This window comes from Micromonospora sp. NBRC 110038, assembly GCF_020884815.1.
GTDB lineage: Bacteria > Actinomycetota > Actinomycetes > Mycobacteriales > Micromonosporaceae > Micromonospora > Micromonospora haikouensis.
In genome coordinates this window covers 851559-965787 of the sequence record NZ_BBOL01000001.1, presented here as the reverse complement: position 1 = coordinate 965787, position 114229 = coordinate 851559, and the positions used below count along the sequence as shown (strand labels likewise).

Annotated in this window: 103 protein-coding genes, 1 pseudogene and 1 riboswitch (2 of these 105 only partly in view); of the genes and pseudogenes, 36 read left to right on the top strand and 68 right to left on the bottom strand. The window is 74.9% G+C overall.

What is annotated here, in order from left to right:
• Positions 1 to 237, bottom strand: partial view of a class III extradiol dioxygenase subunit B-like domain-containing protein gene (locus tag LPU61_RS04105; protein WP_229404173.1) — the beginning only. 543 nt of this gene lie to the left of the window's left edge; 237 of the gene's 780 nt are visible here — the first part of the coding sequence; it begins with the start codon at positions 235 to 237; its stop codon lies off the left edge, out of view.
• A gap of 152 nt (positions 238 to 389) precedes the next feature.
• Here LPU61_RS04105 and LPU61_RS04100 point away from each other — a divergent pair, with 152 nt between their 5' ends.
• The 3 genes from LPU61_RS04100 (at position 390) to LPU61_RS04090 (ending at position 4910) form a co-directional block, all read left to right on the top strand.
• A complete protein-coding gene (locus tag LPU61_RS04100) occupies positions 390 to 1598 on the top strand; it encodes a DUF349 domain-containing protein (RefSeq protein WP_043962482.1) in 1209 nt (402 codons plus the stop codon).
• A 389-nt stretch (positions 1599 to 1987) separates the two neighbouring features.
• Positions 1988 to 3646: a cellulase family glycosylhydrolase gene (locus tag LPU61_RS04095; RefSeq protein WP_229404172.1), complete on the top strand. Its 1659-nt coding sequence runs from the start codon at positions 1988 to 1990 to the stop codon at positions 3644 to 3646.
• A gap of 298 nt (positions 3647 to 3944) precedes the next feature.
• Entirely contained in the window at positions 3945 to 4910 is a 966-nt protein-coding gene (locus LPU61_RS04090) for a polysaccharide lyase family 1 protein (protein ID WP_043962480.1), read from the top strand.
• 49 nt (positions 4911 to 4959) lie between these two features.
• On the opposite strand, the gene miaB is transcribed toward LPU61_RS04090, so the two are convergent.
• Complete coding sequence (gene miaB, locus LPU61_RS04085; RefSeq protein WP_043964202.1) at positions 4960 to 6459, bottom strand: tRNA (N6-isopentenyl adenosine(37)-C2)-methylthiotransferase MiaB; 1500 nt, start codon at positions 6457 to 6459, stop codon at positions 4960 to 4962.
• A 52-nt stretch (positions 6460 to 6511) separates the two neighbouring features.
• On the opposite strand from miaB, the gene LPU61_RS04080 reads away from it, so the two are divergent.
• Positions 6512 to 6748 carry a DUF2277 family protein gene (locus tag LPU61_RS04080; RefSeq protein WP_043962479.1) on the top strand — a complete coding sequence of 79 codons (237 nt, stop codon included), beginning with the start codon at positions 6512 to 6514 and terminating at the stop codon, positions 6746 to 6748.
• A 114-nt stretch (positions 6749 to 6862) separates the two neighbouring features.
• Here the strand turns inward: LPU61_RS04080 and LPU61_RS04075 are convergent, their stop codons facing one another.
• Both LPU61_RS04075 and selD read right to left on the bottom strand, forming a co-directional pair.
• Complete coding sequence (locus LPU61_RS04075; RefSeq protein WP_043962478.1) at positions 6863 to 7342, bottom strand: hypothetical protein; 480 nt, start codon at positions 7340 to 7342, stop codon at positions 6863 to 6865.
• A gap of 190 nt (positions 7343 to 7532) precedes the next feature.
• Positions 7533 to 8522, bottom strand: a complete 990-nt coding sequence (gene selD / locus LPU61_RS04070) for a selenide, water dikinase SelD (protein WP_229404171.1) — start codon at positions 8520 to 8522, stop codon at positions 7533 to 7535.
• 194 nt (positions 8523 to 8716) lie between these two features.
• Here selD and LPU61_RS04065 point away from each other — a divergent pair, with 194 nt between their 5' ends.
• The 4 genes from LPU61_RS04065 to LPU61_RS04050 all read left to right on the top strand — a co-directional run bounded on the left by LPU61_RS04065 (position 8717) and on the right by LPU61_RS04050 (position 12031).
• Positions 8717 to 9472, top strand: coding sequence for an amino acid ABC transporter ATP-binding protein (locus tag LPU61_RS04065; RefSeq protein ID WP_043962476.1), 756 nt, complete (start codon positions 8717 to 8719; stop codon positions 9470 to 9472).
• Between the two features lie 58 nt (positions 9473 to 9530).
• Positions 9531 to 10397, top strand: a complete 867-nt coding sequence (locus tag LPU61_RS04060) for a glutamate ABC transporter substrate-binding protein (protein WP_229404170.1) — start codon at positions 9531 to 9533, stop codon at positions 10395 to 10397.
• Positions 10398 to 10475: 78 nt separating this feature from the next.
• Positions 10476 to 11150 (top strand): amino acid ABC transporter permease, encoded by a 675-nt coding sequence (locus LPU61_RS04055; RefSeq protein WP_229404169.1) that lies wholly within the window; start codon positions 10476 to 10478, stop codon positions 11148 to 11150.
• Positions 11147 to 12031 (top strand): amino acid ABC transporter permease, encoded by an 885-nt coding sequence (locus LPU61_RS04050; protein WP_308102552.1) that lies wholly within the window; start codon positions 11147 to 11149, stop codon positions 12029 to 12031. The genes LPU61_RS04055 and LPU61_RS04050 overlap by 4 nt, the downstream gene beginning before the upstream one ends.
• A 103-nt stretch (positions 12032 to 12134) precedes the next feature.
• Here the strand turns inward: LPU61_RS04050 and rny are convergent, their stop codons facing one another.
• The 7 genes from rny to LPU61_RS04015 form a co-directional block, all read right to left on the bottom strand.
• Positions 12135 to 13901, bottom strand: coding sequence for a ribonuclease Y (gene rny / locus LPU61_RS04045; RefSeq protein WP_229404167.1), 1767 nt, complete (start codon positions 13899 to 13901; stop codon positions 12135 to 12137).
• A 731-nt stretch (positions 13902 to 14632) separates the two neighbouring features.
• A complete protein-coding gene (locus tag LPU61_RS04040; protein ID WP_229404166.1) occupies positions 14633 to 15409 on the bottom strand; it encodes a regulatory protein RecX in 777 nt (258 codons plus the stop codon).
• 14 nt (positions 15410 to 15423) lie between these two features.
• Positions 15424 to 16470, bottom strand: coding sequence for a recombinase RecA (recA, locus tag LPU61_RS04035; RefSeq protein ID WP_043962471.1), 1047 nt, complete (start codon positions 16468 to 16470; stop codon positions 15424 to 15426).
• A gap of 184 nt (positions 16471 to 16654) precedes the next feature.
• On the bottom strand, positions 16655 to 16855 hold the full coding sequence (locus tag LPU61_RS04030) for a DUF3046 domain-containing protein (protein ID WP_091277347.1): 201 nt from the start codon (positions 16853 to 16855) through the stop codon (positions 16655 to 16657).
• Positions 16846 to 18201 carry an MFS transporter gene (locus LPU61_RS04025; protein WP_229404165.1) on the bottom strand — a complete coding sequence of 452 codons (1356 nt, stop codon included), beginning with the start codon at positions 18199 to 18201 and terminating at the stop codon, positions 16846 to 16848. Before LPU61_RS04025 ends, LPU61_RS04030 begins: the two co-directional genes overlap by 10 nt.
• A gap of 133 nt (positions 18202 to 18334) precedes the next feature.
• A complete protein-coding gene (locus LPU61_RS04020) occupies positions 18335 to 19039 on the bottom strand; it encodes a UdgX family uracil-DNA binding protein (RefSeq protein WP_043962468.1) in 705 nt (234 codons plus the stop codon).
• Between the two features lie 74 nt (positions 19040 to 19113).
• The gene (locus tag LPU61_RS04015) at positions 19114 to 20451 is read right to left on the bottom strand and encodes an aminotransferase class I/II-fold pyridoxal phosphate-dependent enzyme (RefSeq protein WP_229404164.1); all 1338 of its coding nucleotides are present in this window, start codon (positions 20449 to 20451) and stop codon (positions 19114 to 19116) included.
• 38 nt (positions 20452 to 20489) lie between these two features.
• On the opposite strand from LPU61_RS04015, the gene LPU61_RS04010 reads away from it, so the two are divergent.
• Both LPU61_RS04010 and leuE read left to right on the top strand, forming a co-directional pair.
• Entirely contained in the window at positions 20490 to 21734 is a 1245-nt protein-coding gene (locus LPU61_RS04010) for a bifunctional pyridoxamine 5'-phosphate oxidase family protein/GNAT family N-acetyltransferase (RefSeq protein ID WP_043962466.1), read from the top strand.
• A complete protein-coding gene (gene leuE / locus LPU61_RS04005; protein WP_043962465.1) occupies positions 21731 to 22399 on the top strand; it encodes a leucine efflux protein LeuE in 669 nt (222 codons plus the stop codon). The genes LPU61_RS04010 and leuE overlap by 4 nt, the downstream gene beginning before the upstream one ends.
• A 10-nt stretch (positions 22400 to 22409) precedes the next feature.
• On the opposite strand, the gene LPU61_RS04000 is transcribed toward leuE, so the two are convergent.
• The 9 genes from LPU61_RS04000 to LPU61_RS03960 form a co-directional block, all read right to left on the bottom strand.
• Positions 22410 to 23339 (bottom strand): sporulation protein, encoded by a 930-nt coding sequence (locus LPU61_RS04000; protein WP_043962464.1) that lies wholly within the window; start codon positions 23337 to 23339, stop codon positions 22410 to 22412.
• Positions 23340 to 23478: 139 nt separating this feature from the next.
• Complete coding sequence (locus LPU61_RS03995; protein ID WP_043962463.1) at positions 23479 to 24546, bottom strand: hemolysin family protein; 1068 nt, start codon at positions 24544 to 24546, stop codon at positions 23479 to 23481.
• A complete protein-coding gene (locus LPU61_RS03990; protein ID WP_043962462.1) occupies positions 24543 to 25931 on the bottom strand; it encodes a hemolysin family protein in 1389 nt (462 codons plus the stop codon). Before LPU61_RS03990 ends, LPU61_RS03995 begins: the two co-directional genes overlap by 4 nt.
• A gap of 155 nt (positions 25932 to 26086) precedes the next feature.
• Positions 26087 to 26425 (bottom strand): monovalent cation/H(+) antiporter subunit G, encoded by a 339-nt coding sequence (mnhG, locus tag LPU61_RS03985; RefSeq protein ID WP_043964198.1) that lies wholly within the window; start codon positions 26423 to 26425, stop codon positions 26087 to 26089.
• A gap of 44 nt (positions 26426 to 26469) precedes the next feature.
• Entirely contained in the window at positions 26470 to 26733 is a 264-nt protein-coding gene (locus tag LPU61_RS03980) for a monovalent cation/H+ antiporter complex subunit F (protein WP_043962461.1), read from the bottom strand.
• A complete protein-coding gene (locus LPU61_RS03975) occupies positions 26730 to 27374 on the bottom strand; it encodes a Na+/H+ antiporter subunit E (protein ID WP_229404162.1) in 645 nt (214 codons plus the stop codon). The genes LPU61_RS03980 and LPU61_RS03975 overlap by 4 nt, the downstream gene beginning before the upstream one ends.
• A gap of 43 nt (positions 27375 to 27417) precedes the next feature.
• Complete coding sequence (locus LPU61_RS03970) at positions 27418 to 28932, bottom strand: Na+/H+ antiporter subunit D (RefSeq protein ID WP_229404160.1); 1515 nt, start codon at positions 28930 to 28932, stop codon at positions 27418 to 27420.
• Positions 28929 to 29402 carry a Na(+)/H(+) antiporter subunit C gene (locus LPU61_RS03965; RefSeq protein WP_043962459.1) on the bottom strand — a complete coding sequence of 158 codons (474 nt, stop codon included), beginning with the start codon at positions 29400 to 29402 and terminating at the stop codon, positions 28929 to 28931. Before LPU61_RS03965 ends, LPU61_RS03970 begins: the two co-directional genes overlap by 4 nt.
• Positions 29399 to 32242 (bottom strand): Na+/H+ antiporter subunit A, encoded by a 2844-nt coding sequence (locus tag LPU61_RS03960; RefSeq protein ID WP_229404158.1) that lies wholly within the window; start codon positions 32240 to 32242, stop codon positions 29399 to 29401. Before LPU61_RS03960 ends, LPU61_RS03965 begins: the two co-directional genes overlap by 4 nt.
• Before the next feature lie 175 nt (positions 32243 to 32417).
• Here LPU61_RS03960 and LPU61_RS03955 point away from each other — a divergent pair, with 175 nt between their 5' ends.
• Positions 32418 to 34013: a DUF4139 domain-containing protein gene (locus tag LPU61_RS03955; protein WP_229404157.1), complete on the top strand. Its 1596-nt coding sequence runs from the start codon at positions 32418 to 32420 to the stop codon at positions 34011 to 34013.
• 5 nt (positions 34014 to 34018) lie between these two features.
• On the opposite strand, the gene LPU61_RS03950 is transcribed toward LPU61_RS03955, so the two are convergent.
• The gene (locus tag LPU61_RS03950) at positions 34019 to 34366 is read right to left on the bottom strand and encodes a hypothetical protein (protein WP_043962456.1); all 348 of its coding nucleotides are present in this window, start codon (positions 34364 to 34366) and stop codon (positions 34019 to 34021) included.
• A 182-nt stretch (positions 34367 to 34548) separates the two neighbouring features.
• On the opposite strand from LPU61_RS03950, the gene LPU61_RS03945 reads away from it, so the two are divergent.
• A complete protein-coding gene (locus LPU61_RS03945) occupies positions 34549 to 39243 on the top strand; it encodes an ATP-dependent helicase (RefSeq protein WP_374199617.1) in 4695 nt (1564 codons plus the stop codon).
• Between the two features lie 146 nt (positions 39244 to 39389).
• Here the strand turns inward: LPU61_RS03945 and LPU61_RS03940 are convergent, their stop codons facing one another.
• Positions 39390 to 40757, bottom strand: coding sequence for an RICIN domain-containing protein (locus LPU61_RS03940; RefSeq protein WP_043962455.1), 1368 nt, complete (start codon positions 40755 to 40757; stop codon positions 39390 to 39392).
• Between the two features lie 500 nt (positions 40758 to 41257).
• On the opposite strand from LPU61_RS03940, the gene rox reads away from it, so the two are divergent.
• Entirely contained in the window at positions 41258 to 42685 is a 1428-nt protein-coding gene (gene rox / locus LPU61_RS03935; protein ID WP_043962454.1) for a rifampin monooxygenase, read from the top strand.
• Positions 42686 to 42816: 131 nt separating this feature from the next.
• Here the strand turns inward: rox and LPU61_RS03930 are convergent, their stop codons facing one another.
• Together LPU61_RS03930 and LPU61_RS03925 are read right to left on the bottom strand one after the other, a co-directional pair.
• Positions 42817 to 43719, bottom strand: a complete 903-nt coding sequence (locus LPU61_RS03930; RefSeq protein WP_229404154.1) for an aminoglycoside phosphotransferase family protein — start codon at positions 43717 to 43719, stop codon at positions 42817 to 42819.
• Positions 43720 to 43803: 84 nt separating this feature from the next.
• A complete protein-coding gene (locus LPU61_RS03925; RefSeq protein ID WP_229404152.1) occupies positions 43804 to 45123 on the bottom strand; it encodes an MFS transporter in 1320 nt (439 codons plus the stop codon).
• A gap of 222 nt (positions 45124 to 45345) precedes the next feature.
• Here LPU61_RS03925 and LPU61_RS03920 point away from each other — a divergent pair, with 222 nt between their 5' ends.
• Positions 45346 to 45696: a hypothetical protein gene (locus LPU61_RS03920; RefSeq protein ID WP_144420201.1), complete on the top strand. Its 351-nt coding sequence runs from the start codon at positions 45346 to 45348 to the stop codon at positions 45694 to 45696.
• On the top strand, positions 45693 to 46049 hold the full coding sequence (locus LPU61_RS03915; protein WP_043962451.1) for a hypothetical protein: 357 nt from the start codon (positions 45693 to 45695) through the stop codon (positions 46047 to 46049). Before LPU61_RS03920 ends, LPU61_RS03915 begins: the two co-directional genes overlap by 4 nt.
• A 29-nt stretch (positions 46050 to 46078) precedes the next feature.
• On the opposite strand, the gene LPU61_RS03910 is transcribed toward LPU61_RS03915, so the two are convergent.
• The gene (locus tag LPU61_RS03910) at positions 46079 to 46507 is read right to left on the bottom strand and encodes a hypothetical protein (RefSeq protein WP_229404583.1); all 429 of its coding nucleotides are present in this window, start codon (positions 46505 to 46507) and stop codon (positions 46079 to 46081) included.
• On the opposite strand from LPU61_RS03910, the gene LPU61_RS03905 reads away from it, so the two are divergent.
• On the top strand, positions 46500 to 46715 hold the full coding sequence (locus LPU61_RS03905; protein ID WP_229404582.1) for a hypothetical protein: 216 nt from the start codon (positions 46500 to 46502) through the stop codon (positions 46713 to 46715). The genes LPU61_RS03910 and LPU61_RS03905 overlap by 8 nt on opposite strands.
• Positions 46716 to 47147: 432 nt before the next feature.
• Here LPU61_RS03905 and LPU61_RS03900 read toward each other — a convergent pair.
• The 4 genes and pseudogenes from LPU61_RS03900 to LPU61_RS03885 form a co-directional block, all read right to left on the bottom strand.
• Positions 47148 to 47207: pseudogene (locus tag LPU61_RS03900) on the bottom strand (hypothetical protein); the annotation flags it as partial.
• Between the two features lie 61 nt (positions 47208 to 47268).
• Positions 47269 to 47439: a hypothetical protein gene (locus LPU61_RS03895; RefSeq protein ID WP_229404150.1), complete on the bottom strand. Its 171-nt coding sequence runs from the start codon at positions 47437 to 47439 to the stop codon at positions 47269 to 47271.
• Between the two features lie 163 nt (positions 47440 to 47602).
• Positions 47603 to 48814 (bottom strand): helix-turn-helix domain-containing protein, encoded by a 1212-nt coding sequence (locus tag LPU61_RS03890; protein ID WP_229404148.1) that lies wholly within the window; start codon positions 48812 to 48814, stop codon positions 47603 to 47605.
• Positions 48815 to 49021: 207 nt separating this feature from the next.
• Entirely contained in the window at positions 49022 to 49552 is a 531-nt protein-coding gene (locus tag LPU61_RS03885) for an alpha/beta hydrolase (protein ID WP_229404147.1), read from the bottom strand.
• A gap of 120 nt (positions 49553 to 49672) precedes the next feature.
• Between LPU61_RS03885 and LPU61_RS03880 the strand changes: the two genes are divergently transcribed.
• The 4 genes from LPU61_RS03880 (at position 49673) to LPU61_RS03865 (ending at position 55622) form a co-directional block, all read left to right on the top strand.
• Positions 49673 to 50455 carry an S-adenosyl-l-methionine hydroxide adenosyltransferase family protein gene (locus LPU61_RS03880; protein ID WP_043962448.1) on the top strand — a complete coding sequence of 261 codons (783 nt, stop codon included), beginning with the start codon at positions 49673 to 49675 and terminating at the stop codon, positions 50453 to 50455.
• 56 nt (positions 50456 to 50511) lie between these two features.
• A complete protein-coding gene (locus LPU61_RS03875; RefSeq protein ID WP_043964189.1) occupies positions 50512 to 50787 on the top strand; it encodes a CPCC family cysteine-rich protein in 276 nt (91 codons plus the stop codon).
• 63 nt (positions 50788 to 50850) lie between these two features.
• Positions 50851 to 51747: a zinc finger domain-containing protein gene (locus tag LPU61_RS03870; RefSeq protein ID WP_229404146.1), complete on the top strand. Its 897-nt coding sequence runs from the start codon at positions 50851 to 50853 to the stop codon at positions 51745 to 51747.
• A 179-nt stretch (positions 51748 to 51926) separates the two neighbouring features.
• The gene (locus LPU61_RS03865) at positions 51927 to 55622 is read left to right on the top strand and encodes a multicopper oxidase domain-containing protein (protein WP_229404559.1); all 3696 of its coding nucleotides are present in this window, start codon (positions 51927 to 51929) and stop codon (positions 55620 to 55622) included.
• Positions 55623 to 55629: 7 nt separating this feature from the next.
• Here LPU61_RS03865 and LPU61_RS03860 read toward each other — a convergent pair whose 3' ends face one another.
• The 7 genes from LPU61_RS03860 to LPU61_RS03830 all read right to left on the bottom strand — a co-directional run bounded on the left by LPU61_RS03860 (position 55630) and on the right by LPU61_RS03830 (position 62032).
• Positions 55630 to 56442 carry a hypothetical protein gene (locus LPU61_RS03860; RefSeq protein ID WP_229404144.1) on the bottom strand — a complete coding sequence of 271 codons (813 nt, stop codon included), beginning with the start codon at positions 56440 to 56442 and terminating at the stop codon, positions 55630 to 55632.
• A 70-nt stretch (positions 56443 to 56512) separates the two neighbouring features.
• A complete protein-coding gene (locus LPU61_RS03855) occupies positions 56513 to 57394 on the bottom strand; it encodes a PspA/IM30 family protein (protein ID WP_043962445.1) in 882 nt (293 codons plus the stop codon).
• Positions 57395 to 57602: 208 nt separating this feature from the next.
• Positions 57603 to 58061: a helix-turn-helix domain-containing protein gene (locus tag LPU61_RS03850; protein ID WP_043962444.1), complete on the bottom strand. Its 459-nt coding sequence runs from the start codon at positions 58059 to 58061 to the stop codon at positions 57603 to 57605.
• 156 nt (positions 58062 to 58217) lie between these two features.
• The gene (locus LPU61_RS03845; protein ID WP_043962443.1) at positions 58218 to 58793 is read right to left on the bottom strand and encodes a CinA family protein; all 576 of its coding nucleotides are present in this window, start codon (positions 58791 to 58793) and stop codon (positions 58218 to 58220) included.
• A 50-nt stretch (positions 58794 to 58843) separates the two neighbouring features.
• Entirely contained in the window at positions 58844 to 59446 is a 603-nt protein-coding gene (gene pgsA, locus LPU61_RS03840) for a CDP-diacylglycerol--glycerol-3-phosphate 3-phosphatidyltransferase (RefSeq protein WP_043962442.1), read from the bottom strand.
• Between the two features lie 77 nt (positions 59447 to 59523).
• A complete protein-coding gene (gene rimO, locus LPU61_RS03835; RefSeq protein ID WP_229404143.1) occupies positions 59524 to 61023 on the bottom strand; it encodes a 30S ribosomal protein S12 methylthiotransferase RimO in 1500 nt (499 codons plus the stop codon).
• A gap of 85 nt (positions 61024 to 61108) precedes the next feature.
• A complete protein-coding gene (locus LPU61_RS03830; RefSeq protein ID WP_229404142.1) occupies positions 61109 to 62032 on the bottom strand; it encodes an ornithine cyclodeaminase family protein in 924 nt (307 codons plus the stop codon).
• A 90-nt stretch (positions 62033 to 62122) separates the two neighbouring features.
• A riboswitch (guanidine-III (ykkC-III) riboswitch) is annotated at positions 62123 to 62187 on the top strand.
• Positions 62188 to 62253: 66 nt separating this feature from the next.
• Here LPU61_RS03830 and LPU61_RS03825 point away from each other — a divergent pair.
• Positions 62254 to 62568 (top strand): multidrug efflux SMR transporter, encoded by a 315-nt coding sequence (locus LPU61_RS03825; RefSeq protein WP_229404140.1) that lies wholly within the window; start codon positions 62254 to 62256, stop codon positions 62566 to 62568.
• Between the two features lie 89 nt (positions 62569 to 62657).
• Positions 62658 to 62903, top strand: coding sequence for a hypothetical protein (locus LPU61_RS03820; protein WP_043962438.1), 246 nt, complete (start codon positions 62658 to 62660; stop codon positions 62901 to 62903).
• A 521-nt stretch (positions 62904 to 63424) separates the two neighbouring features.
• Here the strand turns inward: LPU61_RS03820 and LPU61_RS03815 are convergent.
• A complete protein-coding gene (locus tag LPU61_RS03815) occupies positions 63425 to 65893 on the bottom strand; it encodes a DNA translocase FtsK (RefSeq protein ID WP_043962437.1) in 2469 nt (822 codons plus the stop codon).
• Positions 65894 to 66006: 113 nt separating this feature from the next.
• Between LPU61_RS03815 and LPU61_RS03810 the strand changes: the two genes are divergently transcribed.
• Together LPU61_RS03810 and LPU61_RS03805 are read left to right on the top strand one after the other, a co-directional pair.
• Positions 66007 to 66486 (top strand): YbjN domain-containing protein, encoded by a 480-nt coding sequence (locus tag LPU61_RS03810; protein WP_229404139.1) that lies wholly within the window; start codon positions 66007 to 66009, stop codon positions 66484 to 66486.
• Positions 66483 to 68189 carry a YbjN domain-containing protein gene (locus tag LPU61_RS03805; protein WP_043962435.1) on the top strand — a complete coding sequence of 569 codons (1707 nt, stop codon included), beginning with the start codon at positions 66483 to 66485 and terminating at the stop codon, positions 68187 to 68189. The genes LPU61_RS03810 and LPU61_RS03805 overlap by 4 nt, the downstream gene beginning before the upstream one ends.
• Before the next feature lie 54 nt (positions 68190 to 68243).
• Here LPU61_RS03805 and LPU61_RS03800 read toward each other — a convergent pair whose 3' ends face one another.
• From LPU61_RS03800 to LPU61_RS03775, 6 genes are all read right to left on the bottom strand, one after another.
• On the bottom strand, positions 68244 to 69452 hold the full coding sequence (locus LPU61_RS03800) for a S1 family peptidase (protein ID WP_229404138.1): 1209 nt from the start codon (positions 69450 to 69452) through the stop codon (positions 68244 to 68246).
• Positions 69453 to 69673: 221 nt separating this feature from the next.
• Positions 69674 to 71362 (bottom strand): ribonuclease J, encoded by a 1689-nt coding sequence (locus LPU61_RS03795; RefSeq protein ID WP_043962433.1) that lies wholly within the window; start codon positions 71360 to 71362, stop codon positions 69674 to 69676.
• 57 nt (positions 71363 to 71419) lie between these two features.
• A complete protein-coding gene (dapA, locus tag LPU61_RS03790; RefSeq protein WP_043962432.1) occupies positions 71420 to 72343 on the bottom strand; it encodes a 4-hydroxy-tetrahydrodipicolinate synthase in 924 nt (307 codons plus the stop codon).
• Positions 72344 to 72389: 46 nt separating this feature from the next.
• Positions 72390 to 73133: an FAD-dependent thymidylate synthase gene (thyX, locus tag LPU61_RS03785; RefSeq protein WP_043964186.1), complete on the bottom strand. Its 744-nt coding sequence runs from the start codon at positions 73131 to 73133 to the stop codon at positions 72390 to 72392.
• A gap of 339 nt (positions 73134 to 73472) precedes the next feature.
• The gene (locus LPU61_RS03780) at positions 73473 to 74039 is read right to left on the bottom strand and encodes a DUF2752 domain-containing protein (protein WP_229404136.1); all 567 of its coding nucleotides are present in this window, start codon (positions 74037 to 74039) and stop codon (positions 73473 to 73475) included.
• Positions 74036 to 75265: a winged helix-turn-helix domain-containing protein gene (locus LPU61_RS03775; protein ID WP_229404135.1), complete on the bottom strand. Its 1230-nt coding sequence runs from the start codon at positions 75263 to 75265 to the stop codon at positions 74036 to 74038. Before LPU61_RS03775 ends, LPU61_RS03780 begins: the two co-directional genes overlap by 4 nt.
• A gap of 79 nt (positions 75266 to 75344) precedes the next feature.
• Here LPU61_RS03775 and LPU61_RS03770 point away from each other — a divergent pair, with 79 nt between their 5' ends.
• Positions 75345 to 75896, top strand: a complete 552-nt coding sequence (locus LPU61_RS03770; protein ID WP_229404133.1) for a GNAT family N-acetyltransferase — start codon at positions 75345 to 75347, stop codon at positions 75894 to 75896.
• Here LPU61_RS03770 and LPU61_RS03765 read toward each other — a convergent pair.
• Entirely contained in the window at positions 75818 to 77062 is a 1245-nt protein-coding gene (locus LPU61_RS03765; protein ID WP_308102534.1) for a glycosyltransferase family 87 protein, read from the bottom strand. The two genes, LPU61_RS03770 and LPU61_RS03765, sit on opposite strands and share 79 nt — an antisense overlap.
• Positions 77063 to 77097: 35 nt before the next feature.
• Between LPU61_RS03765 and LPU61_RS03760 the strand changes: the two genes are divergently transcribed.
• On the top strand, positions 77098 to 77694 hold the full coding sequence (locus LPU61_RS03760) for a GNAT family N-acetyltransferase (protein ID WP_043962426.1): 597 nt from the start codon (positions 77098 to 77100) through the stop codon (positions 77692 to 77694).
• Positions 77695 to 77762: 68 nt separating this feature from the next.
• Positions 77763 to 78824 carry a sigma-70 family RNA polymerase sigma factor gene (locus tag LPU61_RS03755; RefSeq protein WP_229404131.1) on the top strand — a complete coding sequence of 354 codons (1062 nt, stop codon included), beginning with the start codon at positions 77763 to 77765 and terminating at the stop codon, positions 78822 to 78824.
• 18 nt (positions 78825 to 78842) lie between these two features.
• On the opposite strand, the gene LPU61_RS03750 is transcribed toward LPU61_RS03755, so the two are convergent.
• From LPU61_RS03750 to LPU61_RS03735, 4 genes are all read right to left on the bottom strand, one after another.
• Entirely contained in the window at positions 78843 to 79745 is a 903-nt protein-coding gene (locus LPU61_RS03750; RefSeq protein WP_229404129.1) for a carbohydrate ABC transporter permease, read from the bottom strand.
• A gap of 1 nt (position 79746) precedes the next feature.
• Positions 79747 to 80826, bottom strand: a complete 1080-nt coding sequence (locus LPU61_RS03745; RefSeq protein ID WP_043962424.1) for a carbohydrate ABC transporter permease — start codon at positions 80824 to 80826, stop codon at positions 79747 to 79749.
• 70 nt (positions 80827 to 80896) lie between these two features.
• Entirely contained in the window at positions 80897 to 82141 is a 1245-nt protein-coding gene (locus tag LPU61_RS03740) for an extracellular solute-binding protein (protein ID WP_229404128.1), read from the bottom strand.
• 24 nt (positions 82142 to 82165) lie between these two features.
• Positions 82166 to 83194 carry a LacI family DNA-binding transcriptional regulator gene (locus tag LPU61_RS03735; protein ID WP_229404127.1) on the bottom strand — a complete coding sequence of 343 codons (1029 nt, stop codon included), beginning with the start codon at positions 83192 to 83194 and terminating at the stop codon, positions 82166 to 82168.
• A gap of 121 nt (positions 83195 to 83315) precedes the next feature.
• On the opposite strand from LPU61_RS03735, the gene LPU61_RS03730 reads away from it, so the two are divergent.
• On the top strand, positions 83316 to 85430 hold the full coding sequence (locus LPU61_RS03730) for a glycogen debranching N-terminal domain-containing protein (RefSeq protein ID WP_144420199.1): 2115 nt from the start codon (positions 83316 to 83318) through the stop codon (positions 85428 to 85430).
• Here the strand turns inward: LPU61_RS03730 and LPU61_RS03725 are convergent.
• From LPU61_RS03725 to rimP, 17 genes are all read right to left on the bottom strand, one after another.
• Positions 85411 to 85893: a GNAT family N-acetyltransferase gene (locus LPU61_RS03725; protein ID WP_229404125.1), complete on the bottom strand. Its 483-nt coding sequence runs from the start codon at positions 85891 to 85893 to the stop codon at positions 85411 to 85413. The genes LPU61_RS03730 and LPU61_RS03725 overlap by 20 nt on opposite strands.
• Before the next feature lie 97 nt (positions 85894 to 85990).
• Positions 85991 to 86758, bottom strand: coding sequence for a 4-hydroxy-tetrahydrodipicolinate reductase (gene dapB / locus LPU61_RS03720; protein WP_043964180.1), 768 nt, complete (start codon positions 86756 to 86758; stop codon positions 85991 to 85993).
• A 97-nt stretch (positions 86759 to 86855) separates the two neighbouring features.
• Positions 86856 to 88226: a pitrilysin family protein gene (locus tag LPU61_RS03715; protein ID WP_229404123.1), complete on the bottom strand. Its 1371-nt coding sequence runs from the start codon at positions 88224 to 88226 to the stop codon at positions 86856 to 86858.
• 129 nt (positions 88227 to 88355) lie between these two features.
• The gene (locus LPU61_RS03710; RefSeq protein ID WP_043962419.1) at positions 88356 to 90737 is read right to left on the bottom strand and encodes a polyribonucleotide nucleotidyltransferase; all 2382 of its coding nucleotides are present in this window, start codon (positions 90735 to 90737) and stop codon (positions 88356 to 88358) included.
• Between the two features lie 411 nt (positions 90738 to 91148).
• Positions 91149 to 91418: a 30S ribosomal protein S15 gene (gene rpsO, locus LPU61_RS03705; RefSeq protein WP_043962418.1), complete on the bottom strand. Its 270-nt coding sequence runs from the start codon at positions 91416 to 91418 to the stop codon at positions 91149 to 91151.
• A gap of 542 nt (positions 91419 to 91960) precedes the next feature.
• A complete protein-coding gene (locus tag LPU61_RS03700; protein ID WP_043962417.1) occupies positions 91961 to 92896 on the bottom strand; it encodes a bifunctional riboflavin kinase/FAD synthetase in 936 nt (311 codons plus the stop codon).
• An 84-nt stretch (positions 92897 to 92980) separates the two neighbouring features.
• Positions 92981 to 93865, bottom strand: coding sequence for a tRNA pseudouridine(55) synthase TruB (gene truB / locus LPU61_RS03695; RefSeq protein WP_043962416.1), 885 nt, complete (start codon positions 93863 to 93865; stop codon positions 92981 to 92983).
• Positions 93866 to 93946: 81 nt separating this feature from the next.
• Positions 93947 to 95275 (bottom strand): MATE family efflux transporter, encoded by a 1329-nt coding sequence (locus LPU61_RS03690; RefSeq protein ID WP_229404122.1) that lies wholly within the window; start codon positions 95273 to 95275, stop codon positions 93947 to 93949.
• An 815-nt stretch (positions 95276 to 96090) separates the two neighbouring features.
• Entirely contained in the window at positions 96091 to 96300 is a 210-nt protein-coding gene (locus tag LPU61_RS03685; RefSeq protein WP_176734147.1) for a DUF6186 family protein, read from the bottom strand.
• Positions 96300 to 96707, bottom strand: a complete 408-nt coding sequence (locus LPU61_RS03680) for a hypothetical protein (RefSeq protein ID WP_043962414.1) — start codon at positions 96705 to 96707, stop codon at positions 96300 to 96302. The genes LPU61_RS03685 and LPU61_RS03680 overlap by 1 nt, the downstream gene beginning before the upstream one ends.
• A 64-nt stretch (positions 96708 to 96771) precedes the next feature.
• Entirely contained in the window at positions 96772 to 97812 is a 1041-nt protein-coding gene (locus tag LPU61_RS03675) for a bifunctional oligoribonuclease/PAP phosphatase NrnA (protein ID WP_229404120.1), read from the bottom strand.
• Positions 97809 to 98312 carry a 30S ribosome-binding factor RbfA gene (gene rbfA / locus LPU61_RS03670; RefSeq protein WP_043964178.1) on the bottom strand — a complete coding sequence of 168 codons (504 nt, stop codon included), beginning with the start codon at positions 98310 to 98312 and terminating at the stop codon, positions 97809 to 97811. Before rbfA ends, LPU61_RS03675 begins: the two co-directional genes overlap by 4 nt.
• A gap of 135 nt (positions 98313 to 98447) precedes the next feature.
• Positions 98448 to 98741, bottom strand: coding sequence for a DUF503 domain-containing protein (locus tag LPU61_RS03665; protein WP_043962412.1), 294 nt, complete (start codon positions 98739 to 98741; stop codon positions 98448 to 98450).
• A 90-nt stretch (positions 98742 to 98831) separates the two neighbouring features.
• Positions 98832 to 101855, bottom strand: coding sequence for a translation initiation factor IF-2 (gene infB / locus LPU61_RS03660; RefSeq protein ID WP_043962411.1), 3024 nt, complete (start codon positions 101853 to 101855; stop codon positions 98832 to 98834).
• 93 nt (positions 101856 to 101948) lie between these two features.
• Entirely contained in the window at positions 101949 to 102281 is a 333-nt protein-coding gene (locus LPU61_RS03655; protein WP_077936697.1) for a YlxR family protein, read from the bottom strand.
• Positions 102282 to 102297: 16 nt separating this feature from the next.
• A complete protein-coding gene (gene nusA, locus LPU61_RS03650) occupies positions 102298 to 103341 on the bottom strand; it encodes a transcription termination factor NusA (protein ID WP_043962410.1) in 1044 nt (347 codons plus the stop codon).
• Positions 103338 to 104054, bottom strand: coding sequence for a ribosome maturation factor RimP (gene rimP, locus LPU61_RS03645; protein WP_043962409.1), 717 nt, complete (start codon positions 104052 to 104054; stop codon positions 103338 to 103340). Before rimP ends, nusA begins: the two co-directional genes overlap by 4 nt.
• A gap of 173 nt (positions 104055 to 104227) precedes the next feature.
• Between rimP and LPU61_RS03640 the strand changes: the two genes are divergently transcribed.
• From LPU61_RS03640 to LPU61_RS03610, 7 genes are all read left to right on the top strand, one after another.
• Entirely contained in the window at positions 104228 to 104734 is a 507-nt protein-coding gene (locus LPU61_RS03640) for a hypothetical protein (RefSeq protein ID WP_229404119.1), read from the top strand.
• Positions 104731 to 105180, top strand: a complete 450-nt coding sequence (locus tag LPU61_RS03635) for a ferritin-like domain-containing protein (protein WP_043962408.1) — start codon at positions 104731 to 104733, stop codon at positions 105178 to 105180. The genes LPU61_RS03640 and LPU61_RS03635 overlap by 4 nt, the downstream gene beginning before the upstream one ends.
• A 91-nt stretch (positions 105181 to 105271) precedes the next feature.
• Positions 105272 to 105865, top strand: coding sequence for a PadR family transcriptional regulator (locus tag LPU61_RS03630; RefSeq protein WP_043962407.1), 594 nt, complete (start codon positions 105272 to 105274; stop codon positions 105863 to 105865).
• Entirely contained in the window at positions 105862 to 106734 is an 873-nt protein-coding gene (locus LPU61_RS03625) for an ABC transporter ATP-binding protein (protein WP_082106234.1), read from the top strand. Before LPU61_RS03630 ends, LPU61_RS03625 begins: the two co-directional genes overlap by 4 nt.
• Entirely contained in the window at positions 106731 to 109463 is a 2733-nt protein-coding gene (locus LPU61_RS03620; RefSeq protein ID WP_229404118.1) for an FtsX-like permease family protein, read from the top strand. Before LPU61_RS03625 ends, LPU61_RS03620 begins: the two co-directional genes overlap by 4 nt.
• Before the next feature lie 27 nt (positions 109464 to 109490).
• Positions 109491 to 109955: a nitroreductase/quinone reductase family protein gene (locus LPU61_RS03615; protein WP_043962405.1), complete on the top strand. Its 465-nt coding sequence runs from the start codon at positions 109491 to 109493 to the stop codon at positions 109953 to 109955.
• A 64-nt stretch (positions 109956 to 110019) separates the two neighbouring features.
• Positions 110020 to 110730: a nucleotidyltransferase domain-containing protein gene (locus tag LPU61_RS03610; RefSeq protein WP_229404117.1), complete on the top strand. Its 711-nt coding sequence runs from the start codon at positions 110020 to 110022 to the stop codon at positions 110728 to 110730.
• 13 nt (positions 110731 to 110743) lie between these two features.
• Here LPU61_RS03610 and LPU61_RS03605 read toward each other — a convergent pair whose 3' ends face one another.
• Positions 110744 to 111457: a VIT1/CCC1 transporter family protein gene (locus LPU61_RS03605; protein ID WP_043962403.1), complete on the bottom strand. Its 714-nt coding sequence runs from the start codon at positions 111455 to 111457 to the stop codon at positions 110744 to 110746.
• A complete protein-coding gene (gene map, locus LPU61_RS03600) occupies positions 111454 to 112311 on the bottom strand; it encodes a type I methionyl aminopeptidase (RefSeq protein WP_043962402.1) in 858 nt (285 codons plus the stop codon). The genes LPU61_RS03605 and map overlap by 4 nt, the downstream gene beginning before the upstream one ends.
• Before the next feature lie 128 nt (positions 112312 to 112439).
• On the opposite strand from map, the gene LPU61_RS03595 reads away from it, so the two are divergent.
• A complete protein-coding gene (locus LPU61_RS03595; protein WP_229404115.1) occupies positions 112440 to 112754 on the top strand; it encodes an STAS domain-containing protein in 315 nt (104 codons plus the stop codon).
• A gap of 75 nt (positions 112755 to 112829) precedes the next feature.
• Here LPU61_RS03595 and LPU61_RS03590 read toward each other — a convergent pair whose 3' ends face one another.
• Positions 112830 to 114229 carry the 3' end of a SpoIIE family protein phosphatase gene (locus LPU61_RS03590; protein ID WP_229404113.1) on the bottom strand. The gene runs 2332 nt beyond the window's last position, so the window shows 1400 of its 3732 coding nt (coding positions 2333–3732); the start codon falls outside the window, past its right edge; its stop codon occupies positions 112830 to 112832.

Below are 114229 nucleotides of genomic sequence, written 5' to 3'. Positions count from 1 at the left end.
GTCCAGGTCGGCGGTGCGGTCGCCGGTGCCGACCACCACGAGCCGGCGGGCGCCGCAGGCGAGCAGCCGGGCCACGGCGGCGTCGGTGGCGCGGCGGAGTTCGTCCAGCTCAGCGGCGGCGGTGCCGGCCAGCTCGGGCACGATCAGGGGCGGGTGGGGGCAGACGGCGGCGGCGACCAGAGGCACCCGTTCACCGTAGCGGGACCCACCGGTGCGTCCCCGCGCCGATCCGGTCATCGGGGGGCTAGGACACCGTATGGTCACGGTCGACGACAGGCGCTCGACGCGGACGGGGGCGGACCTGTGACAATGCCGGGAGTAACTTTGCTGCGCCGTGGCGGCGCTCGCGGGCCCTGGCCCGTCGACGCCGGGAGAACGAGGATGGGCACATGAGCGACTGGACGGCCTTCGGACGGGTGGACGCGGACGGCACCGTGTACGTCAAGACCGCCGAGGGCGAGCGAGTGGTCGGATCCTGGCAGGCGGGCGCTCCGGAGGAGGGACTGGCCCACTTCGCCCGCCGCTTCGCGGACCTGGTCACCGAGGTGGACCTGACCGAGGCACGGCTCAACTCGGGCGCGGCGGACGCCGGACACTCGTTGACCACGATCCGCCGGATCCGCGCCTCCCTGGCCGAGGCGCACGTCGTCGGCGACATCGACGCCCTGGCCGCGCGGCTGGACAAGCTCGCCGCGGTCGCCGAGGAGAAGGCGGGCGAGGCGCGCGCCGCGCGGGAGGCCGCGCGGGGCGAGGCCCTGGCACGCAAGACCGCCCTCGTGGAGGAGGCGGAGAAGCTGGCCGCCGAGTCGACCGGCTGGAAGACCGCCGGGGACCGGCTCAAGGAGATCCTCGACGAGTGGAAGACCATCCGGGGCGTCGACAAGAAGGTCGACGGCGAGCTGTGGAAGCGGTTCGCCGCCGCCCGGGACGGTTTCACCCGCCGCCGGGGCGCGCACTTCGCCTCCCTGGACTCGCAGCGCAAGCAGGCGCAGCAGGTCAAGGAGGACCTGGTCGCCGAGGCGGAGAAGCTGCGGGACTCCACCGACTGGGCGGCCACCGCCAACCAGCTCAAGGAACTGATGAACCAGTGGAAGGCCGCCCCGCGCGCCGCCAAGGAGGCCGAGCAGAAGCTCTGGGAACGGTTCCGGGCGGCCCAGGACGCGTTCTTCACCCGGCGCAGCGAGGTGTTCTCGGCGCGGGACAACGAGCAGCGGGCCAACCTGGAGCGCAAGCAGGCGCTGCTCGCCGAGGCGGAGGCGCTCGACGTCGACGCCGACCCGAAGGGCGCCCAGGCCAAGCTGCGCGAGATCCAGGCGCAGTGGCACGAGGCCGGCCGGGTGCCGCGGGAGGCCGCCGCCGGGCTGGAGCGGCGGCTGCGCGTGGTCGACGACAAGGTCCGCGAGGTGATGGACTCGGCGTGGCGTCGGACCACCAAGGAGGACAACCCGCTGCTGGCCCAGATGCGTTCGCAGGTGGCCGAGGCCGAGGAGCGGCTGGCCCGGGCCCAGGCCGCCGGGGACAACCGGCGGATCAAGGAGGCCGAGCAGGCGCTCGCGTCGAAGCGGCAGTTCCTCCAGCTCGCGGAGCAGGCTGGCTGAGTTGACCGTCCCGGAAGCCCTCGGTCCCCCATGCGGGGCCGGGGGCTTCCGGCTGTCCGGGGCAAGTCCCGTGCTGGTTGACGCATCCAGGTGAGCTGATGACAATGGTCCGCGGAGCTAGGTAGCAGCACCGGCGCGAGGGGCACCGACGGCGGGTTCGCCGTCGCGCGTCGCCGGTTCACCGCGAGCAGTTGCATCCACGTCGCCGTCGTATCCCCGTATCGCGCGTCCCGGGTCGGCACCCCGTGCCTGCCCGTCGACAGGCCGGTCGGCAGCACCCCGTGCCTGCCCGTCGGCACGCCGCCCTGCGGGCACCGGGCGACGGCCCTCCCCCTGGTTCCCCGCCCGCGCCGCCCCGTGCGGCCGCCGGCATCCGAAGTGGAGTCCGCATGCACAGATCCACCGCCCTCGGCGGCGCGCTCACCGCGCTCGCCACCGCCGCGGCCGGCGTCCTCGTCGCCGCCGCCGTCGGCACCGCGCCGGCAGCCGCCGCCACCGGCACCGGCTACCTGCACACCAACGGCAGCAAGATCGTCGACAGCACCGGCGCGACGGTCCGCCTGACCGGCATCAACTGGTTCGGCATGGAGACCGACAACAAGACCTTCCACGGCCTGTGGTCGAACAACCCGTGGCGCGGTCAGCTCGACACGATGGCCCGCCTCGGCTACAACACGCTGCGCATCCCGTACTCGAACGACGCGCTGAAGCCGGGGGCGACGGCCAGCGGCATCAACGACTTCGTGAACCCCGACCTGGTGGGGCTGTCGCCGCTGCAGATCCTCGACAAGGTCATCGCCTACGCGGGCAGCAAGGGGATGCGGGTCATCCTGGACCGGCACCGGCCGACGGCGGCCGGGCAGTCGCCGCTCTGGTACACCTCCACCGTTTCGGAGGCGACCTGGATCAACGACTGGAAGATGCTGGCCCAGCGGTACGCGAACAACCCGACCGTCATCGGGGCTGACCTGCACAACGAGCCGCACGCCGAGGGCACCAACCCGGCGGCCACCGGCGCCTGCTGGGGCTGCGGGGACACCGCCCGGGACTGGCGGCTGGCCGCCGAGCGGGCCGGCAACGCGATCCTCGGGGTGCAGCCGAACTGGCTGATCTTCGTCGAGGGGGTGAGCTGCCCCAGCGGCGGCCTGTCGAACGTCTGGGACAACGACCCCAGCAACGACGAGGACTGCGGCTGGTGGGGCGGTAACCTGTCCAAGGCCGGGCAGTTCCCCGTCCGGCTGAACGTGGCGAACCGGCTGGTCTACTCCCCGCACGAGTACGCCACCAGCGTCTACGAGCAGAACTGGTTCAAGGCCCCCGACTACCCGGCGAACCTGCCGGCGATCTGGGACAAGTACTGGGGATACCTCTACAAGCAGAACATCGCCCCGATCATGATGGGCGAGTTCGGCAGCACCCTGGCCGACCCGCGCGACAAGGTGTGGCTGGAGAACCTGATGGCGTACACGGGCACCGGGGTCAACGGGATGTCGTTCACCTACTGGTCGTGGAACCCGAACTCGGGTGACACCGGCGGCATCGCGCTGGACGACTGGACCAACATCAACACCGCGAAGCAGGCGATCCTCCAGCCGTACCTGATTGCGCCGGTGGGTGGCGGGACCGATCCGACACCGACCGGAAGCCCGACGGGGACGCCGACCGGCACCCCCACGGGTACGCCCACCTCCACCCCGCCGCCCACCTCCACCCCGCCGCCGACCTCCACGCCGCCGCCGGCCGGTGGCTGCACCGCCACCTACAAGCAGGTCAACTCGTGGGCGGGCGGCTTCCAGGGCGAGCTGACCGTGAAGAACGGCGGCTCGTCGGCGGTCAACCCGTGGTCGGTGACCTGGAACTGGCCGGCCGGGGTCACGCTGGTCAGCGGATGGAACGCCACCGTGACGCAGTCCGGCACGGCGGTGACGGCCGCCGCGCCGGCCTGGTCCGCGTCGCTCGCGGCGGGCGCCTCGGTGACGGTCGGCTTCACCGCCAACGGGTCCGCCTCGGTGCCCGGCACGGTCAAGCTGAACGGCGTCGCCTGCTGAGCCCGCGCGTCACCGCATGACGGCGGCCGGCACCCGACACGGGTGCCGGCCGCTGATCTTTGCGCAGGTCGGGATGGTTGGCACAAAGGGTTTACATCGATCTATGTCTGTGTTTACATCGGAAAGCGCTTGCCTGAGTCATTCGGCGGGCCAGCACGGGAGCCGCTTCTCACCCAGGGCAGTCCACACCGGCGGGGACCAGGACCACCGTCTCCGGCCGACCCAGACGCCACACCGGGCACCGGCGTCAGCGGTCGGCCGACCGGTCCGCGCACCCGCGACCACCGAAGGGAAGCACATGCGCATCACGGCACGACGTCGCACCACGCTGCTCGCCGCAGCCGCCACCGCCTCCGCCCTCGTCGCCGGAGCCCTCACCGTCGCCACCGCCCCGGCCTCGGCCGGACCCACCGACCTGGTCGGCTGGGCCACCCAGAACGGGGGCACCACGGGCGGCGGCGGCGCCGCGACCACCACGGTCACCAGCGCCTCCGCGCTGACCACCGCCGTCGGGTCCAGCAGCGCGGCGGTGATCCGGGTCTCCGGCACCATCAGCTGCTCCGGCATGCTGCGGGTCCGGTCGAACAAGACCATCCTCGGCAACCCGGGCGCGACCATCTCCGGCTGCGGCTTCAACATCAGCGGCGACCGCAACGTGATCATCCGCAACCTCACGTTCACCAGCTGGAACGACGACGCGATCAACGTGCAGGAGTCGGCGACCAACGTCTGGGTCGACCACAACACCTTCACCGGCGGCTACGACGGCGCGGTCGACATCAAGCGCGGCTCGGACTTCATCACCGTGTCGTGGAACCGCGTCTACAACCACGACAAGTCGATGCTGCTCGGGCACAGCGACGACAACGCCAGCCAGGACACCGGCCACCTGCGGGTGACCTACCACCACAACTGGTTCGACGCGAGCACCCAGCGCCACCCCCGGGTCCGCTTCGGCAACCCGGTGCACGTCTACAACAACTACTACTACCGCAACAGCGGCTACGGCGTGGCCTCCACCATGAGCGCCGGCGTGCTCGTCGAGGGCAACTACTTCGAGAGCGTCAGCGACCCGTTCCACCTCGGCGAGGGCAGCTCCGGGCCCGGCACCCTGGTCGCCCGGAACAACCACTTCGTCAGCTCCGGCAGCGGCCAGACCGGCGGCAGCGTGAAGAGCATCCCGTACTCGTACACCCTCGACAGCGCGAGCAGCGTCAAGTCGATCGTGACGGGCGGCGCGGGCGCGGGTCGGATCTCGGTCTGACCCTGCGCAGCCTGGTCGGGGCCCGCCGGTGCGGCGGGCCCCGATCGCCTCAGTGCGCCGCGCAGCCGGTCGCCGGCGCGGGCGCGGCGGCCGGCGCGCCGACCGTCGGCAGCCCGAGCAACACTCCGGGGGTACGCGGGGCGCGGCCGGCCTCGGCGGCGTCGCCGGCCCGGGTGCGCCGGTGCGCCAGCGGCTCCCCGTCGGCGTTGAGGTGGTGCGGGGCGGCGTAGGTGACCGTGGTGTGCACGATGTCGCCGGGGCGGACCTGGCCGGCGAGTGAGCCCACGTCGAAGTGCACCAGGCGGCCGTCGCGGGCCCGGCCCGACATCCGGCCGGTGCGCTCGTCCTTGCGGCCCTCGCCGACGGCGACCAGCACCTCGACCTGCTGCCCCACCAGCTTGCGGTTCTCCGCCCAGGTGATCTCCTCCACCGTCGCGATCAGCCGCTCGTAGCGCTCCTGCACCACCTGCTTGGGCAACTGGTCGGGCATGGTGGCGGCCGGCGTGCCGGGGCGCTTCGAGTACTGGAACGTGAACGCCGAGGAGAAGCGGGCCTCGCGGACCACGTCCAGCGTGCGCTGGAAGTCGGCCTCGGTCTCGCCGGGGAAGCCGACGATGATGTCGGTGGTGATCGCCGCGTCGGGCATCGCCGCCCGGACCCGCTCGATGATCCCCAGGTATTTCTCCGACCGGTACGACCGGCGCATCGCCTTCAACACGTCGTCGGAGCCGGACTGCAGCGGCATGTGCAGCGAGTGGCAGACGTTCGGGGTCTCGGCCATCGCGGCGATCACGTCGTCGGTGAAGTCCTTCGGGTGCGGGCTGGTGAACCGGACCCGCTCCAGCCCCTCGATCTCGCCGCACGCGCGCAGCAGCTTGCCGAACGCGTACCGGTCGCCGAACTCGACGCCGTAGGAGTTGACGTTCTGCCCGAGCAGGGTCACCTCCAGCACGCCCGAGTCGACCAGGGCGCGGACCTCGGCGAGGACGTCGCCGGGGCGGCGGTCCTTCTCCTTGCCGCGCAGGGACGGCACGATGCAGAACGTGCAGGTGTTGTTGCAGCCCACCGAGATCGACACCCAGCCCGCGTACGTCGACTCGCGCCGCGTCGGCAGCGTCGAGGGGAAGACGTCGAGCGACTCCAGGATCTCCACCTCGGCGGCGGCGTTGTGCCGGGCCCGCTCCAGCAGCGCCGGCAGCGAGCCGATGTTGTGCGTGCCGAACACCACGTCCACCCAGGGGGCCTTGCGGACGATGTCGCCGCGGTCCTTCTGGGCGAGGCAGCCGCCGACGGCGATCTGCATCCCGGGGTGCTTGTCCTTCACGGGGCGCAGGTGACCCAGGTTGCCGTAGAGCCGGTTGTCGGCGTTCTCCCGGACGGCGCAGGTGTTGAACACCACCACGTCGGGGTTGCCGTCGACCTCGGCGGCGCGCACGTAGCCGGCCTGTTCCAGCAGGCCGGAGATGCGCTCGGAGTCGTGCACGTTCATCTGGCAGCCGTACGTGCGCACCTGGTAGGTGCGCGGGCTGCCCGCGGCTGCGGTAGTCATGACCCGCACAGCGTATCCGCACGAGCCGACAGAACCCGAACGAGGAGGAGCCGTGTGCCGCAGCATCAAGACCCTGCGTGAGCCGTACGTGCCGGAGGTGAGCCGGGCCGACATCGAGGCGGCGGCGTTGCAGTACGTCCGGAAGATCTCCGGGTTCCGCGCGCCGGCCGCGCACAACGCGGCGGCGTTCGACGCGGCGGTGGCCGCCGTCGCCGAGGCCACCGCGACGCTGCTGGACCAGCTCGTGGTGCGCGGCGGCGCCCCGCAGCGCCCGGCCACCGAGGGCTGAGCCGGGGACGCCGCGGCCCCGGGCCAGCGAACGCTGAACCGGGGCCGCCGGGGGCCGGGCTGGACCGGGGCCGCCGGGCGGCGCCCGGGGCTCCGGGTCGGTCGGCCCCGGCGGTCAGGCCGCGGCGAGGGCCGGGAAGACCGAGTCCGGGGCCCACCTCGACCGGTGGCAGCGCGACCAGCCCCGGCAGCCGGGGTGGGCCACGGTGCACAGCCGCTGGTTGCTCAGCACCTCGCCGTCGTCGGTCTCCCGCACGTCGAAGTGCACCGGGCGGATCGTGCCGTCGGGCGCGACCAGCAGGTGCCGGCCGGCGTCGAGGGTGTCGTCGCGCAGCACGCAGTTGCGGCCGAGCAGCCGGGCCAGCGCGGCGACGCAGGGCAGCTCCGTCAGGCTCTCGGGCACCCCGTAGCAGTCCACCATGGTGCCGAAAACCCCCGGCGCCTCCCAGACGTCGCAGATCACCGCGTACGTCGGCAGCCGCGCCGGGTCGGCCACCGCGAGCGGCATCACCACCCGCCCCAGGGCCTCGGCCAGCGCCGGGTACACCTCCACCGGGGGTGCCCCGTCGATTCTCCAGTTCCACAGCTCGGTCACGCCGCCTCCTCGCTGCGTTCGTCCCACCGGCCTCCGGATCGGGCCTTACTGACGATGGTGGGGGGCATTTGACCGCAGCCGGGGGCAAGTTACCGGTCTGTGACCATTCCGGGCAAAATTTCCTGCACCGCCGTCGCGGACAGTGGCGGAAAGATGACACTTTATCGGCTATGGTGCCAGCCCGTCGCCGTCAGCGCACGACCAGCAGGTGCTCGCCGCGCGGCAGCAGCTCACCGATCACCGTGGCCCCCGGCAGCTCCCCGGCGACCAGCAGCCCGCCCGAGGTCTGCGCGTCGGCCAGCAGCAGCCGCTCCCCCTCGTCGGCGGCGCCGAAGTCGGTCCAGGGCGTCACCCAGTCCAGGTTGCGCCGGGTGCCGCCGCTGACGTACCCGTCGCGCAGCGCCTCCCGCGCGCCCGGCAGGTAGGGCACCCGGGCCGCGTCGATCGCCACCGTGAGCCGACTGGCCCGGGCCAGCTTCGAGGCGTGCCCCAGCAGGCCGAACCCGGTCACGTCCGTGCCGCACCGGATGCCGGCGGCGACCGCCGCCCGGGCGGCGTCCCGGTTCAGCGCCGCCATCGAGGCGACCGCCTCGGCGAACCGCTCGCCGGTGGCCTTGTGCCGGGTGTTGAGCACCCCGACGCCGAGCGGCTTGGTCAGCGACAGCGGCAGCCCGGCCCGCCCGGCGTCGAGGGTGATCAGCTCCTCGGGCCGGACCACGCCGGTGACCGCCAGCCCGTACTTCGGGCCGTCGTCGTCGACGCTGTGGCCGCCGGCCAGGTGACAGCCGGCCTCCCGCGCCACGTCCTGGCCGCCGCGCAGCACCTCCCGGGCCAGCTCCAGCGGCAGCCGCTCGCGCGGCCAGCAGAGCAGGTTGAGCGCGACGAGCGGGGTGCCGCCCATGGCGTACACGTCGGAAAGCGCGTTGGCGGCGGCGATGCGCCCCCAGTCGTAGGCGTCGTCGACGACCGGGGTGAAGAAGTCGGCGGTGGTCACCAGGCCGGTACGCTCGTCGAGGCGGACCACCGCGGCGTCGTCGCCGTTCTCCAGCCCGACCAGCAGGTCGGCCGTGCCGCTGGCCGGGCCGAGGCCGGCGACCATCGCCTCCAGCTCGCCGGGCGGGATCTTGCACGCGCAGCCGCCGCCACGGGCGTAGTCGGTCAGTCGCACCGGCTCGGTCATCCCCCCATGATCGCCTCGATCCGGCCCCGCCGCCAGCCGAACGGACCGGTCCGAGACGGATACCGGACTCACGGCGCGGATCGTTACCGGTGTTACCGCACCGTGACCAGATGAGTGGCGATCCGCCATGTCGGCCCGCCTACAGTGGCCGGACCGGGGGTCATCCGACCCAGACGTACGTGACGACAGGGACGGTGGACGACGTGACGACGGCCGAACCGCTCATCGTGCTGGACGGGGTCAACAAGCACTTCGGGCCGCTGCACGTGCTGCAGGACGTCTCGCTCTCGGTCGGCCGGGGCGAGGTCGTCGTCGTGATCGGACCGTCGGGCTCGGGCAAGTCGACGCTGTGCCGGGCGATCAACCGGTTGGAGCCGATCAGCTCCGGCACCATCACCTTCGACGGCACCCCGCTGCCCGCCGAGGGCAAGGCGCTGGCCCGGCTGCGCAGCGAGGTCGGCATGGTGTTCCAGTCGTTCAACCTCTTCGCGCACAAGACGATCCTGGAGAACGTCACGCTCGGCCCCGTCAAGGTCCGCAAGGAGAAGCCGGCCGCCGCACGCGAGCGCGGGCTGGCCCTGCTGGACCGGGTCGGCATCGCCAACCAGGCCGACAAGTATCCTGCCCAGCTCTCCGGCGGCCAGCAGCAGCGGGCGGCGATCGCCCGCGCGCTGGCCATGCAGCCCAAGGCGATGCTGTTCGACGAGCCCACCAGCGCGCTCGACCCGGAGATGGTCGGCGAGGTGCTGGAGGTGATGACCTCCCTGGCCCGCGACGGTATGACCATGGTGGTGGTCACCCACGAGATGGGCTTCGCCCGGCACGCGGCCAACCGGGTCATCTTCATGGCCGACGGCCAGCTCGTCGAGGACGCTCCCCCGGCCGAGTTCTTCGCCAACCCGCGCAGCGAGCGCGCCAAGGACTTCCTGTCGAAGATCCTGACGCACTAGGCGTCCGTCCGTGGAGCGCGTCGTCCCCCGGCGGGCTCCGTCGAAGAAGGAGAGAAGTATGCGTATGAAGCGCGTGGCGGCCGTCGCCATGGCCGCTGCCCTGTCGGTCGGCATGGCCGCCTGCGGCGGCGACAGCGACGGCGAGTCCGGTGGTTCGGGCGCCAAGGGAATCATCGGCAAGGCAGAGAGCCAGAAGAAGCTGGTGATCGGCGTCAAGGCGGACCAGCCCGGTCTCGGCCTCCAGACCGGCAGCACGTACGAGGGCTTCGACGTCGAGATCGCCAAGATCATCGCCAAGGGCCTCGGCGTCGAGGCCGGCAGCATCGAGTGGAAGACCACCGTCTCCGCCAACCGGGAGCCCTTCATCCAGCAGGGCACCGTCGACCTGGTCGTGGCGACGTACACGATCAACGACGAGCGCAAGCAGAAGATCAGCTTCGCCGGGCCGTACTTCATCGCCGGGCAGGACCTGCTGGTCAAGGCGGACTCCACGCTCGCCGGGCCGGAGGGGCTGGACGGCAAGACCGTCTGCTCGGTGACCGGCTCGACCCCGGCCAAGCGGATCCAGACCGAGCACCCGAAGGCCAAGCTCCAGCAGTTCGACTCGTACTCGAAGTGCCTGCCGCTGCTGGAGAACGGCCAGGTGGACGCGGTGACCACCGACGACATCATCCTGGCCGGCTACGCCGCGCAGGAGCAGTACGCCGGCAAGTTCAAGGTGGTCGGCAAGCCCTTCTCCAGCGAGCCCTACGGGATCGGCCTGAAGAAGGACGACAAGGACGGCTGCGAGAAGGTCAACGAGATCCTCAAGGCCGCCGCCTCGGACGGCTCCTACAAGGCCGCCTGGGACTCGACGCTGGGCAAGAGCGGCAAGGCCGCGCCCGAGCTGGACACCACCAAGCTGACCAACTGCGGCAGCGTCTGACGGAGGTCGGGGCCGGCGCCCTCGTGGTGCCGGCCCCGGACCGTCACGACGCGGACGACCTGCCCCGGGAGTCGACGGATGCACGTATTCGCTGATCAGACCAACCTCGACGCGTACGTGTCGGGCTTCCTGTGGATCCTCAAGCTGACCGGCGCGTCGGCGTTCTTCGCGCTGGTGCTGGGCGTGCTGCTCGCCGCGTTCCGGGTCTCCCCCGTGCCGGTGCTGCGCGGAGTCGGCGCCGCCTGGGTCAACATCTTCCGCAACACACCGCTGACGCTGATCGTCTTCTTCTGCTACTTCGGCCTCTTCTCCACGCTGGGGCTGAGCCTCTCCGACGAACTGGACCTGAACAACTACTGGCTGGGCGTCGTCGGCCTGTCGGTCTACACGGCCGCGTTCGTCTGCGAGTCGGTCCGCTCGGGCATCAACACCGTCCCCGCCGGCCAGGCCGAGGCGGCCCGAGCGATCGGGCTGACCTTCTTCCAGACGCTGCGGATCGTGATCCTGCCCCAGGCCGGGCGGGCGGTGGTGGCGCCGCTGGGCAGCGTGCTCATCGCGCTGTGCAAGAACGCGACGATCGTCGGCACCATCGGCCTCATCGAGGCGTCGAGCGTGATGAAGGACCTGATCAACAGCAACGGGGACGCGGTCATCCCGATCTTCCTGGTGTTCGCCGGCACCTTCGCCGCGCTCCTGATCCCCACCGGCTACTTCTTCGGCTGGCTGGCCAACCGAATGGCGGTGAAGCGCTGATGAGCAGCACGGTCCTGTACGACCACCCGGGGCCCCGCGCCCGCGTCCGCAACGCGGTGCTCAGCGTCGTCTTCGGCGTCGGCCTCGTCGCCCTGCTCTGGTGGGTCTACCGCAGGTTCGACGAGGCCGGCCAGTGGGAGGGTCGGCTCTGGCGGCCCTTCACCGAGCCGGACACCTGGACCCAGTTCGTCATCCCCGGCCTGCGGCAGACCCTGCTCGCCGCGGCCACCGGGATGGTCCTGTCGCTCGCCTTCGGCATCGTCTTCGCCGTCGGGCGGCTCTCCGACCGCTGGTGGATCAGGGTGCCGTCCGGCGTCGTGGTGGAGTTCTTCCGGGCCGTGCCGCTGCTGCTGATGATCTTCTTCATCTTCTACGGCGTGCCGTTCCTCATCCAGGGTCCCGTCTCGGCGTTCTGGGCCGTGGTCGTGGGCCTCACCCTGTACAACGGGTCGGTGCTCGCCGAGGCGTTCCGCGCCGGCATCCGCTCGATTCCGAGGGGCCAGTCCGAGGCCGCCTACGCGGTGGGCATGCGCAAGAGCCAGGTCATGCAGCTCATCCTGGTGCCGCAGGCCGCCCGGGCGATGCTGCCGGTGATCGTCAGCCAGCTGGTGGTGCTGCTCAAGGACACCGCACTCGGCTACATCGTGGCCTTCCCCGAACTGCTCCAGCGCGGCGTCAACGACCTCTCGGCCAACTACGGCAACGTGGTGGCGGCGGCGATCGTGGTGGCCGCAATCTACATCGTGATCAACTCGCTGATCACCATGCTGGCGGGCTGGCTCGACCGGCGCACCCAGCGACGCGGCTTCCGCGCCACGAAGAAGACCACCACCGGCCCGGCCCCGGTCCTTGAGCAGGCGGTCACCGAGCCACAGGGCTGAGCCCGGCAACGCGACGCCGCCCGACCCACCCCTGCAATCCCGCACGGTCACGGCCCCGTCCCGCAGCCCCGGCAACCCGGGCCCGGGATGGGGCCCCGCCGGCTCAGCGGGCGATCTCGGTGACCCGGGACTCGCGGACCACGGTCACCCGGATCTGCCCCGGGTAGGTCAGCTCCTCCTCGATCTGCTTGGCCACGTCCCGGGCCAGCACCGCCGCGCCGATGTCGTCGACGTCGTCGGGCTTGACCATCACCCGGATCTCCCGGCCCGCCTGCATGGCGAAGACCTTCTCCACGCCGAGCTTCCCGGCCGCGATCTCCTCGATCCGCTCCAGCCGCTTGACGTACGCCTCAAGGCTCTCCCGCCGCGCCCCCGGCCGCCCGCCGGAGCAGGCGTCGGACGCCTGGGTGAGCACGGCCTCGATGGTCTGCGGCGGCACCTCGTTGTGGTGCGCCTCGATCGCGTGGACGACGTCCTCGCTCTCGCCGTACTTGCGGGCCAGGTCGGCGCCGATGATGGCGTGGCTGCCCTCCACCTCGTGGGTGAGCGCCTTGCCGATGTCGTGCAGGAACGCCGACCGCTTGATGGTCGGCACGTCCAGCCGCAGCTCGGCGGCCATGATCCCGGCGATGTGCGCGGTCTCCACGAGGTGCTTGAGCACGTTCTGCCCGTACGAGGTGCGGTAGCGCAGCCGCCCGAGCAGGCTCACCAGCTCGGGGTGGATCTCGGTGATGCCGACCTCGACGAGGGCGTCCTCGGCGGCCCGGTGGCAGAGCTGCTCCACCTCCTGCCGGGCCAGGTCGTAGACCTCCTCGATCCGGTGCGGGTGGATCCGGCCGTCGAGCACCAGCTTCTCCAGCGTCAACCGGCCGACCTCGCGGCGCACCGGGTCGAAGCAGGACAGCAGCACGGCCTCCGGGGTGTCGTCGATGATCAGGTTGACCCCGGTGACCGACTCGAAGGCGCGGATGTTGCGCCCCTCCCGGCCGATGATCCGCCCCTTCATCTCGTCCCCGGGTAGGTGCAGGACGCTGACCACGCTCTCCGCGGTCTGCTCGCTGGCCACCCGCTGGATGGCGTCCACCACGATGTGCCGGGCGCGCTGTTCGGCGGTGTTGCGGGCGTCGGACTCGATGTCCCGCACCAGCAGGGCGGCCTCCCGCTTCGCCTGGGTCTCGATCACCTCGATCAGCTCGGTGCGGGCCGCGTCGGCGGTGAGCCCGGCGACGCGCTCCAGCTCGCGGCGGCGCTGCTCCTCCGCCTCGGCGACGGCCTGCTCGCGCTCGGCCAGCGCGGACTCGCGGGCGGCGAGGGCGGCGCTGGCGGCGGTGAGCTGCCGCTCCCGGTCGGCCAGCCGCTCCACCTCCTCGGTGTGCAGGCGCTCCCGCTCGTCCATCCGGGCGGCCCGCCGTTCCACCTCGGCGGCCTGCTCCCGGGTGGTCGCGGCGAGCACCGCGACCTCGCGTTCCCCGCTGCGGCGGGCCGCCGTGCGCAGCTGCTCGGCGTCGGCCTCGGCCTGCTTGTGGGCCCGCTCCAGGACGGTGTCGGCCTCCGCGCGGGCGTCGTCGAGCACCCGGCGGGCCTCGGCCCGGGCCGCCTTCGCCTCGGCCTTCGCGGCGGCGGCCTCGGCGCGCGCCGCCGACGCGGCGGACTTGGCCACGTCGATGGTGCTGTTCACCTCGTCGGCGGCGGTGCGCAGGGCGGCCAGCGACTGCTCCTGGCGGTCCTTCTCGGCGATGTAGGCCGGGTCCTCCGGGCGGGGTGCCGCGCTGAGCCGGCGCATCGTCCGCACGCCCACCAGCACCGCGCCGACCACGACCAGGACGAGGATCAGCACCACCCCGAGGAGGACGGCGTCGAAGGCGTTCACGGCCGCATCCCCGCGCCGGACCGGGACTGCGCCGCCCGTACGCCGTTGCCGGCCACCGGTCGGGTAACGCTGCCGGCCACCGGTCGCGCAACGCTGCCGGCGGCCGCCCGTGCACCGTTGTTGGCCATCGCCCGTGCGCCACGGCGTGCGCCGTCGCCGACCGCCGTCCCGCCGGGACCACCCGTGGACCTCTGCCGCCCCGCCATGGCCGCCTCCCCTGAACGTCGGCGCCGCAGTGAGCGTGCCGGGTGGGCACGTGCGCTGCGGCTCTGAGACGCCCGACCTGAGCGACTGGCCGTGGGTAGCTTTCCGCCGACGGTGCCCACGGGGCATCGCCGACGGCCGGGTGCAGTTGTCGTGCCGGCCCCGGACCGGCCTGTCCGGAGCTGACACCGCAGGCCGGCGAGCCGGCCAAAGTGATGCTGTTCTGTTACGCGATCTATGTTGTGCGCTTTGCTTGCGCTTGGTCGGGCAATGTGAGCCTGTATGGCGAGGCTAGGTCTCCGGGTGCCGTCTGGTCAAGGACTCATGATCAAACCCCCCGAACGGAGAGAAGTTGACGAGTCACCCAACGCTGATGGCACGCCGGACACGACCGGACAAAGAAGACCGGATCCGGCGGGCGCCGCCGTAATCGTCGGCACCCCTCGGCCGGGTCGCACCGGCGTGCTCACCCGGCCGGGCCGGGCTGCGGCGGCTCGCCCACCGACCGGGCGTCTCGGCCCGGCCGTTCAGTCGAGCGGGCGCGTGTCCGGGGTGAGGTCGCCCTCCGCGTCGGCGAGCGCGTCGGCGTCGATGCCGTCGGCGAACTCGGCCGCCTCGGCGCTCTGCGCGGCGAGCGCGTCCTTCACCGCCCGGATCGCCACCCCCGGCGGGTAGCCCTTGCGGGCGAGCATGCCGACGAGGCGACGGAAGACGGCGTCCGGCTCCCCCCGGGCCGTACGCAGCTTCCGGTCGACCAGCGCCCGGGCCGTCTCGGCCTCGGTCTCCTCGTCCAGCTCGTCGAGGGCCTCGCTCGCCACCTCACCGTCCACGCCCCGCCGCCGCAGCTCGTTGGCAAGGGCCCGGCGGGCCAGCCCCCGGCCGGCGTGCCGGCTGGACACCCAGGCGCGGGCGAACGCGGCGTCGTCGATGATGCCGACCTCGTCGTACCGGTCGAGCACCCCGGCGGACACCTCCTCGGAGATCCCCCGCTTGGCCAGCGCCGCAGCCAGCTCGGCCCGGGTGCGCGGGCGCACGGCGAGCTGGCGCAGGCAGATCTCCCGGGCCAGCTCCGCCTCGTCACGAGGCGGAGCCCCCGTGCCGCACGGGGCATCGGCGTCCTGCGGCACCCCGGCGGCACCCCGGTCGTCGGCGTCGCCCGGGGCATCGGCGTCGACCTGCGGGGAGAACGCCCCGCCGGAGGAACCGCGCCGGCCGCGCCGGGGACGGGGCGGGCCATCGGCGTCACCCGCGCGGGGCGGACTGGCATCCCAGCCCCGCCCCGTGCGGGCGCGTCGTCCTGTCACTGGTCAGCGGCCGGTCAGAAGTCGACCGGCGGCAGCTCCGGGCCACCGGCGGCGTCGCCCGCGCCGACCCCGACGCCGAGCTTCTCCAGGATCTTCTTCTCGATCTCGGCCGCCACGTCCGGGTTCTCGCGGAGGAACTCGCGGGCCTTCTCCTTGCCCTGGCCCAACTGGTCGCCGTCGTACGTGTACCAGGCGCCGGACTTGCGGATGATCGCCTGCTCCACGCCCACGTCGATGAGCGAGCCCTCGCGGGAGATGCCCTTGCCGTACATGATGTCGAACTCGGCCTGCTTGAACGGCGCGGCGACCTTGTTCTTCACCACCTTGACCCGGGTGCGGTTGCCGACCACGTCGGTGCCGTCCTTCAGGCTCTCGATGCGGCGCACGTCGAGCCGGACCGAGGCGTAGAACTTCAGCGCCCGGCCACCGGTGGTGGTCTCGGGCGAGCCGAACATGACACCGATCTTCTCGCGGAGCTGGTTGATGAAGATCGCCGTGGTGCCGGTGTTGTTGAGCACACCGGTGATCTTCCGCAGCGCCTGGCTCATCAGCCGGGCCTGGAGGCCCACGTGGCTGTCGCCCATCTCACCCTCGATCTCGGCGCGCGGCACCAGGGCCGCCACCGAGTCGATCACGATGATGTCGATCGCGCCGGAGCGGACCAGCATGTCCGCGATCTCCAGCGCCTGCTCGCCCGTGTCGGGCTGCGAGACCAGCAGGGCGTCGGTGTCGACGCCGAGGGCCTTCGCGTATTCCGGGTCGAGCGCGTGCTCGGCGTCGACGAACGCGGCGATGCCGCCGGCCCGCTGGGCGTTGGCCACCGCGTGCAGGGCCACCGTCGTCTTACCGCTGGATTCCGGGCCGTAGATCTCGACCACCCGGCCCCGGGGCAGGCCCCCCACGCCGAGGGCCACGTCGAGGGCGATGGACCCGGTCGGGATGACCGAGGTCTGCACGACAGGGCGCTCCCCCAGGCGCATCACCGAACCCTTGCCGAACTGCTTGTCGATCTGAGCGAGAGCAAGGTCGAGCGCCTTCTCCCGGTCAGGACCTGCCGCCATCGTTGCCACCCCTGCCTTCGCCGGCGTCTTTCCTGAGCTTCGCGTCACGCGGACACGCTAGGCGCTGGGTCCGACAGAAAACCAGCCGACGGGCCGCGAGCTGTGGACGAGCACCCCGCTGTGGACAATAGCCGAACAGGTGTACGACTCGGCAAGCGACACGCGGGAGGAAAGAAAAGGCTGCTCAGCGTAGTCGCGCGGGCACCCGGTCGGGGTACGCGGCGACCACCGCCCGCCACACGACGTGGGTCTGCTCACCCGACCGGAGGGCCTGCTCGATGGTCCGCCCGCCGAGCTGGGACAGCACCTGGTCCGAGGCGATGCTGGCCGCGTACCCCGGGCCGAACGCCTCCTCCAGCCGGGCCCAGAAGTCGGTCAGCCGCACGGTCGGTCCTCCTCGTCCGGCGCCCGCCCGGGCACCGCACGCAACGCTAGCGCCAGCAGCGGCACCGTCGCGATCGCGGCCAGCAGGGTCAGCGTCGGATACCCGGCGACCTGCATGACGAACCCGCTCAGCGCCCCGGCGGCGGCCCCCGCCAGGCCCATCGTCAGGTCGGAGAGCCCCTGCACGCTGGGCCGCACGTCGGCCGGCACCGACTCCGACAGCAGGGTGGAGCCGGCCACCATGGTCCCGGACCAGCCGAGCCCGAGCAGGACCAGGCCGACCGAGAGGCCGGGCGTGTGGTGCCCGGAGGCGCCCGCCACCGCGCAGGCGACCAGCAGCACGGCCAGGCCGCCGAGGATCACCGGCCGCCGGCCGAGCCGGTCGGTGAGCCAGCCGACCACCGGGGAGAACGCGTACATGCCGGCGATGTGCAGGCTGAGCACCACCCCGACCACCCCGAGCACGGCGGAGTCGTCGTGGTACTCGCCGAGGCGTACCGGGGTCATCGACATCACCGCGACCATCACGAGGTGGCCGACCGCGACGGCGGCGATGCCGAGCCGGGCCGCCGGCCGCTCGCGGACCACCCGCCAGGCGGTCCGCATCCCCGCGCCGCGCCGCCGGTCCGCCGCCGGCCCGGCGGCTCTGCCGGCGTCGGCAGCAGCGGGAGCGGCGTCGGCGTCGGCAGCGGCCTCGGCGTCCGCCAGCCGGCGCGCGGTCAGCAGCGGGTCGGGCCGCAACAGCACCAGCAGTACGCCGGCCGTGAGGGCGAACGCCACCGCGCTGAACGCGAACGGGCCGGCCAGCGACGGCAGCCCCCACCCCCGGGTGGTGCGGTCGGCCAGCGCGGCGAAGTTCGGCGCGGCCACCGCCCCGATCGTGGTGGCCCAGACGACCAGGGAGAGCTGGCGGCCCCGGCGGGCCGGCTCGGCGAGGTCCACGGCCGTGTAGCGGGCCTGGAGGTTGGCCGCCGAGCCCCCGCCGAACAGCAGCATGCCGAGGAAGAGCAGCGGCACCTGGCGGGTCGCCGCGGCGAGCACCACCAGCACGCCCCCGGCCGCCCCGACCAGGTACGCGGTGACCAGCCCCGGCCGGCGACCGTGCCCCGTCATGATCCGGGTGACCGGGACGGCGAGCAACGCGCCGCCGACCACGGCGGCGCTCTGCGCCAGGCCGGCGACCGCCGTGCCGGCGACCCGGGCGGCGAGCAGCGCGCCGACCGAGATGCCGATGGTGACCCCGATGCCGCCGATGATCTGGGTCACGACGAGCAGCCGCAGCGTGCGGCGCTGGATCGGGGCGACGTCGACGCGGCTGGGGGCCGGCGCGGTGAGGTCGGTGGCCATCGGTGGCTCCTCGGTGACGGCCGGGGCTCCGGCGGGGGTGCGGCTCGCCCCATCCTCACGCAACCCCCCGGACCTTGGACAGTTGACTCCGAGGGGCGCAACGACAACTGTCCAAGATCGGAACCCTGGTGGGTCAGGCTGCCAGGGCGGCGGCGGCGACCTTCAGGTCGGCGACCAGTCCGGCGTACGCGGTGTCCTGGTCGTCGGCGCGCAGCACCGCCGACGGGTGGATGGTGGCCAGGAGCCGGGCCGCCGGTGCGTCGGCGACCCCGCCGGCCGAGTCGACCGGCACCCGGGCGAAGTCCTCCGGCCGCTCGGCCGACGCCGGCCAGGGCATCAGGGTGCCGCGCTGCCGGGTGACCCGGAACGACGGGCCGAGCAGCGCCTTGGCGGCGGTCGCGCCGAGCACCACGACGACCTCCGGGCGCAGCCGGGCGAACTCGGCCACCAGCCAGGGGCGGCACGCGGTGACGTGCACCCGGTCCGGGGTCTGGTGGATGCGCCGCTTGCCGCGCAGCTCGAAGCGGAAGTGCTTCACGGCGTTGGTGAGGTAGAGCCCCGTCGGGTCGAGCCCGGCGTCGTCGACCGCCCGGCGCAGCAGCCGACCGGCCGGGCCGACGAACGGCAGCCCCTTCTGGTCCTCCATGTCGCCCGGCTGCTCGCCGACCAGCACCACCCGGGCGTCGGCACCGCCCCGGCCGAAGACCGTCTGGGTGGCGTCCCGGTGCAGCTCGCAGCCCTGACAGCCGCCCGCGGCGGCGCGCAGCGCGTCGAGGGTGTCGGCCTGCGGCGGGATGAACTGCTGCGCACCGGGGGCGGTGTCGGTCTTGTCGGTCATGGCGACCTTTCTACCCGCCGTGGCCGCGCCCACGCGGGCACCCCCACCCGGCGCGCCCCGCCCGGGGTGGCCCGTCAGGCGGTGAAGGCCGACGGGGGGCGGGGGTGGACGGCCCTGGCTATCGCGTCGGCCAGGGCCGGGAGGTCGGCGGGGTCCAGCTGGCCAACCGTGACGCGCACGCCGGGGGTGGCGGCGATGCGGAACAGCGCGCCCGGGGCCACCGCCCAGCCGGCGTCGCGCAGGGCGGTGACGGCGCTGGTCTCGTCGGGCACCGGGAGCCAGACGTTGATGCCGGTGCGGCCGTGCCCGGCCAGCCCCCGCGCGGCCAGCGCGGCGAGCAGGTCGCCCCGGCGGCGCTCGTAGTCGGCGCCGGCCCGGTCGACCAGGGCGGCCGTGGCCGGGTCACGCCAGAGGGCGAGCACGAGGCGTTGCAGCACGGTGGAGACCCAACCGGCGCCGACGCGGGCCCGGCCGGCGACCCGGGCGACGGTGGCCTCGTCGCCGGCCAGCACGGCCAGCCGCAGGTCGGGCCCGTAGGGCTTGCTCACCGACCGGACGAAGGCCCACGCCCCGGTCACCCCGGCGAGCGGGTGCAGCGGTACGCGGGCCAGCTCGGCGGCGTGGTCGTCCTCGATCAGCAGCAGGTCCTCGCGGCCGGCGAGGAGGGCGCGCAGCGCGGCGGCCCGGTCGGCGGAGACGGCCGCCCCGGTCGGGTTCTGCGCCCGGCTGGTCACGACCAGGGCGCGGGCCCCGGCGGCCAGCGCGGCGCGTACGCCGGCCTCGATCGGGCCCTCGTCGTCCACCGGCACCCCGATCGGGCGCAGCCCCAGGGCGGCGACGAGGTCGAGGAGGTTGGCCCAGCCCGGGTCCTCGACGGCGACCGCGTCGCCGGGGCGCAGGTGGGCGGCGAGCAGCCGTTCGATGCCGTCGAGCGCCCCGCCGGTGACCGTGACGTCGGCGGCGGGCACCCCGTCGGCGGCGAGCCGCTCCCGGGCCGCGTCGGCCAGCTCGGGCAGGACGCCGGCCGACGCGTACCCGATGGGGGTGTCGAAGTCGGCGGCGAGCGCGGCCAGGTGCGGGCCGAGCGGCGGGAGCAGCCGGGTGTCGGGCTCGCCGAGGGACAGGTCGCGGACGCCGGGCGCGGCGCTCGGGCGCAGCGCGCGGCGGGTGGCGACCGGCGGGCGGGGGCGGACCCGGGTGCCATGCCGGCCGGCGGTGGCGAGCAGGCCGCGCTGGCGCAGGTCCTGGTAGGCGCGGGCCACCGTGGCCGGGCTGACGCCCAGCTCGGCGGCGAGGGCCCGCACCGGGGGCAGGGCGGCCCCGGCGGGCAGGTCGCCGACGCGGACGCCCGACTCGATGCTGGCGGAGATCTCGGCGGCCGTCCGGCCGGTGACCTGATAGCGTGCTGACACAATTCGAGGATTGTACTAGTACGAAAGCGGGTCCTCGCATGTACCCACCCACCCCCCGGACCACCGCCACCCGCAGCCGCGACCGGATGAGCTACGACCGGGCCGCCGCGCACGCCGTGCTCGACGAGGCGTACCACTGCGCGCTCGCGTTCACGGTCGACGGCGAGCCCCGGGTGCTGCCCACCCTGCACGTCCGCGTCGGCGACACGCTCTACCTGCACGGCTCCACCGGCAGCCGGCCGCTGCTCGCCGCCCGGGGCGACGGCCTGCCCGTCTGCGTGGCGGTCACCCTGCTCGACGGGCTGATCTACGGCCGCTCCCAGTTCCACCACAGCGCCAACTACCGGTCGGTGGTCGCGCACGGCACCGCGCACCTGGTCACCGACGCCGGGGAGAAGTCGGCCGTGCTGACCGCCCTGGTGGAGAAGGCCGCCGCCGGGCGCAGCGCCGACAGCCGCCCGCCCAGCCGCCGCGAACTCGCCGAGACCGCCGTGCTGGCGCTGCCGCTGCGCGAGGTGTCCGTCCGCGCCCGCACCGGCGGCGTACGCGACGAACCCGGCGACCACGACCTGCCGCACTGGGCCGGGGTGCTGCCGCTGCGGCTGACCGCCGGGCGGCCCGAGCCCGACACGGGGGTGACCGCGCCGCTGCCGGCGTACCTGCGGCCGGACCGCTCGCCCTGGCTGGAGCCGGCCACGCTGCGGGGCGCGCACGTCGTCCTCGAACCGCTGGACCTCGCGCACGCCGACGACCTGCATGCCGCCACCGCCGACCCGCAGGTGTGGCAGCACCTGGGCAGCCACCGCCCCGCCGACCCGGCCGGCACGGCCGAGACGATCCGGGCCGCCCTCGACGCCCACCACCGCGGGGAGCGGGTGCCGTGGGTGCAGCGCTGCGCCGTCACCGGGGCGGTCGTCGGCAGCACGTCGTACTACGAGGTCGACCCCGACCGCCGGGCGGTCGCCATCGGCTACACCTACCTGGGCCGGCCCTGGTGGCGCACCGGCGTCAACACCGAGGCGAAGCTGCTGCTGCTCACCCGCGCCTTCGAGGAGCTGGGCGCGGTACGGGTGGTCTGGCACACCGACATCCGCAACGAACGCTCCCAGCGGGCCATCGAGCGGCTCGGCGCCACCCGGGAGGGGGTGCTGCGCCGGCACCGGCTGCGCCCCGACGGCACCTGGCGGGACACCGTGCAGTACTCGCTGACCGACGAGGAGTGGCCGAACGCACAGGCCAGGCTGCGGGAACGGCTTCGCCCCGGCCCGGTGCCGGCGCGATGATGTCGGGCGTGCTGGGCATCACCGACATCTGGACGTACGTGCTGGGGACCGTGGCGATCGTGCTGCTCCCCGGCCCCAACTCGCTCTTCGTGCTCTCCACCGCCGCCAAGCGCGGGGTACGCGCCGGCTACCGGGCCGCCGGTGGGGTCTTCCTCGGCGACGCCGCGCTGATGACGCTCTCCGCCGCCGGGGTGGCGTCGCTGCTCAAGGCGTACCCGCCGCTGTTCCTGGTGGTGAAGTACGCGGGCGCGGCGTACCTCGGGTGGGTCGGGCTGACCATGCTGCGCGGCGCGTGGCGGCGCTGGCGGGACCGCAACGACCCCGCCACGCCGCGCCTGATCGACGCCGCCGAGCCGGCGGAGCTGCGCAGCCCGTTCCGGCGGGCACTGGTGATCAGCCTGCTCAACCCGAAGGCGATCCTGTTCTTCGTGTCGTTCTTCATCCAGTTCGTCGACCCCGGGTACGCCTGGCCGGCGCTGTCGTTCCTGCTGCTCGGGCTGATCGCCCAGGTCACCAGCGCGCTCTACCTGACCGCGCTGATCTTCGCGGGCACATTCCTGGCGGCGCAGTTCCGGCAGCGGCGGCGGCTGGCCGCCGGGGCGACCACCGGCGTGGCGGCGGTCTTCCTGGGCTTCAGCGTCAAGCTCGCCACCGCCTCGGTGTAGGGGGCGGGCGTCAGGTGCCGTCGCCGCCTCCGCCGCCCCCGCCGATGCCCGCCCCACCGGCGGTGCCGCCGAGGCCGTAGCCGGGGCGGACCGGCTGGTCCGGGCGGCGGCTGACGTGCGCCGACTCGGTGATCCGGGCCGACCAGTGGGCGTGCGACGCCGCGGCGGCGTGCCGGTTGATCGCGTGGCGCAGCCAGCCGTCGACCACCGCGACCCAGTCGAGCCGGTCCGCGCCCGCGTGCCAGACCCGGAACCGGCTGATGCTCTGGTGGGTGACGCCGGCGAGGGAGAGCCGGCGGTCGGCCCACAGGAGCACCTCCAGGCCCGCCGAGTTCGCCACGAAGATCACCTCCAGCTCGGTGATCGGGCCGGCGTACAGCGGGGCCACCCACCAGCCGAGCCGCTGGTGCAGCGGGAGCGCCTGCTCCACCCCGGGCAGCCGGCCGTCGACCAGGCCGGCCTGGCGCATGCTGAAGCCGAGCGTGTCCAGCGCGGCGAGGACGTGCTGCTGGGTCGGCAGGGGATGCACGAAGATCGGCACCAGCGCGCCCTGCTCCAGGTCCACGTCGAGGGACGCCTCCGTGCGCAGCCCCATCCGCAGGCTCATCAGCGGCACCCCGCCGAAGATCGTCACCGGGGTCTCCCAGGGCAGCGGCACGGCGAAGTCGACCGCCCGCCGCCGCCCGGCCGGCACCACGAACGCGCCCGCGATCGTCACCTGGTGGAACTGGACGAGCCGCCGCGGCGCGCCCGGGTCGTCCGGCTCGACCTGGCTGACCAGGCCGAGCCGCAGCCGCCGCACCGGCACGTCGTCCGGCCCGGCGCGCAGGGTGACCCGGCCGGGCAGCCGCAGCCCGGGACGGGTGCTCGGGTTGGGCAGCGTGGTCCGCACCGACAGCCCGGTCCAGCCGGACTCCGGCGACACCCCGGTCAGCCGCACGGCGCTTCCTCCGTACCCCCTCAGTGGTGGCACGGCTTTCCCCGCCGGCGGCCGGACAGTCCTGCCCGCCCGGCGCGGACGCCGGGGCCGGCCCGGTGGTGCCGGGCCGGCCGCAGGCGTCAACGGGCGGCAGAGAGCGTCAGCGCATCCGGCGGCCCCGGGGCACCGGGTCGGTCTCGTCGTCGAACTCGCCGATGACCTCCTCCAGCAGGTCCTCCAGCGCCACGAACCCGATCGGGCGGGTCGGGCCGCCGCCGTTGCGGACCAGGGCGAGCTGGGCCCGCCGGCCCTTCATCGCGGTCACGGCCTCCGTCACCGACGCGGACGCCGGCAGCGTGAACGCGTCGGTCATCAGCTCCCCGGCGGTCGCCGCCCGGCCCGTCGTGGTGGCCCGCACGGCCTCCCGCACGTGCACCAGGCCGCACACCTCGCCGCCGGCGTCCAGCACGGCCAGCCGGGACCGGCCGCTGTCGCGGGAGACCTGCTCGACCCGCTCGGCCGGGTCCTCCCGGCCGACCGTGACGATCCGGTCGAAGGGCTCCATCACCTGGGCGACCGTGGTGCCCTGCAGCTCCAGCATGCTGGTGAGCATCCGGTGCTGCTCCGCGCCGAGCAGCCCGTGCTCGCGGGACTGCTCCAGCAGGATCCGCAGCTCGTCGGGACCGTGCACCTGGGCGAGCTGGTCCTGCGGGTGCACCCGCACCAGCCGCAGCATCGCGTTGGCCAACGCGTTCAGCGCCGACAGCACCGGCCGCGCCACCCGGGCGAAGGCCCGGAACGGCAGCGCCAGCAGGGTAGCCGACCGCTCCGCGTCGGTGATCGCCCACGACTTCGGGGCCATCTCGCCGACCACCAGGTGCAGGAAGGTGACCAGGCCCAGGGCGAAGACCAGCGCCACGACGTGGCTCGCCGCGGCCGGCAGCCCCACGGCGTGCAGCAGCGGGCTGAGCAGGTGCTCGATCGCCGGCTCGGCCAGCGCGCCGAGGCCCAGGGTGCACAGCGTGATGCCGAGCTGCGCGCCGGCCAGCATCAGGGACAGCTCGCGTACGCCGTCCAGCGCCGCGCGGGCCCCCCGGCCGCCGCCGGTGGCGACGGCCTGCTCCAGCCGGTACCGCTTGCTGGCCACCAGCGCGAACTCGGCGGCCACGAAGAACCCGTTCAGCGCCAGCAGCACGACGGAGACGACGAGGGCGATGCCGGGGCTCATGCCGCCGCCTCCCCGTCCCGACGGCTGCCCGCCGCCCGGCCCGTGGCGGCGGCGGTGCCGCCCGCGAGCCGGAGCCGGACCGAGTCGGCGACGTGCCGGTCCACGGCCAGCACCTCGACCAGGGCGCGCGCCTCGGTCTCGGCGTCGCCGTCGACGGGGAGCACGATCTCCAGCCGGTCGCCCACCTCGGGCACCCGGCCCAGCTCCCGCATGACCAGCCCGGACACGGTGTCGTACTCCGGTGCCTCGGGCAGCTCGATGCCGGTGCTGTCGGCGACCTCGTCGATCCGCCAGCGCGCCGGCACCACCCACGACCCGTCGTCCTGCCGGGCCGGCGCCCGCTCCGGCGGGTCGTCCTCGTCGCGGATCGGGCCCACCAGCTCCTCGGCCAGGTCCTCCAGCGTGATCACGCCGGCGAAGCCGCCATACTCGTCGACCACGCAGGCGAGCTGCCGGTGCCCGGACCGCAGCCGGTCCAGCACCGTCGGCAGCGGCAACGTCTCGGGCACCAGCAACGGGGGTACGGCCACCGCGCTGACCGGGGTCGTCGCGCGCTCGGCCGGGGGCACCGCCAGCACGTCGGCGATGCCGACGACGCCGGCCAGGTCGTCGACGCCCTCGGCGCCGCGTACGGGGAACCGGGAGTGCCCGGTGTCGAGCAGCTCCACCACCCGGCTCAGCGGCTCGTGCGCCCGGACGGTGTGCACGTCGACCCGGGGCACCATGGCCTCCCCGGCGGTCAGCTCCCGGAAGTCGAGCCCCCGGTCGAGCAGGTCGGACATCTCCGCGTCGAGGTGCCCCTCCTCGCGGGACTCGGCGATGATCTGCTCCAGGTCCTCCGGGGTGGCCCCGCTGGGCAGCTCCTCGATCGGCTCGATGCCGAGCCGGCGCAGCAGCCGCACGGCGGCCTTGTCGAACAGGGTGATCACCGGCCCGGCGATCTTCAGGTAGATCAGGGTGGACCGGCTCAGCGCCCGGGCCAGCGACTCGGCGCGGGCGATGGCCAGGTTCTTCGGGGCCAGCTCCCCGAGGACCATCTGCACCACGGTCGCGATGACCAGCGCCAGCGCGACCGACAGCGGCAGGGCGACGGCCGTGGAGACCCCGGCCACGCCGAGCAGCTCGGCCAGCCCCGCGCCCAGGTACGGCTCGGCGACGTAGCCGACCAGCAGCGCGGTCACGGTGATGCCGAGCTGTGCTCCGGAGAGCATGAACGACAGCCGACCGGTGACCTCCAGGGCCCGGGCGGCGGCCTGGTCGCCGTCGTCGGCGAGCTGCCGGAGGCGGCCCCGGTCGACGGCGACGTAGCCGAACTCCTGGGCCACGAAGTAGCCGGTGGCGGCGGTGAGAACGGTGATGAGGGCAAGCCCGACGACGATCAACACGGGTCGCTCAGGGCTCCCGGGGTCGTCGGGACGGGAAGATGCCGGGCACGACCCGGCTGGCTACTGCTGCCCTCCTGGGCAGAAGAGTCGATCATGCCGCCCATTTTATCGGCGTCGGCTGAGCGCCCGCTGAAGGTGCGGGGGAAGGGCCCCGGTCAAGGTGCCCTTCCCCGCCCCTCGTCGGCGAGTTCGTCGGCGTCGAGGAGGGAGCGGTCGACCCGGCCCGAGCGGTACGCCGCGCGGCCGACCATCTGGGCCGCCACCGGAGCGGTGGCCAGCTGGAAGACCGCCACCAGCACGATCATGCCGACGTCGTCGGGGGTACGCAGCCGCAGCGCCACCCCGGCGAGCAGCAGCAGCACGCCGAGCACCTGAGGCTTGGTGGCCGCGTGCATCCGGTCGAGCACGTCCGGGAAGCGCAGCACGCCGATCCCGGCGGCGAGGCTGAGCAGCCCTCCGGCGACCAGGCAGCCGGCGCCCAGCCAGTCGGCCACGACACCCCCGCTCGGCCAGCCGGGGGCGGCGACGACACCCACGTTCACGACTCCTCCCGGACGGCGAAGCGGACCAGGGCCACCGCGCCGACGAAGCCGAGCAGGGAGAGCACCACGAGCACGGGCAGGGTGGTGGCGTGCCGGTTGACCGCCGCCTCCGCCCCGACCGCACCGGCCATCGTGTTGAGCAGGACGTCGGCGGCGATCACGCGGTCCAGCAGGGACGGGCCGCGGTACATCCGGGCCAGCGCCAGCAGCGCGGTGACCGACAGGAGCACGGTGAGCACGGTGGCGAGGACGACCTTCACCGGTCGGCCCCCCTCTCGGTGGGAGGAACGGGAGCGACGGGGGCGGCGAGGAGGCGGAGTTCGGCGGCCGAGCCGATCGCGCGGACGATCCGGGCCTCGGTGGCGAGGATCCGGTCGCGGCTGCCGGTCAGGTCCTCCGGTCCGCGTACGTCGAGCACGTGCACGTAGAGCACGCCCCGTTCCCGGTCCACCTCGACGATCAGGGTGCCGGGGACCAGCGAGATCGCCTCCGCCGTGAGCGCCAGGTTCAGGTCGGTGCGCACGCGCAGCCGTACCCCGATGATCGCGCCGCGGGGCCGGTAGCCCGGCTGCACCGCGATCCGCGCCACGTGGATGCTCGCGCTGACCAGCTCGGTGACGAACCGGCCGGCCAGTTCCAGCAGCGCCCGCAGGCGCAGCCGGCCGCCGAAGGTGACCGGCGGCAAGGGGAAGAAGGACAGCACCGCCCCGCCGACGAGCAGCCCGCCGAGCAGGTTGCCCCAGGAGAACCGCCCCCAGAGCAGGCACCAGATCAGCACCATCCACGCCAGTGTCAGCAGCCGGTCCCGCCAGCGGCCGAGCCGGGCGCGCACCCGGGTCACCGGGGCGTCGGGGTCGACGACCGGCCCCCGACGCCGGTCCCCGGCGGCCCGCCCGGTCACCACGCACCCCGACCGGGACCGCCGGGACGGCCGGCCCGCCCGGTCACGGCGCGCCGCCGGGGAGGACTGCGCGCACGTACGGGGTGCGGGCGCGCAGGTCGGTCGCCGCGTCGGTGGTCACCCCGAACAGCGGGCCGGCGGCCACGGTGAGCACTAGGCCCAGCGCGACCAGCGCCGTGGTGGCACCGACCATCAGGGTGGGCAGTCGGGTCGGCGGGTCGGTGGCGACCAGCTGGGGTGCCCGCCAGAACGCGATGTTCCACACCCGGGACGCGACGTAGAGGGTGAGCAGGCTGGTGGCGGTGCCGGCGGCCACCAGCACCCAGGGCAGCACGCCGCCGGCGCCGACCCCCGCCTGGAGCAGGCCCAGCTTGCCGAGGAACCCGGACAGCGGCGGGATCCCGGCGAGGTTCATCGCCGGCACGAAGAACAGGACCCCGAGCAGCGGGGCCACCCGGGCCAGGCCGCCGAGCCGGCGCAGGTCGGTGCTGCCGGCGCGCGCCTCGACCAGCCCGGCGACCAGGAACAGGGTGGTCTGGATGGTGATGTGGTGGACCACGTAGAAGATCGCCCCGGACAGGCCGGCGACGCTGCTCAGCGCCACCCCGAAGATCATGTAACCGATGTGGCTGACCAGGGTGAACGAGAAGAGCCGCTTCATGTCCGACTGGGCGACCGCGCCGAGGATGCCGACCACCATGGTCAGCGCGGCCACCACCATCAGCAGCCCGGCGACGTCGCCGCCGGGGAACAGGAGGGTCTCGGTGCGGATGACCGCGTACACGCCGACCTTGGTGAGCAGGCCCGCGAAGACCGCGGTGACGGGGGCGGGCGCGGTCGGATAGCTGTCCGGCAGCCAGGCCGACAGCGGGAACACGGCCGCCTTGATCCCGAACGCGAGCAGCAGGGTGAGCTGCAGGGCGAGCCGTACGTCGTCGGGCAGCGCGTCGAGCCGCCCGGCGAGCTGGGCCATGTTGAGGGTGCCGGTGGCGGCGTAGACGAGGCCCACCCCGGCCAGGAAGATCATCGAGGACAGGATGCTGACCACCACGTACGTCGACCCGGTCCGGATCCGGCCCTCGGTGCCGCCGAGCGTGATCAGCACGAAGCTCGCCGCCAGCAGGATCTCGAAGCCGACGAAGAGGTTGAACAGGTCACCGGCGAGGAAGGCGTTGGTGACGCCGGCGGTGAGCACCAGGTAGGTGGGGTGGTAGATGGTGACGGGGGCGGACTCGCCGATGTCCCCCCGGCCCTGCCCGATCGAGTAGAGCAGCACGCACAGCGTCACGGCGGAGGAGACCACCAGCATCAGCGCGGCGAGCTGGTCGGCGACCAGCACGATCCCCACCGGCGGGGGCCAGCCGCCGATGCTCACCACGACCGGCCCGTGCCGGTACGCCTCGACGAGCAGCACCACCGCGACCACCAGGGTGGCGGCCAGCACCGCCACGCTGACGGCGCGCTGGAGCCGGGGCCGGTTGGCCAGCAGCAGGGTGAGGGCGGCGCCCAGCAGCGGCACCACCACCGGCAGCGGCACGAGCGGCCCGTACCCCGTCACGGCGTCTCCCCCCGGTGCTGCCGGCGCAGGTGCGGCTCCGGGTCGACCTGTTCCGGGTCGCCGTCGGGGCCCTCGCCGCCGAGGTCGCGCGCGGGCAGCTCGTTGCGGGCGGCCATCTCGGCGACCTGGCGGTCCTCCAGGTCGTCCTGCACCTCGTCGTTGCCGGTGAGATACCAGCTGCGGTACGCGACGGCCAGCAGGAACGCGGTGAGCCCGAAGGTGATCACGATGGCGGTGAGGACCATCGCCTGCGGCAGCGCGTCGCTCATCCGGTCGACCGGTGCGGTGCCGACGACGGGCGCGTCCCCGGACCGGCCGCCGAGCAGGATCAGCAGGTTGACCCCGTTGCCGAGCAGGACGACGCCGAGCAGGATCCTCGTCAGGCTGCGCTCCAGCAGCAGCGTGACGCCGGTGCCGGCGAGCACCCCGACGACGACGACCAGCACCAGCGTCGCTCCGCTGCCGTTCACGGTCGCCGCCCCTGCGGGTCGACGATCAGCCCGCGTTCGGTCTTGCCGGCCGCCTCGATGTGCCGGTCGACCTCGGCGCCGAGGCTGCGCAGGATGTCCAGCACCAGGCCGACCACGATCAGGTACACCCCGATGTCGAAGAAGAGCGACGTGACGACGTAGAAGTCGCCGACGCCGGGCAGCCACAGGTCGAGCTTCGCGCTCTGGAGCACGGATCCGCCGGCGAGGAGGGCGAACGCGCCGGTGCCGACGGACACCGCCAGGCCGGCCCCGAGGACCGTGCCGGCGCCGACGGGGGCCGCCTCGGCCAGCTCGTACCGGCCGCCGGCGAGGTAGCGCACGGCCAGGGCGAGGCCGGCGACCAGGCCGCCGGAGAAGCCGCCGCCGGGGGCGTTGTGGCCGGAGAAGAGCAGGAACAGGGAGAACAGCACGATGGTGTGGAAGAGCAGCCGGGTGACCACCTCGAAGACGATGGACCGGCGGCGCTCGGCGAGGGTGGGGCCGCCGCGCAGCCACACCGGCCGCTGCGGTCCCCGCTGGGCGGATCGCTCGGGGCGGCGGGGGCGGCGCGGGCGGGGGCCGGTGCGGGAGCGCTGGAAGATGAGGCTGGCCACCCCGGTCGCGGTCACCACGAGCACCGAGATCTCGCCCATGGTGTCCCAGGCCCGGATGTCGACCAGGGTCACGTTGACCACGTTGCGGCCGTGCCCCTCGCTGACGGCGAGGCCGGGGAACGCCAGCGAGACCGGCGGCGCGGTGCGGGCGCCGACCGCGACCAGGCAGAGCCCGGCGAGGACGACCCCGACGGCGGCCCCGACGGCGCGCCGCGCCCACCGGCTGCGGCGCAGCGGGCGGGCGGAGAACCGTTCGGGCAGCCGGCGCAGCACCAGCACGAAGACCGCGATGGTCGCCGTCTCCACCAGGAACTGGGTGAGCGCCAGGTCGGGCGCGCCGTGCAGGACGAACATCATCGCGGTGCCGTAGCCGGTGACCCCGACCAGCAGCATGGCGGTGAGCCGGCGACGGGCGCCGACGGCGAGCAGCGCGGCCACCGCCGAAACCACGCCGACGACCGGTTGCAGCGGGGTGTCCCACAGCGGGACCCCCTGCCGCCACGGGCCGGCGGCGAGCATCGCCCCGCCGGGCACGACGACGAGGACCAGCAGGATCGTGCCGAGGTACAGCGGCAGGGAGCCGCGCTGGGTGGCGCTGGTGACCTCGATGGCGAGGCGGTCGAAGCGGTGGGTCAGCCACTCGTACCCCTGGGCGCCGCCCACCGGCGCGCGCACCCGGGCCAGCACGGGGGCGAGCGGGCCGCGCAGCGCGAACAGGGCCGCGCCGCCGGCGAGGGCCAGGGCGGACAGGCCGAGCGCCAGGGTCGGCCCGTGCCAGAGCGCGAGGTGCTCGGGCACCGGGCCGAAGAGTTCGGCGTACGGGCGCAGCAGCGCGCCCGCCGGGCCGGCGAGCACCCCGGCGGCCAGCCCGGCGACGGCCAGCAGGGCGGGCGGCCCGAGCATGGCGGCGGGTACGGGTTGCGGCTCGGTCCGGTCGGCGTGCGGGCGCGTGCCGAACGCCCCCCAGACGAAGCGGGCCGTGTAGGCGACGGTGAGCACCGTGCCGGCGACGAGCCCGGCGAGGACCACCGGCTGGTCGGTGAACGCGGCGAGGACGGCCTCCTTGGCGACGAAGCCGACCAGCGGGGGCAGCCCGGCCATCGAGGCGGCGGCCAGCGTCCCGACGGCGGCCAGCAGCGGGGCCCGCCGCCCGAGCCCCGACAGTTCCCGCAGGTCGCGGGTGCCGGCGCTGTGGTCGATCGCGCCGACGACGAGGAACAGGGCCGCCTTGAACAGGGCGTGTGCGAACAGCATCGCCGTGCCCGCGAGGGCGGCGGACGGGGTGCCCGCGCCGAGCGCCACGGTGAGCAGGCCGAGCTGGCTGACGGTGCCGTACGCCAGCAGCAGCTTCAGGTCGCACTGGCGCAGCGCGGCCCACCCGCCGACCAGCATGGTGAGCAGGCCGGCGGTGACCGTCACGGGCCGCCACGGGCCGGCGGTGGCCAGCACGGGGGCGAGCAGGCCGAGCAGGTAGACGCCGGCCTTCACCATCGCCGCCGCGTGCAGGTACGCGCTGACCGGCGTCGGCGCGGCCATCGCCTGCGGCAGCCAGCCGCTGAACGGCAGGACCGCCGACTTGGCCAGCGCCCCGGTCAGCACCAGCAGCACGGCGGTGACCAGGTAGCCGCCGGCCGGCAGCCCGGCCCCGGCGAGTTCCGACCAGCGGTACCCGCCGGTGTGCCGGCCGAGCATCAGGAACCCGACGAGCATCGCCAGCCCGCCGAACGTGGTCACGGTGAGCGCCTGCGCCGCCGCCCACCGGCTGGCCCGCCGCGTGGTGCTGTGCCCGATCAGCAGGTAGGAGAAGATCGTGGTCAGCTCCCAGAAGACGTAGAGCAGCAGCAGGTCGTCGGCGAGGACCAGGCCGAGCATCGCGCCGGCGAAGGCGACCAGCACGGCCGCGAACCGGGCCAGCCCGGCCGACCCGGCGGCGAAGTAGCGCGCGCAGTAGACCAGCACGAGCGCGCCGACGCCGCCGACGAGCAGGGTCATCAGCCAGGACAGGGTGGTCAGCCGCAGCGCCAGGTCCAGCCGCAGTTGCGGCACCCAGGGGTACGCCTCGACGACCGCCCCGCCGTCGCGCACGGCCGGCGCGCGGGCCACGGCCCAGCCGAACGCGGCGGCCGGCGCGAGCGCGAGGGGGTAGCAGGCGCGCGGGCCCCACCACCGGACCAGCAGCGGCGCGACGAGCGCCGCCACCAGGTGGAGGATCAGCAGTACGAGCACCCGCGCTCCCGGTCGAGGTGGCAGCAGCGCGCCCGAGGGAGACGCCTATCAGCGATCAGACGCCAGTTTCCGGCCCGATGGGCGGTTTTGCCGGAATTTTCTCGGGGCGGGTGTGGGCGGAGACCCCGTGCCGGCCCACCGGGGCCACGAGCATCGCCCGGCTATCCTCGCCGCCGTGAACGCAGTGGAGATCGAAGCACCCGTCGTCGGCGTCACCGTCTATCCGGACCGGGCCCGGGTCACCCGCCGGGGCAGCGCCCGGTTGACCGCCGGCGAGCACCGGGTACGGATCGCCCCGTTGCCGCTGGGACTGCACCGGGACTCGCTGCGGGTCGGCGGCCGGGGCGCGGCGACCGTGCTCGGCGTGGACGTGACCACGTGGCGGCAGGCGCGCAGCGCCGACGGGCAGGTCCGCGAGCTGGAGGAGCGCAGCCGGGAGCTGACCGACGAGCTGGCCGGGGTCGACGACGCGTACGCGGTCGAGGAGCAGCGGGGGCAGTTCCTCTCCGGGCTGGCCGAGCGGGCCGGCGGCACGTACGCCCGCGCGCTCGCCGCCGGCGACGCCGAGCCGGCCGACGTGGCGGCCTTCGCCGACTCGGTGGCCGGGCAGCTCGCCGACTCCCACGGGCGGCGGCGGGAGCTGGCCCGGCGGCGGACGGAGCTGACCGAGGACCTGGCGGCGGTGCGGCGGCAACTGGAGGCGGCGCACGGCAAGCGGGAGCCGGACCGGCTGGCCGCCGAGGTGACCGTGGCGGTGGACGTCGACGACGCCGAGCTGGACCTGGAGCTGACCTACCTGGTCGACGGGGCCCGCTGGCAGCCCTCCTACGACCTGCGGCTGGTCGACGACACGGTGACCGTCACCTGGTTCGGCCTGGTCAGTCAGGACACCGGCGAGGACTGGCCGGAGTGCGTACTCCAGCTCTCGACGGCCCGGCCGGCGGCGGCCGGCGTACCCGAGCTGTCGCCGTGGTATCTCGACCGGGTCCGGCCGCTGCCGCGGCCGGCCATGCCGGCGGCGAGCTTCGGTGCGGTGCCGGCGCCCGCCCCGCCCGGCGGGCCCGCGTTCGAGGTCGCCGCGGCGGGCGGGGCGGCCCGCGCGGGCGCGCCGCGCCCCAAGGTGCACGAGAGCGTGGCAACGGTCGAGCAGGGGGTCAGCGCGGCCACCTACCGGCCGTCGCGGCCGGTGGCGGTGCCGGCGGACGGCAGCGCGTACCGGGCGACGATCGCCGTGCTGGAGCTGCCGGCGCGGCTGGACCACGTGACCGTGCCGGTGCGCGCGGCCGAGGCGCACCTGCGGGCGACGGTGCGCAACACCTCGGCGCACACGCTGCTGCCCGGCCCGGCGGCGGTCTTCCACGGCGCGGACTTCGTCGCGGCCACCCGGCTGCCGACGTGGGCGCCCGGCGAGGAGACGGAGCTGGCGCTTGGCGTGGACGACCGGGTGCGGGTGGAGCGGAAGCTGGGCCGGCGCGCCGACACCCGGGCCACGCTCGGCTCGACCCGACGCCGGGACGTGGAGTATCGGATCACCGTTGCCAACCACACGCCCCGGCCGGCGACCGTGGAGGTGCGCGACCAGTTGCCGGTGTCCCGCGACGAGGCGGTGGTCGTGCGGGAGGCCACGATCGCACCGGCGCCGGCCGAGCGCACCGAGCTGGGCGAGCTGACCTGGCGGCTGCGGCTCGAACCGGGCGACAGCGGCGAGATCACCATGGGCTTCCGGGTCGAGCTGGCCAAGGGGGTGGAGCTGGCCGGCTGGCGGGAGTGACGGCGTCAGACCAGCAGGTCGCGGCGGGTCTCGACGAGCAGGTCGGGGCGGTCGAGCTGGACGACGACCTTGTTGACCACGCGCTGGGCGGCGGCGAGCGAACGCACGGAGAGCAGCCGCCCCCGGCTCTCCCGGCGCAGGACGAAGAAGTGGACGGCGGCGCGGACCTGCCCCCGGTCGGCCGCGCTGGACTGGGCGGTCTGCCGGACCAGCTCGCGCAGGCAGGCCGCGAGCCGCTCGGCGAGCTCCAACTCGGGGCCGTGCAGGCCGGCGCGGAGTGCGGCAAGATGGCTGTCGACCTTCCGGATGAGCACGTCGGTGCCCGCACCGGCAACCCGCTCCTCGACGACCATGCGCACTCCTCCACGTCTCACTTCCGCGAAGTTACTTTAGGTGTCGACGCAGAAGCAAGCAGTTAAGTAAGACTTAACGGAATAATGCCCCATTCCATCCACAAACCGGCCTTGCGGCACTTCGCGCGCGTCGACCGCCGGCACCGGTCCGGCCCAGGCGGATGTCCCACCCCCGGGGCAGGATGGAGGGCGTGGCGGAGGTGACGGCCGGTTTCGGCGCGGCGGAGGCGGCCCGGGTGCTGGCGGGATTCGGCCCGGCGACCCGGGAGTGGTTCTCGGCGGCCTTCGCCACGCCCACCCCCGCCCAGATCGGGGCCTGGCGGTCGGTGGCGGCCCGCCGCAACGCCCTGGTGGTCGCGCCCACCGGCTCCGGCAAGACCCTCGCGGCGTTCCTCTGGTCACTGGACCGGCTGGCCGCCTCGCCGCCGCCGGCCGAGCCCCGCCAGCGCTGCCGGGTGCTCTACGTCAGCCCGCTCAAGGCACTCGCCGTCGACGTGGAGCGCAACCTGCGGGCGCCCCTGGCCGGCATCCGGCAGGCCGCCACCCGGCTCGGCGTCGCCCCGCCGGAGATCACCGTCGGGATGCGCACCGGCGACACCCCCGCCGACGAGCGGCGGGCCTTCGCCCGCACCCCGCCGGACGTCCTCATCACCACCCCCGAGTCGCTGTTCCTGCTGCTCACCTCCGCGGCGCGGGATTCGCTTCGCGGGGTCGAGACGGTCATCGTCGACGAGGTGCACGCGGTCGCCGGGACGAAGCGCGGCGCGCACCTGGCGCTCTCCCTGGAACGCCTCGACGAGTTGCTGCCCGCCCCCGCCCAGCGCATCGGCCTGTCCGCCACGGTCCGGCCGATCGACGCGTGCGCCCGGTTCCTCGGCGGGGCCCGCCCGGTCGACGTGGTGCAGCCGCCCAGCGCCAAGACCATCGAGGTCAGCGTCGAGGTGCCGGTGGAGGACATGACCCGCCTCGACGAGCAGGAGCCGCCGCCCGACGACCTGGGCGGCCCCGGCCCGCGCCGGGCGTCCATCTGGCCCGCCGTCGAGGAACGGGTCTACGCGCTGGTCCGGGCGCACCGGTCGACCATCGTCTTCACCAACTCGCGGCGCAGCGCCGAGCGGCTCTGCGCCCGGCTCAACGAGCTGGCCGCCGAGGAGCTGGCCGGCACGGTGCAGGCCGACGCCGGGTCGGCCGGCCCGGGGCAGGCCGGCCCGTGGCCGACCGCCGCAGGGCCGGGCCCCGGGTCCCCGGGCGGCCCGCCCGCCCGGCCGCCGGCCGAGGTGATGGCCCAGGCGGGCGCGGCGGCCGGGGCCACCCCGGTGGTCGCCCGCGCCCACCACGGCAGCGTCTCGCGGGAGGAGCGCAAGCACATCGAGGAGGCCCTCAAGTCCGGCCAGCTCCCCGCCGTGGTGGCCACGTCCAGCCTGGAGCTGGGCATCGACATGGGCACCGTCGACCTGGTGGTGCAGATCGCCGCCCCGCCCAGCGTCGCCGCCGGCCTGCAACGCGTCGGCCGGGCCGGGCACCAGGTCGGCGCGGTCTCCCGGGGCGTGGTCTTCCCCAAGCACCGGGGCGACCTGCTCTCCTGCACCGTCGTCGCCGAGCGGATGGCCGCCGGAGCGATCGAGGAGCTGCACCACCCGCGCAACCCTCTTGACGTGCTGGCCCAGCAGATCGTCGCGATGGTGGCCCTCGAACCGTGGCGGGTCGGCGACCTGGCCGTCGTCGTCCGCCGGGCCGCGCCGTTCGCCGAGCTGCCCGACTCCGCGCTGCACGCCGTGCTGGACATGCTCTCCGGGCGTTACCCGTCGACCGCGTTCGCGGAGCTGCGGCCCCGGCTGGTCTGGGACCGCGCCGCCGACGTGCTCACCGGCCGGCCCGGCGCGCAGCGGCTCGCCGTCACCAGCGGCGGCACCATCCCCGACCGGGGCCTGTTCGGCGTCTTCCTCGCCGGGGCGGAGCGGGCCGCCCGGGTCGGCGAGCTGGACGAGGAGATGGTCTACGAGTCGCGGGTCGGCGACGTGTTCCTGCTCGGCTCGTCGTCCTGGCGGATCGAGGACATCACCCCCGACCGGGTGCTGGTCTCCCCCGCCCCGGGCCAGGCCGCCCGGATGCCGTTCTGGAAGGGCGACCAGCTCGGCCGCCCGGTGGAGCTGGGCCGGGCCATCGGCGCCCGGGTGCGGACCCTGCTGCGCCAGGGCGACGAGGCGGCGGTGGCCGCGCTGCGCGCCGGCGGGCTCGACGACTGGGCCGCCGGCAACCTGCTGGCCTACCTGCGGGAGCAGCAGGCCGCGACGCGGTCCCTGCCCGACGACCGCACGGTGCTGGTCGAGCGGTTCCGCGACGAGCTGGGCGACTGGCGGCTCGCCGTGCACAGCGTGCTCGGCGCCCGCGTCAACGGCCCGTGGGCGCTGGCCATCGGCCGCCGGCTCGCCGAGCGGTACGGCGTGGACGCCCAGGTCATGCCGTCCGACGACGGGATCGTGGTGCGGCTGCCCGACACCGCCGACTCCCCGCCCGGCGCCGACGTGGTGCTCTTCGAGCCCGACGAGATCGCCCAGCTCGTCGAGGAGTCGGTGGGCACGTCGGCGCTGTTCGCGTCCCGGTTCCGGGAGTGCGCGGCCCGGTCGCTGCTGCTGCCCCGCCGCGACCCGCGCCGCCGTCAGCCGCTGTGGCAGCAGCGCCAGCGGGCCGCCCAGCTGCTCGACGTCGCCCGCGAGTACGCCGACTTCCCGGTCACCCTGGAGGCTGCCCGGGAGTGCCTCCAGGACGTCTTCGACCAGCCGGCCCTCGCCGGGCTGATGCGCGACCTGGCCACCCGCAAGGTGCGCCTGGTCGAGGTCGAGACCGAGCGGCCGTCGCCGTTCGCCCGCTCGCTGCTGTTCGGCTACGTCGGGGCGTTCCTCTACGAGGGCGACGCGCCCCTCGCCGAGCGGCGGGCCGCCGCCCTGGCGCTGGACTCGGCGCTGCTCGGCGAGCTGCTCGGCCGGGTCGACCTGCGGGAGCTGCTCGACCCGGCGGTGCTCGCCGAGACCGACCGGCAGCTGCGCTGGCTGACCGAACAGCGCCGGCCCCGCGACGCGGAGGACGCCGTCGAGCTGCTGCGCACCGTCGGCGACCTGTCGGAGGCGGAGCTGGCCGAGCGGGGCGTGCCCGTCGACTGGCTCACCGCCCTGGCCGCGGCCCGCCGGGTGCTGCGCGTGCGCGTCGCCGGCGAGGAGCGCTGGGTCGTCGTCGAGGACGCCGCCCGGCTGCGCGACGCCCTCGGCGTGGCCCTGCCGGTCGGGGTGGCCGAGGCACACCTCGCCCCGGCGGCCGACCCGCTCGGCGACCTGGTCGCCCGGTACGCCCGCACCCACGGCCCGTTCGCCGCCGCCACCTGCGCCGCCCGGTTCGGGCTCGGCGTGGCCGTCGTCGAGCAGGAGCTGCGCCGCCTCGCCGCCGCCGGGCGGGTCGTCTCCGGCGAGTTCGCTCCCGACACCGTGGGCACCCAGTGGTGCGACGCCGAGGTGCTGCGGCTGCTGCGCCGCCGCTCCCTCGCGGCGCTGCGCCGGGAGATCGAGCCGGTGCCGCCGAGGGCACTGGCCGCGTTCCTGCCCCACTGGCAGCAGGTCGGCTCGTCGGCACGGGGGGTGGACGCCGTCGCCGCCGCCGTCGAGCAGTTGCAGGGCGCGGCCGTGCCGGCGTCCGCCCTGGAACGCCTCGTGCTGCCCGGCCGGGTCGCCGACTACTCCCCCGCCCAGCTCGACGAGCTGTGCGCCGGTGGCGAGGTGCTGTGGGCCGGGTCCGGGGCGATCTCCGGCGGCGACGGCTGGGTCACCCTCGCGTACGCCGACGCCGCGCCGCTGCTGCTCCCGCCGCCGGACGACGCGCTGGCGCGTACCCCGCTGCACGACGCCGTGCTCGACGCGCTCGGCGACGGGCAGGCGCTGTTCTTCCGGTCGCTGTCCGACCGGGTGGGCTGCACCGACGACGCGGCGCTGACCGCCGCGATCTGGGACCTGGTGTGGGCGGGGCACCTCACCAACGACACCCTCGCCCCGCTGCGGGCGGCGCTCGGCGGCGGCGGGGCGCACCGGTCCCGGCCGGCCGCGCCGCGCACCCGGTTGCGCCGGCCCGGCCGGGTGGCGCTGCCCAGCCGCAGCGGCCCGCCCACCGTGGCGGGCCGCTGGTCCCGGCTGCCGGAGCGCGACCTCGACCCGACCCGGCGGGCCGCCGCGCTCGCCGACGTGCTGCTGGAGCGGCACGGCGTCGTCACCCGGGGGGCGGTCGTCGCCGAGCAGGTGACGGGTGGCTTCGCGGCCGTCTACCCGGTGCTGTCGGCGCTGGAGGAGCGCGGGGCGGCCCGGCGGGGCTACTTCGTGGAGGGGCTGGGCGCGGCCCAGTTCGCGGTGCCCGGGGCGGTCGACCGGATCCGCGCCCTCGCCGACCCGACCGCGAGCCGCGGCGGCGGGGGTCAGGAGGCCGGGGGGCGTGGCGGGGGCCGGGGCGGGGCGCTCGTCCTCGCCGCCACCGACCCGGCCAACCCGTACGGTGCGGCGCTGCCCTGGCCCGAGCGGGCGATCGACTCCGGCGACGGGGCCGCCCCGGCGAGCGGGCATCGGGCGGGCCGCAAGGCGGGCGCGCTGGTCGTGCTGGTCGGCGGCGACCTGGTGCTCTACGTCGAGCGGGGCGGCCGGACGATCCTCTCCTTCGCCGACGCCCCCGACGCCCTCGCGGCGGCCGGCAGGGCGCTCGCCGACGCGGTGCGTACGGGCGCGCTCGGCGCGATCTCGGTGGAGCGGGCCGACGGGGAGGCCGTGTCGGCGTCCCCGCTGCGCGACGCGCTGACCGCCGCCGGTTTCCGGGCCACCCCGCGCGGCCTGCGCCTGCGCGGCTGAGACCGCTGACCGACCACCCGATCAACCGGCCGATCGGCTGGCTGAGTGGCTGAGCGGCCACAACGGACGATGCCGGCCCGGCGGATCGAGACGCCGGGCCGGCATCGCTGGTCGCCCGAGGGCCACCGGTCAGGATCGGTCGCGGGTCAGCGCAGGCTCCACTGCTGGTTCTGCTGCCCGTTGCACGACCAGAGGATGAGCCTGGTGCCGTTGGCGGTGCCCGCGGCGTTGGCGTCCAGGCAGAGCCCGGACTGGGCGTTGGTGAGGGTGCCGTTGGCGTTGACGTTCCACTGCTGGTTGGTGCCGCCGTGGCAGTCCCAGATGATCACCTGGGTGCCGTTGCTGGTGCCGGCGCCGCTGGCGTCGAGGCACTTGGTGCCGTACACCTGGAGTTGCCTGCCCGCGGTGTAGGTCCAGCTCTGGGCGGCGGCGCCGGTGCAGTCCCACAGCTGGGTCTGGGTGCCGTTGGTGGTGCTGCCGTTCGGCACGTCGACGCAGCGCCCGGACTGGCCGCCGACGACCTGCTTGCCCTGCGCGGGGCTGCTGGTCGGGGTCGGGGTCGGCGAGGACGTCGGCGGGGTGGTGCCGTCGAACTGGGTGAAGAAGCTCCACACCACCGGCCGGGTCCAGGACTTCTCGCCCGGCGCGTACGGGTCGGCGGAGCCGTCGACGGCGTTGGGGGCGTGCGGGCCGTCGAACGGGGCCCACGCCACCGGGTAGCCGGCGCGGCATCCCGAGTAGTAGGTGAGGGTGTGCGTGAGGCTGCCCTGCGCCGGCTCGGGCGGGTTCTGCGCCGTGCAGCCGTTGTTCCTGACGAACCTGTCGCGCAGCGACCGGCCGGTGGAGATGGGGATGGTGCCGTCCCGGAGCCCGTGGATGCCGATGTACGCGATGGGCTGGGTGCCGCCGCTGCATCCGCTGAGCTCCGCGCCGGCGTAGACGGCGACCGCGCGGAAGAGCGTCGCCCGCGCGCAGGCGATGGCATAGGTCATGCCGCCGCCGTAGCTGAAGCCCATGGCGAAGCGCTGCGTGGTGTCGACGCAGAGACCCGCCTCGATCTGCCGCATCATGTCGTCGACGAACGTCAGGTCCCGGCCGCCGCTGTTGGCCCAGCCGTTACCGATGCCCTGGGGCGCGACGAAGATCGCCGAGTTGTTCGACAGCGCCCGGATCCCGTAGTAGGACCACGGGTATCCGCTGGTGCCGCCCGAGTCGACGTCGTTGGCGGTGCCGCCGTTCCAGTGGAACGCGAAGATCAGCCGGTAGGGGTGGTTGCGGTCGTAGTTGTCAGGGATCCGCAGGATGAACGAGCGGTTCTGGCCGCCGCTGGAGATCGTGCGGGTACCGCTGGTCAGCGTGGGCGCCTGGCCACATCCGGCGGTTGTCGCGAGGGTGCCGACGTCATTGGCGTACGCGACCGGGCCGACTCCGGCGGCGATCGCCGCGCCGCCCGCCGCGAGGACGAGCGCCGCCGCGCCCGCGACGGCACCGACGACGAGTCGATGTCTCCACATGGGCGACTCCTTCTGGGATCGGGTGCGTGGTGGATCGGCCCTCCGGCGGGCAGGCGTCGGGTACGCGGCCGGAGACGCCGCCCATCCATCGATTAACGTTAAAGTAATACGTATGACGTCTGCGGTCAACACGGGCCGGCTACGCGGGCCGCACCGCAGGTCCGGTGGTCACCACGCCCACAGGCCCGGCGAACGTCGCCGCCGCAGGTCCGGCGACGTCGCGCCGCAGCCCGGCGAAGGTCGCCGTCGGAGCACGGGGACGTCGCGCCGCAGCCCGGCGATCGCCGCTGCCGCAGCACCTGGGACAGAAGCCGGCAACAGGGCCGGAAAAGACGAAAGGCAAGGAGTCGACGACTCCCTGCCACTCTCAACATATACCGCACCCCGGGCCTTGCGGCAAGACCCGGGCGATGCCGCAGAATCGTCCGCCGGGCCCCGTAGCGGCGCATATCGGTGATCAGCGCAGCTTGGACGGGCTCGTCTAGGTATGGGGGACATTCATGTTCGACGTGATCGTGGTCGGGGGCGGACCGACCGGCCTGATGCTGGCCGGCGAGCTGCGGCTGCACGGCGTACACACGCTGCTGCTGGAGAAGGAGGCGGAGCCGACCCCGGTCGTGCGCGCGCTCGGGCTGCACGCGCGCAGCATCGAGATCATGGACCAGCGCGGCCTGCTGGAGCGCTTCCTCGCGCTCGGCCAGCAGTACCCGCTCGGCGGCTTCTTCGCCGCCATCCCCAAGCCGCCGCCGACCGGGCTGGACAGCGCGCACGCGTACGTGCTCGGCATCCCGCAGACCACCACCGACCGGCTGCTGGCCGAGCACGCCGTCGAACTCGGCGTCGAGATCCGACGCGGCGGCGAACTGGTCGGGCTCAGCCAGGACGACCACGGCGTCACCGCCGAACTGACCGACGGCACCCGGCTGCGCTCCCGCTACCTCGTCGGCTGCGACGGCGGCCGCAGCACCGTGCGCAAGCTGCTCGGCATCGGCTTCCCCGGCGAGTCCAGCAGGGTCGACACGCTGCTGGGCGAGATGCGGTTGACCGCGTCACCCGAGACCCTCGCCGCCGTGAGCGCCGAGGTCCGTAAGACCCAGTTGCGCTTCGGCGCGATGCCCCTGGGCGACGGCGTGTACCGCGTCGTCGTGCCCGCCGAGGGGGTGGCCGAGGACCGCCGGATCCCGCCGACCCTCGACGAGGTCAAGCGACAACTGCGGGCGTACGGCGGCACCGACTTCGGCGCGCACTCGCCGCGCTGGCTGTCCCGCTTCGGCGACTCCACGCGGCTGGCCGAGCGCTACCGGGTCGGCCGGGTGCTGCTGGCCGGCGACGCGGCGCACGTCCACCCGCCGACCGGCGGGCAGGGGCTCAACCTCGGCATCCAGGACGCGTTCAACCTCGGCTGGAAGCTCGCCGCCCAGGTCGACGGCTGGGCGCCGCCTGGGCTGCTGGACAGTTACGAGACCGAACGGCGTCCCGTCGCCGCCGACGTGCTGGACAACACCCGCGCGCAGATGGAGCTGATGTCCACCGAGCCGGGGGCCCAGGCCGTGCGCCGGCTGCTTTCGGAGCTGATGGACTTCGAGGACGTGAGCCGGCACCTGACCGAGAAGATCATCGCCATCAGCATCCGGTACGACTTCGGCCCGGGCCACGAACTGCTCGGCCGGCGGCTGCGCGACGTCCGGCTGGGGCGCGGACGCCTCTACGAGCTGACGCGCGGCGGCCGGGGGCTGCTGCTCGACCGGACCGGCGAGCTCTCGGTGGCGGGCTGGGCCGACCGGGTCGACCACGTCGCCGACGGCAGCGAGGAACTGGACGTGCCCGCCGTGCTGCTGCGGCCCGACGGCCACGTGGCGTGGGTCGGCGACGACCAGCAGGACCTGCACGACCACCTACCCACCTGGTTCGGCCCCGCCACCGCCTGACCCCCACCCCACCCGCCCCCACCCCGGTTCGGGTCGGTGATCAAGAGAAAAGCGTCAGAGTTGATCTCACCGATGACGCAAACCTCTTGATCACCGAGCCGGGGCGGGGGTGGGGTGGGGGCGGGGTGGGGTCAGGTCAGGGTGGTGATGACCGCGCGGGCCATGTGGCGGCCGTGTTCGGCCATGCGGGGGAAGGTGTGCCGGTAGTAGTCGATGCCGGTCAGCGAGGGCGCGAGCGCCCAGCCGCAGGCACGCCGCCAGGTGGCGTCGTCGTACCCGATCGCCTCCCGGTAGGTTTCCCGGGCCGCGCCGGTGAACGTCCACAGCGCCGGGGCCACGTCCGGGGCCGGATCGCCGACGCCGAGCGCGCCGAAGTCGATGGCCGCGACCAGCCGTCCGCCGTCGGTGACCAGGTTGCCCGGTTGCAGGTCACCGTGGATCCACACCGGCTCGCGGTCCCACTCGGGAGCGGCCAGGCAGATCTCCCACGCCGCCTCGGCCGCGCGCACGTCGAAGCCGTCGTCGTGCGCGGCGAGCCGGGGCAGCACCCGCCGCACGGCGTCGTCGACGTGGCGCAGGGCGGCCCCCCGGGCACCGGGCGCCTTGGCCGGGCCCCCGGCCGGGTCCACCCGGTGCAGGGCGCGCACGAAGTCCGCCAGGTCGCGGGCCAGGCGCACGTCGTCGCAGCCGAGCCGGGGCGGCGTGCGTCCCGCGAACCACGGCACCACGGTCCACGGCCACGGGAACCCGGCGCCCGGCTCGCCGACGTGCACCGGGACGGGTACCCGCGCGGGCAGGTGGGGGGCGAGCGCGGGCAGCCACCGCGCGTCGGACTCGGCCTGGCCGACCGCCCAGGCGATCTTGGGCATCCGGGCGACGAGTTCGTCGCCGATCCGGAAGAGGACGTGGTCGGTGCCCTCCACTTCGTCGGGCAGGGGCGTCACGGGAAGGTCGGCCCAGCGGGGACACTGGTCCGCCACCAGACGGCGCACCTGCTCGGCGGTGGCGCGGATCTCATCGGCGTGGATGGGCACGACCGGCACGGTAGAAGACACCGCCGCCGGCATCCACCGGTTATCCGCGCCGGCCGGGGCGGGGATGCGCCGTGAGCTGCCGCGTCAGCCGACCGGGGTCCCGTCGGCGGCGGCGCCGCCCGCCCCGGCCGGCACCGGGTCGGCCGGCCGGCCGTCGGCGGCGGGTGGCTCCCCGGTGGCCCGCGCCTCCTCGGCGGCCCGGCCGGGTGGCACCGCCCGCAGCCGGCGCACGTCCCGACTGGCCAGCATGCCCCCGACGGCGAGCACCACCAGCCCGGCGAGGGCCAGCAGCGTGTCGCGGGCCCCGATCGTCGCGGCGAGCGGCCCGACCGCCACCTGGCCGAGCGGCATGGCGATCCAGGACCCCAACATGTCGTACGAGTAGACGCGCGCCAGCCGGTCGGCCGGGATGTGCTGGGCGATCGACGTGTCCCAGGCCACCGTGAACTGTTCGACGGCGATGCCGACGGCCAACGCGGCGGCCACCAGCACGAGGATCGTGGGTGCCAGGGCCAGGCCGAACAGCAGGAGCGACTCGGCGAACATGCAGGCTACGCCGAGCAGCAGCAGCCGGCGCACCCGGATCCGCAGGGCGATCAGCCCGCCCAGCACCATCCCCACGGTCTGCGCGGCCAGCACCACGCCCCAGCCGCTGCGGCCGACCGTCGAGTCGGCGACGGCCGGGCCGAGCACGTGCACGCCGCCGGCCAGGCACGCGTTGAGGACCATGAAGCCGAGCACCACCGCCCACACCCACGTGCGCGCGGTGAACTCCGTCCAGCCCACCCGCAGGTCGGCGACGACACCCGTACGGCTGCTCCTGGCCTTCGGGGCGGCGACCCGGACCCCGGCGAAGGCCACGGCCGCGACGGCGAAGGTGGCCGCGTCGACGGCGAGCCCCCAGCCGGGCCCGACGGCGGCCACGAGGAGGCCGCCCGCCGCCGCGCCGCCGATCGAGCCCGCGTTGATGCCGAGCCGGATGAGCGCGTTGGCCTGCTGGAGCAGGTCGGGCGGCACGGTCTGCGGCGTCGCGGCGGCCGACGCCGGCTGGGCCAGGGCGCTCACCACGCCGTTGGCCGCGCCGAGCGCCAGCAGCAGCGGGATCGTCGCCGTGCCGGTGAGCACGACGGCGGCCACCGCCGCCTGCGTCGCCGCGCCCAGCGCGTTGGAGCCGATCAGCACCAGCCGGCGCGGAATCCGGTCGGCCACCACGCCGCCGAAGAGCACGAACAGCACGGTCATCAGGGATCTGACGCCGACCACCAGGCCCAGGTCACGCACCGAGCCGGTCAGGTCGAGCACGGCGAAGGCCAGGGCGATGGGCGCGACGCCGTTGCCCAGCATGTTGACCGTGCGGCCGGCGGCCAGCCAGCGGAACGCGCGATGGCGCAGCGGAGCGAGCACCGGTCCCCCACCTGAAGTCGGTTGCGGCCCGCCGGCCGCGAGATGCCCGCAATGGTCGCCGATCCGCGCGGCCCGATCGACCCATTTTGGACCGGTGTCGACCGGTGGGAGATGCACGGGCGGGTGCCCCGGCGACCGCGGACGCCCCGCCGACGGGAAGCCGCCGGGAATGAGTACGCGAGCGGATGGGCCAGACCCCGGGGGCGTGGCAGGTTCATGGGCATGGATGATGTGGACCCACCGCGCCGGGGCTCGTTCGGGTCGAGCCTCCTCGTCGCGCTCGGCTGGTACGTCACCGTGTTCGCCGCGGTCTTCGTCGGAAGCGCAGGCGTGCCGACGAACCCGAACCAGGACTGCTCGGTCATCTTCGCCTGCCTGACGCCGCAGGAGGGGTTCGTTCTGGCGGCGATCGTCGGCGCGCCGGTTCTCGCGGCCATGCTGCTCACCACGCTGGCGATCACCGCGCTGCTCGCGCGCCGGGTCCCCTCCCCCGCCCTCGCCGGCACCCTGTCGGTGTCGATCACCGTCGGGCTCGCCGTGGTGGCCGGCGGATTCTGGCAGGCCGCCCGATGAGGCGCGTCGGGCTCGGCGTGCTCTTCTTCGCCTGGCTCTACGGCGTGCCGTTCCTGTTCGTCGTCGGGTTGGTGCGACGGGTGTCCTCGCCCTATGTGCCGACCCATGCGGCGGCGCGGGCGTTCGGCGCGACCACGGAGACCCTCCTGACCACGGCGCTGGTGCTCAACCTGGCGCTTCCGCTGGTCGGGGCGCTGCTCGCTCGGCTCGCCCGCGACGCGTACTGGACGCGCCACTTCGCCTGGTCACCTGCGGGCGTGGTGCTGATCTACCTGGTGGTGGCGATGGCGGGGAGCCTCGCCACGGGGCCGTTGTTCAGCTGGACGCCGCCCGTCGGGCTCGGCGCGGGCTAGGTCGAATCCGCGCACGAGGAAACTCCCGGTCAGGTGACACCGAGGCTGAGCGCTAGCTGGACGAGGGTGGCCGGGGCGTGCGGAGCACGGGTCACCTGGGCGATCACCTGCCGGGCGGCAGGGCGGTGGCGCAGCTCGGCCGGGGCGGTGCGTTCGGCGTCGAGCAGCACCCGGCCGGCTCCGCGCGGGTCGCCGGTGCGCAGGTACGCCCGCGCGGCATCGAGCAGGTGCGCGGCGCGGTGCTCGGGCGGCAGCCACCGCCAGGCGTTCCACCTGACCGCCTTCTCGTGCCAGGCGACCGCGTCGCGGGCCGCGCCCAACTCGACGGCTGCGGCGGCGCGGGCCACGTCGACCGCCGTGGGGCCGAACGCCGTCGCATGACGGTCGTGGCCGTCGCCCACCCGCGCCGCCAGGTCGCCCGGCCTCGTCGAGCAGGTCGGCCGTCGCCCGGTGGTCACCGTCGCGGGCCGCCGCGAGGGCGGCCTGCACGAGCAGCGCCCCGCACAACGACAGCTCCGCCGGGACGCCGTCGTCGGGGTCGGGCGGGGCGATCCGGTACGCGGCGGCCAGGCTCACCGACCTCGCCGCCCGCGCCCGCCCCGACGCCCGCAGCGCCTGGCCGAGCTGCACGCAGGCGGCGGCCACCAGCACCGGATCGCCGGCTGAGGCGGCCACCGCCCGGTCGGCGGCCAGCCAGCCCAACTCGCCCTCGCCGAGCTTCACCAGCAGCGACGCGGTCACCCGGTACGCCTCCACCAGCGCCGCCCGCCCCGAGTCCGGGGCGTCGGCGTGCGCACGCTGCGCCGTTGCCAGCAGACCCGGCACCACCGCGACCACCTGCGGATACCGGGCATGCTGGAACGTGACCCACGCGTGCGCGACGTCCCGGGCCAACCGGTCCGCCGGCAACACGACGCTGCGGGCCGCCGGCGTGCCAAGAGCGATGTCGTACGTCGACAGGGCCGCCCGGATCCGCTCGACGCCCTCGACGCGTTCGGTCACCTCGGCCGGCTGCACGTCACGGCCCAGCAGCACCGAAGCGTCGATGCGCAGGACGACGGCGATGTCCCGGAAGGTGGACATTTTGTCCAGGGCGCGGACGCCCCGTTCGACCTTGTCCACCCAGCTCTTCGACCTGCCCAACCGGTCGGCCAGCATCTGCTGCGTCATCCCGCGCCGGACCCGCCACTGCGCCACCCGGCGACCCGCCGGCAGCTCGTCACCGGCCACGACGCCACCGCCGATCCGGCACCGCCCGGGTCGTCTCCTCCACCGGTATCCGCTCCGCCTCGGCCTGCGCGAGGATGCGCTGCCGGGCCGCCTCCCGCTCCGTCTCCTCCATCCGCTCGCCGCTGCTGGACGTCGACTCATCGCCGCGATCAGATGCCATTGCGCTCACTCCGCCTTGGTCACAGGGGCGCGGCAGCGTGCTCGTGGGAAGCACCGACGCCGCCGCTGTTGATCAGACTGCGGAAACGCACACCGTCGACCGCGCTCCGCAAGGAGAAACCTACGGAGCGCTACGAGGTGGAACGGGTAAGGTTCCTACCCGCTTAGGAGGCTAGCCCGACTTTCAGCGCGAGATCGCGTGCCCCGTTTCGTGCGGACCTGGGGCCGTCGAGCAGGTCGAGGGTGATCTGGCGGGCGTAGCCGTTGAAGCGGATCGTCTCCGGTGCCGCGTCGTACGCCTGGCGGAGAGCCTCCACGGCGGACCCGGTGTCGCTCCTGGCGAGATGTGCGCGAGCCACCTCGATCAGGTGCCGGGCACGGCGTGGCCGCGACGGGACGGCAGCCGAATCGAGGCGGTTGGCCTGCCGTAACGCCTCACCGGGCTTCTGCAACTCGACGGCGAGAGTCACCGCGTGCGCGGCCATGATGATCCGGGAGAACGACGTTTGCTGCTGGTAGAAGCCCTGCGGCAGCCGCCGGGACACGTCGTCGGCGAGATCCCAGTACCGCCAGGCACGGCCCTCCTCCCCCGCCCGCGCGGCGATATAGGCGGCCTCGAAGTGCAGGGCACCCCACAGGGCGAGCAGGTTCGGGTTCGCGTCTGCCGTTCGCGCTTCCAGCGCCGAGATCAGGTCCAGCGCCACCGTCGTGGCGGTGTCCCAGTCGCCCGAGTCCCGGTGGAGTTGGCACAGGAACCAGCCCGCGCGGGCCACCGCCTCCGGATCGCCGGACTCCTGCGCCGCCATCATCGACCGGTCGGCGACGCGCCAGATCAGCTCGGCGGCAGGTTGGTAGGCAAGGTACATCTGGGCCAGCCCGAGGGTTTCAGCCAGCAGCGCGTGCGCCCGACGGCGATCGTCTCCCTCGTACGTCAGCGCGGCGAGCTGCGCGTCCCGGACCAGGTTCGGCAGCACGGTCGCCAACACCGTCCGGTGGTCCGAGGACTCGTGGCGTGCCCGCCAGTTTGCGGCAAGGCGCTCGCTGAGCTGCGCCAGCGGTGGCGCGGTCGCGGCGCCGGGCAGCGCGAGGCGGTTGACGGCGTCGCGCACCGAGGCGAGCGCGGAATGCTCCGGCCCGTTGACGACGGCGGACCGGTCGCTCAGCTCCCCGACCAGGGCGGAAACGTCGACCTTGAGTGCGCGGGCGATCCGATCCAGCATGTGCACGCGCGGCGGCAGGATGCGATCGCTCTCCACGGCCTTCACCCACTCGGCGCTGCGGCCCACCAGACCGCCGAGCACCGCGCGGGTCTTGCCCGCCCGTTCACGGTAGAGCTTCAACCGCTGCCCGAAGGTCAGCTCCGGCATGGCGTCCATCCCGACCTCCCAGCGTGACGCGCCACCCACCCAGGGTCGCCTTCCCACGGTACTCATGCACGCGGCGGCCCGTAACCCTTGCATCGGTCTGCTGGGGGCGACGGCGGGCGGCGCGCGCCATGATCGGCTGCTGTTATGGGAGAAAGCAGACGGCGTGTCGTCTCGCTGAACGACAGACGATCATCAGAGCCCTCCCCGCGCTCCCGGTCAGTCGGTGGTCAGGCGGGCGATCAGGGTCTCCGCCAAGGGCCACGGGCCGTAGCCGTCGGCGGTCGTCAGGTGCCCGGCGTCGCCGAGGTCGACCAGCTCGGCTCCCCACCGCCGGGCCCAGTGCGCCGCCCGGTCGTACGTCATCACGGGGTCGGTGCGGCTGGCGGCCAGGATCGACGGGAACGGCAGCGGGACGTCGGGCAGGGCCGGCAGCACCGACGTCCCGTCCGTCCACGGCTCGTCGACGTCGGGTGGGGTGACCAGCAGCGCGCCCCGCACCGGGCCCGGCCCGCAGGACGCCGCCCAGAGCGCCACGGTGAGGCAGCCGGCGCTGTGCGCCACCAGCACCGCCGGCTCGGTGACCCCGTCGAGGGCGGCGGCGAGGGCGGCGACCCGCTCGTCGGCCACGTATCGCCCGGGCGTGGCGTGCCGGACCATCCGGCGCGCGGGATCGCGGCGGGCCAGCCACTCCTGCCAGTGCTCGGGCAGGGGGTCGTTGCGGCCGGGCACCAGCAGCACGCGCGTCATGCCTCGGGAGGCTAGCGTCGAGCCGGCAGCCGCGCCGCCCCGCGCCGGTCCGGCAGGCGAAGCGACCGGCCGGCAAGCAACCGGGCAGGCGAGCACGAGCGAGCACGAAGGAGGACGCCGATGGCGTGGATCTCGTTGACCACCGACTACGGCCTGGCCGACGGGTTCGTGGCCGCCTGCCACGGGGTGATCGCCCGGCTCGCCCCGGCCGTCCGGGTGATCGACGTGACCCACCTCGTCCCGCCGGCCGACGTGCGGCGGGGCGCGGCCGTGCTCGCCCAGACGGTGCCGTACCTGCCGGAGGGGGTGCACGTCGCGGTGGTGGACCCGGGGGTGGGCACGGCCCGGCGCGGGGTGGCCCTGGCCACGCCGGGCGGGACGCTGGTCGGGCCGGACAACGGGCTGCTGCCCGACGCGGCCGAGGCGCTGGGCGGGGTGACGGCCGCCGTGGAGCTGACCAATCCCGCGTGGCTGGCACCCGAGGTGTCGCGCACCTTCCACGGCCGGGACGTCTTCGCCCCGGTGGCCGCCCGGCTGGCGTCGGGCGCGCCGCTGGCCGACGCCGGGCCGGCGGTCGACCCGGCGGGCCTGGTCCGGCTGCCCGAGCCGGTGGTGCGGGACGAGCCGGGCGGGTTCGCCGCCGAGGTGCTGACCGTGGACCACTTCGGCAACGTGCAGCTCGCCGCGCCGGGCAGGCGGCTCGCCCCGCTGCCGGCCCGGCTGCGGGTGGCCGGTCGGGCGGCGGCGCACGGGCGTACGTTCGGCGACGCCCCGTCCGGCGCGCTGGTCGCGTACGTCGACTCGGCTGGCCTGGTCGCCGCCGCCGTCAACGGCGGCCGGGCCGCCGACGTGCTGGGCGTCGCACCGGGTGACCTGGTGACCATCACCGCCGAAGAGGGCTGACCGTCACCGCCGAAGAGGATGTGGCCGGAACGTGAAATCGGCCCACCGTCGGAGTGATGCCGGATCGTCGGTTGTGGAATGCTCTCCCGGTGGGTGTTCAGTGGGTTCCTTCGGCATGTCCCTGTTGCGCCTCGCTGACCGGGGGCGGCACGTGCCCGGTCTGCTTCTGGACCGACGACGGTCAGAGCGACGCCGACGCGGACGTGGTCCGGGGCGGCCCCAACGGCGACCTGAGCCTGACCCTCGCCCGGCTCAACTTCGCCGTCTACGGCGCCAGCCACCCCCGCTACCAGGACATGGTGCGCCCGGCCCGCCCGGAGGAGCGCCCCTGACCCTCGGGGTGCCCACACCGCCCCGGCCAGGGTGAACGCCGCCCTGGCGGGGACAATGGCGGCATGCCCGAAGGCGACACCGTCTGGAACACCGCCCGCGTGCTGGGGCGGGCGCTCGGCGGTGCCCGGCTGACGGCCTCCGACTTCCGGGTGCCCCGGCTGGCCGGCACCGACCTGGCCGGCTGGACGGTGCGCGAGTCGGCGAGCCGGGGCAAGCACCTGCTGCTGCGGCTCGCCGCGCCCGCGCCGGCCGGCCCGGGTGCCGGCCCCACCGGGCGGTCGGCGACGCACGGGCCGGGCGGGGTCGCCGGCTGGACGCTGCACTCGCACCTGCGGATGGACGGGGCGTGGCGGGCGTACGCGCCGGGGGAACGCTGGACGGGCCGGCCCGCGCACCTGATCCGGGCGGTGTTGCGCGCCCCCGACGCGGTCGCCGTGGGCTACCACCTGCACGAGCTGGCGCTGGTGCCGACCGCCGAGGAGGACGCCCTCGTCGGTCACCTCGGGCCGGACCTGCTCGGCGCGGACTGGGACCCGGCCGAGGCGGTCCGCCGGCTCGCCGCCGCACCCGAGGCGACGATCGGCGAGGCGCTGCTCGACCAGCGCAACCTGGCCGGGGTGGGCAACCTCTACAAGTGCGAGGTGCTGTTCCTGCGCGGGCTGTCGCCGTGGACGCCGGTCGGCGCGGTGCCCGACCTGGCCGGCACGGTGGCGCTCGCCCAGCGGCTGCTGGCGGCCAACCGGGGACGGTGGACGCAGAGCACCACCGGGTCGCTGCGCCGGGGCGAGACGAGCTACGTGTACGGCCGGCGCGCCCAGCCGTGCCGCCGCTGCGGCACCGCGATCCGCAAGGAGGAGCTGGGCGAGCGGGTCACCTACTGGTGCCCGGCCTGCCAGCCGGAGCCGAGGCTCGGGACAGGGCCCGGGGCGGGACCCGAGCCGCCCGCGTCCGCACCCTGACCTGCGGCGACACGCCGTCCCAGCGTCCGGGACGTCCGCAGATAGGGACGATTGGGTAGTTCCGCACCGGCCCTCCGACGTCGCATGCTGCGGTTGAGTGCTCACCGACCGTCAACGGGCGGGTGCGGCCGCCCCGAGGGGGTGGCGGTCGCCACGCCACGATCGATCCGGGGAGAGCCATCGTGCTGTTCCGCAGACTGCGCTCCAACTTCGTCGACCGGCCCGCGCGTACCGGCGCGGAGCCGGGGCCGACCGTGCCGGCGGCCCGGACCGCCGAGGCGACCGAGCCCGACGTGGCCAAAGCCGAGGAGGTAGCCCCGGCCAGCCTCGACCCGGCGGCCGTCCCGCGCTGCTTCGGCCCGGTGCCCAACTTCGCCGCCAGCCCGCTGCCGGTGCCGGTCCCCGCGCCCGACGAACGCGGCGGGGTCGCCCCCGGCACGGGCCTGCGCAAGTTCGTCGACGCGCTGCCCCGGCCCGGCGAGGGGGGCCGCACCGAGCTGGGCGGGTGGCTGCCGGTCGCCGTGCCGGACACCATCACCTGGCCGGGCTGCGACTACTACGAGATCGGCCTCCAGGAGTACGCGCAGCGCCTGCACCGCGACCTGCCCGCCACCCGGCTGCGCGGCTACCGGCAGCTCAATCTCGGCACCGACGGCACCGGGCACAACACGGTGGCCCCGCCCGACCGGCCGTACCTGTGCGGGCCGGTGATCGTGGCCCGGCGCGGCCGGCCGGTGCGGATCAAGTTCATCAACCAGCTGCCCACCGGCCGGGCCGGGGAGCTGTTCCTGCCCGTCGACGCGACGCTGGACGGGGCCGGGCCGGGCCCGCTGGACGGTCCGGCGCCCTACCCGCAGAACCGGGCGGTGCCGCACCTGTACGGCGGGCAGACCGGCTGGATCAGCGCCGGCAACCCGTGGCAGTGGGTGACGCCAGCCGGGGAGATCACCCCGTACCCGACGGGGGTGGGGTTGACCCACGTGCCGGACATGCCGCCGCCCGGCCCGGGGGCGACCACGCTCTACTACCCCAACGAGCAGAGCGGCCGGCTCATGTGGCTGCACGACAACACCCTCGGCCTGTCCCGGCTCACCGTCTGCTCCGGGCAGCTCGCCGTCTACCTGCTCACCGACGAGGCCGAGGAGGGCCTCGTCGCCGACGGGGTGCTGCCCGCCGAGCAGCTTCCGCTGGTGGTCACCGACCGCACGTTCGTGCCCGACGACACGCAGCTCGCCGGCCAGGACCCGACGTGGGACCGGGACCGCTGGGGGGCCCGGGGCAGCCTCTGGCACCCGCACGTCTACCAGCCCCGGCAGCACCCGTCCCGCCCGTCGGGGACGAACCCGACCGGCCGCTGGGACTACGGCCCGTGGACCCGCCCCGCGCCCCCGGCCGACGCGCCGCCGGGCCGGCCGGGGTCCGACGACGCGCAGCCGGCGACCGCGCCGGGGACCACGGGCGGGCCCGTGCCGAACCCGCACCACGATCCCGTCGCCGACCCCGACGAGCCGCCGCTGGCCCCGGGCGTGCCGCACCCGTCGGCGGTGCCCGAGGCGTACGGGGACACCCCGCTGGTCAACGGCGTCGCGTACCCGTACCTGACGGTCGCGCCGAAGGCGTACCGGTTGCGGATCCTCAACGCCTGCGCGGACCGCTCCCTCAACCTCCAGCTCTACCGGGCCCGCTCCGACGGGCCGATGTGGGACGCGGACGGCGGGCTGCTCGACGCCGACGCGGGCGAGGTGCCGATGGTGGAGGCCACCCGCGCGCCCGGCCGCCCGCCGCACTGGCCCGTGGACGGGCGCGACGGCGGGGTGCCCGACCCGGCCGCCGCCGGGCCGGCGATGATCCAGGTCGGCAACGAGTGCGGCCTGCTGCCGGCCCCGGCGGTGCTGCCGAACCGGCCGGTCGGCTACCGGTACGACCGGCAGGACCCGACGGTGCTCAACGTCGACGGGCACACCCTGCTGCTTGCCCCCGGGGAGCGGGCCGACGTCGTCGTCGACTTCTCGGCCGTCCCGCCCGGGTCCACCCTGATCCTCTACAACGACTGCCCGGCCCCGCTGCCCCGCTTCGACCCCCGCAACGACCACCACACGGGCGCCCCGGACCGCACCGCCGTGGGCGGCGTCCCCGGCACCCTGCCCGGGTACGGGCCGAACACCCGCACCCTGCTCCAGTTCCGGGTGGCCGGCGAGCCGGCCGAGCCGTACGACCTCGACCGGCTGGCCGAGCGGCTGCCCGGCGCGTACGCGGCCAGCCAGCGCCCGCCGATCGTGCCGCAACCGGCGTACGACCGCGCGTTCGGCACCCGCACGGCCCGGGAGACGGTCGGCACGGCGCACGCCATCGCGGTCAGCTTCACCCCGGTCGGCGCCGCCGCGCCGGTGACGCTGCCGCTGACGGTGAAGGCGGTGCAGCACGTCTTCGACCCGGCGTACGGGCGGGTCGCCGGCCGGCTCGGGGTGGCCCACCCGCACGCCGGGCCGCTGGGCCCGGCCACCCTGCCGCTCGGGCCGGTCGACCCGGCCACCGAGACGCTGGTGATCGCCGACCCGACGGTGCAGGTCGGCGCGCCCGCCGACGGCACCCAGCTCTGGCGGATCGTCGGCAACACCCCGCAGACCCACCCCGTGCACGTCGGCGGCTGCGACGTGCAGGTGGTCAACCGGGTCGGCTGGAACGGGGCGATCCGCCCGCCCGAGCCCAACGAGCTGGGCTGGAAGGAGACGGTGCGGGTCAACCCCCGCGAGGACGTGATCGTGGCGCTGCGGCCGGTCGCCCCCGCCCTGCCGTTCAAGATCGGCGACAGCGTACGGCTGCTCGACCCGACCCGCCCGGCCGGCGCCCGGATCGGCTCCACGGCCGTCAGCCCCGTCGACGGGCGGCCGGCGGCGGTGGTCAACCAGTTGGTCAACATGGGGTGGGAGTACCGCTGGCACAGCCAGCTCGCCGGCCACCGCGACCAGGGCATGAGCCGCCCGCTGGTGCTGCGGGTCGCCCCGCTCGCCCCGACCGGGCTGACCGCCACGCCGGTGCCCGGATCGGCGACCGTGCTGCCGGCGATCGCGCTGACCTGGACCGGCAACGGCGGCCGGCCGCCGGCCAGCAGCCACCTGCTCCAGCGGGCCACCGACGTCGCGTTCACCGAGGGGGTCACCGCGATCACCGTGGCCGCCGCCGCGACCCGGTACACCGACTCCACGGTCACCCCCGGCGTCACCTACCACTACCGGATCCGGGCGGAGAACGAGGTGAGCTGCTCGGCCTGGTCCAACGGCGTGCCGGCGTCGGTACGCCTCGCCGCCCCCACCGGGCTGGCCGCGGTGATCCCGCCGGCCGCCCCGCTGCGGGTGGCGCTGCGCTGGGCGAACCGCTCCTTCGCCACCGGCGTCGACGTGCAGCGGGCCACCAACCCGACGTTCACCAGCGGCCCCGCCACCACGGCCATCGGGGTGCAGGAGCAGCACGTGGACGCCGTCGTGGCCCCGGAGACCACCTACTACTACCGGGTGCGCACCACGTACCTGGGGGTCGCGTCGCCGTGGTCGACGGTCGCCGCCGTCACCAGCCCGCCCCGGCCGGCCCCGCCGACCGGGCTGACCGCCGTCGCGAGCGCCCCCGCGCCGGACACCGCGACGGTGACGCTGACCTGGACGGCGGACCCGCCGGGCGGCCCGGGGGCCGGGTTCCTGGTGCAGCGGGCGGTCGACCCGGCGTTCGAGCGGGAGGTCGCCGCGTTCACGGTGCACGGACGGGCGTTCGTCAACACCGGCCTGGCCCGGGGCGTGACCTACCACTACCGGGTGCGGGCCGGCAACGTCGTCGGCAGCTCCCCGTTCACCCCGGCGGTCGCCGTGACCACGCCCGGGTGAGGCCGGGTCAGTGGGTGGGGGTGCGCAGGGGCTCGCCGACGGTGCGCAGCTCGGCCAGCGCCGACGCCACCCCGTGCAGCAGGTCCGTCGCCTCGGCGAGCCGGGACGCGGCGGCCTGCTCGCTGGCGGCCCGGCCGCCGAGGTGACCGGCGTCGGAGCGGGCGTCCTCGGCGAGGTAGCTGGCGGCGGCCACCACCAGCCGCTCGTACGCCGCCACCCCGCTCTCCAGCTGCGCGGACAGCTCGCGGTGGGCCTCGGCGAGGGGGGCGCGGGCGTCGGCGGGGGCGAGCCGCAGGGCCCGCTCGACGCTGGCCACCCGCCCCGCCAGCTCACGCAGCGACCGGTCGGCGGCGGCGGCCTCGGACACCGCCGGCTCGGCCAGGCCGGTCAGCCGGCCGGTCATCCCGCCGAGGGTGAGCGCGGCCCGGTCCAGCCGGGCCCACGGCTCGGCCACGCTGGTGCCGCGCAGGGCCAGCCGGGACCGGGCGCGGCGCACCTCCGCCACCACCCCCTGCCCGGCGGGAAGCCGCTCCACGGCGGCGACGAGCCGGGCCCGGGACCGGGCCGCGGCCTCGGCCGGGTCGAGGGCCGGGGGCGCGGGGCGCGCCGCGAGGGCCCGCAGGTCGATCCACCGCCAGGCGGCCAGGGCCACCGCGCTGCCGGCCGCGCCGGCCCACGCCGCGTCGGGCAGACCCAGCCCGGCGTACGGGGTGAGCACCGCCGCCGCCCCGGTCAGCCCGCCGCCCAGCACGCTCCACCGGCGGGCGGACCGCCGCAGCCTGCGCAGCTGGCGGAAGTATCGTGCTCGCTCGTCTGCCACCCGTGCCTCCTCGTTCCGGCCGCCGGGTCGGCGGTGCCGGGGCCGCCCGGCCGGCGGCCGTCGATGCCGCTCAGCCGGCGGTGCTGGTGTCCCCGGTGCCGCGTTCCTGGCCCATGCTGGCCCGGAGCTGGTCGAGCCGGGCCGCGGCGGCCGGGTCGACGGCCGGGGCGGCGGGCGCGGCCTGCCCCTGCTGCCCCACGGCCGGGCGGTCCTGCCGGCCGGCGAGCTGCTCGCCGGCCATGCTGGCGCGGATCTGCTCCAGCCGGGACGAGCCGGCCGAGTCCAGGGACGCCTTCTGGATCTCCAGCATCCGGCCCTCGACGGAGTTGCCGGCCAGCTCGGCGCGGCCCATCGCGGTGGCGTAGCGCTGCTCGATGCGGTCCCGCACCGCGTCCAGGGACGGGGTGCTGCCGGACGCGGTGAGCGACGACATCGACTCCAGCGACTGGGCCACGCTCTCCTGCATCTTGGCCTGTTCGAGCTGGCTGAGCAGCTTGGTGCGCTCGGCCAGCTTCTGCTGGAGGATCATCGAGTTGTTCTCCACCGCCCGGCGGGCCTGCGCGGCGGCGCCGAGCGCCTGGTCGTGCAGGGTCTTCAGGTCCTCGGTGGCCTGCTCGGCGGAGACGAGCTGGGTGGCGAGGACCTGGGCGGTCTGCTCGTATTTCCCGGCCTCCGCCTCGTCGCCCCGGGCGCGGGCCTGGTCGGCGAGGACCAGGGCCTGCCGGGCGTTGCCCTGGAGCCGCTCGACCTCGGTCATCTGGCGGGACAGCTTCATCTCCAGCTGCCGCTGGTTGCCGATCACCGCCGCCGCCTGCTGCACCAGCGCCTGGTGCTGGCGCTGCGCCTCCTCGATCGCCTGCTGGATCTGCACCTTGGGGTCGGCGTGTTCGTCGATCCGGGCACCGAAGAGCGCCATCAGGTATTTCCAGCCCTTGACGAACGGGTTCGCCATCTCCGCGGTATCCCCTCAGTAGAGTCGCGCCGCCCGGCCGGGCCGGGCGGTCCGGCCGGTGGTCGTGCGGCGGTGACCCCCATCGTCCCAGCCGGGCGCCAGCCCGGCATCCGTACGTCACCGGCGGCACGCCACCGTCTGATCAACAGTACGCGGCGCGGGAAAGCCCGACCACGTCCTCGGGCGACCTGCGGGGAGGCGGGTGGGATCAGGCGGCGCAGACGACGTCGCGGTCGCGTTCGGCGGGGCGCACGCGGGTGCGCAGGGTCGCCTTCAGCGGCGAGTCCTGGTGCACCGCCACGGCCACCGGGCCGCCGGAGGTGACCTGCCGGACGCCCCGGCCGGTCGACTTGCGCACCGAGGCGCGGGCCACGGGGGACTCGACCGGCTCGGCCGGCTCGTCCTGCACCGGCACCAGCACGCCGGGAAGCTGCTCGGCGAGCGCCACCGTGTCGCTGACCTCGCGCAGCAGCTCGGAGAGGCGGGCGCCGAGGGCGTCGCAGATGGCGGCCAGCAGCTCGCTGGAGGGCTCCTTCTGGCCGCGCTCGATCTCGGACAGGTAGCCCAGGCTGACGTTCGCCGCGGAGGAGACCTCGCGCAGGGTGCGGTGCTGCCCCTGCCGGCGCGCCCGCAGTGCGTCACCGATCACCCGGCGTAGCAGGACCATCGCACCTCCCCTGACGGGTCTCACCCTCTTCACCGACGCCGTGCCGGCGCGGCGTGCCGCCCCGGCGTCGACGCCACGCGTCGGAGCCTTCCCGCAACCGTACCCGCTGCGGGCCCCGGTGACATCCCACCCCGCCCGTCCTTCTGGCCGAGGGGCTCAGCGGCGGGCCGCCCCGGCGGGCGCGGCGTCGCCGTCACCGGCCTCCGGCGCGCCCGCCCCGGGGACCGGCCCCGCCGCGTCGATCCGCTCGGCGAGCAGCCGCAACGCCTCGATCACCGCGGCGGTCCGGATGTGGTCCCGGCCCCCGTCGAGGTCGAGCCGGCGGACCTCGGCGCCGGCCGGCCCGGCCACCGCGACGTAGACCAGCCCGACGGGCTTGCCGTCCTGCGGCTGCGGCCCGGCCACGCCGGTGGTGGCGAGCCCCCAGTCCGCGCCGCAGCGCCGCCGGCCGCCCTCGGCCAGGGCGCGGGCCACGTCCGGGTCGACCGGGCCGCGCTCGGCCAGCAGGTCCTCCGGTACGCCCGCCAGCACAGACTTCAGCTCGGTGGCGTAGACGACCAGGCCGCCTCGGTAGACGCCGCTGACCCCGGCGATCTCCACCACCGAGGCGGAGAGCAGGCCGCCGGTGAGCGACTCGACGGTGGCCAGCGTCTCGTGCCGCTCGGCGAGGCGGTGCACCACGCCGGCCGCCGGGCTGCCCACCGGCCGGTGCCCGTTCGCGTCAGTTCCCATGGAAACGTCCCTTTCCCCGCGCCGGCCGGTCTACGCGTCCCCGCGCCGGTCTACGCATCCTCGCGGGCGGGCCGGCGCAGGCGCAGCGCCTGGGCCACGTAGTCGAAGCCGGTGACCACCGTGACGCCGACGGCGGCTGCCATCAGCCAGGGGCCGACGGCGGCGAGCCCGGCCGGCATCGGCCACAGGTACCAGGTGATGGCCAGGATCTGCAGCGCTGTCTTGATCTTGCCACCCCGGCTGGCCGCGATGACGCCGTGCCGGATCACCCAGAACCGCAGCGCCGTGATGCCCAGCTCCCGCACCAGGATGACGCCGGTCACCCACCAGGGCAGCAGGTCGTACCAGGACAGCAGCAGCAGGGCCGCGCCGGTGAGCGCCTTGTCGGCGATCGGGTCGGCCACCTTGCCGACCGAGGTGACCAGGCCGAACCGGCGGGCGATCCAGCCGTCCACCAGGTCGGTGACCGAGGCGACGGCGAAGATCAGGCAGGCCGCGATCCGCCACCCGGCGTGGGTCGCGCCGGAGGCGACCACCGAGGCCGCGAAGACCGGCACCAGCACCAGCCGCAGCAGGGTCAGCCCGTTGGCCGCGTTGAGCACCGGGACCCGGGCGACCACCGGCGGCTGCGCCGGCTCCGCCGCCGGCGTCACCGACGCACCCCGCTCGGGCTGCCGCGGCGAACCTGACACCGCACCACGTGGCTCCCCCGCCTTCTCAGGGCCCGCCGTCACCGTGCCGCGCCGGGCGCAGCCGAGATCATCTCATCCGGGACGGCGACGAGGTCCACCCCTTCGGTGGCGGTCACCGTGGCGCGCACGAGGTCGCCGGGGCGCAGCGCCGCCAGGTCCACCCCGCCGTCGGCCGGGGCGACCAGGGTGGTGGAGCCGTCCACCTCGGGGGCCTGGTGCGCCGCCCGGCCCTCGACCACACCGTCGTCGACCGAGTCGACCAGCACCTCGACCGTGGAGCCGAGCCGCTCCTCGGCCCGCTGCGAGCACAGCTCGTCGGCGAGGGCGCTGAGCCGGTCGTACCGGCGCTTGATCGTCGCGGCGGAGACCTTGCCGGGCAGGCCGGCGGCCTCCGTGCCGTCCTCGTCGCTGTAGTCGAACATGCCGATCGCGTCGAGCCGGGCCGCGCTGAGGAACCGGACCAGCTCGTCGACGTCGCCCCGGGTCTCGCCGGGGAAGCCGACGATGAAGTTGCTCCGCGCGCCGGCCTCCGGGGCCAGGGCACGGGCGGCGGCCAGCAGCTCCAGGAACCGGTCGGTGGAGCCGAAGCGGCGCATCCGGCGCAGCACCGGCTCGCTGGAGTGCTGGAACGACAGGTCGAAGTACGGTGCGACGCCGGGTGTCGTGGCGATCGCCTCGACCAGGCCGGGGCGGGTCTCGGCGGGCTGGAGGTAGCTCGCCCGGACCCGGACGATCCCGTCGACCGCGGCCAACTGCGGCAGCAGCTTCTCCAGCGCCCGGGGGTCGCCGAGGTCCTTGCCGTACGACGTCGAGTTCTCGCTGACCAGCACCAGCTCCCGCACGCCCGTCTTGGCCAGCCACTCCGCCTCGGCGAGCAGCTCGTCGGGCGTACGCGAGACGAACGCGCCGCGGAAGGCGGGGATGGCGCAGAACGCGCAGCGGCGGTCGCAACCACTGGCCAGCTTGAGCGACGCGACCGGGCCGGTGTCGAGCCGACGCCGCAGCACCTGCCGCAGGTGGGCCGGGGTGTGCTCGTCGGTGGTCACGGCGGCCCGCGGCGTGCCGTGACCGGGCAGCGAGACGGCGTTGTCGCGCCGGGCGACCGGGGTCAGCGGCAGCAGCTCCCGCCGGTCGCGCGGGGTGTGCGCGTCGAGCGCCTCGCCGGCGACGACCGCGTCGAGCCGGGCGGCGATGTCGGGGTAGTCGTCGAAGCTCAGCACCGCCTGCGCCTCGGGCAGGCTGTCGGCCAGCTCCCGGCCGTACCGCTCGGCCATGCAGCCGGCCGCGACCACCTTCGCGCCGGTGTCGGCGGCGGCGAGCAGCGTCTGGATCGAGTCCTGCTTGGCCTTCTCGACGAAGCCGCAGGTGTTGACGACCACCACGTCGGCCCCCTCGCCGTCGGTGGTGACCTGCCAACCGTCGGCGTGCAGCCGGGCGGCCAACTCCTCCGAGTCGACCTCGTTGCGGGCGCAGCCCAGGGTCAGCAGGGCGACGCGGCGGCCGGCGGATTGCGGGGAGGGGGCGGTGGCAGACACCATCCGAGGGTACCGGGCGGGCGGACAGCGGCCCGCAACGGCGGCCACCCGGATCGCCCCCGCACGTCGCCCGCCGTCCGGGGCCGGCTCAGGCCATCGCCGCGCCGACCCGGACCAGCCGGTCGAGCAGGAAGACCTCCGTGCCGGCGAGGCCGGTCGAGCAGAAGACCGACACCTGGTCCGCGCCGGTCCGGCCTTCGGCGGCACCGGCCAGCACCGCGCCCAGGTCACCCAACCGCCCGGCGTACGCGGGCAGCGTCGCCAGCATCGACGGGTCGTACGCCGCCGCCTGCGCCGGCGAGTCGGTGACCAGCACATCGGCGGCGTCCAGCAGGTCGGTGCCGAACTCGTGCCGGTCGACCTGCTTGAAGCCGACCGTGTTGACGTGGGTGCCGGGGGCCAGGTCGGCGGCGTCGAGCACGGGGGTGACGGCGGTGGTGGCGAGCACCACGACGTCGCGCTCCCGCACGGCGGCCCGCGCCGAGTCGACCGCCCGCGCCGGCACGTCCAGCTCGGCGCGGATGCGGGCGGCGAACGCCTCCCGCCGGGCGGCCGACCGGCTGTGCACGGTGACTTCGCGCAGCGGGCGCACCGCGGCGGCGGCCCAGACCTGGGTCCACGCCTGCGCGCCCGAGCCGACCACGCCCAGCGTGACGGCGTCCGGCCGGGCCAGGGCGTCCACGGCGACCCCGCCGAGCCCCCCGGTACGCCGGGAGCCCAGCTCGTCCCCGACCGCGACCGCCCGCACCGCCCCGGTGCGCCCGTCGTGCAGCACGACCACCTGCTCACCCTCCGGGTGCCCGAACGTGTCGTACGAGCGGAAGCCGTACCACTCGCCGGTCAGGTGCCCGGCGGTGAGCACCATCCGTCCCCCGCCCAGCGCCGCGGCGGCCCGGGGCGGGGCCACCAGGCGGCCGGCGTGCGCGGCGAGCAGGGCGTCACGCATCGCGGCCACCGTGGTGGGAGCGTCCAGCGCGGCGGCGACGTCGGGGTCGGCGAAGAGCAGCGGCATGACCGAATACTGCAACTTGAAGTCAGATTGAAGTCAATCCGTGGTGGCCGGGCTCACCCCCGGCACCGCCCGGCCGGTGCTAACGTCGTCGCGGCGGCCCCGGGGTCGCCCCGGACGAGTGGTGGGCGTACCCGGTCAGGCCAAGACGCCTCACGTGTCAGTACCCAGCCCCACTCGCCCCGACACCGCAGGTCCGGGCGTCGAAGCAGAGGTGTCGCGCCATGGCCTGGATCGTGCTGGTGATCTCCGGACTTCTCGAGACCGCGTGGGCGGTCGCCCTCGACCGCAGCGCCGGCTTCACCCGGCTCGTGCCGTCGGTCGTGTTCGCGGTCGCGCTGGTGCTCAGCATGGCCGGCCTGGCGTACGCGCTGCGCGAGATCCCCGTCGGCACCGGCTACGCGGTCTGGGTGGGCATCGGCGCGGTCGGCACCGCGCTGGTCGGCATGCTGGCGCTGCACGAGTCGGCGAGCCTGCCCCGCATCATCTGCCTGCTGCTGGTCGTCGCCGGGGTGGTCGGCCTCAAGGTCTTCCACTGAAGGTCTTCCGCTGACCGGGATGCGTAGTTTCCGGCGCCGGTGGGTAGTGATCGATCGACGGTAGAACGAGGCTCACCACGGAGGACGTCATGGCCGACACCCACGCCACCACCCGCCCGCGCACCAACGCCGCCCGGATCTGCACCATCGTCGCGTTCGTCTTCGCCGCCCTCGCGGTCTTCGTGTCGCCGGTGATCTTCGGCCTGCTCGGCGTGATCCTCGGCGTGGTCGGCGCGGTCCTCGGCGACAAGCCGCTCGGCTGGTACGCCGCCGCCGCCAGCGTGGCCGGCGCCGTGCTCGGCATGATCCTCAGCGCGGTGATCCTGAACGCCTGAGCACCCAGCCCACGCCACAGCGCCACAGCGCACCCGCCCGCGACCGAAGGGGCCCGCCGGATTCCCGGCGGGCCCCTCGTCGGCGCGGGCGGCCGGCGGCAGCGGGTGGCCGTGCTCCACCCGCCCCGGATCGTGACACGCAGCAACCGCCCCGCTCGACGCCACCACCTCCTTCGCTCCCTTTGCTCTGCACCCGGATACGCAACAGTTCACGCAGCGCGATCGTCCACTCCTTCCCGCCGCCCGCCGATTTCACAGATCTGCTGGTCAAGGGGGTGATGCGTCCCTGGGTGCAGAGCAAAGGGCGCGCGGCGAGTCCGGCGCGCCGAACTGAACATGACCCTGAGTCAGATCGACAGATCCGTCACCCACAGTGAGCGATCTCGGTCGGCCCGCGTCGGGGCCGGCAACCGGAGAAGCGGGGCTCAGGGCGGTGCCCGGCCACGCCGGTGGAGGACGAGAGCAGGGCAGCGCCGAAGTGCCGGGCCGGGGAGGGCTCGGGAAGGGGTCCGGCGGGCGGGTCAGTCGTCCGCGCCGCCGAGGCCGGCGAGGACCTCCTCCAGCTCGTCCGGCTTGACCAGCACGTCGCGGGCCTTGGAGCCCTCCGACGGGCCGACCACGCCCCGGGTCTCCATGAGGTCCATCAACCGGCCGGCCTTGGCGAAGCCGACCCGCAGCTTGCGCTGGAGCATCGACGTCGAGCCGAACTGCGAGGTGACCACCAGCTCGACCGCCTGCACCAGCAGGTCCAGGTCGTCGCCGATCTCCTCGTCGATCTTCTTCTTGTTGTCCTGCGCCGGGGCCAGCACGTCCGGGCGGAACTCCGGCTCCCGCTGGTCCTTGCAGAACTTCACCACGTCGGCGATCTCGCGCTCGGTGACCCAGGCGCCCTGGATGCGGATCGGCTTCGACGCGCCCATCGGCAGGAAGAGCCCGTCGCCGCGCCCCAGCAGCTTCTCCGCGCCCGGCTGGTCGAGGATGACCCGCGAGTCGGCCAGCGACGAGGTGGCGAACGCCAGCCGGGACGGCACGTTGGCCTTGATCAGGCCGGTGACCACGTCCACGCTCGGCCGCTGGGTGGCCAGCACCAGGTGGATGCCGGCCGCCCGGGCGAGCTGCGTGATCCGCACGACCGAGTCCTCCACGTCGCGCGGCGCGACCATCATCAGGTCCGCCAGCTCATCCACGATCACCAGCAGGTACGGGTACGGCCGCATCTCCCGCTCGCTGCCCGGCGGGGCCTTGATCTCCCCCGTGCGCACCTTGCGGTTGAAGTCGTCGATGTGCCGGACCCCGTTCGCGGCGAGGTCGTCGTAGCGCATGTCCATCTCGCGGACGACCCACTCCAGCGAGTCGGCCGCCTTCTTCGCGTTGGTCACGATCGGGGTGACCAGGTGCGGGATGCCCTCGTAGCCGGTCATCTCGACGCGCTTCGGGTCGATCAGCAGCAGCCGCACCTCGTCCGGGGTGGCCCGGGTGAGAATGGACACCAGCAGTGAGTTGAGGCAGCTCGACTTGCCGGCGCCGGTGGCCCCGGCGATCAGGATGTGCGGCATCTTCGCGAGGTTGGCCACCACGAAGCCGCCCTCGATGTCCTTGCCGAGCGCCACCACCATCGGGTGGTGGTCGCTGGTGGCGGCGCGGGAGCGCAGCACGTCGCCGAGCGCCACGTTCTCCGGGTCGGTGTTCGGGATCTCCACGCCGACCGCGCTCTTGCCCGGGATCGGGCTGAGGATGCGTACGTCCGGAGACTTCACCGCGTACGCGATGTTGCGGGAGAGCTGGGTGATCCGCTCGACCTTCACGCCCGGGCCCAGCTCCACCTCGTACCGGGTGACCGTCGGCCCCCGGGTGAAGCCGGTGACCTCGGCGTCGACGCCGAACTGGTCGAACACGCCGGTGAGGGCGGCGATGACCTCGTCGTTGGCCTTGCTGCGGGTCTTCGGGGCGGCCCCGCCGCTGAGCAGGTTGGCCGGGGGCAGCGTGTAGTCGCCGGCCAGGCCGGTGAGCGCGAGCTGCTCCGCCCGGGTGGGCGGCGGCGAGTGCTCCGGCGGCTCGACCGGCTTGCGGGTGGCGGGCACCTTCGCCGGGGGCTTGCGGGGCAGCACCACGGTCTCCTGGAGGTCGGCGCCCTCGTACGCCTCCTCGTCGAAGTCGTCCGGGTCCGGCAGCGGCGGCGCGGCGCGCTTGGCCGGGCGGCGGCGGGCCGGCTTCTTCTCGACGGGCTCCGCCTCGGCCTCCTCGGCGGCCGGCGGCGGGCCGACCACCGCGCCGGCGAGCAGCCCGAGCCGCTCCGGAATCTTGTTGATCGGCGTCGCGGTGACCACCAGCAGGCCGAAGACCAGCAGCAGGAGCAGCAGCGGCACGGCCACCCAGGCGGTCACCGCGGTCTCCAGCACGTTGCCGACGCCCGCGCCGATCAGGCCGCCCGCGTAGTCACGCTGGACCGGGTCCACCGGGTTCTGTCCGATGTGCAGCATCGCGGCGGTGGCGACCAGCATGGACCCCCAGCCGACCAGGCCCCGCCCCCGGTGCTCCGGGTCGGACGGCGTGCGCATCAGCCGCCACGCCCCGATCGACAGCAGCACCGGGACGACGATCGAGATCGCGCCGAGGAAGAGCCGCACGGTGTCGGCGAGCCGGGCACCCACCGGGCCGGCACCGGAGAACCAGAGGGCCACCGCGCTGAGCAGGGAGAGCCCGAGCAGCAGCAGGCCCGCGCCGTCGCGGCGGTGCTCCGGGTCGAGGTCGCGGGCCGAGGCGGCCTGCCGGCCGGCGGCCCGCACCGCCCAGCCGACGCCGTGCGCGAGCCCCATCCACACCGCACCGATCGCCCGGCCTACGTGGACGGCCGGCCCCGGCCGGGGGGCGGTGCGCCGCCGGGGCGCCGCCTTGGTGGTCTTCTTCGCCGGCTGACGGGCACGACTGTTCGTGGTGCCGCGCGGCGACGCGCCGCGTCGCCGGCTCGCCTGAGAGGTACGGCCCGCCATAGAGTCACCGTAACGGCGGGACCCGGCGGATCGCCGCTTTTCCGGGTCGTGTCCGCGCGTCGCAGCACGGGCGACGCCGCCTGTTGTGTTATTCGCCTCAGAAGGGATGCCCGATGGCGTCGCCCGAGATCGAGGACGGCCCGGACGGCCCCCTGGCCGGGCACCCCGGGGCGTTGCGGCCGCTGACCGACGAGCTGATCGCGGCCGTGCTGCGCCGTCGGGGGTACGCGGTGGCGGCGGATCCGGCGGGCCGGCTGCTGGGCCGCTGGGACGACGCGCTCGTCTGGTTCCTGCGGATGGGGGCGGGCGGCGAGATCCTCCAGGTGCGCACGATAACCGCGCCGACCTTCCCGATCGAGTACGTGCCGACCCTGCACGCCTTCTGCAACTCGTGGAACCACGACCGGTACTGGCCCAAGGCTTTCGTGCACGTCGACGACGACGGGCGGGCCCTGGTCTGCGGCGAGGTGATCGCCGACCTGGAGCGCGGGGTGACCCCGCACCAGCTCGACCAGTTGCTCGACTGTGGCATCTCGACCGGCTGCCAGCTCGCCGCCGCAGTCGGGCAGCTCGCGGGCGGGGCGCGGCCATGACCGGGCAGCCGAGCCCGTGGGCCGACCGGCTGGCCGCCGCCGGGGACCTGCCCGACGGGGAGGAACGCGCCGTCGAGCTGGACCGGATCGCGTCGGCCGCCGACGCGGCCGGCGACCTGGCCACCGGGCTGGACGCCCGGTTCGCGCTGATGGACCTGTATCTGCGGCGGGGCGAGCGGTGGCGGCTGTTCGAGCCGGTCCGCCGCTGTCGGGAGCTGCTCGACGCCGCCTCCGCGGACGCCACCGCCGAGCGGGCCGCCGAGCTGCGCCGCTACCAGCGCTTCGCGGTCGAGGCCGCGTTCGGCACGCCCCGGGTCGGCCTGGGCCAGACCCGCGCGGCGCTGGACGACCTGGCCCAGCCTGCGGCGGTGACCGATGTGGTGGCCGAGCTGCGCTGCCGCCTCGCCGACCACCTCGGCGACGAGCCGGAGGCCCGCCGCTGGTACGACCGCTGGCGCACCGCCCCCGCCGACCCGGCCGCCGGCTGTCCGGCCTGCGCTCCGTCGCGCCGCGCCGACCTGCTGGCCGGCTGGGGTGACTGGGCGGCGGCGCTGGCCGAGCTGCGCCCGATCGTCGATGGCCCGACGGCGGCGGCCCCGGCCGAGATTGGCGGGGCCGGGACAGCCGGAGCTGGCGGGGCCGGGACAGCCGGGGGCGGCGGGGCGTACTGCACCGACCAGCCGGAGCGGGCGCTGGCCGGGGCGCTACTGCCGCTGCTGCGCGCCGGCGAGCCGGAACGGGCGGGCCGGGCGCACGTCACGGCGTACCGGCGGCACCGGCGGGAACGGACGGCGTTCGGGCAGCTCGCCGCGCACCTGCGGTTCTGCGCGCTGGGCGGGCACCTGGACCGAGGGCTGGACATCCTCGCCGAGCAGCTGCCCCGGCTGGACCGCCCGTCCGACGACCTGGCCGCGATGGAGTTCGCCGCCGCCGGGGCGCTGCTGTGCGCCCTCGCCGCCGAGTCGGGGCGGGGCGACCGACGGATGCCCGGACCCGCCGCCCCCGCCGGGCGGGGGGCCGGTCGGGCCGGCGACGACATCGACGTGGCCCGGCTCGGCGGGCTGCTCGCCGAACTGGCGACGGGGCTCGCCGGCAGCTTCGACGCCCGCAACGGCACCGGGCACCAGTCCGGCCGGATCGCGGCCCTGCTGGCCGAGCGGCCGGTCGCCGGTCCGGTGGTGCCGCTGCCCGCCGACGAGGCGGCCGACGACGGCGGCCCCGACGGTGGCGGCAGCGAGGGCACGGGCGGCGGCAGCGGGCCGGCGGGGCGGGAGGCCGGACGGGAGCTGGCCGGGGACGAGGTGGGGGCGCTGACCGTCGCCCTGGTCACCGAGGCCCTGGACCGGCGCGGCGACGCCTGGACGATGCGCGGCCCGGCGGTGGTCGGGCGGTGGGGTCCGGCGGTGATCGAGTTCCGGCAGGCCGGCGAGCGGGGCGAGATCCTGCACGCCCGGGTGCTGGCCGTCCGACGGCTGGCGGCGGGGCGGCGCGCGGAGGCGTACGCCTTCTGCAACGCCTGGAACCACGACCGGCTGCTGCCGAAGGCGTACGCGCACGACGACGGCAGCGGGGAGCTGGTGCTGGCCGGCGACGTGACCACGGACCTGGCCCACGGGGTGGCCCCCACCCAGCTCGACGTGCTGGTCACCGCGGCCGTGGCCACCGGCGTCGCGTACGCGGAGGCGGTCGCGGCGCTGCCCTGACCGGCCCGCGTGGTGGTGCCGGGCCGGTCAGGGCAAGGGCCCAGGGGCGGGTCCTCAGCGCCGCGCCCGGCGACCGCCCAGGGTGTTGCCACCGTCGGCGGTGACCAGGGTCAGCCCGTTGACCTGGAGGATCTCGTTGACGGGCTGGAAGAAGGTGACCCCGCCGACGGTGCAGTCGCCCGCCCCGCCCGAGGTGACCCCCTGCGCCTGGTCACCGGAGATCCACGACCCGCCGGAGTCGCCCGGCTCGGCGCAGACGTTGGTCTGGGTCAGCCCGGTGACCGTGCCCTCCGGGTAGTTGACCGTCGCGTTCTTCGCCTGGATCACCCCGCAGAACGCCCCGGTGGTGGAGCCGGAGCGGCAGATCGAGGCACCGACGGGGGCCTCCTGCGAGCCGTTGACGGGCACCGCGCCCCCGTTGAAGTCGTTCACCACGGGCTGCGGCTGGAAGTCGCCGGTGACCCGCACGACGCCCCAGTCGTCGCGGGGGAAGGACGACGCGGCGAAGACGCCCTGCGGCGAGCCGTCGACCCCGGTGGTGCGGTCGCCGGCCTGGCCGCAGTGCCCGGCGGTGACGAAGCCGCCGACCACGGCGAAGCCGACCGAGCAGCGGGAGTTGCCGTTGATGAGGTAGGCGTCGCCGCCCTGGAGGTCCGCGAGCAGCCGGGGGGCCCGCGTCGAGCCGACCACCCGCACCGCCGACGCCGGCAGCCCGCTGGCCGCCGCGAACCGGCGACCGGCCGCCTCCTGGCCCGCCCGGGCCACCACCACGACGGAGTTGGTGGGCGCGTCGACGTACCAGCCGGTGACGGCCCGGCCGACCGCGCCGCCGGACCGGTCGAGCCGGGTCTTCATGGTGTCCAGCTCCCCCACGCCCCGGGCGACCTGCTTGGGCACCGCGCCGGCCGCGCGCACGGCGTCGGCCCGTCCGGGGTCGGCGACCGCGACGGTCAGGGTACGGCCGTCGGCGCTGAGCCAGGCGCCGCCGTAGTCCTCGCCCAGCTCGGTCCGGAGCTTCTCGACGGTGCCGGCGGCCCAGCGCTCGGTCTTCAGCCGCTGCGTCGCCTGCTCGCGGGTGAGCCGCAGGTCGCGGCTCATCGCGTCCACGACCTTCTGGTCCACCCCGGCCGGGGCGGTGGCCCGCCCGGAGTCCCCGGCCGGCGGCGCGGCACCTTCCCCGGCGAACGACGGCAGGGCCACGACCGCCGCCGCTCCCGCCGCCACCACCAGTACGCCGATGGCTGTCATCCGTCTGCGGTCCATCCGCCACGCTCCTCCCGGCCGGCGCGGGTACGCCTGCCGCGACGGAGTACGGGACAAACCGCCGGATGGTTGAACGATCGACCCGGAACAATTTTCCCCGTCGGCGTTGAACCCTGCGGCGTCGGTGTCCGTACCCCAGGCCGGCGGGAGAAGCGCCGACGCCGGCCCACCGCTCGGGGGTGGGCCGGCGTCGGTACGCGCGGAACGCGGCGGTGCGGGCGTCAGACCTCGACGACCGTCGGCACGATCATGGGCCGGCGGCGGTACTTGTCGTTGACCCACCGGCCGACGGTGCGCCGGACGATCTGCTGGAGCTGGTGCGGGTCGGTGATGCCGTCGGCGGCGGCCCGGTTCAGCGCCTCGGTCACCAGCGGCACGACCGGGTTGAACGCCTCCGGGTCCTCCGAGAAGCCCTTCGCCGAGACGGTGGGGCCGCCCACGACCTTGCCGGTGACCGAGTCGACCACGACGGTGGTGGCGATGAACCCGCCGTCGCCGAGGATCCGCCGCTCCGTGAGCAGGGACTCGCTGACGTCGCCCACGGCGAGGCCGTCGACGTAGACGTACCGGCTCTTGACGTGGCCGACGAGGCTGGCGCGGCCCTCGACCAGGTCGACCACGTCGCCGTCCTCGCAGAGCACCACCCGGTCCGGGGCGACCCCGGACTCGATGCCGAGGCGGGCGTGGGCCCGCAGGTGCCGCCACTCGCCGTGCACCGGCATCAGGTTGCTCGGGCGGGTCACGTTGAGCAGGTAGAGCAGCTCACCGGCGGGGGCGTGGCCGGAGACGTGGACCTTCGCCACGTCCTTGTGCACGACCACCGCGCCGGCCCGGGCCAGCCGGTTGATCACCCGGTAGACCGAGGTCTCGTTGCCGGGCACCAGCGAGGACGCCAGCACCACCGTGTCGCCGGGGGCGATGGTGATGTGCCGGTGGTCGCCGCTGGCCATCCGGCCGAGCGCGCTCATCGGCTCGCCCTGCGAGCCGGTGGACATCAGCACGATCTGCTCCGGCGGCAGCGCCGTGGCCTCCTCGATGCTGATCACCAGGCCGGCGGGGATGTTGAGCAGGCCGAGGTCCCGGGCGATGCCCATGTTGCGGACCATCGAGCGGCCGATCAGCGCCACCTTGCGGCCGTGCTCGACGGCCGAGTCGAAGACCTGCTGCACCCGGTGCACGTGCGAGGCGAACGACGCGACGATGATCCGGCCGCGCGCCTTCGCGAAGATCGAGTCGAGGACCGGCCCGATCTCCCGTTCCGGGGTGACGAAGCCGGGGATCTCCGCGTTCGTGGAGTCCGACAGCAGCAGGTCGACGCCCTCCGCGCCCAGCCGGGCGAAGCCGGCCAGGTCGGTGATCCGGCCGTCCAGGGGGAGCTGGTCCATCTTGAAGTCGCCGGTGTGCAGCACCAGGCCGGCGGGGGTGCGGATGGCCACCGCGAGGGCGTCGGGGATCGAGTGGTTGACGGCGAAGAACTCGCACTCGAACGGGCCGAGCCGCTCCCGGCCGCCCTCCCGCACGGTCAGCGTGTACGGCTGGATGCGCCGCTCGGCCAGCTTCGCCTCGACCAGGGCGAGGGTGAACTGCGAGCCGACCAGCGGGATGTCCGGCTTGTGGGCGAGCAGGTACGGCACCGCGCCGATGTGGTCCTCGTGGCCGTGGGTGAGCACGATCGCCTGCACGTCGGCGAGCCGGTCCAGGATCGGCCCGAAGTCGGGCAGGATCAGGTCCACGCCCGGTTGCTCGACGTCGGGGAAGAGCACCCCGCAGTCGACGATGAGCAGCTTGCCGTCGTACTCGAAGACGGTCATGTTCCGACCGATGGCGCCGAGCCCGCCGAGCGGGATGATCCGCAGGCCGCCCTCCGGCAGCGGCGGGGGCAGTTCGCCCTCGTTGTGCGCCTCGGTCACGCGTCCACCTCATTCTGCGACGCCGTGGCCCGGCGTCCGTCGTGTCGTTCGGTCATGTCAGGGGAGCTCCAGACCCGCCGCCGCGCAGTCCGCGCGCAGCTGGGCGATCTCGTCGGGGGTGGCGTCCACCAGCGGGGGCCGCACCGGGCCGGCCGGCAGGCCCAGGGCCGCCAGGCCCGCCTTGACCAGGATGGTGCCCTGGGTGCGGAAGACGCCGGTGAACAGGGGCAGCAGCCGCCGGTGCAGGGCGAGCGCGGTGCCGGGGTCGCCCGCGTCGTACGCCTCGATCATCCGCTGGGTGAGCGCACCGGTGAAGTGGGTCGAGGTGCCGACGACCCCGACGCAGCCGACCGCCAGCGCGGGCAGGACGAGGGAGTCCTCCCCGCTGTAGAAGGCCAGGTCGGTGCGGCTGGTCACCCACGAGGTCGCGGTGAGGTCACCCTTGGCGTCCTTGACCGCGACGATGCGGTCGTGCTCGGCGAGCCGGACCAGGGTCTCGGTCTCGATCGGCACCCCGGAGCGGTGCGGGATGTCGTAGAGCATGATCGGCAGCCCGGTGGCGTCCGCGACGGCGGTGAAGTGCCGGACCAGCCCGCTCTGCGGCGGCTTGTTGTAGTACGGGGTCACCACCAGCAGGCCGTGCGCGCCGGCCTTCTCGGCCGACGCGGCCAGCTCGATGGTGTGCCGGGTGTCGTTGGTGCCGACCCCGGCGACCACCCTCGCCCGGTCGCCGATCGCCTCCACCACGGCCCGGATCAGGCGTTCCTTCTCCGCGTCGGTGGTGGTGGGCGACTCGCCGGTGGTGCCGTTGAGCACGAGCGCGTCGTTGCCCTGCTCGTCGACGAGGTGGTTCGCGAGGCGTACGGCGCCGTCGAGGTCCAGGGAACCGTCGGAGGTGAACGGGGTCACCATGGCCGTGAGCACTCGGCCGAACGGGCGGGACACCGCCCGGTCGGCGGCAACAGGGTGGTCGTGCGTCATGCTCACAACCTAGCGGACGACCACCGGCGGGCCGGTGGGGAAGGGTTCAGGACAGCTCGGCGAGCGGGCTGGCCGCCACCTCCGTGCCGTCGGGCAGCGTGGAGATGACGAAGTCGGCGAACACGTTCGGGGCGACCCGCTGGAGCTGACGCAGGCACTCCACGGCCAGCTCGCGGATCTCCACGTCGGCGTGCTCGGTGGCCCGCATCGCGACGAAGTGCCGCCAGGCCCGGTAGTTGCCGGTGACCACGATCCGCGTCTCGGTCGCGTTGGGCAGCACCGCGCGGGCCGCCTGCCGGGCCTGCTTGCGGCGCAGCGTCGGGTTGGGCTCGTCGGAGAAGCGCTGCTCCAGGCCCTCCAGCAGCTCGGTGTACGCCCGCACGCTCGCCTCGGCGGCCTCGACGAACCGCTTGTGCAGCTCCGGGTCGTCGGCGATCACCGCCGGCTCGACCATCGCGGCGTCGCGCTCGGGGACGTACCGCTGGGAGAGCTGGGAGTAGGAGAAGTGCCGGTGCCGGATCAGCTCGTGGGTGAACGAGCGGGACACCCCGGTGAAGTAGAAGCTCACCGAGCCGTGCTCCAGCACCGACAGGTGCCCCACCTCCAGGATGTGCGCCAGGTAGCCGGCGTTGGTGGCGGTGGCCGGGTTCGGCTTGGACCAGCTCTGGTAGCAGGCCCGGCCGGCGAACTCGGCGAGCGCCTGGCCGCCCTCGGCGTCGGTCGACCACGGCACGTCGTCCGGGGCCTGGAACTGGGTCCACGCGACGAGCTTGACCTGGGGCTGCACCATCTCCGGCATGCCAGGGACTGTAGTGGTCCGGCGGTCGCCCGCCCAAGCCGGGCGCGCCCGGTGCAACGGCGGTCACCCCCGGCCCGGCGCGTCGCCCGCCCGGCGGGACCGTTCCGGTTTTCCGCCTAGGGAGCTGAGTCATTTACGACATCAGGGTCAGGGTCGGGTCCGTGGCCGAGGTCCGAGATCCGAGGTCCGGATCGGGGCGGGGCCGGAGTCGGGGGCGGCCCGTGGGCGGCGGTGATGTCGTAAACGACTCAGCTCGCTATGGCCCGCAGGCTCCGCACCCGATCGCGCAGGCGCGCGGCAGGCTGCCCGCCGGGCCGGACACAGGACCGGTCAGACGTAGAGGGAGGTGAAGGGGGCCCAGGGCAGGTTGCGGGCCACCGAGAAGGCCAGCCACAGGGCCAGGAAGCCGCCGATCACCTTCGAGCTGACCTGGGGCTGCGGCAGCCGCCAGCCGAACGCCTGCCGGCCCGCCCAGGCGACGAACAGGTAGGTCAGGAAGGGCAGCGCGAAGACGAAGACGAAGTGGTGCCGGGCGGCGGCCGGCAGGTCGCCGTGCAGCACGTACCACAGCGCGCGGGTGCCGCCGCAGCCCGGACAGTCCAGCCCGGTGGTGAGCTTCAGCAGGCAGGTGGGCGCGGCGTCGGGCGCGGCCCGGGTCGGGTCGCTGAGCAGCGCGTACGCCATGCCGAGGCCGACGCAGCCGAGCGCGGCCAGGGGGGCCGCCCAGCGCGGCGACCGGGCGTGCACCCGCATCACGAGGCGGGTCAGCCGGTCGGGCTCCGCCACCGGGTACGCCCCCGGCGGCCACTCCCCCGGCGCGGGCGCGGGCGCCTGCGCGTCAGGGTGCGGGTGCGGGTGCGGGGCCGCCGGGCCGTCGACGCTCGTCACGCCGCTCACGGTACACCGGCCACGCTCCTCAGCGCGGCGGCCAGCGGAACGGCCAGGTCACCGGCGGCGGGCGGGGCGACCGCGCTCAGCCCCAGCCAGCCGGCCAGGCGGTGCAGCTCGGCGGCCAGGGCCACCGCCGTCTCCCCCGCGTCGACGCCCGGCTCGGCCCAGGCGGCCGGCACCAGCAGCACGCCGGCCTTGCGGTCGGCCTTGAGGTCGACCCGGGCGGTGAACCGCTCCCCCTGCAGGAACGGCAGCACGTAGTAGCCGTGGACCCGCTGCGGGGCCGGGACGTAGATCTCGATGCGGTAGGCGAAGCCGAACAGCCGCTCGGTGCGGCCCCGCTCCCACACCAGCGGGTCGAACGGGCTGACCAGGGTGTTGCCCCGCACCCAGCGGGGCAGCCGGGCGGCGGCGTGCAGGTAGGCCGGGTGCCGCCAGCCCTCGACCGTGACCGGGGTCAGCTCACCCGCCTCGACCAGCTCGGCGACCGCCCGGCGGGCCCCGGCGACGGGCAGCCGGAAGTAGTCGCGCAGCTCCGGCTCGGCGGCGACGCCGAGCGAGCGGGCGGCGATCGCGACCAGGGCGCGGTGCGCCTCGGCGTCGGTCGGGGTGGGCGCGTCCAGCGCGGCGGCCGGCAGCACCCGCTCGGGCAGGTCGTAGCGGCGGGCGAACGAGGGGGTGCGGTCGGCGGCGGTGACCTCGCCGGCCCAGAAGAGGAACTCCAGCGCCCGCTTCACGGTCGACCAGTTCCAGCCCCAGTTGCCGGTCTCCCGGGGCGCGTCGTGCTCGATCTCGGCGGCGGTGAGCGGGCCCCGGGCGGCGACCTCGTCGCGCACCCACGCCACCAGCTCGGGCTGCTCCTGCGCGATGCGGCGCATCCCGCCCCACGCCTCGTCGCGGGCCTTGGCCATCCGCCAGCGCAGCGCCGCGTGCAGCCCGACGGGCACCAGCGACGCCTCGTGCCCCCAGTATTCGAACAGCTCGCGGGGGCGGCGGTAGGCGGCGGCGTCGAGCAGGGTCGTCGGGTAGGGCCCGAGCCGACTGTAGAGGGGCAGGTAGTGCGCCCGCTGCAGCACGTTGACCGAGTCCATCTGGATCAGCCCGACCCGGTCGAGCACCCGGCGCAGGTGCCGGCGGGTGGGCAGGCCGACCGGCGGCGGGTCGGCGAAGCCCTGGGCGGCCAGGGCCACCCGGCGGGCCTGGGCGAGCGAGAGCGATTCCGGCGCGGTCATCGTCGGGCACCCTAATCCAGGGGTACGACACCGGTGCGGCTGGCTGGACGTCACGGCCACCGGGGCATACAACGGACGCATGCTGATCATCCGCCCCGAGGAGCCGGACGACGCCGAGGCGGTGGCCCGGGTGCACGTGCACGGCTGGCAGGACGGCTACGCCGGGTTCATGCCGGCGGAGGTGCTGGCCCGGCTCAACGTGGCGGCCTGGGCGCAGCGCCGCCGGGACGTGGGCACGGCCGACCCGGAGCACCCGTTCACCACGCTGCTCGCCGAGCGCGACGGCGCGGTGATCGGGTTCACCACGTTCGGCCCGTACCGCAACAACCAGGACCGGGCCGACCTCGACCACACGCTCGGCGAGGTGCTCACCATGTACGTCGAGCGGGCGCACTGGGGCGACGGGACGGCCGGGCGGCTGCTGGCGGCGGCGAAGCAGCGGCTGGCCGGGCGGGGCTGGACGGCGTACCGGCTGTGGGTGTTGCGGGACAACCGGCGGGCCCGGCGCTTCTACGAGCGGGCCGGGCTGTCGCCGGACGGCGAGCGGACCACCTACCCGGTGCCGCTGGCCGGCGGGGCACCCCCGCTGGGGCTGGTCGAGCTGAGGTACGCGGGGCTGCTCGACGGCTGACCCGCCGGGCGGCGCACGGGCAGGAACAGCAGCAGGGCGAGGCTGATCCAGACGTAGGTGTTGCTGCCGAGGAAGCCGTCGATGCCGGTGAAGTCCTTCTCCCAGGCCCAGACGATGCGGCTGCACAGCAGGGCGTACCCGATGATCGCGGCGGCCAGCAGGACGCGGCGCCGGCGACTGCGCGCGGGGGCCGCGGTGCCGTTGTCGACCAGCAGGATCAGCCCCGGCAGCAGCCAGACCAGGTGGTGCACCCAGGTCACGGGGCTGACCAGGCACATCAGCGCGCCGGTCAGGGCCAGGCCGGTGGCCTCGTCGCCGGCCTTCGCGGCGGCCCGCGAGCGCCACGCCCAGACGGCGAGGGTGGCGAACACCAGCGCCAGCCAGGCCACGGTGCTGGGGTGCTCGGGGCTGAGCCGGGCGACCACGCCCTGCAGCGACTGGTTCGACACGAACGCCAGCTCGCCGACGCGGCCGGTGTTCCACAGCGCGGAGGTCCAGAACTCGCGGGACGCGTCGGGGAAGAGCGCGGCGGCGACGAGGGTCGCCCCGGCGGCCGTGCCGGCGGCGGTCAGGGCGGCCCGCCAGCGGCCGGTGACCAGCAGGTAGACGAGGAAGATCCCCGGGGTCAGCTTGATCGCGGTGGCCAGCCCGATGCCCACTCCCGCCCAGCGGTTGCCCGCCGGCAGCAGCCGCAGCAGGTCCACCGCGACGAGGAACAGCAGCAGCATGTTGACCTGGCCGAAGTTGACCGTCTCGCGCATCGGCTCGAACGCGGCGGCCAGGCAGAGCGCCACGGCGAGGGCGAACCAGCCGGTCCAGCCGCAGCGGTGGGCGACCGGGGCGATCAGCCACCAGATCAGCACGGCGCTGGTCACCACGGACGCGGTCACGCTCACCACGATCGCGGCCGGCCACGGCAGGAGGGCCATCGGCAGCATGACCAGGGCGGCGAACGGCGGGTAGGTGAAGCCGTACTGGGTGCCGGGCTTGAGGAAGTCGTAGATCTCCCCGCCGTCGTGCACCCAGAAGTGGAGCGCGCCGTAGTAGACCTTCAGGTCGAAGAAGCCGTGCCGCACGGCCGCCACGGACAGGAACGCGGTCACCGCGACGGCGAGCCCGACCACCGCGGCGACCTGCCCGATCGTCCGTTTGGCACCCTGCGCCACCGTGGCCTCCCTCGCCCTGCGTAGGCTTCCGTCCCATGGCTCTCGGGTACGTCCGCCCGGCGCGTCCGGAAGACGCCGGCGAGATCGCACGCATCCAGCTCGCGACCTGGCGGGTCGCGTATCGCCGGATCCTGCCCCGGCACGTGCTCGACAACCTGGACGAGGAGTATCTCGCCAGGCGGTGGAGCGCGGCGGTGCAGGAGCCGCCCTCGGGCGCGCACCGGGTGCTCGTCGCCGTCGAACAGGCCGAACAATCGTATCTGGTGGGATTTGCCGCGTCCGGGCCGGCCGACGCCGAGTCCCTCGCCCCGAACGAGCCGGCCGAGGCGCTCGGGTCCGGCGTGGTGGCGGTGACGGACCTGCTGGTCGAGCCGCGCTGGGGGCGGCGCGGGCACGGCAGCCGGCTGCTGGCCGCGAGCGTGGACCTGTGGCGCTCCGACGGCTTCGACCGGGCGGTGGCGTGGGCGTTCGACGCCGACGCGGCGACCCGGAAGTTCCTCACCGGCGCGGGCTGGGAGCCCGACGGCGCGGCCCGGGCCCTCGACGTGGACGACATGCTGGTCAACCAGCTCCGGCTGCACGTGGCGGTGCCCGCCGAGGGCGCGGCGGAGGGCGACACCGCCGCCGGCTGACCACGCGGTCTGCCTCCCGGCGCGTCGGGGTTGCCGGGAATGTCGGTGGTGCCGCCTACGGTGGCGGGATGAGCGTGTCGACGAGTCGTGCCCACGCGACGCCGGCCCCGGCCGGGCCGCAGGAGCACGGGCCGCAGGAGCACGGCCGGCCGGAGCACGGGCCGTCGGAGCGGCACCCGCCGTCGGAGCAGCACCTGGAGGGGCACCGGGTGGAGCTCACCGGCTACTGCTACCGGATGCTCGGCTCGGCCTTCGACGCGGAGGACGCCGTCCAGGAGACGCTGCTGCGCGCCTGGCGGGGGTTGGCCGCCTTCGACGGCCGGTCCAGCGTCCGCACCTGGGTCTACCGGATCGCCACCAACGTGTGCCTCGACCTGCTGCGCGGCCGGTCCCGCCGGGCGGTCCCGACCGACCTCGCCGGGCCGTCGGCGCCGGTGCTGTCGGCGCTGGGCGAGCCCCGGCCCGCCGGGGAGTGGGTCGGGCCGGCCCCCGACGCCCGGGTGCTGCCTGCCGGCGAGGATCCGGCGGAGGTGGCGGTGACCCGGGAGTCGGTGCGGCTGGCCTTCGTCGCCACGTTGCAGCACCTGCCGCCCCGGCAGCGGGCGGTGCTGATCCTGCGCGACGTGCTGCGCTGGCGGGCCGACGAGGTCGCCGGCCTGCTCGACACCAGCGTGGCGGCGGTCAACAGCGCGTTGCAGCGGGCCCGCGCGACGCTGGCCGCCCGGGGCGTCGACGCCGACCCGCCGGCCGCCGCCCTCGACGCCGCGCACCGCGAGCTGCTCGACCGCTACGTGCGGGCCTTCGAGCGGTACGACATCGACGCGCTGGTCGCGCTGCTGCGGGCCGACGCCGTGCAGACCATGCCGCCCTACCGGCTCTGGCTGCGCGGCGCGGGTGACATCGGGCGCTGGATGACCGGCCCGGGGGCCGGCTGCGCGGGCTCCCGGCTGGTCCCGGTGGCGGTCAACGGTGGCCCGGGGTTCGCGCAGTACCGGCGGGACCCGGCGGGCGGGCACCGGCCGTTCTCGATCCAGCTGGTCGGCTGCTCCGGCGACCGGGTCGCCCGGCTCAACTACTTCCTCGACCCGGCCCTGTTCCCGCTGTTCGGGCTGCCGGACCGGCTGCCCTGAGCCGGCCCGGCGGCCCGGTCAGCCCTTGTCCGCGCCGTCGTTGGCGTCCCGCACGAAATACCGCTGGAAGATCACGAACAGCACCGCGACCGGGATGGTGGCCAGCAGCGCCGCGCCGAGCTTGAGCGGATACTGGGTGCCCTTGCCCAGCGAGCCGCTGACCAGGTCGGCCAGGCCGCGCGGCAGGGTGAACAGGTCCGGGTCCTGCACCGCGACCAGGCTGTGCGGGAACTCGTTCCAGGAGCCCTGGAACGACAGGATGGTCAGGGTGATCAGCGCCGGCTTCGCCATCGGCAGCACCACCGACCAGAACGTGCGGAAGACGCCCGCCCCGTCGATGCGGGCGGCCTCCTCCACGCTGACCGGGATCGACTCGAAGAACTGCTTCATGATGAACACGCCGGCCGCGTCGGCGAGCAGCGGCACCACCAGGCCGGCGTAGCTGTCGTACATGCCGAGCTGGTTGAGCACGAGGAACTTCGGGATCAGCAGCACCACGCCGGGCACCGCCAGCACCGCGACGACCGCGGCGAAGAGCCCGGCTCGGCCCCGGAAGCGAAGCCGGGCCAGGGCGTACCCGGCGAGCGAGTCGAAGAACACCCGGCCGAGGGTGACCAGCACGGTGACCAGCAGCGAGTTGCCGAGCCAGAGCGGGAAGGCGGTGCCAGCGAAGATCCGTTCGAAGCCGGCCAGCGACAGCGGGTCCGGGATGGGCGAGAGCGGGTTGGCCGCCGCGTCCGGCTCGGTCTTGAGCGAGTTGCCGATCTGGATGACGAACGGGTAGAGGAACACCAGCGCGAAGAAGACCAGGATCGCATACCCGACGAGGCGGCTCGCCAGCGTGCGGGCCGTGCGGTCGCGGGCGCGGCGCGGCCGGGCGGGCGGCGCGGGTGCCGCCGGCCGGTCGGTGAACACGGCCATCTCAACCCCCTTCCGGTACGCGTCGACGCCACCACCGGCCGCGGCGGGGCGCGGCGGGCTCCCGGTCGGCCATCAGCCGGCGCTGGAGCAGGGTGAGCGCGATGATGATCAGGAACAGCACGAAGGAGATGGCCGCGCCGGAGCCGTAGTCGAAGTCCCGGAACGCGGTGCGGTACGACAGGTACGCGGGGGTGAGCGTGGTCTTGGCCGGCTCGCCCTGGCTCATCACGTACACCTGGTCGAAGACCTGCCAGGAGCCGATCAGGCCGAGGGTGAGCACGAGGAACGTGGTCGGCTTGATCATCGGCAGGGTGACGTGCCGGAAGCGCTGCCAGCGGCCGGCCCCGTCGAGGGTGCTGGCCTCGTCGAGGGCCACCGGGACGTTCTGGAGCGCGGCGAGGAACATCAGCATGAACGTGCCGGAGGTGGTCCAGACGACCAGCGTGATGATCGAGACCATGGCGACGCTCGGCCCGGACAGCCAGTCCCACCAGCTCAGCCCGAACGGCCCGCCGGCGGCGAGCGCGGCCGGCGGCGCGTCCACGCCGACCGCGCCGAGCAGCAGGTGCAGCACGCCCCGGGAGTCGGCGAACCACTGCGGCCCCCGGATGCCGAGCATGCCGAGCAGGGCGTTGACCGCGCCGGAGTTGGCGAACAGGAACAGGAAGACCACGCTGATCGCCACCGAGCTGGTCACCGAGGGGAAGTAGAACGCGGTGCGGAAGAATCCCCGGCCCCGCAGCATCCGGTTGTTGACGACGAGGGCGAGCCCGAGGGCCAGCGCCGTCTGGGTCGGCACCACGATCGCCACGTAGTAGGCATTGTTGCGCAGGCTGGTCATGAAGTCGCGGCGGGCCAGCCCCTCCTCGGCGAACAGCCGGGTGTAGTTGTCGGCCCCGACGAACGGGACCCGACCGGTGAACGGGCTGCCCTGGCCGTTCCAGTCGGTGAGGCTCACCCAGAGCGCCATCAGGATCGGCAGCAGCAGGAACAGGCCGAGGATGACGACCACCGGGGCGACGAAGAGCCACCCGGCGAGGTTCTCGTTGCTCCGGACGCCGCGCGCGACGCGGTTGCCCATCTTCCCTCCTCCCTGGAAGGAAGGGCCCCTTGTTAACGCATACGGTTAATAGGGGGCCCTTCCTTGCACCTCAGCCGGCGAGCGCCGCCTTGGCGTTGGCGTCGAAGCGGGCGAGGACGGCCTTCGGGTCGCCGTTGGCCAGCCCCTGCAGGCCGGTGTCGAGGTCGCCGAGGACGCTGTCCATCTTCGGCGCGTTCACCGGGCCCTGGGCGTACTCCGCGCCGTCGACGAACGGCTTGTCGGCCGGGAAGGCGGCGGTGTACTGGTCGCGCACGGACTGCCGGGACGGCATCACGCCGAACGCCTTGGCGAACGTCATCTGCTGGTCGCCGGCGGTCATCGCCTCGACGAACCTGATCGCCTGCTCCTTGTACCGGCTCTTGGCGGCGACGCCCCAGCACTGGGTGAAGGAGAGCGTCCCCTTGCCCTTGGGGCCGGCGGGCAGCTCGACGACGCGGTACTTCACGTCGGGGAAGTCGTTCTGCAGGGCACCCTTGATCCAGTTGCCCTCGATGGTCATGACGGCCTTGCCCTTGCCGAACGCCTCGCCGGACCAGCCGGCGTCGAGCTGCTTCGGGTACCGGGCCAGGCCCTCGTCCAGCATCGTCCGCACGTACTGGAGGGCGGCCAGGTTCTCCGGGGTGTCGGCGGTGGCCTGCTTGCCGTCGGGGCTGACCAGCCAGCCGCCGTTCTGCACGAGGAACGCGCCGATCCGGTCCCGGGTGTCGCCGAGGGCCAGCGGCACCAGGCCCTTGGCCTTGATCTTGCGGGCGGCGGCGGTGAGCTGGTCCCAGGTGGTCGGCACGTCGGCGTCGGTCAGCCCGGCCTTCGCCCACAGGTCCGTGTTGATCTGGAGCGCGAGGGTGGAGAAGTCCTTGGGCGCGCAGTAGAGCTTGCCGTCGTACGTGAACGTGGTGCGCAGGCTGGGGTAGAAGTCGTCCGGGCTGCTGATCCGGTCGCCGTAGGGCTCCAGCGCGCCGACGCTGGCGTAGTCGGCGAACCGGCTGGCGTCGACGTAGAAGACGTCGGGCGGGCTGCCGCCGGCGAGGGCCTGGCCGAGCTGCTGGGTGAGGTCCTGCGCCGGGGTGACGGTGGCGCTGTTGCCGGAGCCGGCGGCCCACGTCGCGGCGGCGGCCTGGACCGCCTTCGTCTCGGCGTCGCCGGAGGACCCGATCAGGATCTGGAGGCTGGCCGGGCCGGTGGACTGGGCGGCGTCGGTGGAGTCGTCGAAGCCGCTGCCGCAGGCGGCGGAGCCGAGCAGCGCCACGGCGGCGACGCCGGCGACTGTCGCGCGGCGCAGGGATCGGGTTGTCATCTCACTCTCCTGGGGGTGGTGGGGTCACGCGGTCTGGCGTCGCACCAGCGAGGGCTGGAGCAGCACCGGGGAGTCGACGGGCTGCCCGTCGAGCACGCCGGTGAGCAGGTCGACGCAGCGGGCGGCGGCCACGCCGAGGGGCTGGCTGACGCTGGTGAGGCCGACGGCGGCGGCGACGGGGGTGTCGTCGAAGCCGACGACGGCGACGGGACCGCCGGGCGTCGGGGGGCCGGCGGGCGGGGCGTACGCGGCGCTGCCGCGCACCGCCTGGAGGGCGCCGAGGGCGAGGGAGTCGCTGGCGCAGACGACGGCGGTCGGCGGCTCGGCTGCGGCGAGCAGCTCGCGCATCGTCCGTTCGCCCTCGGCGATGCCGTCGACGGTCTCGCGGTCCAGCCCGCCGGGGTCGACGCCGGCCTCGCGCAGCGTCTCGTGCCAGCCGGAGCGGCGCTCGCCGCCGACCGCCGAGGTGGGCAGCGGCCAGCCGATGTAGCCGATCCGCCGGTGGCCGGTGGCCAGCAGGTGGCGGGTGGCCTGGGCCGTCCCGGCGGCGTTGTCGACGTCGACCCAGGGGTGCGGGTCGGGCGCGTCCCACGGTCGGCCGAACGTCACGAACGGCACGTCCCGCCCGGCCAGCCAGGCGGTACGGGGGTCGCCGCGCTCGGTGCCGGTGAGCACGAACGCGTCCAGGTCGTACGCGCCGAGCAGGTCGTCGAACGCGTCGATCTCCTGGTGGGCGTCGGTAGCGGTGTAGAGCATGACCCGGTAGCCGGCGCTCTCGGCGGTCTCGGTGAGCCCGTGCAGGAACCGGTCGAGCACGGAGCCGTTGATCCCGTCCCGGGTCGGCTCGATGCGGACGGCGATGAGCCGGGACCGGCCGGTGCGCATCTGCCGGGCGGCCTGGTTGGCGCGGTAGCCGAGCTCGGTGATCGCCTCCTGCACCCGGCGGCGGGTCTCCTCGCGGACGATGTGCGGCGCGTTGAGCACGTTGGACACCGTCTGTCGGCTCACCCGGGCATGCTCGGCCACAGTGGAGATGGTCACCTTCTGCGACATGAATCCCCCTTGCGGTCTTGAACGATCAAATGTTGATCCGGCAGGATTAGATCGTTCAAGTTGCCGGAATGTTTCGAACCTTGCACCGCCCCGGACGATCTGTCAAGACTGGAGCCCCGCCGTGACCCCACCCCGCCTGCAACCCCTGCTGCACGACCTCGTCGGGCTGGTCCACGCCCCGACCAGCGCGCTGGGCGACGCGGCCGGACAGGTCCGCCCGTCCGGCGTGCAGGGCGTCTTCCACGCCGACGCCCGCGTGCTGTCCCGGGCCGAGCTGCGCGTCGACGACCGCGAGCCCGAGGCGCTGGCCCGGGGGCCCGTCGGCCCGCACGCCGCCCGCTTCGCCGGCCTCGCCCGGTGGCTCGGCGACCCCGGGCCCGACCCGACCGTCCGGGTCGACCGGGTCCGCCGCCTCGCGCCCGCCGGCCTCGCCGAGGAGATCCACGTCGTCTCCACCGCCACCACCGGGGTACGGGCCACCGTCAGCGTCGACCTCGGCTGCGACCTCGCCCCGATCGAGCTGGTCAAGTCCGGCGACGCCGCCGACCCGCTGGCGGCACGGGCCGACGGCCCCGGCCGCCTCGCCTGGTCCGGCGGCGGCACCACCGTCACCGTCACCGGCGAGGGCGCGACCGTCGACGCCACCGGCGACCGGGCCACCACGCCCCGGCTGAGCTGGCCGGTCGAGCTGCCCCCGCGCGGCGCGGTCACGCTGCGCTGGCGGCTCGCCGTCGACGACCCCCGCGCCGTGGTGACCGCCCCGCCCGCCGCACCCACCTGGGCCCGCCCCGAGGTCACCGCCGACGACCGGCGGCTGGTGCGCCTGCTCGACCGCTCCCTGGACGACCTGCACGCCCTGCGCCTGGCCGAGCCCGCCCACCCCGGCGACGTCTTCCTCGCCGCCGGGGTGCCCTGGTTCCTCACCCTCTTCGGGCGCGACAGCCTGTGGGCGGCCCGGATGCTGCTGCCGCTGGGCACCGAGCTGGCCGCCGGCACGCTGCGGGTGCTGGCCCGGCGGCAGGGCACGCGGGTCGACCCGGCCACCGGCGAGGCCCCCGGCAAGATCCTGCACGAGCTGCGCCGGCACGAGTTCGCCGCCGGTGCGGGGCTGCGGCTGCCCCCGGCGTACTACGGCACCGTCGACGCCACCATGCTCTGGGTCGCGCTGCTGCACGACGCCTGGCGCTGGGGGCTGCCGGCCGAGCAGGTGCAGCCGCTCCTGCCGCACCTGGAGGCCGCGCTGGCCTGGCTCGGCGAGCACGCCGACGCCGACGGCGACGGCCTCGTCGAGTACGTCGACACCACCGGCCACGGCCTGGCCAACCAGGGCTGGAAGGACTCCGGCGACGCCGTCCGGTTCCGCGACGGCCGGCAGGCGCAGGCGCCGATCGTCCTGGCCGAGGTGCAGGGCTACGCGTACGAGGCGGCGGTCGCCGGTGCGGCGCTGCTGGACGCGTTCGACCGCCCCGGCGGGGACCGGTGGCGCGCACACGCGGCCCGGCTGGCCGACCGGTTCCGGGCCACCTTCTGGGTCGACGGGCCGCACGGCCCCCAGCCGGCGCTGGCGCTGGACCGGGACAAGCGCCCGGTCGACTCGCTGACCAGCAACATCGGCCACCTGCTCGGCACCGGGCTGCTCACCGCCGACGAGTCGGCGCAGGTGGCCCGGCTGCTCACCACCGAGGCCCTGGCCGGCGGCTTCGGGCTGCGCACCATGTCCACCGGCGACGCCGGGTTCAGCCCGCTGTCGTACCACTGCGGGTCGATCTGGACCCACGACACGGCGATCGTGCTCGCCGGGCTGGCCCGGGCCGGCTACCGCACGGCGGCGCTCGGCCTGGCCGACGGGCTACTCGCCGCCGCCGAGGCGTTCGACCACCGGCTGCCCGAGCTGTACGGCGGCGACGACCGGGAGCTGCTCGGGCGGCCCGTGCCGTATCCGGCGGCGTGCCGGCCGCAGGCGTGGTCCGCCGCGTCGGCGGTGCTGCTGCTCCAGGCCGGCGTCGGGCTCTACCCCGACGTGCCGGCCGGCCGGGTGCGCCTGGCCCCGCTCGCCGGCCCGGGGCTCGGCGCCCTCGCCGCGCGCAACCTGCGCGTCGCGGGCGACCGGGTCGACGTCACGGTCACCGCCGCCGGCGAGGCCACCGTCGACCGCCTCCCGTCGGCCCTGACCGCCACCCCGGTCCCCGCCCCCCGCGCCGCCGCCGAGGCGGGCGTCAGGGGGTCGGCGCGGTGACCAGCTCGGCGACCACCTCGTCGTCCTCCAGCTCGCCGGTCGGGGCGAAGCCCAGGCGGGGATAGAGGATGGCCGCGGCCGGGTTGTCGGGGTGGTACGACAGGCGCACGGCGGCGCAGCCGGGCTGGGCGCGCAGCCACGTCGCCAGGGTCGCCACCGTGGCCGCCCCGACCCCCCGGCCCTGCTCGGCGGCGTCGACGACCATCCCGCCGATCCAGCGGGCGCCGTCGTCGTCGGCGCCCCACATGACGTGCCCGACGACCGTGTCGTCGGCGTAGACGGCCAGGGAGGTCCACACGTCGCCGCGCAGGCTGGTCAGCAGGTAACGGGCCGCCATCGGGTAGACCCAGGCGCGCTGGTCGTCGCGGGGCGCCACGTCGGCGACGGCCCGCCAGTTGTCGTCGTCGACCGGGCGCAGGGTGACGTGCCGGCCGGCGCGGTCGCGGAGCTTCGAGTCGATCACCCGGGGCAGCCTAGGTGCGGCGCGGCCGGCCGGCGACTGCTTTCCCCGCCGGGGCCGGCCCGCCCGCGCGGTGCCGGCCCGGCGGGCGCGCCGCCCGTCAGTCGAGCAGCGGGTCCAGGCCGATGGTCAGGCCCGGGCGGGTACGCACCGCGCGCACCGCCAGCAGCACGCCCGGCATGAACGACACCCGGTCGTACGAGTCGTGCCGGATGGTCAGCGTCTCGCCGGCCGTGCCGAACAGCACCTCCTGGTGGGCGACCAGGCCGGTGGCGCGGACGGCGTGCACGCGTACCCCGTCGATGTCGGCCCCCCGCGCGCCCGGCACCTCGTCCTTCGTGGCGTCCGGGGCGGGGCCCAGACCGGCCTCGGCGCGGGCCTGCGCGATCCGGCGGGCGGTGTGGGTGGCGGTGCCGCTGGGGGCGTCCAGCTTGCGCGGGTGGTGCTGCTCGATGATCTCGACGGACTCGAAGTGGCGGGCCGCCCGCTCCGCGAACTGCATCATCAGCACCGCGCCGATGCCGAAGTTGGGGGCGATCACCGCGCCCACCTCCGGCCGGGCGGCCAGCCAGTCGCGCACCTGGTCGAGCCGCCGCCCGGTGAAACCGGTGGTGCCGACCACGGCGTGCACGCCCGCCTCGACGCACCAGCGCAGGTTGTCCATCACGACGTCGGGGGTGGTGAAGTCGACTGCCACCTCGGCCCCGGCGGCGGCGGACAGGTCGTCGCCCTGGTCGAGCGCCGCCACCAGCTCCATGTCGGCGGCCGCCTCGACGGCCCGGCACACCTCGACGCCCATCCGGCCCCGGGCACCCAGCACGGCGACCCGGATCGGCCCCTGCGGGCCCTTCCCCTGCTCGTCAGTCACGGCCACAACCTATCCCAGCCGCACCGGCCGCACCGGGCCGGTCGCCGGCCGTCCCACGGCCGGACGCCGACGCCGCCGCGACGGGCCGGGCTGCCGGTCAGGCGGAGAAGTCGCGCTCGCCGAACGGGCCGACGACGGCCAGGGACATCGGCTGGGCCAGCAGCTCGGCGGCGAGGGTGTTCACGTCGGCCACGGTCACCGCGTCGACGCGGGCCAGCAGCTCGTCCACCGGCATCAGGTCGCCGTAGAGCAGCTCGCCCTTGGCCAGCCGGCTCATCCGGGAGCCGGTGTCCTCCAGGCCCAGCACGAACGAGCCCTTGCTCATCCCCTTGCCCCGGGCCACCTCGGCCTCCGTCAGCCCGTCGGCGGCCACCCGGCGCAGCTGGGCGCGGGTCAGCTCCAGCACCTCGTCGACCTTGCCGGGGGCGCAGCCGGCGTACACGGCGAACACGCCGCTGTCGGCGTACTGGCTGGCGTAGGAGTAGACCGAGTACGCCAGGCCGCGCCGCTCCCGGATCTCCTGGAACAGGCGGCTGGACATGCCACCGCCGAGGACGTTGTTGAGCACCCCGAGGGCGAAGCGCCGCCCGTCGACGCGGTCGATGCCGGGGCAGCCGAGGATGACGTGCGCCTGCTCGGTCTCCTTCGGCTCGACCAGGGTGGCCGCGGGCTGCACGCGTACCGCCGGGGTGGCCGACCGGTGCGGGGCCGGCGCCGCCGGGCCGGTGTCCAGCGGGGTGCCGGCGAGCGCCTCGCGGACCAGCCGGACCACGACCGCGTGGTCGAGGTTGCCGGCGGCGGCGACCACGATCTGCGGCGCGGTGTAGTGGCGGCGGTAGAAGTCCTGGATCTGCCGGCGGGTCATCGGGGTGACCGTCTCCTCCGTGCCGGAGATCAGCCGGCCGAGGGGGTGGTCGCCGTAGACGGCGCGGGTGAACAGGTCGTGCACCTCGTCGCCGGGCTCGTCGTCGTGCATGGCGATCTCTTCGAGGATGACGCCGCGCTCGGTCTCCACGTCGGTCGGCTCCAGGAGCGAGTCGGCGACCGCGTCGCACATGACGTCGATGGCCAGCGGCAGGTCCTCGTCCAGCACGCGGGCGTAGTAGCAGGTGTATTCCTTCGTGGTGAAGGCGTTCGTCTCGCCGCCCACCGCCTCGATCTCGGCGGAGATCTCCAGGGCGGTGCGCTTGTGGGTGCCCTTGAAGAGCAGGTGCTCCAGGAAGTGCGCGGCACCCGCCTGGGGGCCGGTCTCGTCACGGGAGCCGACGGACACCCAGATGCCGAACGACACGCTGCGCATCGCGGGGATCGCCTCGGTGAGCACGCGCAACCCGCTGGGCAGCACGGTACGACGTACCGTCCCGCCCAGCGGGTCGTCACTCAGCGTGCGGGTGACCGCGCGGGCCGACCCGCCGGCCCGCCCGGGCTGCCCCCCGGCGGCGTGCCGGACGGCCCCGGACGGGGCCACCCCCCGTCGACCCGCAGGGAAAGACGCGCGCTGGGCCCGGCTCACGGAAACCTGCTCTCAGTTCGACGAGGGGTGGGTGGTGCGGTGCCGCCGGCCGCCCGGGACGGGCGGCCGGCGGTGGTGGGAACGTCAGCTGTGCCGGGTCCGGCGGCGCGGACGCTCGCCGCCCTCGCCACCCTCGCCGCCGCCCTGGCCGCGCTCGCCGCCGCCCGGACCACGACCGCCCCGGTCGCCGCGCTCGCGGTCCCCGCGGTCACGCGGGCCCCGGTCGCCGCCCCGGCCGGCCGGACGCTCGTCGCCGGCGACCTCGCCGGTGGCGGCCGGCGCCTCGGCGCCCTCCGGGCGGACCTTGTCCAGGTAGATCTTGCCGCGGGCGTCGATGTCCGCGATCTCCACCTCGACCTTGTCGCCGACGTTGAGGAAGTCCTCGACCTTGTCGACCCGCTTGCCGTCGCCCACCTTGGAGATGTGCAGCAGGCCGTCGCGGCCCGGCAGCAGCGAGATGAACGCGCCGAACGCGGCGGTCTTGACCACCGTGCCCAGGAACCGCTCCCCCGCCTTCGGCAGGGTCGGGTTGGCGATCCCGTTGATCCGGTCGACGGCGGCCTGGGCCGACGGGCCGTTGGTCGCGCCGACGTAGATGGTGCCGTCGTCCTCGATGGAGATCTCGGCGCCGGTCTCGTCCTGGATGGCGTTGATCGTCTGGCCCTTCGGGCCGATCACCATGCCGATCTTGTCGACCGGGATCTTGACGGTGGTGACCCGCGGCGCGTACTCCGACATCTCGGCCGGTGCCTCGATGGCCCGCTGCATCACCTCGAGGATGGTCTGCCGGGCCTCGTACGCCTGCTGCAGCGCGGCGGCCAGCACGTCCGACGGGATGCCGTCGAGCTTGGTGTCGAGCTGGAGGGCGGTGACGAACTCCGGCGTGCCGGCGACCTTGAAGTCCATGTCGCCGAACGCGTCCTCGGCACCGAGGATGTCGGTCAGCGTCACGTACCGCGTCTTGCCCTCGACCTCGTCGGAGATGAGGCCCATGGCGATGCCGGCCACCGGCGCCTTCAGCGGCACACCGGCCGAGAGCAGGCCCAGCGTCGAGGCGCAGACCGAGCCCATCGAGGTAGAGCCGTTGGAGCCGAGCGCCTCCGAGACCTGCCGGATGGCGTACGGGAACTCCTCGCGCGAGGGCAGCACCGGGATCAGCGCCCGCTCGGCGAGCGCGCCGTGGCCGATCTCGCGCCGCTTCGGCGAGCCGACCCGGCCGGTCTCACCGGTCGAGTACGGCGGGAAGTTGTAGTTGTGCATGTAACGCTTGCGGTTCTCCGGCGAGAGGGTGTCCACCATCTGCTCCATGCGCAGCATGTTGAGGGTGGTCACGCCCAGGATCTGGGTCTCGCCGCGCTCGAACAGCGCCGAGCCGTGCACGCGGGGCAGGACGCCGACCTCGGCCGTCAGCGGGCGGATGTCGCGCGGGCCCCGGCCGTCGATCCGGACCTGCTCGCGCAGCACCCGGTTACGGACCTCGGACTTGGTCAGCGACCGGAACGCGGCGGACAGCTCCTTCTCCCGGCCCTCGAAACGGCCGCCCAGCTCCTCGGCGACCTTGGCCTTGATCCGGTCCAGGGCCTCCTCGCGGTCGGCCTTGCCGGCGATCTTGAGGGCCTCGGCGACCTCGGCGCGGGCCACGTCGGCCACCGCGTCGTAGACGTCGGGCTGGTAGTCGAGGAAGACCGGGAACTCGGCGACCGGCTTGGCGGCCACCTCGGCCAGCTCGCTCTGCGCGCGGCACAGCTCGCGGATGGCCGGCTTGGCGGCCTCCAGGCCGCTGGCGACGACCTCCTCGGTAGGCGCGGTGGCGCCGCCCGCGATCAGGGTCACGGCGTGCGGGGTCGCCTCGGCCTCGACCATCATGATCGCGACCTCGCCGTCGGCGAGGGTGCGGCCGGCCACGACCATGTCGAAGGTGGCCCGGGCCAGCTCCTCCAGGGTCGGGAAGGCCACCCACTGGCCGTCGACGTGCGCGACCCGGGTCGCCCCGATCGGGCCGGAGAACGGCAGGCCGGAGAGCTTGGTCGACATCGACGCGGCGTTGATCGCGACCACGTCGTACGGGTGCTGCGGGTCGAGCGCGAGGACGGTCTCGACGACCTGGACCTCGTTGCGCAGGCCCTTGACGAACGACGGGCGCAGCGGCCGGTCGATCAGCCGGCAGGTGAGGATCGCGTCCTCGCTGGGCCGGCCCTCACGGCGGAAGAACGAGCCGGGGATCCGGCCCGCGGCGTACATCCGCTCCTCGACGTCGACGGTCAGCGGGAAGAAGTCGAACTGCTCCTTCGGCTGCTTGCCGGCGGTGGTGGCGGACAGGACGACCGTCTCGCCGAGCTGGGCGACGACGGAGCCGGCGGCCTGGCGGGCCAGCCGGCCGGTGGAGAAGGTGATCTCGCGGGTGCCGAAGGACCCGTTGTCGATCACGGCGGTGCGGGACTCGGTGCCGAGGTTGTGCTCGGTCATAGTGCGGTGGTGCTCCTTCGCATCGGGGGGTCCGCGACGCGGGGAGCTGCTCAGACGGCCGGTCTTCGATCGAAGCGCCCGGGGTGCCGGCAACTGCCGGGGCTCCCGGGGGCCACTACCGGAGACCGGTACGCTGACCGGCTCCCTGTCGGGTGGTCGCGCGGCCCCTGTTGTTCCTTCGTGCCCTCAGACCCTGAGGGCCGTTCTTCGTGCCCGTTGTTCTTCGTGCCCGGTTGTTCTTCAGTGCCCTCACACCGTGAGGGCCGTTCCTTCGGTCACCGGGAGGTGGCCCCTTCCGGACCTTCCCTCCGGCCCGACGGCCTGTTCCGCCCGATCCCGGACGCCGAACGGGCGTTCAGGTGGTGGACGCCGAACGGGGGAGCGACCCGCGCGGGCCGCTCCCCCGTGACGTCATCGGCGCAGGCCGAGCCGCTCGATGAGCGACCGGTAGCGGTTGATGTCCTTCTTCTGGACGTAGTTGAGCAGCCGACGGCGGCGGCCGACCAGCAGCAGCAGCCCACGGCGGCTGTGGTGGTCGTGCTTGTGCACCTTCAGGTGCTCGGTGAGCTCGGCGATCCGCTTGGTGAGGACCGCGACCTGCACCTCCGGCGAGCCGGTGTCGCCCTCGGCGGTCGCGTACTCCGCGCGGATCTTGGCCTTGGCTTCCTGGTCGAGCGCCATGTTCTCCCTGTTTCGTGGGTTGTTCGGTGATGTCCGTCGGATCGGTCAGGGGACCGGAAACGGACCGGCTCCTCGCTCCCGCGGCGTCGTGCAGGCACGCGAGGCCCCACGTCGGTCAGCCGACGTCCCCGCCAGCCTACCAGCCCCGCGCGGAACCGCCCGCCAAGGCCGGCCGGGCGGGCCCGGCGGCCGGCCTTGGCGGGCCTTGGCGGGCCTTGGCGGGCGGGCCTTGGCGGGCCCGGCGGGCGCTTCCGCCGGCCGGCGAGCCGCTCGCGCGCCACGTCGGCGAGTTGCCGGCGCGCCACGCCTGGCTGGCTTGCCCGCGAGCTGCCCGCACGCCATGTCGGCGACATGGGGGTATCCCGGCGGCGGGAAGCCGCCATGTCGCCGACATGGCGGCGGCTGCCCGCGCGCCGTGGCGGCACCCCGCGCGCCGTGGCGGCACCCCGCGCGCCGTGGCGGCACCACACCCGGAGGCATGGCGGCGGCCCGACCGATGGGGCACGCCGCCAACCGGCCGCTGGGCCGACCCGGCCTGGCGGTCAGGCGATGCCCAGCATCCGGCGGATCCGCGCCACGTCCTGGTTCATCTGGGCGATCAGCGGCTCCACCCCGTCGAACCGCACCTGGCCGCGCACGTGCTCGGTGAAGTCCAGGGCCACCCGCTCGCCGTACAGGTCGCCGGAGAAGTCCAGCACGTGCGCCTCGACCCGCCGGTCCCGGCCGGAGAACGTCGGGTTGGTCCCCACCGAGATCGCGGCGGGCATCCGCTCCCGGCCGTCCTTGCGCAGGAACCAGCCGGCGTAGACGCCGTCGGCGGGCACGGCCGCGTGCGGGTGGCAGAGCAGGTTGGCCGTCGGGAAGCCCAGCTCCCGGCCGCGCTGGTCGCCCAGGACCACGACCCCCTCCAGCCGGTGCGGACGGCCGAGCGCGGCCGCCGCCGCGGCGACGTCGCCGGCGTCGATGCGGGCCCGGATGTACGTGGACGAGAAGACGGTGTCGTCCTGGGCGACCAGCGGCGCGTCCTCGACGGCGAAGCCGAACGTCCGGCCGAGCTCCTCCAGCAGCGCCACGTCGCCGGCCGCCCGGTGCCCGAACCGGAAGTTCTGCCCCACCACCACGAGGGTGGCGTGCAGGTGCTCGACCAGGATGTCGTGCACGAACGCGTCGGCGGGCAGCCGGGAGAACTCCGGCGTGAACGGCACCACGCAGAGCACGTCCACGCCCAACGCCTCGATCAGCTCGGCCTTGCGGGTCAGCTCGGTGAGCACCGCCGGGTGCGAGCCGGGGCGGACCACCTCGGCCGGATGGGGGTCGAACGTCACCACCACCGACCGCACCCCCAGCTCACGGGCGCGGGCCACGGTGTGCCCGATCGTCGCCTGGTGGCCCCTGTGCACGCCGTCGAAGACGCCGATGGTGACGACCGAACTGCCCCAGCCGTCGGGCGTGGCGTCGTACCCCCGCCACCGCTGCATGACGCTCCTCCCCTGTCGTTGCCCCTGCCGGCCTCGGCCGGTCGTACCCCGCCGGCCGGGGCCGGCGGTCACCTGTCCCCGCCGTCACGCCGGGGCGAGCACGATCTCCGCGCGCGCCCGACCGTCCCGCTCGCTGACGATAGCGATCAAAGCGCCGTCGGGGCCGAAGACGGCGTACGGCCCGGCGATCCCGACCGGGTCGAGCGGGCCGCCGTGGGAGAGCACCTTCGCCTCGTCGGCGGTGGCCTCCCGGCGCGGAAAGAACCGGTCGGCCGCCGCGTCGAGGGGCAGGTTCACCACCTCGGGGGCGCGCCGCTCCAGCTCGTCGAGGGTCGCGGCCTCGCCGAGGGCGAAACCTCCGACGGCCGTACGGCGCAGCGCGGTGAGGTGGCCGCCGACCCCGAGCGCCAGGCCCGCGTCCCGGGCCAGTGCCCGGATGTACGTGCCGGACGAGCAGGTCACGTCGATGTCCACGTCCACCACGCCGGGCGTGTCCCGGCGGACGGCCAGCACGTCGAGGCGGCTGACGGTGACCCGGCGGGCGGGCAGGTCGACGCTCTCGCCGTCGCGCACCCGCTTGTACGCCCGCTCGCCGTTGATCTTGATGGCGCTCACCGCGCTCGGCACCTGGTCGATGTCGCCGGTGAGCGCGGCGAACGCCGCCCGGACCGCCTCGTCGGCGACGGCGTCGGCCGGCGTGACGGTGATCACGTCCCCCTCGGCGTCGTCGGTCACGGTGGCCTGCCCGAGCCGCACGGTGGCGGCGTAGCTCTTCCCGGCGCCGATCACGTACGTCAGCAGCCGGGTGGCCCGACCGACCCCGATCACCAGCACGCCGGTGGCCATCGGGTCGAGGGTGCCGCCGTGCCCGACCCGCCGGGTCCGCGCCAGGCGACGGATCCGCGCCACCACGTCGTGCGACGTCATGCCGCCGGGCTTGTCGACCACGATCAGACCGTCTGCGCTCACGACCGCCAAGCCTGCCAGACGGGGTCACGCCCTCCGTCACCGCACGGCCCGATACGGCTTTCCCTGTGGTGGGAAGGGTGCCTACCGCACGGCGCCGACGACCGCCCAGCCGCCGGAGCGCAGTCGCAGCAGCAGGGCCGCCAGCCGAAGCAGCACGAACAGCGTCAGCCCGGCCCAGATGCCGCCGAGACCCAGGTCGAACGCGTACGCCAGCCAGATCGCCGGCAGGAACCCGCCGAGCGCGGCGACGATCGTGAGGTTGCGCAGGTAGCGCACGTCACCCGCGCCGATCAGCACCCCGTCGAGGGCGAACACCACGCCGCCGATCGGCTGCAACGCCACCAGCCACGGCCAGGCGACCGCGGCCTGCCCGCGTACCTGGTCGTCGGAGCTGAACAGGCCGGGCACGACGCCGGCCCCGGCGGCGATGAGCACCGCGAACGCCACGCCACAGACCGCGCCGAGCAGCGCCATCCGGCGGGCCAGGGCCCGGGCGACGGCGGCGTCGCCGGCCCCGAGGGCCGCCCCGACCAGCGCCTGCGCGGCGATCGCGAGGGCGTCGAGCACCAGGGCGGTGAAGAACCACAGTTGTACGGCGATCTGGTGCCCGCCGACGGCCGCCGCCCCGAACCGGGCGGCCACGGCGGTGGCGGACAGGAAACTCGCCTGGAAGGCGACGCCCCGCACCAGCAGGTCCCGGCTGAGCAGCAGTTGCTGGCGGATCACCCGCAGGCGGGGCCGCAGGGCCACCCGCTCGCGGGCCAGGGCGGCGGCGAACAGGCCGCCGGAGAGGGTCTGCGCCAGCGCGTTCGCCACCGCCGAGCCGGTCAGCCCCCAGCCGACCGGATAGACCAGCACGACGCAGAGCACCGCGGAGAGCAGGTTGGGGCCGAGCACGAACCACAGTGGCCGGCGGGTGTCCTGCACACCGCGCAGCCAGCCGTTGCCGGCGGCGGCGAGCAGCAGGCCGGGCGCGCCGAGCGCGGCGACCCGCAGCCACCGCGCCGCCGCGTCGGCGACCTCCCCGGGACCGGCCAGCGCCTCGGCCAGCGCACCCGCGCCGAACTGCATGCCGGCGGCGACCAGCACCCCGACCGCGAGCGCGAGCCAGGACGCCTGCACCCCCTCGGCGACGGCGGCGGGGCGGTCACCGGCGCCGAAGCGGCGGGCGGCCCGTCCGGTGATCCCGTACGCCAGGACGGTGCCCAGCCAGGCGATCAGGGTCAGCACGGTGCCGGAGACGGCGAGCGCGGCCAGCGGTACCCGGCCCAGGTGGCCGATGACCGCCGTGTCGACCAGCACGTAGAGCGGCTCGGCGGCGAGCACCACGAGCGCGGGCAGGGCCAGCACGGCGATCCGGCGCGGCGAGGCGACGGCGGGCGGGGCGGAGGCAGGGGCGGGTTGAGTCATCGACGCCGATCCTGGCATGGCCCAGGTAAGGGCTGCAAGAACAACGGTCCCTTACTCGAAGCTCACGGCCGTCTTCGGCGGAGTGGTCACCGAGGCGATCACCCTCGAACAGGGAAAGAGTGTCCTCGACGTCGAGCGGACACCACTCTTTCCGGCATCGAGCGCGATCTTCGAGGTGGCGCGGGCACGGCGCGCACGGCGCGGGCGCGGGCAGCCGGGCGACCGCACGGTCCAGGGGGCTCCTGCCGGCACCGGAGCTGCCGACGACCAGGATCGCCGCATGACCGACGAGGGCAGCCGGGGCGAGGGCTCAGGGGGCGTACCGGTCGGGCGGGACCGGTCGGGCGGTGATGCCGACGGCGCGGGGCGTCGGCGGCATCACCGCCGGTCGACGTGGGTCACTGACGGGTGTCCATCGACGTCTGGAGCGCGCGGCGGGCCTGCTCGCGCGCCTCGTCGGTGTTCTCGGGCTTGGGCTTGCTGGGCATGGTGATTCCCTCCAGGGATGCGGGTCACGGGGACACGGTGGCCCGACGGCCGGTCGTGCTGGACGCCCGTCGGCGGCCCGGGATCACCGGAGCGGCCGGTCTGGACGCGTGCGCCCGGGTCGGTCCGACCCTGGGGGGAGACGGCGTCGGGTGCGACGCCACCGCCTGCGGACCAGCGCCGCAGCCACGGCACCGATCGATTCCCAAGTTATCGTTCAGGTCCACATGCTGCCCACTGTTCCCGCCATCTGGACGCGACGAGGGCTGCCCGCGAGGTGCCGGCCGGGCACCCGCACCGGCCACCGGGGGCCCACGGTCGGCACCCGGTCAGCGGGCGAGGAAGTGCCAGCCGAGCCACCACCAGAAGCCGAACAGGCCGATCCGGCCGACGGGGACGGGGCCCACCTCGTATCGCATGACGTAGGCGCAGACGTCGGCCAGCGACGGGATGCGCGAGCCCGGGCGGCGGGCCGCCCACTCGACGGCGGCGAAGAGCGCCAGGGCGGTGAGGAAGCCGCCGATGGCGAGGGCCCGCATCATCGCCGCACCAGCCCCCAGAACGCGGCCAGCCAGGCGAACCAGGCCGCGGAGCGGACCAGCTCGTCCTCCAGCAGGGGGTCGGCCAGCCGGGAGAAGGTGGGGAACTCGTCGCCGACGGCCAGCACGAAGGTGACCCCCTCGAAGACGCCGAACACAGCCACCGGAAGCACCCACCAGACCGCCCCCGCGCCGAGCCGGCGCGGCGCCGGCCGGCGCGGCACCCGGTTGCCCAGGCCCAGCCAGATCAACGCTCCCCCGGTGCCGAGGGTGTAGAGGTTCGCCGAGGCGGAGAACGAGGGCAGTTGCCCACCGACCAGGGAGAGACAGACCAGCACCGGCACGGTGACCACGGGGCGCTCCCACGCCCGGGTCTCCGCGACGGAGAGCTCGCTCGGGTGCTCCATCCCCCGATTCTCCCCGCCATCACGCAGCGCAGGAAGGCCGACACCCCCCGGAGTCGTCCCTGATCTACGCCTCGATCAGCGCCTTGTCCAGCTCGGCGCGGATGCTGGCCACCACGTCGTCGGCGCTGCCCCGGCCGGTGAAGCCGGCCGCGAACGTGTGACCGCCGCCGCCGAGGGCGACCGCGACCCGGCTGACGTCCACCGCGCCCTTGCTGCGCATCGAGACGGCCCACTCGTCGGGGCGGACCTGCTTGACCACGCAGCTCACGTCCGCCTCGGCGGTGCACCGCACCGAGTCGATCAGGGCCTCCAGCACGTACGGTCGCTGGTCGTGCCGGGCCAGGTCGTCGAGCGTGGCGTACGTCCAGACCAGGCCGTTGCCCCCGGCCGCCGTGGGCTCCAGGCGGGCCCGGCACATCACCTCGCCGAAGAGCCGCACCGCCCCGAAGGGTCGGGTGTCGAAGACCCGGCGGGAGATGTCGCCGGGGCGGATGCCGGTGGCCAGCAGCCGCGCCGCCAGCTCGTGCACCGCCGGGGTGGTCGCCTCGAACCGGAACGACCCGGTGTCGGTGGTCAGGGCGACGTAGAGGCCCTCGGCGATCCCGGCGTCCAACCGCACCCCGAGGCGGGCCAGCAGCTCCTCGGCCACCACGGAGGTGGCCGCGGCCCGGGGGTCGACGAGGTTGATCCCGCCGAACATCGTGTTCGACGCGTGGTGGTCGAGCACCAGCGCCGTGCCGGCCGTGGCGAGCCGGTCGACCAGGCCGCCGAGCCGCGACTCGCTCGCCGCGTCGAAGCAGACGACCAGGTCCGGCGCGGGGTACGCGTCCTCCTCGGGGACCAGCAGGTCGAGGCCCGGCAGCGCGCGGAACGGCTCCGGCACCTCCGGCGGGCCGGGGAAGGTCGCCCGGAGCTGGCGTACGCCGAGCTGGCGCAGCCCCAGCCCGAAGCCGAGCATGCTGCCCAGCGCGTCGCCGTCGGGGTTGACGTGGCAGATCAGCTGGACCTGCGCGTCGGCCGGCAGGTCGCGTACGGCCGCCACGGCCGCCGCCCAGTCGGCCTCCCCGGGCCCGGTGCCGGCCGCGCCGGCCGCCGGGTCGGTCACGGCCGGTCCGCGCCGCGCGGTGCGTCGGAGTCGGCGGCGGAGCCAGCGACCTCGTCGGCCTCGCCGTCGGCCTCGTCGGAGTCCTCGTCGAGCCGGTACGGCTGGGCGTCGCCCGCGTACGTGGCCCGGGCGGCGAGGCGCTGCACCTCGGCGTCGGCGTGGCGGGCCGCCGCGAGCAGGTCGTCGATCTGCTTGACCTGGTCCTGCACGTCGTCGAGGACGAACGTCAGGCTCGGCGAGTGGCGCAGCCCGAGGGCCTTGCCGACCGTGCTGCGCAGCATCCCCTTGGCGCTCTCCAGCGCCGCCGCCGTGCTGGACTGGGCCGCCGCGTCACCGAGGACGGTGTAGAACACCGTGGCGTCGCGCAGATCGGCGGTGATCCGGGCGTCGGTGATGGTGATCATGCCGAGCCGCGGGTCCTTGATCTGACTCCGCACCACCGACGCGACCAGTTCGCGAATGCGCTCCGCGTGCCGGCGTACCTTGGCCGGATCCGTCATCTCGCCCACCTCCACGGCGTCGGACTCCCGGTCGGGCCGGCGGCGCGGGGCACCGCCGGATCCGACCGGCCAACAGTTCGAACATTACCTTCGCGATCGGGCCGACCGCCGGTGCAGGGCGGCACCGCCGCACGGTCAGTCGTCGTCGCCGTACAGGCGTCGGCGGACCGACAGCAGCTCGACCTCCGGGCGGCCCGCCACGAGGCGCTCGCAGGAGTCGAGCACCTCGCGCACGTGCGCGCCCTCCGCGGCCACCACGGCCACGGCTATCTCCGCCCGACCGTGCAGGTCGAGCGCCCCCACCTCGGCGGCCGACACCTCGAAGCGGCGCAGCGCCGCCACGATCGGCCGTACGTAGGATCTCTTGGTTTTGAGCGACCGGGAGTCGCCCGGCAGCAGCAGGTCGAAGACCACGGTTCCGGTGAACATCGCCCCGGACGATACCCGCGGTGACCCCCGCATGATCAAGGGGTTTACGCCGTTGCGGGCGTAAACCCCTCGATCAGTGCGTCGGACGCGTCAGGCGCGCGGCTTCTCCCGCATCTCGAAGGTCTCGATGACGTCGCCGACCTGGACGTTGTTGTAACCGCCCAGCGTCAGACCACACTCGAAGCCCTCGCGGACCTCCGTCGCGTCGTCCTTGAACCGCTTGAGGGAGCTGATCGTGAGGTTGTCCGCCACGACCGACCCGTCCCGCAGCAGCCGCGCCTTGGCGTTGCGGCGGATGATGCCCGACCGGACGATACAGCCGGAGATGTTGCCGACCTTGGACGAGCGGAACACGTCGCGGATCTCCGCGCTGCCCAGCTCGACCTCCTCGTACTCCGGCTTGAGCAGCCCCTTGAGCGCGGCGTCGATCTCCTCGATGGCCTGGTAGATGACGGTGTAGTACCGGATCTCCACGCCCTCGCGGTCGGCCATCTCGCGGACCTTGTTGGCGGCCCGCACGTTGAAGCCGATGATCGTGACCGCCTCGGACGAGGCGCTCGCGAGCATGACGTCGCTCTCGGTGATCGCGCCCACGCCCCGGTGGATGATCCGGAGCTGGACCTCCTCGGGGATGTCGAGGTTGAACAGCGCGTCCTCGAGCGCCTCCACGGAACCGGAGACGTCGCCCTTGAGCACCAGGTTGAGCGAGGTCTTCTCGCCCTCCTTGAGCTGCTCCATGAGCGTCTCGAGCGTGGCCCGGCCGCGGGAGTTGGCGAAGGACGCCGCCCGCCGTCGTGCCTGCCGCTGCTCGGCGATCTGCCGCACCGTGCGGTCGTCGGCCGCCGCGAGGAAGGTGTCGCCCGCCCCGGGGACCGCGGTGAGACCGAGCACCAGCACCGGACGGGCGGGGCCCGCCTCGGCGACCTGGTTGCCGTTCTCGTCGAGCATCGCCCGGACCCGGCCGTGCGCCCCACCGGCGACGATCGAGTCGCCCGCCCGCAGGGTGCCCTTCTGCACCAGCACCGTCGCGACCGCGCCCCGGCCCTTGTCCAGGTGTGCCTCGATGGCCACACCCTGCGCCGGCCCGTCGATCGGAGCGGTCAGCTCCAGCGACGCGTCGGCGGTGAGCAGGACGGCCTCAAGCAGGTCGTCGATGCCGATGCCCGGCTTCGCGGCCACGTTGACGAACATGGTGTCGCCGCCGTACTCCTCGGCGACCAGCCCGTACTCGGTCAGCTGCTGGCGGACCTTGTCGGGGTTGGCCTCCGGCTTGTCGACCTTGTTGACCGCCACCACGATCGGCACGTCCGCCGCCTTGGCGTGGTTGAGCGCCTCGATGGTCTGCGGCATCACGCCGTCGTCGGCCGCCACCACCAGGACCACGATGTCCGTGACCTGGGCACCACGGGCACGCATGGCGGTGAACGCCTCGTGACCCGGGGTGTCGATGAAGGTGACCGCCCGGTCCTCGCCCTCGTGCGGGACGTGGACCTGGTAGGCGCCGATGTGCTGGGTGATGCCACCGGCCTCACCAGCGACCACGTTCGCCTTGCGGATCGCGTCGAGCAGCTTGGTCTTACCGTGGTCGACGTGACCCATGACGGTCACGACCGGCGCACGGCTGACCAGGCGGTCCTCCGCGACCTCGGCGTCGAGGTCGATGTTGAACTGCGCGAGCAGCTCGCGGTCCTCGTCCTCCGGGCTGACGATCTGCACGTCGAAGCCGAGGTGCTCACCCAGCAGCAGCAGGGTCTCGTCGGAGCAGGACTGGGTCGCGGTGACCATCTCGCCCAGGTTGAACATCTCCTGGACCAGCGAACCCGGGTTGGCGTTGATCTTGTCGGCGAAGTCCGACAGCGAGGCGCCACGGGAGAGCCGGACGACCTGACCCTGACCCCGGGGGGCACCCGAGCTCATGGTCGGGGCCGACAGGTTGTCGAACTCCTGTCTGCGCTGCTTCTTGGACTTGCGACCCCGCGTCGGCTTGCCACCCGGACGCCCGAAGGCACCCGCGGCGCCACCGCCACGGCCGCGACCGCCACCACCCGGACGGCCACCGCCGCCGGCCGGGCCACCCGGCCGGAAACCGCCACCGGCGCCGGGGGCACCGCCGCCGCCACCGGGACCGCCACGGTAGCCACCGCCACCGCCGCCGCCACCGGGACCGCCACGGTAGCCACCGCCACCGCCGCCGCCACCGGGACCGCCGCGGAAGCCGCCACCGCCACCGGGACGACCGGCACCGCCGCCACCGCCGGGACGACCCGCGCCGGGGCCACCAGGGCCACCGGGGCGGCCGGGACGCTGGCTCGGCATGGACGCCGGGCTCGGCCGGGGCGGCATGGAGGCCGGGCTGGGCCGCGGCGGCATCCCCGCCGGGCTGGGCCGGGGGCCGCCGGCACCGGCGGCCGGGGGCCGCTGCTGCTGCTGACCGCCCTGGATGCCGAACGGGTTGTTACCGGCGCCGCGCGCCGGCGGACGACCGCCCGGCCGGGCGCCGGGGCCCTGGCCCTGACCCGGGCCACCGGGGCGACCGGCGGCCGGGGAACCCGGGCGGGGCGGCATCGCGCCCGGACCGGGACGCGGGCCGGGACGGGGACCGCCCTCCGCCGGAGGCTCCCGGCGAACGTTCTCACGCTGCTGCTGGCGGGCGGCCTGGGCGGCCTTGACCGCGGCCTCCTGCTCGGCCTTCAGCGCGGCGGCGCGCGCCTCGGCGGCGGCCACCTCGATGTCGTGGGCACTCGCCGGCTTGGCGACCGGGGTCGCCGTCTGCGGCGGGCCGGGGACCGGGCCCTTGGGCTTCGGTCCGGGGGTCGGCGGGCCGGGCCGCCGGGGCGGCATCGGCTTCGCCGTGACCCGGGGGGCACCCGGGGTCGGGGACGGCGTCGGAGTCGGGGTCGACGTCGGGCTCTGGGTGGCCGCCGGAGGGGCGGACGGCGCCGGCGAGCCGGCGGAGGCGACGAAGGCGTTGCGCAGCCGACGGGCGACGGGCGCCTCGACGGTGCTGGACGCGGACTTCACGAACTCGCCCATTTCCTTCAGCTTGGCGAGAACTGTCTTGCTTTCGACCCCGAGCTCCTTGGCAAGCTCGTGTACGCGGGCCTTACCTGCCACTGCACTCCTCACTCCGAGGTCGTGCGGGCAGCACCCGCAGCGACCTCACTCCTGCACTTGAAGCCTGGTCATTTCAGGGACTTCATCGTGTGCTCATGTCGGTCGTCCTACCTTGCTAGCGACCCTCGCCCGGTCGGGATGACCGGACGTAGTGGTTGGCGCATCGACGTGCTCGGCCAGCACACCGTGGTCGACGACCCCGGTGACGCGCAGCGCGCGCCCGAAGGCACGGCGGCGCACTGCCAGCGCGAAGCAGGCCGGATCCGGGTGCATGTTCGCTCCCCGACCCGGCAGCCTGCGAGCCGGATCGGGCCGGAGGCTGTGACCAGCCTCGTCGCCGACCGCGACGATCCGCAGCAATTCGCTGGCCGGCGCACGTCGCCGGCAGCCCACACAGGTGCGCTCCGGCAGCGCGCGTCGTACCACTGGAAGAAGTCTACCCCTAGCTGCCCGAGATCGCGCCGCCCGGCTCCCGGACGTGATCAGCCCCGCCCCGCGCGGCCGTCGTCGCCTGCTCCGCGTCCGAGCGGATGTCGATCCGCCAACCGGTCAATCGGGCGGCAAGCCGGGCATTCTGCCCCTCCCGGCCGATCGCGAGGGAGAGCTGGAAGTCCGGCACGGTCACCCGGGCCGTCCGGGTGGCCAGGTCGACCACCTCGACCCGCAGCGCCTTGGCCGGCGAGAGCGCGTTGCCGACGAAGGTCGCCGGATCGTCCGACCAGTCGATGATGTCGATCTTCTCGCCGTGCAGCTCGCTCATGACGGCGCGGACCCGCTGCCCCATCGGGCCGATGCAGGCGCCCTTGGCGTTGACGCCCGGCGTGGTGGAACGCACCGCGATCTTCGTGCGGTGGCCAGCCTCCCGGGCGATGGCCCCGATCTCCACGGTGCCGTCGGCGATCTCCGGCACCTCCAGGGCGAACAGCTTCTTCACCAGCGCCGGGTGGGACCGGGACAGGGTGATCTGGGGGCCGCGCATGCCCTTGGCGACGTGCACCACGACGCAGCGGATCCGCTCGCCGTGGGCGTACCGCTCGCCGGGGACCTGCTCCGACTGCGGCAGCACGCCCTCCAGCTTGCCCAGGTCGACGCTGACGATGCCCTTCTCGCTGCGCGCCTCGTGCGCCTGCACCACGCCGGTGACCAGGTCGCCGTCGCGGCCGACGTACTCGCCGAAGTGCACCTCGTCGGTGGCCTCCCGCAGCCGCTGGAGGATCACCTGCTTGGCGGTCATGGCCGCGATCCGGCCGAAGTCGTGCGGGGTGTCGTCCCACTCCCGCACCACCGTGCCGTCGTCGTCCAGCTCCTGGGCGTAGACCAGGGCCGCGCCGGTCTTGCGGTCGATCTCGACCCGGGCGTGCGGCTCGGCCCCGTCGGTGTGCCGGTAGGCGGTCAGCAGCGCGGTCTCGATCGCCGCGAGGATCGTGTCGAACGGGATCTCCCGCTCGCGCTCGAGTGCGCGCAGCGCCGCGAGGTCGATGTTCACCTCTCCTCGTCCTCCACATCATCTTCGTCGTCGATGTCGTCAATGTCTGAGCTGTCGCCGGACTCGTCGTCGGCGACCTCGTCGAGCTCGTCGTCGGCCACCTCGTCGAGGCGGTGGAACTCCACCTGCACCCGGCCGGGGCCGAGCTCGGCGTGGGCGAACTCCGCGCGGCCGGAGTCGGTCTCCAGCACCACGCGCTCGTCGTCGGCCTCGACCACCCGGCCGGTGACCTGCCGGTCGCCGGCGGGCTGCTCGGCGCGCTGCCCGGGCAGCGGGGCCCGGACCGTCACCTTCACCAGCCGGCCGACGTTGCGCCGCCAGTGCCGGGGCAGGGTGAGCGGGCGGTCCACCCCGGGGGAGCTGACCTCCAGCTGGTATTCGCCCGCCAGGATGTCGCCGCCGGACTCCTCGGCCGCGTCGAGCGCGGCGGAGACGGCCCGGGAGACGTCGGCGACGGCGTCCAGGCTGATCCCGCCGTCGGCGTCGACGATCACCCGCACCACGTGCCGGCGGCCGGCCCGGGAGACGGAGACGTCCTCCAGGTCGTACCCGGCCCCGTTGACCACCGGCTCGATCACCGCGCGCAACCGCGACCGCCGCGCGGCGAGGTCCACCCGGGGGCCGCCGACGCGGTCACCACCACGAGGGCCGTCGGTGCGCCGGGGTCTCCCCGTCGGCCCCGTCGACCTGGTGGTACGGCCCCGTTGCGTCATCTGGCGCACCCCTTCGTGAACGACGACGCCCGGTCGGGACGCCATGCCGGCACGCCACCGGGGCAGACGCGCCGGTGGCTGCGCAGAGCGTAACGCGCCTGCGGCGCGGCGGGCCGGGCGGCGCACCGACGCCCCTGACCCACGTGTCCGCTCCGATGGTGTTGACTTGTCCGGTGGCAAGGCGCAGAACGACACCGCACGACCGAGCACTCGGGCATTCCCGGCGAAACCTCCTGCGCGCGGGCGCGCTCCTGGCGCTCGGCGGGGCCGTCGCGCCGCTGACCGGCTGTGACCTTCTCGACCGGGGCGACCGGCGGGACCAGGCCCCCGACCCGCTCGAACCCCTCGCCACGCAGGCCCGCGAGCTGGCCACCCGGCACCGCGCCGCCCTGGCCGCCGACCCGGGCCTGGCCCCGCTGCTCACCCCGATCGCCGACGCCCACGAGGCGCACGCCGCCGAACTGGCGAAGCTGACGGGCCGCCCGGCGGCCTCGCCGGGGCCGTCGCCGGAGGCCACCACCGGCGGCGACCGGGCGGCGGTGCTGGCCGCGTTGCGCGAGGCCGAGCAGGGTGGGCGCGAGGCGGCCGCGAAGCTCTGCGCCGAGGCCCCGGCCGACCGGGCCGCCCTGGTGGGCTCGATCGCCGCCGCGCGGGCGACCCACGTGGAGGCGCTGAAGTGAGACACCGCCAGGCACCGTCCGGCCCGGCCGAGGCCCTGGGCGGCGCGCTCACCGCCGAGTACGCCGCGGTCTGGGCGTACGGGGTGATCGGGGTGCGCCTCGCCGACGCCGCCCGAACGGCCGCCCGCCGCGCCGAGGCGGCCCACCGGTCCCGGCGGGACGCGCTGGTGCTCCAGCTCAGCGCGGCCGGCGGCACCGTCCCCGCCGACAAGGCCGGATACACGCTGCCGTTCCCCGTCACCGACACCGCGAGCGCGTTGCGGCTGGCGGTGGAGGTGGAGGAACGCACCGCCGCCTTCTGGCGCGCGGCGCTGCCGCACACCACGGGCGAGGACCGCAACCGGGCCCTCGCGGCGTTGACCGACTGCGCGGTCCGGGCCACCCGGTGGCGGCGCACCGCCGGGGTGACTCCCGTCACCGTGGCCTTCCCCGGCCGCCCCACCTGACCGTGCTGACCGGGACCGCAGCGTTTGCGCTGGTCGCCCCGGTGGGATCCGCGATTGCGGGCGGCATACCAGGTATGCATACTTCGGAGCCATGTCCATCCGTCACGGCCTGCTCGCGCTCCTCGAACGCGGCCAGATGTACGGCTACCAGCTCCGGGCCGCGTTCGAGGAGTCGACGGGCTCGACCTGGCCGCTGAACATCGGGCAGGTCTACACCACCCTCTCCCGGCTGGAGCGGGACGGGCTGGTCCGGCCGCTGCCGGAGAGCGAGGCGGGACAGCGGCCGTACGAGATCACCGACGCCGGGCGGGCGGACCTGGCGCTGTGGTTCGCGACCCCGATCAGCCGCACCGACCGCCCCCGCGACGAGCTGGCGATCAAGCTCGCCCTGGCCCTGACCACCCCGGGGGTCGACGTGCGGGCGGTGGTGCAGACCCAGCGCACCGCGACCATGCGGGCGTTGCAGGAGTTCACCCGGTTGAAGTACGCCAGCGACCGTCCCGAGGACCTGCCCTGGCGGCTGGTGCTGGACGCGATGGTGTTCCAGGCCGAGGCGGAGATCCGCTGGCTGGACCACTGCGAGACGAGCCTGGTCCGGCACCGGCCCGCCCCCGGGCCCGGCGGGCGCGCCGGTCCGGGGCGGCCGGCGGAGGCGGACCGGGACGGCGAGGAGGCGCGGCGATGAGCGGGACGGGCGGCGCGCCGACGACCCGCCCCGACCCGCCCGACCCGCACCACGGCCCCGGCGGCCCGGCGGACCAAGGCAGGCCCGTCGACCGGGCCGGCCCCGGCACGGCCGCCCGCCCCGGCGACGACCCGCACGGGCCGGCGACCACGGCCGTGCTCGACGTCCGCGACGTGCACCGCACCCACGGCAGCGGCGACGCCGCCGTGCACGCCCTGCGCGGGGTGAGCCTCACCGTCGCCCCCGGCGAGCTGGTCGCGGTGATGGGCCCCTCCGGCTCCGGCAAGTCCACCCTGCTCGCCCTCGCCGGCGGCCTGGACGGCCCGACCGCGGGCGAGATCCGCGTCGAGGGGCAGGCGCTCGGCGCGCTGGATCCCCGCGCGCTGGCCCGGCTGCGCCGCCGGCGGATCGGCTACATCTTCCAGAACCTGAACCTGCTGGGCAGCCTCACCGCCGCCGAGAACGTCGCGCTCCCCCTCGAACTCGACGGCGTCGGCGTGCGCCACGGGCGGCGGGCGGCCCGGGCGGCGCTCGCCGAGGTGGGCCTCGCCGAGCTGGGCGACCGCTTCCCCGACCAGCTCTCCGGCGGGCAGCAGCAGCGGGTGGCCATCGCCCGGGCCCTCGTCGGCGAGCGGCGGCTCGTGCTGGCCGACGAGCCGACCGGCGCGCTGGACTCGCAGACCGGCGAGGCGGTGCTGCGCCTGCTGCGCCGCCGGGTCGACGCGGGGGCCGCCGCCGTCCTGGTCACCCACGAGGCCCGGCACGCGGGCTGGGCCGACCGGGTGGTGTTCCTGCGCGACGGGGTGATGGTGGACTCGACGGCCCCGCTGGGCGGCGTCGAGCAGCTGCTGGCCGGCAGCGGTCGGTGAACAGCGAGCGCCACCCCGCCCGCGTACGGCGGTTGCTGGCGGCGCTGCGCTCGTGGCGGGCCGCGCTGCGCATCGCCCGGCGGGAGGCGCGCCGGGCCCGTGGCCGGACCGCGCTGGTGCTCGCGATGATCACCCTGCCGGTGCTGGGGCTGGCCCTCTCCGCCGTCAGCTACGACATGGCCGAACTGAGCCGGGCCGAGCGGATCGACCGGCGGCTCGGGGCCGCCGACGCGGAGCTGCGCTGGGTCGCCGAGGGCCCGGTGGCGCAGGACGCCTGGGGCGACACCACCTACCAGCGCGACGGCGTGCCGGGGCGGACGCGTCCGGTCACCGCCGACGAGCTGACCGCCCTGCTGCCGGCCGGGAGCCGCGTCGCCGAGGTCCGCTGGTGGGTGCCGTTCGAGGCCCGCGCCGGGGGCCGGCGCGAGACGGTCGACGGGCGGCTGCTTAACCTGACCGACCCGGTGCTGCGGGGGCAGGGCCGGGTGCTCGCCGGCCGCGCCCCGACCGGGGCCGACGAGGTCGGGCTCAACCGCGCGGCGCTGCGCCGGCTGGGCGCGGCGCTCGGCGACCGGATCGCCCCGGCCGACGGGTCGGCCGAGCGGACCGTGGTCGGGGTGGTGGAGTTCCCCGACAACCTGCGACCCACGGTTGCGCTGCCCCCCACGGACCGACCGGGCGACCCGCGCGGCGAGTCGAGCTGGCTCGTCGACCTGCCGGCCGACGCCGGTCCCGGGCTGACCGAGCGACTCAACGCGCGCGGGATCGTGGTGGTCGCCCGCACCCCGGCGCCGCACCCCACGGCGGAGCCCGCGACCGCGGGCGTCGCGCTCAGCGCCGAGGACACCGGCACCACGCTGCTGGTGGCCGGCCTCGGCCTGCTCGAGGTGGTGCTGCTCGTGGGGCCGGCGTTCGCCGTCGGCGTGCGGCGTCGCCGCCGCGACCTCGCCCTGGTCGCGGTGGCCGGCGGCGACGCCGCGCACCTGCGCCGCATCGTGCTGGCTGACGGGGTGGTGCTGGGCTGCGCGGGGGCCGCCGCCGGGCTGGCGCTGGGTGTCGCCGGCGCGTTCGCGGCCCGGCCGCTCATCGAGGAGTACGTCTTCGGCGCGCGCTTCGGGGCGTACCGCGTCTTCCCGGCCGCGCTGGCGGCGATCGCCGTCGTCGCGGTGCTGGCCGGGGTGCTCGCGGCCCTGGCGCCGGCCTGGACCGCCGCGCGGCAGGACGTGGTGGCCGGGCTGGCCGGGCGGCGCACCGCGCCGGAGCACCGGCGGCGCTGGCCGCTGATCGGGGCGCTGCTGGCCGTCGTCGGCGTGGCGGTGGCCGCCCTCGGTGCCACCCGGGGTGTCACGGTCGTGCTCTTCGCCGGGGTGGTCCTGGGCGAGCTCGGGCTGGTCTTCGTCACCCCGACGCTGGTCGGGGTGCTCGCCCGGGCCGGCCGGTGGTTGCCGCTCGCGCCCCGGATCGCGCTGCGCGACGCCAGCCGCAACCGTTCCTCGGCCGCGCCGGCGATCTCGGCGGTGATGGCCGCGGTCGCCGGCAGCGTCGCCCTCGGCGTCTACGTGGCCAGCGACAGCGCCCGCACCGACGCCAGCTACCTGCCGGCCATGCCGTACGGGCACGCCATGGTCATCGGCCCCGGCGACGGGACGGCGCTGCCGCCGGTGCCCCGGGTCGCCGAGGTGGTCGCCGCGACGCTGCCGGGCAGCACGGTGGCCCGGGTCGACGCGCCGGCCTGCCCTGCCCCGTTCGGCGACGGCGAGTGGTGCGACGTCCGGGTGGAACTGCCGGCCGGGCGGGCCTGCCCGTACCAGGTGGAGCAGTTGCGCGACGCGGCCGTGCGGGCCCGCGCCCGCAGCGACCCGCGCTGCAGCGGGTGGGTGGAGGGCGGATACCCCTCGGGCTACTCCGTGCCCGTCTCGGTCGACGACGGCGACGCGCTGGCGGCGCTGACCGGGGCCGGCCCCGAGGAGGTGGCCGCCGCGCGGCGGGTGCTGGCGGCCGGCGGCGCGGTCGTCACCGACGAGCGGTACCTGCTCGCCGGCCGGCTCACCCTCACGGCGACCCGGGTGGGGGACGCCCCGGAACCCGCGGTGATCGGGACCGCCACCGTCCCCGGGTACGCGCTGCGCGGCGGCGTCGGGGTGGACCAGCTCACGGTGTCCCGCGCCGCCGCCGCCCGGCTCGGGCTCGACACCCGCCAGATCGGGTACGCGGTGGCCACCGCCGCCGCCCCGACCTCCGCCCAGCAGGACCGCCTCGACGTCGAGCTGCGCCGGCTCGGCCGGCTCGACGTGATCGTCGAGCGGGGGACGTGGGGCAGCGACGAGCGGTCGCTGCTGCTGGTGCTGGCCGTCGGCTCCGGCCTGATCACGGTGGGCGCGGCGGCGGTCGCCACCGGCCTCGCCGCCGCCGAGGGGCGGGCGGACCTGTCCACCCTCGGTGCCGTGGGCGCCAGCCCCCGGATGCGGCGGGTGCTCTCGCTGTGCCAGGCCGGGGTGATCGCCGTGCTCGGCTCGGCGCTGGGCATCGTGGTCGGGCTGGGCACGGCGGTGATCATCCTGGTCGCCCTGAACCGCCGGATCGCCACGGCCTGGCCGGTGCAGGAGCCGTACCCGATCGTGGTCCCGTGGCTCACGCTGGGCGTGCTGGTGGTGGTGCCGCTGGTGGCGATGGCCGGCGCGGCCCTGTTCACCCGCTCCCGGCTGGCCGTCGAGCGCCGCCTCGACTGACTGCCGCCCAGGCGGCACACTGGCCGCGTGTCCGCTATCGGTACCCTGACCCGCCGCCTCGGCCATCACCGCTGGTTCGGCGCCACGATCCGGCTGCTCGTCCCCGTCGACCGGGCGGTCGGCCGGCTCACCCGGGGGCGGGTGGTCGCGCTGGGCCTGGTCCCCTCGCTGGTCATCACCACCACCGGCCGCCGCTCGGGCCTGCCGCGCAGCAACCCCCTGCTGTACGTGCCGGACGGCGACGCCTTCGTGGTGGTCGGCTCCAACTGGGGGCAGCAGCACCAGCCCGCCTGGGCGCTGAACCTGCTCGCCGACCCGACCGCCGAGGTCGACGTGCGGGGGCGACGACTGGCGGTGCGGGCCGAGGTGGCCACCGGCGCGGAACGCGACCGGCTCTGGAGGCTGCTGACCACCGAGTGGCCAGCGTACGAGACGTACGTCGAGCGGGCCGGCGGGCGGGAGATCCGGGTCTTCCGCCTGGTGCCCCGCTGACCGGGCCGGCACCGGGCGCGGCGGACCGGGCGGTCCCGCCGCCGGTTGACTAGGGTGGAGCCGCGTGGAGCCTTACCAGGACGACCCCCGGTGGTCGGTGGCGGAGCGGGTCGCCGCGGCGGCCCGGCGGCGCTTCCCGGCCGACGTCCTGGCCGTGGCGGTGCACGGCCCGCTGGCCCACGGCGACGACGACGGCGGCGGGGACAGCGAGGTCGGGCTGCTGATCGCCACCTACCGGCCCGGCACGGGGCCGCGACCGGCGACCCGTCGGGTGGACGGGGTGCTGGTCGACCTGACCGTCACGGCCGCCGACGACCACCTGGAGCGGGCCCGGTCGATCACGGCGCTGTGGCCGCTGGTCGCCGACCGGTACGTCACCACCCGGGCGCTGCACGACCCGACCGGATGGTTGCCGGCCCTGCGCGACGAGCACCTGGCCACGCTCGCCCGGGCCCGGCCGGCGGAGTTCACCGGCGCCGCCCGGCAGGCGTGGTACAGGGGCTGCGCCGCGCACGCCCGGGCCGCCCGGCTCGCCGGGTGGTACGAGACGGACCAGGCACTGCTGATGCTCGGCGAGGCCCGGCTCGCGGCGGCCACGGTCAACGGGCTGCTCGGCCGCACCTACTTCCGGGACCCGGGCGACGCGGTGCGCCGCACCGGCCTGGCCGGGGCGGACATGACCGAGGTCGGCGCGGTGCTGGCCCGGCAGGCCGAGGAGCTGGCCGCCCGGGGCCGCCCCGTGGACGGCACCGTCGACGACCTCCTCGCCGGCTGACCGGCGCGCCTGCCTACAGGCCGCCCTGGATGCCGATGAGCGTGCCGACCAGGTACGTCGCGGCGGCCGCCGCCGCGCCGAGGAGGAGCTGCCGCAGGCCGCTGCTCCACCAGGCGCGGTTGGTGAACCGGGCCACGATCGCCCCGGCCGCGAAGAGCCCGACCCCGCCGACGGCCAGCGCGAGCCACAGGCTGGTGGCGCCGAGCAGGTAGGTCAGCAGCGGGATCAGCGCGCCGACCGAGAAGAACAGGAACGACGAGATCGCCGCCGCCCACGGGCTGGGCTGGTCGTCCGGGTCGACGCCCAGCTCCTCCCGGACGTGCACCCGCAGCGCCTCCTCCGGGTTGGCCCGCACCGCCTCGGCGACCTGCGTGGCGAGGTCGCGGGACAGCCCCCGGGCCACCCACGCGTCGGCCAGCTCGCGGGCCTCCGCCTCCGGGTGCCGCTCCAGCTCGCGGCGTTCCTTGGCGACCTCGGCGGCGACCTGCTCGTTGGCCGACCGGACGCTCGTGTACTCGCCGAGGCCCATCGAGATCGCGCCGGCGACGAGGCCGGCGACGCCGGTGAGCACGATGCTGTGCGGCGACACCCCGCCGCCGCCGACGCCCGCGATCAGGGCGATGTTGGTGACCAGGCCGTCCATCGCGCCGAACACGGCCGGCCGCAGCCAGCCGCCGGACACGTCCGCGTGGTGCGCCTCGCGCAGCGCCGCCGGGGTGTCGCTCACGGCAGGGTCAGGATCTCGTGGCCGTCCTCGGTGACGAGGATCGTGTGCTCGAACTGGGCGGTCCACTTCCGGTCCTTCGTGACGACCGTCCAGCCGTCGTCCCACATGTCGTACTGGTGGGTGCCGAGGGTGATCATCGGCTCGATGGTGAACGTCATGCCCGGTTCCATCACGTCGGTCGGTCGGGGGCTGTCGTAGTGCGGCACGTAGAGGCCGCTGTGGAAGGCCTCCCCGATGCCGTGGCCGGTGAAGTCGCGGACCACCCCGTAGCCGAACCGCTTGGCGTACGACTCGATGACCCGGCCGATCACGTTGATCTGCCGGCCCGGGGCGACCGCCTTGATCCCCCGCATCATCGCCTCGTGGGTCCGCTCGACCAGCAGCCGGGCCTCCTCGTCGACCTCGCCGACGCAGAAGGTGGCGTCGGTGTCGCCGTGCACCCCGCCGATGTACGCGGTCACGTCGACGTTGACGATGTCGCCGTCGCACAGCACGGTGGAGTCGGGGATGCCGTGGCAGATCACCTCGTTGAGGCTGGTGCAGCAGGACTTCGGGAAGCCCTTGTAGCCCAGCGTCGACGGGTAGGCCCCGTGGTCGCAGAGGAACTCGTGCACCACGCGGTCGATCTCGTCGGTGGTCACCCCCGGCTTGCAGTGCTCGCCGGCGAGCTGCGTGGCCTGGGCGGCGAGCCGGCCGGCGACCCGCATCCGCTCGATGGTCTCCGGGGTCTGCACGTGAGAGCCGGTCCACTGCCGGGGCTGCTTCTTGCCCACGTACTCCGGTCGGACGATGTGGGGCGGCACCGGTCGCGTCGGGGTGAGCGTGCCGGGGGTCAGCGGCGCACGGACGGTCATGGCGCAAGCCTATCGCCGGCCGGGCGGCGGGCGGCGCGGCCGGGTGCCCGGCGGTGGCGGCGGCCCGACCCGTGGCCTCGGCCGACCGGTTGTTGCCGAGCCACCTCCGCTGTGCCATCGTGTTCTGCGTGGATCAAGGGGGTGCCGCTCCCGTCTTCTCCGCCCGCACGGAGACCGACGGCGACCACGTCCGCGTGGTGGTCGTCGGCGAGGTGGACATGGCCACCGCCGACACGATGCTCCAGGCCGCGCTACGCGAGCCGGCCGGTCGGGTGACCCTCGACCTGCGGGAGGTCACGTTCTTCGACTCGGCGGCGATCCACGCCGTGGTCCGGCTCGCCCAGCGCTTCCCGGACGCGCTCACCGTGCTGCCGTCGCGGCAGGTCCGCCGGGTGCTGGAGATCTCCGGCCTGGCCGGTCAGGACTGGGTCGCCCCCGCCTGAACCCCGTCCGGCGAGCTGAGCCCCGGCGAGCCGCGCCCCGGCCCGGCCAGCACGGCCGAGGCCCGCCGGGCGCGCTCAGTTCCGCAGCCGCCGGCGCAGCGTCACCTGCGTCCCCTCGGCGGTACGGCTGACCGTCAGGTCGCCGAGGGCCCTGATCAGCGCCAGTCCGCGCCCGCGGAAACCCGCGCCGGTCGACTCCCGCCACTGCCCGCTGTCCCGGACCGTCGCCACCACCGTGCCGTCGGTGATGGTCACCTCCACGCCGATGGTCGGCTCGGCCGGGCAGACCGGGTGCTCGATGGCGTTCGCGGCGGCCTCGGAGACCGCGACGGTGAGGTCGAACAGGTCGTTCTCGCCGACCCGGTGGGCGGTGAGGAAGTCCTCCAGCCGCCGACGCAGCACGCTCAGCCGGGTCGGGTCGGCGGGCAGCCGCAGCGCGAACCGGTTCGGTTCGGTCGCCTCCAGCGCGAGCACCGCCACGTCGTCGCGCAGCGGACGCGCGGCGACCCGCTCCACGACCGCGTCGACCAGGTCGGCGACGTGCTCGCCGCCGGCCGCGTCGGCGCGCAGTTGCGCGAGGGCCGCGTCGAGGCCGAGCTGCCGGTCCTCGATCAGCCCGTCGGTGTAGAGCAGCAGCCGGGCCCCGGGGGCCAGCGCGTCGTCCACGGTCCGGTACGACGCGCCGGGGATCGCGCCGACCGGCGGCCCGAGCGCGCGGTCGTGCAGGAACGCCACGTCGTCTCCTCGGATCAGCAGGGGGGACGGGTGCCCGGCGCTGGCGTAGCGGAGCCGGCCGGTGCGGGGCGAGAACCAGAGGCAGACCACGGTCGCGAACGACGGCTGCTCCGCCGAGCCCACCAGCCGGTTGAGCCGGGTCAGCGACTCGCCGGGGTCGTAGCCCTCCAGCACGTACGCCCGAAGCGCGTTGCGGAGCTGGCCCATCGAGGCGGCGGCCCGCACGCCCTTGCCGACGACGTCGCCGATGACCAGGACAAGCTCGTCGTCGTCGAGCCGGATCACGTCGTACCAGTCGCCGCCGACCTCGACGTCGGCGCTGCCGGGCAGGTAGCGGCTGGCCACCACCGCGCCGGGCAGCCGGGGCAGCGACCGGGGCAGCAGGCTGTGCTGGAGGGTGGTGGCGACGCGGTGCTCGGCCTCGTAGAGCTGGGCGTTCTCCAGCCGCACGCCGACCAGCCGGGCGAGCTGGGTCAGCGCGGCGTGGCCGGGGTCGGCGGCGTCCTCGGCGTGGCCCCAGACCCGCAGCTCGCCCAGCGTCTCCCCGGCGCTGCCGGTCAGCGGCAGCACGACGGACGGTTCGACGGCGGCCGTCCCGCCGCCGTCGGCCTCGTAGCGGGCCCCGCTGGAGGTGACCACCACCCGGGCGGCCTCGGCGAGGCCGAGCGCGTGCCGGGCGGCCACCTGGAGCACCTCGGCGGTGGTGCGGGCGGTGTTCACCGCGACGGCGGCGTCGGCCA

Bases quoted from the DNA above. Each gene is read 5' to 3' on its own strand.
- LPU61_RS04100 (WP_043962482.1), top strand. From the start codon at position 390: ATGAGCGACTGGACGGCCTTCGGACGGGTGGACGCGGACGGCACCGTG.
- LPU61_RS04095 (WP_229404172.1), top strand. From the start codon at position 1,988: ATGCACAGATCCACCGCCCTCGGCGGCGCGCTCACCGCGCTCGCCACC.
- LPU61_RS04090 (WP_043962480.1), top strand. From the start codon at position 3,945: ATGCGCATCACGGCACGACGTCGCACCACGCTGCTCGCCGCAGCCGCC.
- miaB (WP_043964202.1), bottom strand. From the start codon at position 6,459: ATGACTACCGCAGCCGCGGGCAGCCCGCGCACCTACCAGGTGCGCACG.
- selD (WP_229404171.1), bottom strand. From the start codon at position 8,522: ATGACCGAGCCGGTGCGACTGACCGACTACGCCCGTGGCGGCGGCTGC.
- LPU61_RS04060 (WP_229404170.1), top strand. From the start codon at position 9,531: ATGCGTATGAAGCGCGTGGCGGCCGTCGCCATGGCCGCTGCCCTGTCG.
- LPU61_RS04055 (WP_229404169.1), top strand. From the start codon at position 10,476: ATGCACGTATTCGCTGATCAGACCAACCTCGACGCGTACGTGTCGGGC.
- recA (WP_043962471.1), bottom strand. From the start codon at position 16,470: ATGGCGGCAGGTCCTGACCGGGAGAAGGCGCTCGACCTTGCTCTCGCT.
- LPU61_RS04025 (WP_229404165.1), bottom strand. From the start codon at position 18,201: ATGGCCACCGACCTCACCGCGCCGGCCCCCAGCCGCGTCGACGTCGCC.
- LPU61_RS04020 (WP_043962468.1), bottom strand. From the start codon at position 19,039: ATGACCGACAAGACCGACACCGCCCCCGGTGCGCAGCAGTTCATCCCG.
- LPU61_RS04010 (WP_043962466.1), top strand. From the start codon at position 20,490: ATGTACCCACCCACCCCCCGGACCACCGCCACCCGCAGCCGCGACCGG.
- leuE (WP_043962465.1), top strand. From the start codon at position 21,731: ATGATGTCGGGCGTGCTGGGCATCACCGACATCTGGACGTACGTGCTG.
- LPU61_RS03995 (WP_043962463.1), bottom strand. From the start codon at position 24,546: ATGAGCCCCGGCATCGCCCTCGTCGTCTCCGTCGTGCTGCTGGCGCTG.
- LPU61_RS03950 (WP_043962456.1), bottom strand. From the start codon at position 34,366: ATGGTCGTCGAGGAGCGGGTTGCCGGTGCGGGCACCGACGTGCTCATC.
- LPU61_RS03945 (WP_374199617.1), top strand. From the start codon at position 34,549: ATGGAGGGCGTGGCGGAGGTGACGGCCGGTTTCGGCGCGGCGGAGGCG.
- LPU61_RS03940 (WP_043962455.1), bottom strand. From the start codon at position 40,757: ATGTGGAGACATCGACTCGTCGTCGGTGCCGTCGCGGGCGCGGCGGCG.
- rox (WP_043962454.1), top strand. From the start codon at position 41,258: ATGTTCGACGTGATCGTGGTCGGGGGCGGACCGACCGGCCTGATGCTG.
- LPU61_RS03920 (WP_144420201.1), top strand. From the start codon at position 45,346: ATGGATGATGTGGACCCACCGCGCCGGGGCTCGTTCGGGTCGAGCCTC.
- LPU61_RS03915 (WP_043962451.1), top strand. From the start codon at position 45,693: ATGAGGCGCGTCGGGCTCGGCGTGCTCTTCTTCGCCTGGCTCTACGGC.
- LPU61_RS03895 (WP_229404150.1), bottom strand. From the start codon at position 47,439: ATGGCATCTGATCGCGGCGATGAGTCGACGTCCAGCAGCGGCGAGCGG.
- LPU61_RS03890 (WP_229404148.1), bottom strand. From the start codon at position 48,814: ATGGACGCCATGCCGGAGCTGACCTTCGGGCAGCGGTTGAAGCTCTAC.
- LPU61_RS03885 (WP_229404147.1), bottom strand. From the start codon at position 49,552: ATGACGCGCGTGCTGCTGGTGCCCGGCCGCAACGACCCCCTGCCCGAG.
- LPU61_RS03880 (WP_043962448.1), top strand. From the start codon at position 49,673: ATGGCGTGGATCTCGTTGACCACCGACTACGGCCTGGCCGACGGGTTC.
- LPU61_RS03875 (WP_043964189.1), top strand. From the start codon at position 50,512: ATGCCGGATCGTCGGTTGTGGAATGCTCTCCCGGTGGGTGTTCAGTGG.
- LPU61_RS03870 (WP_229404146.1), top strand. From the start codon at position 50,851: ATGCCCGAAGGCGACACCGTCTGGAACACCGCCCGCGTGCTGGGGCGG.
- LPU61_RS03855 (WP_043962445.1), bottom strand. From the start codon at position 57,394: ATGGCGAACCCGTTCGTCAAGGGCTGGAAATACCTGATGGCGCTCTTC.
- LPU61_RS03850 (WP_043962444.1), bottom strand. From the start codon at position 58,061: ATGGTCCTGCTACGCCGGGTGATCGGTGACGCACTGCGGGCGCGCCGG.
- LPU61_RS03845 (WP_043962443.1), bottom strand. From the start codon at position 58,793: ATGGGAACTGACGCGAACGGGCACCGGCCGGTGGGCAGCCCGGCGGCC.
- rimO (WP_229404143.1), bottom strand. From the start codon at position 61,023: ATGGTGTCTGCCACCGCCCCCTCCCCGCAATCCGCCGGCCGCCGCGTC.
- LPU61_RS03830 (WP_229404142.1), bottom strand. From the start codon at position 62,032: ATGCCGCTGCTCTTCGCCGACCCCGACGTCGCCGCCGCGCTGGACGCT.
- LPU61_RS03825 (WP_229404140.1), top strand. From the start codon at position 62,254: ATGGCCTGGATCGTGCTGGTGATCTCCGGACTTCTCGAGACCGCGTGG.
- LPU61_RS03820 (WP_043962438.1), top strand. From the start codon at position 62,658: ATGGCCGACACCCACGCCACCACCCGCCCGCGCACCAACGCCGCCCGG.
- LPU61_RS03815 (WP_043962437.1), bottom strand. From the start codon at position 65,893: ATGGCGGGCCGTACCTCTCAGGCGAGCCGGCGACGCGGCGCGTCGCCG.
- LPU61_RS03810 (WP_229404139.1), top strand. From the start codon at position 66,007: ATGGCGTCGCCCGAGATCGAGGACGGCCCGGACGGCCCCCTGGCCGGG.
- LPU61_RS03805 (WP_043962435.1), top strand. From the start codon at position 66,483: ATGACCGGGCAGCCGAGCCCGTGGGCCGACCGGCTGGCCGCCGCCGGG.
- LPU61_RS03800 (WP_229404138.1), bottom strand. From the start codon at position 69,452: ATGGACCGCAGACGGATGACAGCCATCGGCGTACTGGTGGTGGCGGCG.
- dapA (WP_043962432.1), bottom strand. From the start codon at position 72,343: ATGACGCACGACCACCCTGTTGCCGCCGACCGGGCGGTGTCCCGCCCG.
- thyX (WP_043964186.1), bottom strand. From the start codon at position 73,133: ATGGTGCAGCCCCAGGTCAAGCTCGTCGCGTGGACCCAGTTCCAGGCC.
- LPU61_RS03775 (WP_229404135.1), bottom strand. From the start codon at position 75,265: ATGACCGCGCCGGAATCGCTCTCGCTCGCCCAGGCCCGCCGGGTGGCC.
- LPU61_RS03770 (WP_229404133.1), top strand. From the start codon at position 75,345: ATGCTGATCATCCGCCCCGAGGAGCCGGACGACGCCGAGGCGGTGGCC.
- LPU61_RS03760 (WP_043962426.1), top strand. From the start codon at position 77,098: ATGGCTCTCGGGTACGTCCGCCCGGCGCGTCCGGAAGACGCCGGCGAG.
- LPU61_RS03755 (WP_229404131.1), top strand. From the start codon at position 77,763: ATGAGCGTGTCGACGAGTCGTGCCCACGCGACGCCGGCCCCGGCCGGG.
- LPU61_RS03750 (WP_229404129.1), bottom strand. From the start codon at position 79,745: ATGGCCGTGTTCACCGACCGGCCGGCGGCACCCGCGCCGCCCGCCCGG.
- LPU61_RS03745 (WP_043962424.1), bottom strand. From the start codon at position 80,826: ATGGGCAACCGCGTCGCGCGCGGCGTCCGGAGCAACGAGAACCTCGCC.
- LPU61_RS03740 (WP_229404128.1), bottom strand. From the start codon at position 82,141: ATGACAACCCGATCCCTGCGCCGCGCGACAGTCGCCGGCGTCGCCGCC.
- LPU61_RS03735 (WP_229404127.1), bottom strand. From the start codon at position 83,194: ATGTCGCAGAAGGTGACCATCTCCACTGTGGCCGAGCATGCCCGGGTG.
- LPU61_RS03710 (WP_043962419.1), bottom strand. From the start codon at position 90,737: ATGACCGAGCACAACCTCGGCACCGAGTCCCGCACCGCCGTGATCGAC.
- rpsO (WP_043962418.1), bottom strand. From the start codon at position 91,418: ATGGCGCTCGACCAGGAAGCCAAGGCCAAGATCCGCGCGGAGTACGCG.
- LPU61_RS03700 (WP_043962417.1), bottom strand. From the start codon at position 92,896: ATGCAGCGGTGGCGGGGGTACGACGCCACGCCCGACGGCTGGGGCAGT.
- LPU61_RS03690 (WP_229404122.1), bottom strand. From the start codon at position 95,275: ATGACTCAACCCGCCCCTGCCTCCGCCCCGCCCGCCGTCGCCTCGCCG.
- LPU61_RS03685 (WP_176734147.1), bottom strand. From the start codon at position 96,300: ATGCGGGCCCTCGCCATCGGCGGCTTCCTCACCGCCCTGGCGCTCTTC.
- LPU61_RS03680 (WP_043962414.1), bottom strand. From the start codon at position 96,707: ATGGAGCACCCGAGCGAGCTCTCCGTCGCGGAGACCCGGGCGTGGGAG.
- rbfA (WP_043964178.1), bottom strand. From the start codon at position 98,312: ATGACGGATCCGGCCAAGGTACGCCGGCACGCGGAGCGCATTCGCGAA.
- LPU61_RS03665 (WP_043962412.1), bottom strand. From the start codon at position 98,741: ATGTTCACCGGAACCGTGGTCTTCGACCTGCTGCTGCCGGGCGACTCC.
- rimP (WP_043962409.1), bottom strand. From the start codon at position 104,054: ATGACGCAACGGGGCCGTACCACCAGGTCGACGGGGCCGACGGGGAGA.
- LPU61_RS03630 (WP_043962407.1), top strand. From the start codon at position 105,272: ATGTCCATCCGTCACGGCCTGCTCGCGCTCCTCGAACGCGGCCAGATG.
- LPU61_RS03625 (WP_082106234.1), top strand. From the start codon at position 105,862: ATGAGCGGGACGGGCGGCGCGCCGACGACCCGCCCCGACCCGCCCGAC.
- map (WP_043962402.1), bottom strand. From the start codon at position 112,311: ATGACCGTCCGTGCGCCGCTGACCCCCGGCACGCTCACCCCGACGCGA.